The organism is Sorangium sp. So ce367, from assembly GCF_051520455.1.
In the GTDB taxonomy this organism is placed as follows: Bacteria; Myxococcota_A; Polyangia; order Polyangiales; family Polyangiaceae; genus Sorangium; species Sorangium cellulosum_B.
The window spans coordinates 4,973,318-5,088,660 of the sequence record NZ_CP150334.1; the positions used below are offsets into that span (position 1 = coordinate 4,973,318).

85 protein-coding genes and 1 pseudogene (2 of these 86 running past the window's edge) are annotated in these 115,343 nt (G+C 72.1%); 50 read left to right on the forward strand and 36 right to left on the reverse strand.

Annotation, left to right across the window (positions count from 1 at the left end):
- On the forward strand, nt 1-329 hold the 3' portion of the coding sequence (locus WME97_RS18945; protein ID WP_437553596.1) for a hypothetical protein. Its footprint begins 154 nt before the window's first position; the window shows 329 of its 483 coding nt (coding positions 155-483); the start codon falls outside the window, past its left edge; its stop codon occupies nt 327-329.
- 43 nt (nt 330-372) lie between these two features.
- Here WME97_RS18945 and WME97_RS18950 read toward each other — a convergent pair whose 3' ends face one another.
- A complete protein-coding gene (locus tag WME97_RS18950; protein ID WP_437553598.1) occupies nt 373-2,175 on the reverse strand; it encodes an ATP-binding protein in 1,803 nt (600 codons plus the stop codon).
- A 123-nt stretch (nt 2,176-2,298) separates the two neighbouring features.
- Between WME97_RS18950 and WME97_RS18955 the strand changes: the two genes are divergently transcribed.
- The 3 genes from WME97_RS18955 to WME97_RS18965 all read left to right on the forward strand — a co-directional run bounded on the left by WME97_RS18955 (nt 2,299) and on the right by WME97_RS18965 (nt 4,914).
- Nucleotides 2,299-2,916 carry a DUF47 domain-containing protein gene (locus tag WME97_RS18955; RefSeq protein WP_437553600.1) on the forward strand — a complete coding sequence of 206 codons (618 nt, stop codon included), beginning with the start codon at nt 2,299-2,301 and terminating at the stop codon, nt 2,914-2,916.
- Nucleotides 2,913-3,920: an anion permease gene (locus WME97_RS18960; protein WP_437553602.1), complete on the forward strand. Its 1,008-nt coding sequence runs from the start codon at nt 2,913-2,915 to the stop codon at nt 3,918-3,920. The genes WME97_RS18955 and WME97_RS18960 overlap by 4 nt, the downstream gene beginning before the upstream one ends.
- A gap of 115 nt (nt 3,921-4,035) precedes the next feature.
- Nucleotides 4,036-4,914: an NmrA family NAD(P)-binding protein gene (locus WME97_RS18965; protein ID WP_437553604.1), complete on the forward strand. Its 879-nt coding sequence runs from the start codon at nt 4,036-4,038 to the stop codon at nt 4,912-4,914.
- A gap of 90 nt (nt 4,915-5,004) precedes the next feature.
- On the opposite strand, the gene WME97_RS18970 is transcribed toward WME97_RS18965, so the two are convergent.
- Both WME97_RS18970 and WME97_RS18975 read right to left on the reverse strand, forming a co-directional pair.
- Nucleotides 5,005-6,204, reverse strand: a complete 1,200-nt coding sequence (locus WME97_RS18970; protein WP_437553606.1) for a 6-phosphofructokinase — start codon at nt 6,202-6,204, stop codon at nt 5,005-5,007.
- Nucleotides 6,205-6,371: 167 nt separating this feature from the next.
- Nucleotides 6,372-9,113: a phosphoenolpyruvate carboxylase gene (locus WME97_RS18975; RefSeq protein ID WP_437553608.1), complete on the reverse strand. Its 2,742-nt coding sequence runs from the start codon at nt 9,111-9,113 to the stop codon at nt 6,372-6,374.
- A 208-nt stretch (nt 9,114-9,321) separates the two neighbouring features.
- On the opposite strand from WME97_RS18975, the pseudogene WME97_RS18980 reads away from it, so the two are divergent.
- Nucleotides 9,322-10,203: pseudogene (locus WME97_RS18980) on the forward strand (serine/threonine-protein kinase); the annotation flags it as partial.
- Between the two features lie 884 nt (nt 10,204-11,087).
- Here the strand turns inward: WME97_RS18980 and dut are convergent.
- Nucleotides 11,088-11,546 (reverse strand): dUTP diphosphatase, encoded by a 459-nt coding sequence (gene dut / locus WME97_RS18985; protein ID WP_437553610.1) that lies wholly within the window; start codon nt 11,544-11,546, stop codon nt 11,088-11,090.
- A gap of 18 nt (nt 11,547-11,564) precedes the next feature.
- Nucleotides 11,565-12,944: a M50 family metallopeptidase gene (locus tag WME97_RS18990; RefSeq protein ID WP_437553612.1), complete on the reverse strand. Its 1,380-nt coding sequence runs from the start codon at nt 12,942-12,944 to the stop codon at nt 11,565-11,567.
- A gap of 170 nt (nt 12,945-13,114) precedes the next feature.
- Here WME97_RS18990 and WME97_RS18995 point away from each other — a divergent pair, with 170 nt between their 5' ends.
- On the forward strand, nt 13,115-13,963 hold the full coding sequence (locus tag WME97_RS18995) for an SGNH/GDSL hydrolase family protein (protein ID WP_437553613.1): 849 nt from the start codon (nt 13,115-13,117) through the stop codon (nt 13,961-13,963).
- 23 nt (nt 13,964-13,986) lie between these two features.
- Here the strand turns inward: WME97_RS18995 and WME97_RS19000 are convergent, their stop codons facing one another.
- From WME97_RS19000 to WME97_RS19020, 5 genes are all read right to left on the reverse strand, one after another.
- Nucleotides 13,987-14,736, reverse strand: a complete 750-nt coding sequence (locus WME97_RS19000; protein ID WP_437553615.1) for a lysophospholipid acyltransferase family protein — start codon at nt 14,734-14,736, stop codon at nt 13,987-13,989.
- A gap of 188 nt (nt 14,737-14,924) precedes the next feature.
- Nucleotides 14,925-15,356, reverse strand: coding sequence for a secondary thiamine-phosphate synthase enzyme YjbQ (locus tag WME97_RS19005; RefSeq protein WP_437553617.1), 432 nt, complete (start codon nt 15,354-15,356; stop codon nt 14,925-14,927).
- 9 nt (nt 15,357-15,365) lie between these two features.
- Nucleotides 15,366-16,268 carry an HvfC/BufC family peptide modification chaperone gene (locus WME97_RS19010; RefSeq protein ID WP_437553619.1) on the reverse strand — a complete coding sequence of 301 codons (903 nt, stop codon included), beginning with the start codon at nt 16,266-16,268 and terminating at the stop codon, nt 15,366-15,368.
- A complete protein-coding gene (gene bufB / locus WME97_RS19015; protein ID WP_437553621.1) occupies nt 16,252-17,109 on the reverse strand; it encodes an MNIO family bufferin maturase in 858 nt (285 codons plus the stop codon). The genes WME97_RS19010 and bufB overlap by 17 nt, the downstream gene beginning before the upstream one ends.
- A gap of 156 nt (nt 17,110-17,265) precedes the next feature.
- Nucleotides 17,266-17,592 (reverse strand): hypothetical protein, encoded by a 327-nt coding sequence (locus WME97_RS19020; protein WP_437553623.1) that lies wholly within the window; start codon nt 17,590-17,592, stop codon nt 17,266-17,268.
- Nucleotides 17,593-17,959: 367 nt separating this feature from the next.
- Here WME97_RS19020 and WME97_RS19025 point away from each other — a divergent pair, with 367 nt between their 5' ends.
- Together WME97_RS19025 and WME97_RS19030 are read left to right on the forward strand one after the other, a co-directional pair.
- Nucleotides 17,960-18,961: a hypothetical protein gene (locus WME97_RS19025; RefSeq protein ID WP_437553625.1), complete on the forward strand. Its 1,002-nt coding sequence runs from the start codon at nt 17,960-17,962 to the stop codon at nt 18,959-18,961.
- A gap of 28 nt (nt 18,962-18,989) precedes the next feature.
- Entirely contained in the window at nt 18,990-20,000 is a 1,011-nt protein-coding gene (locus tag WME97_RS19030) for a hypothetical protein (protein WP_437553627.1), read from the forward strand.
- 410 nt (nt 20,001-20,410) lie between these two features.
- Here WME97_RS19030 and WME97_RS19035 read toward each other — a convergent pair whose 3' ends face one another.
- Nucleotides 20,411-21,688 (reverse strand): AAA family ATPase, encoded by a 1,278-nt coding sequence (locus WME97_RS19035; protein ID WP_437553629.1) that lies wholly within the window; start codon nt 21,686-21,688, stop codon nt 20,411-20,413.
- A 711-nt stretch (nt 21,689-22,399) separates the two neighbouring features.
- Between WME97_RS19035 and WME97_RS19040 the strand changes: the two genes are divergently transcribed.
- Nucleotides 22,400-22,873 carry an SRPBCC family protein gene (locus WME97_RS19040; protein WP_437553631.1) on the forward strand — a complete coding sequence of 158 codons (474 nt, stop codon included), beginning with the start codon at nt 22,400-22,402 and terminating at the stop codon, nt 22,871-22,873.
- Between the two features lie 156 nt (nt 22,874-23,029).
- Here WME97_RS19040 and WME97_RS19045 read toward each other — a convergent pair whose 3' ends face one another.
- The 4 genes from WME97_RS19045 to WME97_RS19060 all read right to left on the reverse strand — a co-directional run bounded on the left by WME97_RS19045 (nt 23,030) and on the right by WME97_RS19060 (nt 28,203).
- A complete protein-coding gene (locus WME97_RS19045; RefSeq protein ID WP_437553633.1) occupies nt 23,030-25,519 on the reverse strand; it encodes an efflux RND transporter permease subunit in 2,490 nt (829 codons plus the stop codon).
- A gap of 879 nt (nt 25,520-26,398) precedes the next feature.
- Nucleotides 26,399-27,103 carry a hypothetical protein gene (locus tag WME97_RS19050; RefSeq protein ID WP_437553635.1) on the reverse strand — a complete coding sequence of 235 codons (705 nt, stop codon included), beginning with the start codon at nt 27,101-27,103 and terminating at the stop codon, nt 26,399-26,401.
- A 32-nt stretch (nt 27,104-27,135) separates the two neighbouring features.
- Nucleotides 27,136-27,561: an EVE domain-containing protein gene (locus WME97_RS19055; RefSeq protein ID WP_437282361.1), complete on the reverse strand. Its 426-nt coding sequence runs from the start codon at nt 27,559-27,561 to the stop codon at nt 27,136-27,138.
- A 105-nt stretch (nt 27,562-27,666) separates the two neighbouring features.
- Nucleotides 27,667-28,203 carry a L,D-transpeptidase family protein gene (locus tag WME97_RS19060; protein WP_437553637.1) on the reverse strand — a complete coding sequence of 179 codons (537 nt, stop codon included), beginning with the start codon at nt 28,201-28,203 and terminating at the stop codon, nt 27,667-27,669.
- 117 nt (nt 28,204-28,320) lie between these two features.
- Between WME97_RS19060 and WME97_RS19065 the strand changes: the two genes are divergently transcribed.
- Entirely contained in the window at nt 28,321-29,367 is a 1,047-nt protein-coding gene (locus tag WME97_RS19065) for an RNA polymerase sigma factor (protein ID WP_437553639.1), read from the forward strand.
- Between the two features lie 228 nt (nt 29,368-29,595).
- Nucleotides 29,596-30,636 carry an OmpA family protein gene (locus WME97_RS19070; protein WP_437553641.1) on the forward strand — a complete coding sequence of 347 codons (1,041 nt, stop codon included), beginning with the start codon at nt 29,596-29,598 and terminating at the stop codon, nt 30,634-30,636.
- Nucleotides 30,637-30,663: 27 nt separating this feature from the next.
- Here WME97_RS19070 and WME97_RS19075 read toward each other — a convergent pair whose 3' ends face one another.
- The gene (locus WME97_RS19075) at nt 30,664-35,055 is read right to left on the reverse strand and encodes a hypothetical protein (protein ID WP_437553643.1); all 4,392 of its coding nucleotides are present in this window, start codon (nt 35,053-35,055) and stop codon (nt 30,664-30,666) included.
- Between the two features lie 148 nt (nt 35,056-35,203).
- Here WME97_RS19075 and WME97_RS19080 point away from each other — a divergent pair, with 148 nt between their 5' ends.
- From WME97_RS19080 to WME97_RS19105, 6 genes are all read left to right on the forward strand, one after another.
- The gene (locus WME97_RS19080; protein ID WP_437553645.1) at nt 35,204-35,482 is read left to right on the forward strand and encodes a type II toxin-antitoxin system Phd/YefM family antitoxin; all 279 of its coding nucleotides are present in this window, start codon (nt 35,204-35,206) and stop codon (nt 35,480-35,482) included.
- Nucleotides 35,479-35,856, forward strand: a complete 378-nt coding sequence (locus tag WME97_RS19085; RefSeq protein ID WP_437553647.1) for a hypothetical protein — start codon at nt 35,479-35,481, stop codon at nt 35,854-35,856. The genes WME97_RS19080 and WME97_RS19085 overlap by 4 nt, the downstream gene beginning before the upstream one ends.
- Before the next feature lie 146 nt (nt 35,857-36,002).
- Nucleotides 36,003-38,447 (forward strand): peptide ABC transporter substrate-binding protein, encoded by a 2,445-nt coding sequence (locus WME97_RS19090; protein WP_437553649.1) that lies wholly within the window; start codon nt 36,003-36,005, stop codon nt 38,445-38,447.
- A gap of 108 nt (nt 38,448-38,555) precedes the next feature.
- The gene (gene galE, locus WME97_RS19095; protein WP_437553651.1) at nt 38,556-39,572 is read left to right on the forward strand and encodes a UDP-glucose 4-epimerase GalE; all 1,017 of its coding nucleotides are present in this window, start codon (nt 38,556-38,558) and stop codon (nt 39,570-39,572) included.
- A gap of 187 nt (nt 39,573-39,759) precedes the next feature.
- Nucleotides 39,760-41,904, forward strand: coding sequence for a peptide ABC transporter substrate-binding protein (locus tag WME97_RS19100; RefSeq protein WP_437553653.1), 2,145 nt, complete (start codon nt 39,760-39,762; stop codon nt 41,902-41,904).
- Nucleotides 41,901-44,309, forward strand: coding sequence for a glycoside hydrolase family 31 protein (locus WME97_RS19105; RefSeq protein ID WP_437553655.1), 2,409 nt, complete (start codon nt 41,901-41,903; stop codon nt 44,307-44,309). Before WME97_RS19100 ends, WME97_RS19105 begins: the two co-directional genes overlap by 4 nt.
- Nucleotides 44,310-44,336: 27 nt before the next feature.
- On the opposite strand, the gene WME97_RS19110 is transcribed toward WME97_RS19105, so the two are convergent.
- Nucleotides 44,337-45,002: a substrate binding domain-containing protein gene (locus WME97_RS19110; protein ID WP_437553657.1), complete on the reverse strand. Its 666-nt coding sequence runs from the start codon at nt 45,000-45,002 to the stop codon at nt 44,337-44,339.
- On the opposite strand from WME97_RS19110, the gene WME97_RS19115 reads away from it, so the two are divergent.
- The gene (locus WME97_RS19115; protein WP_437555435.1) at nt 44,938-45,669 is read left to right on the forward strand and encodes an SDR family oxidoreductase; all 732 of its coding nucleotides are present in this window, start codon (nt 44,938-44,940) and stop codon (nt 45,667-45,669) included. The genes WME97_RS19110 and WME97_RS19115 overlap by 65 nt on opposite strands.
- Nucleotides 45,670-45,942: 273 nt before the next feature.
- Nucleotides 45,943-46,875: a fibro-slime domain-containing protein gene (locus WME97_RS19120; RefSeq protein ID WP_437553659.1), complete on the forward strand. Its 933-nt coding sequence runs from the start codon at nt 45,943-45,945 to the stop codon at nt 46,873-46,875.
- A 121-nt stretch (nt 46,876-46,996) separates the two neighbouring features.
- Here WME97_RS19120 and WME97_RS19125 read toward each other — a convergent pair whose 3' ends face one another.
- Complete coding sequence (locus tag WME97_RS19125; protein WP_437553661.1) at nt 46,997-47,401, reverse strand: hypothetical protein; 405 nt, start codon at nt 47,399-47,401, stop codon at nt 46,997-46,999.
- A gap of 303 nt (nt 47,402-47,704) precedes the next feature.
- Between WME97_RS19125 and WME97_RS19130 the strand changes: the two genes are divergently transcribed.
- Complete coding sequence (locus tag WME97_RS19130) at nt 47,705-48,538, forward strand: class I SAM-dependent methyltransferase (RefSeq protein WP_437553662.1); 834 nt, start codon at nt 47,705-47,707, stop codon at nt 48,536-48,538.
- Between the two features lie 124 nt (nt 48,539-48,662).
- Here WME97_RS19130 and WME97_RS19135 read toward each other — a convergent pair whose 3' ends face one another.
- The 3 genes from WME97_RS19135 to WME97_RS19145 all read right to left on the reverse strand — a co-directional run bounded on the left by WME97_RS19135 (nt 48,663) and on the right by WME97_RS19145 (nt 51,210).
- Complete coding sequence (locus WME97_RS19135; RefSeq protein ID WP_437553664.1) at nt 48,663-48,875, reverse strand: hypothetical protein; 213 nt, start codon at nt 48,873-48,875, stop codon at nt 48,663-48,665.
- Nucleotides 48,841-49,491, reverse strand: coding sequence for a hypothetical protein (locus tag WME97_RS19140; protein ID WP_437553666.1), 651 nt, complete (start codon nt 49,489-49,491; stop codon nt 48,841-48,843). Before WME97_RS19140 ends, WME97_RS19135 begins: the two co-directional genes overlap by 35 nt.
- 207 nt (nt 49,492-49,698) lie before the next feature.
- Nucleotides 49,699-51,210, reverse strand: a complete 1,512-nt coding sequence (locus tag WME97_RS19145; RefSeq protein WP_437553668.1) for a GH1 family beta-glucosidase — start codon at nt 51,208-51,210, stop codon at nt 49,699-49,701.
- Nucleotides 51,211-51,330: 120 nt separating this feature from the next.
- Between WME97_RS19145 and WME97_RS19150 the strand changes: the two genes are divergently transcribed.
- The 11 genes from WME97_RS19150 to WME97_RS19200 all read left to right on the forward strand — a co-directional run bounded on the left by WME97_RS19150 (nt 51,331) and on the right by WME97_RS19200 (nt 65,274).
- On the forward strand, nt 51,331-52,299 hold the full coding sequence (locus WME97_RS19150) for a quinone oxidoreductase family protein (protein ID WP_437553670.1): 969 nt from the start codon (nt 51,331-51,333) through the stop codon (nt 52,297-52,299).
- Nucleotides 52,300-52,499: 200 nt separating this feature from the next.
- The gene (locus WME97_RS19155) at nt 52,500-52,859 is read left to right on the forward strand and encodes a glutaredoxin domain-containing protein (RefSeq protein WP_437553672.1); all 360 of its coding nucleotides are present in this window, start codon (nt 52,500-52,502) and stop codon (nt 52,857-52,859) included.
- Between the two features lie 272 nt (nt 52,860-53,131).
- Complete coding sequence (locus WME97_RS19160) at nt 53,132-54,052, forward strand: ABC transporter permease (RefSeq protein ID WP_012236088.1); 921 nt, start codon at nt 53,132-53,134, stop codon at nt 54,050-54,052.
- A 2-nt stretch (nt 54,053-54,054) separates the two neighbouring features.
- A complete protein-coding gene (locus WME97_RS19165; protein WP_437553674.1) occupies nt 54,055-55,107 on the forward strand; it encodes an ABC transporter permease in 1,053 nt (350 codons plus the stop codon).
- A 51-nt stretch (nt 55,108-55,158) separates the two neighbouring features.
- The gene (locus WME97_RS19170) at nt 55,159-56,172 is read left to right on the forward strand and encodes an ABC transporter ATP-binding protein (RefSeq protein ID WP_437553676.1); all 1,014 of its coding nucleotides are present in this window, start codon (nt 55,159-55,161) and stop codon (nt 56,170-56,172) included.
- A 33-nt stretch (nt 56,173-56,205) separates the two neighbouring features.
- Nucleotides 56,206-57,186, forward strand: a complete 981-nt coding sequence (locus WME97_RS19175; RefSeq protein WP_437553678.1) for an ABC transporter ATP-binding protein — start codon at nt 56,206-56,208, stop codon at nt 57,184-57,186.
- Between the two features lie 125 nt (nt 57,187-57,311).
- The gene (locus WME97_RS19180; RefSeq protein WP_437553679.1) at nt 57,312-58,700 is read left to right on the forward strand and encodes a hypothetical protein; all 1,389 of its coding nucleotides are present in this window, start codon (nt 57,312-57,314) and stop codon (nt 58,698-58,700) included.
- Between the two features lie 123 nt (nt 58,701-58,823).
- Complete coding sequence (locus tag WME97_RS19185; protein WP_437553681.1) at nt 58,824-59,174, forward strand: BolA family protein; 351 nt, start codon at nt 58,824-58,826, stop codon at nt 59,172-59,174.
- 14 nt (nt 59,175-59,188) lie between these two features.
- Nucleotides 59,189-60,001 (forward strand): metallophosphoesterase family protein, encoded by an 813-nt coding sequence (locus tag WME97_RS19190; protein WP_437553683.1) that lies wholly within the window; start codon nt 59,189-59,191, stop codon nt 59,999-60,001.
- Between the two features lie 301 nt (nt 60,002-60,302).
- Nucleotides 60,303-62,486 (forward strand): hypothetical protein, encoded by a 2,184-nt coding sequence (locus tag WME97_RS19195; protein ID WP_437553685.1) that lies wholly within the window; start codon nt 60,303-60,305, stop codon nt 62,484-62,486.
- Between the two features lie 19 nt (nt 62,487-62,505).
- Nucleotides 62,506-65,274, forward strand: coding sequence for a hypothetical protein (locus WME97_RS19200; RefSeq protein WP_437553687.1), 2,769 nt, complete (start codon nt 62,506-62,508; stop codon nt 65,272-65,274).
- 79 nt (nt 65,275-65,353) lie between these two features.
- Here the strand turns inward: WME97_RS19200 and WME97_RS19205 are convergent, their stop codons facing one another.
- On the reverse strand, nt 65,354-65,758 hold the full coding sequence (locus WME97_RS19205) for a CBS domain-containing protein (RefSeq protein WP_437553689.1): 405 nt from the start codon (nt 65,756-65,758) through the stop codon (nt 65,354-65,356).
- A gap of 720 nt (nt 65,759-66,478) precedes the next feature.
- Here WME97_RS19205 and WME97_RS19210 point away from each other — a divergent pair.
- From WME97_RS19210 to WME97_RS19225, 4 genes are all read left to right on the forward strand, one after another.
- Nucleotides 66,479-67,306, forward strand: a complete 828-nt coding sequence (locus WME97_RS19210) for a hypothetical protein (RefSeq protein WP_437553690.1) — start codon at nt 66,479-66,481, stop codon at nt 67,304-67,306.
- A 1-nt stretch (nt 67,307) separates the two neighbouring features.
- Complete coding sequence (locus tag WME97_RS19215) at nt 67,308-71,534, forward strand: serine/threonine-protein kinase (RefSeq protein WP_437553692.1); 4,227 nt, start codon at nt 67,308-67,310, stop codon at nt 71,532-71,534.
- Between the two features lie 416 nt (nt 71,535-71,950).
- Nucleotides 71,951-72,862, forward strand: coding sequence for an esterase/lipase family protein (locus WME97_RS19220; RefSeq protein ID WP_437553694.1), 912 nt, complete (start codon nt 71,951-71,953; stop codon nt 72,860-72,862).
- 18 nt (nt 72,863-72,880) lie between these two features.
- Nucleotides 72,881-73,963 carry a lipase secretion chaperone gene (locus WME97_RS19225; RefSeq protein WP_437553696.1) on the forward strand — a complete coding sequence of 361 codons (1,083 nt, stop codon included), beginning with the start codon at nt 72,881-72,883 and terminating at the stop codon, nt 73,961-73,963.
- Here the strand turns inward: WME97_RS19225 and WME97_RS19230 are convergent.
- The 4 genes from WME97_RS19230 to WME97_RS19245 form a co-directional block, all read right to left on the reverse strand.
- A complete protein-coding gene (locus WME97_RS19230) occupies nt 73,947-74,624 on the reverse strand; it encodes a hypothetical protein (protein ID WP_437553698.1) in 678 nt (225 codons plus the stop codon). The two genes, WME97_RS19225 and WME97_RS19230, sit on opposite strands and share 17 nt — an antisense overlap.
- 291 nt (nt 74,625-74,915) lie before the next feature.
- Nucleotides 74,916-75,410, reverse strand: coding sequence for a PaaI family thioesterase (locus WME97_RS19235; protein ID WP_437553700.1), 495 nt, complete (start codon nt 75,408-75,410; stop codon nt 74,916-74,918).
- A gap of 93 nt (nt 75,411-75,503) precedes the next feature.
- Nucleotides 75,504-76,817: a fatty acid desaturase family protein gene (locus WME97_RS19240; protein WP_437553702.1), complete on the reverse strand. Its 1,314-nt coding sequence runs from the start codon at nt 76,815-76,817 to the stop codon at nt 75,504-75,506.
- A complete protein-coding gene (locus WME97_RS19245; protein ID WP_437553704.1) occupies nt 76,814-77,872 on the reverse strand; it encodes an alpha/beta fold hydrolase in 1,059 nt (352 codons plus the stop codon). Before WME97_RS19245 ends, WME97_RS19240 begins: the two co-directional genes overlap by 4 nt.
- A gap of 555 nt (nt 77,873-78,427) precedes the next feature.
- Between WME97_RS19245 and WME97_RS19250 the strand changes: the two genes are divergently transcribed.
- Together WME97_RS19250 and WME97_RS19255 are read left to right on the forward strand one after the other, a co-directional pair.
- A complete protein-coding gene (locus tag WME97_RS19250) occupies nt 78,428-79,129 on the forward strand; it encodes a hypothetical protein (protein ID WP_437553706.1) in 702 nt (233 codons plus the stop codon).
- Nucleotides 79,130-79,432: 303 nt separating this feature from the next.
- Nucleotides 79,433-80,845, forward strand: coding sequence for an FG-GAP repeat domain-containing protein (locus WME97_RS19255; RefSeq protein WP_437553708.1), 1,413 nt, complete (start codon nt 79,433-79,435; stop codon nt 80,843-80,845).
- A gap of 90 nt (nt 80,846-80,935) precedes the next feature.
- Here the strand turns inward: WME97_RS19255 and WME97_RS19260 are convergent, their stop codons facing one another.
- From WME97_RS19260 to WME97_RS19270, 3 genes are all read right to left on the reverse strand, one after another.
- Complete coding sequence (locus WME97_RS19260) at nt 80,936-81,433, reverse strand: hypothetical protein (protein WP_437553710.1); 498 nt, start codon at nt 81,431-81,433, stop codon at nt 80,936-80,938.
- A gap of 255 nt (nt 81,434-81,688) precedes the next feature.
- A complete protein-coding gene (locus WME97_RS19265) occupies nt 81,689-82,384 on the reverse strand; it encodes a hypothetical protein (protein WP_437553712.1) in 696 nt (231 codons plus the stop codon).
- Between the two features lie 77 nt (nt 82,385-82,461).
- The gene (locus tag WME97_RS19270; protein ID WP_437553714.1) at nt 82,462-84,030 is read right to left on the reverse strand and encodes a GMC family oxidoreductase; all 1,569 of its coding nucleotides are present in this window, start codon (nt 84,028-84,030) and stop codon (nt 82,462-82,464) included.
- A gap of 167 nt (nt 84,031-84,197) precedes the next feature.
- Here WME97_RS19270 and WME97_RS19275 point away from each other — a divergent pair, with 167 nt between their 5' ends.
- From WME97_RS19275 to WME97_RS19310, 8 genes are all read left to right on the forward strand, one after another.
- Complete coding sequence (locus WME97_RS19275) at nt 84,198-84,542, forward strand: hypothetical protein (protein ID WP_012236117.1); 345 nt, start codon at nt 84,198-84,200, stop codon at nt 84,540-84,542.
- A 3-nt stretch (nt 84,543-84,545) separates the two neighbouring features.
- Nucleotides 84,546-86,990: a nitrite reductase large subunit NirB gene (gene nirB, locus WME97_RS19280; RefSeq protein ID WP_437553715.1), complete on the forward strand. Its 2,445-nt coding sequence runs from the start codon at nt 84,546-84,548 to the stop codon at nt 86,988-86,990.
- Between the two features lie 11 nt (nt 86,991-87,001).
- Nucleotides 87,002-87,319, forward strand: coding sequence for a Rieske (2Fe-2S) protein (locus WME97_RS19285; RefSeq protein WP_437553717.1), 318 nt, complete (start codon nt 87,002-87,004; stop codon nt 87,317-87,319).
- Between the two features lie 146 nt (nt 87,320-87,465).
- Entirely contained in the window at nt 87,466-89,337 is a 1,872-nt protein-coding gene (locus tag WME97_RS19290; protein WP_437553719.1) for a protein kinase domain-containing protein, read from the forward strand.
- A gap of 200 nt (nt 89,338-89,537) precedes the next feature.
- Complete coding sequence (locus WME97_RS19295; RefSeq protein WP_437553721.1) at nt 89,538-95,627, forward strand: AAA family ATPase; 6,090 nt, start codon at nt 89,538-89,540, stop codon at nt 95,625-95,627.
- A gap of 77 nt (nt 95,628-95,704) precedes the next feature.
- On the forward strand, nt 95,705-96,637 hold the full coding sequence (locus tag WME97_RS19300; RefSeq protein ID WP_437553723.1) for an AraC family transcriptional regulator: 933 nt from the start codon (nt 95,705-95,707) through the stop codon (nt 96,635-96,637).
- 156 nt (nt 96,638-96,793) lie between these two features.
- A complete protein-coding gene (locus tag WME97_RS19305) occupies nt 96,794-97,954 on the forward strand; it encodes a PAS domain-containing protein (RefSeq protein ID WP_437553725.1) in 1,161 nt (386 codons plus the stop codon).
- Nucleotides 97,955-98,161: 207 nt separating this feature from the next.
- Nucleotides 98,162-99,763, forward strand: coding sequence for a PAS domain-containing protein (locus tag WME97_RS19310; RefSeq protein WP_437553727.1), 1,602 nt, complete (start codon nt 98,162-98,164; stop codon nt 99,761-99,763).
- A 31-nt stretch (nt 99,764-99,794) separates the two neighbouring features.
- Here the strand turns inward: WME97_RS19310 and WME97_RS19315 are convergent, their stop codons facing one another.
- Nucleotides 99,795-101,048 (reverse strand): AgmX/PglI C-terminal domain-containing protein, encoded by a 1,254-nt coding sequence (locus tag WME97_RS19315; RefSeq protein ID WP_437553729.1) that lies wholly within the window; start codon nt 101,046-101,048, stop codon nt 99,795-99,797.
- A gap of 167 nt (nt 101,049-101,215) precedes the next feature.
- Here WME97_RS19315 and WME97_RS19320 point away from each other — a divergent pair, with 167 nt between their 5' ends.
- From WME97_RS19320 to WME97_RS19335, 4 genes are all read left to right on the forward strand, one after another.
- Entirely contained in the window at nt 101,216-102,091 is an 876-nt protein-coding gene (locus tag WME97_RS19320; protein ID WP_437553731.1) for an Fpg/Nei family DNA glycosylase, read from the forward strand.
- Between the two features lie 126 nt (nt 102,092-102,217).
- On the forward strand, nt 102,218-102,976 hold the full coding sequence (locus WME97_RS19325; protein WP_437553733.1) for a hypothetical protein: 759 nt from the start codon (nt 102,218-102,220) through the stop codon (nt 102,974-102,976).
- A gap of 81 nt (nt 102,977-103,057) precedes the next feature.
- Nucleotides 103,058-104,422, forward strand: a complete 1,365-nt coding sequence (locus WME97_RS19330) for a hypothetical protein (RefSeq protein ID WP_437553735.1) — start codon at nt 103,058-103,060, stop codon at nt 104,420-104,422.
- The gene (locus WME97_RS19335; RefSeq protein ID WP_437553737.1) at nt 104,394-106,031 is read left to right on the forward strand and encodes a tetratricopeptide repeat protein; all 1,638 of its coding nucleotides are present in this window, start codon (nt 104,394-104,396) and stop codon (nt 106,029-106,031) included. The genes WME97_RS19330 and WME97_RS19335 overlap by 29 nt, the downstream gene beginning before the upstream one ends.
- A gap of 206 nt (nt 106,032-106,237) precedes the next feature.
- On the opposite strand, the gene WME97_RS19340 is transcribed toward WME97_RS19335, so the two are convergent.
- The 6 genes from WME97_RS19340 to WME97_RS19365 form a co-directional block, all read right to left on the reverse strand.
- Entirely contained in the window at nt 106,238-109,699 is a 3,462-nt protein-coding gene (locus WME97_RS19340) for an ATP-binding protein (RefSeq protein WP_437553739.1), read from the reverse strand.
- Between the two features lie 51 nt (nt 109,700-109,750).
- The gene (locus tag WME97_RS19345; RefSeq protein ID WP_437553741.1) at nt 109,751-110,848 is read right to left on the reverse strand and encodes an AI-2E family transporter; all 1,098 of its coding nucleotides are present in this window, start codon (nt 110,846-110,848) and stop codon (nt 109,751-109,753) included.
- A gap of 146 nt (nt 110,849-110,994) precedes the next feature.
- Entirely contained in the window at nt 110,995-111,525 is a 531-nt protein-coding gene (locus WME97_RS19350) for a pyridoxamine 5'-phosphate oxidase family protein (RefSeq protein WP_437553743.1), read from the reverse strand.
- 211 nt (nt 111,526-111,736) lie between these two features.
- Nucleotides 111,737-112,753, reverse strand: coding sequence for a zinc ribbon domain-containing protein (locus WME97_RS19355; protein ID WP_437553745.1), 1,017 nt, complete (start codon nt 112,751-112,753; stop codon nt 111,737-111,739).
- The gene (locus WME97_RS19360; protein WP_437553747.1) at nt 112,750-113,814 is read right to left on the reverse strand and encodes a hypothetical protein; all 1,065 of its coding nucleotides are present in this window, start codon (nt 113,812-113,814) and stop codon (nt 112,750-112,752) included. Before WME97_RS19360 ends, WME97_RS19355 begins: the two co-directional genes overlap by 4 nt.
- A complete protein-coding gene (locus WME97_RS19365; RefSeq protein WP_437553749.1) occupies nt 113,811-114,887 on the reverse strand; it encodes an alpha/beta fold hydrolase in 1,077 nt (358 codons plus the stop codon). The genes WME97_RS19360 and WME97_RS19365 overlap by 4 nt, the downstream gene beginning before the upstream one ends.
- A 269-nt stretch (nt 114,888-115,156) precedes the next feature.
- Here WME97_RS19365 and WME97_RS19370 point away from each other — a divergent pair, with 269 nt between their 5' ends.
- On the forward strand, nt 115,157-115,343 hold the 5' portion of the coding sequence (locus tag WME97_RS19370; protein ID WP_437553750.1) for a hypothetical protein. Its footprint extends 479 nt past the window's final position; 187 of the gene's 666 nt are visible here — the first part of the coding sequence; its start codon is at nt 115,157-115,159; its stop codon lies beyond the right edge, outside the window.

Consider the following 115,343-nt stretch of genomic DNA (forward strand, 5'->3'; position numbering starts at 1 on the left):
CGACCGGCCCCGTGCCGGCCGCGACGCCGACCCCGGCAGCGCCTCCAGCGACCACGACCGCCGCCCCGACCCCAGCCGCCCCGGCGACCCCGAAGCCGGACGCGGGCGCGCCGGTGGACGCGGGCGCGCCGAAGGACGGCGGCACCACCACCACGGCCGACGCGGGGGCGCTCTCGACCAAGCTCGCGGCGTGCGCCGCGAAGTGCCAGTCGATCCTCCAGACCTGCCTGACGCCGAAGTTCCCCGCGGACGGCGGCCTGCCCGCGCTCGCCGATCCGGCGGCGTGCCAGGGCTCGTTCGACTCCTGCCGCACCGCCTGCGCGCCGTAGCTCCCGCCCCGCCTCGGCGAGGCCGGCTCCAGCGCCGCCGGGCCTACTTCTTCTGGGCGCCGGCCGGCGCGCTCGGCAGCGTGATCCGGAAGAGCGCGCCGCCGGCCGCGCCGGTCGTCACCGTGATGTCGCCGCTCATCGCCTCGACGAGGTGCTTCGCGATGGACAGGCCGAGCCCGGTGCCGCCCGACGCGCGGGAGCGGCCCGGATCCACCCGGTAGAACCGATCGAAGACGCGGGCCTGGTGCACCGCAGGGATGCCCGGACCGTCGTCCTCGACCTCCAGGACGACGCGCCCGTTCGCGGCCCGCGCGCGCACCACCACGTGCGAGCCGTTCGGCGTGTGATGGATCGCGTTGTCGACGAGGTTGGTCAAGATCTGGTCCAGCGCGCGCGGATCCGCCGCGACGAGCGTGCCCGGCGCCACGTCGATCTTCACGTCGGTGTCCCTCTCCATCGCGCGCCCGCGCAGGAGCGCCACCGCCGCCTCCGCCTGCACCGAGAGGTCGAGCGTGCCCGGCGAGAGCGGCCTCTCGCCGCCCTCGATGCGCGACAGGTCGAGCAGATCGTCCACGAGCCGGTGCAGCCGGGTCGCGTTCCGCTCGATCACCTCGACGAAATCGCGCGCCGCCTCCGGGTCGTCGAGCGCGCCGCCGAGCAGCGTCTCGCTGCTCGCGCGGATCGACGCGACCGGCGTGCGCAGCTCGTGCGACGCGTTGGCGATGAAGTTGCGCTGCAGGCCCTCGATGCGCCGGAGCTCCGTCACGTCGAAGAAGACGGCGACGACCCCCGCCGCCCCGCGGCTCTGCGCCGGCAGCGCGAGCGGCGCGGCGTTCACGAGCAGGATCCGGCGCCCCGGAGGCCCGGCCACGCCTGGCGCCGCGGGCGCGATCTCGATCTCGCGCGTCGCCGCCGCGCGCGCGAGCGCGACCTCCTCGAGCAGCTCGTGCAGGCTCGACGAGCGCAGCACCTCGAGCGGCGGGCGACCGACCGGGTCCCTGCGGATGCCGAGCAGCTGCGAGAGCGCCGGGTTGACCAGCGTGATGTCGCCCTTCTCGTCCGTGACGAGCACGCCCTCGCGCATCGACTCGAGCACCGCGCCGAAGCGCTCTCCCTCGCCCCCGAGCTCGCGCCGCGACAGCTCCAGGCTCTCGGCGAGGTCGTCCAGCGCGCCGCCCAGCGTGGCGATCTCGTCGTGCCCCTGCATGCGCGCGCGCCGGCCGAGGTCGGCCCGCATCTCCCGCGCGACGCCCGTCAGGTAGACGAGCCGCCCGGAGAGGGCGCGCGCCCCGGCGAGCGCCGCGGCGACGGCGAGCGCGAGGGCCAGGAGGGTGCCCTCCACAACGCGCGTGCGGGCGGCGGACAGGCTGCGGTCGATCGCGACCGGCTCGAACGCGACCCGCACCACCCACGGCCCGTCCGGGCGATCGAGCCGCTGCGCGGCGTAGAGCATCCGCATCCGCGTCGTCTTGCTCACGCGCTCGCTGCGCCCCGTGCCCTGGTGCCGCGCGTCGGCGACCTCGTCGCGCGTCGCGTGCGTGTCGAGCTGACCGAGCCCCTCCGGCGCGACCGACGAGTCGCCCCGCACCGCGCCCTGCGGATCGATGAACGTGACGCGCCCTCCTGCGAGCTTCGACAGCGCCGTCGCGAGGGCGGGCGCCTCGGCCGCGAGGTCTCGTGACCTCGCGGCGACCTCGGTGACGAGCGCCGTCCGCGTCGCCAGGTCGTCCTCCGTGTGCGCCGAGAGCTCTGCCCCGAGCGTCTTCAGGACATAGCCGTCGAACACCAGCGCCGCGAGGATCGCGATCCCCACCGCGAACGCGATGAGCTTGCTTCGTATACCCATGTCACCAGCGTGCCGGGCTCACGCCGCGCGCGACGTGGGCGAAGATCCTTACGTTACCTGGTTTTGTCCGTTCCATGACGACTCGTTGACGTGATGCGGGGAGACGGGTAAACGCCCGGCCCCATGGGATTGACCCGTGACGCAGTCTTCTTCGACGCGCTGGCCAACCATGCGCGAAAGAGCGTCGCAGCGAGCGAGCTCCTCCTGGAGATGCTCGACCGGCTCGACGACGCCCCGGCCCTGGTGCAGCGGATCTCCGACCTCGAGGACGAGGCCGACAAGATCACCCACGAGTGCCTGGCCGCCCTCCACCAGACGTGGATCACGCCGCTCGACCGCGAGGAGATCCACGCGCTCATCACCCGCCTCGACGACGTGCTCGACTGCATCGAGGCGGCGAGCGTGAGGCTCGTGCTCTTCGAGATCACCAGCGCCCTGCCGGACGCGCGGCTGCTCGCGCAGGATGTCGTCGACGCGTGCACCGTCATGAGCTCCGCCATCCAGTCCCTCAGGGACCTGAAGAAACAGCCGAACCTCCTCGGGCTCTGCGTCGAGATCAACAAGATCGAGAACGCGGCGGATGCGCACTACCGCAACGGGTTGGCGGCGCTCTTCAAGAAGGGGAACGACCCGCTCCTCGTGATGAAGTGGCGTGACATCTATGACCTCTTGGAGCACGCGACCGACCGCTGCGAGGACGTCGCGAACATCATCGAGGGCATCGTGCTCGAGCACGCATGACGACCTACATCCTCGCCATCCTCATCATCGCGCTGGTGTTTGATTACATCAACGGCTTTCACGACGCCGCGAACTCGATCGCCACGGTCGTCTCGACGCGCGTCCTGTCGCCGCGCACCGCGGTGCTCTGGGCGGCCGCCTTCAATTTCATCGCGTTCGCGCTGTTCGAGCCCACGGTGGCGCGGAACATCGCGAAGGGCGTCGAGCCGGGGTTCATCACGCCGAACGTCATCCTGGGCGGCCTGCTCGGCGCGATCATCTGGAACCTGCTCACGTGGTGGTGGGGGCTGCCGTCGTCGTCGTCGCACGCGCTCATGGGCGCGTTCGCCGGGGCCGCGGTGAAGAGCGCGGGGCGGCTGTCGGTGCTCGACGCGACGGTCTTCGGCAAGACGGCGGCGTTCATCCTGGTGTCGCCCTTGCTCGGCGCGGTCATCGGGTTCTCGCTCATGCACGCCATCCGGTGGCTCGCGCGGGGCTGGACGCCCAAGAAGGTGAGCACCCGGTTCCGGCGGCTGCAGCTGCTCTCCGCGGCCGCCTACTCGCTCGGGCACGGCGGCAACGACGCCCAGAAGACGATGGGCATCATCACGGCGCTCCTCATCTCCGCGGGGCTCCAGGAGGGCAGCAAGGATCCGGAGCCGATGCTCTGGGTCGTGCTCGTCTGCCACGCGGCGATGGGCCTCGGCACGCTCTCCGGCGGCTGGCGCATCGTGAAGACCATGGGGATGAAGATCACGAAGCTGAAGCCGGTGGGCGGCTTCGCGGCGGAGACGGCCGGCGCGGCGACGCTGTTCAGCGCCACGGCGCTCGGCATCCCCGTGAGCACGACCCACACGATCACGGGCGCGATCGTCGGGGTCGGCGCCACGAGCGGGCGCCTCTCCGCGGTCCGCTGGGGCGTCGCCGGGCGCATCGTCTGGGCCTGGATCTTCACGATCCCCGCCTCGGCCGTCCTCGCCGCGATTGCCTACACCATCGCGACCGTCATCAGCGGCCAGCCCTGATCGCGCAGGCGAGCGCGGCGCCGCGCCGCATGACGCCAGCAGGCGAGCAGGCGCCTCGCTCGCGCGGCCCGCCCTGGGACTTACGAAGCGCGCCGCCGATCTCCATAGCGCGACCATGCGGGCGCTCGTGACGGGGGCGACGGTGGCGCCGGGAGGGGCGGTCGCGCGGGCCCTGCTCGCCCGCGGGCACCGCGTGCGGGCGTTCTCCGCCAGGCCTGGCGATCCGACCGCGGCGCGGCTCATCGAGCTCGGCGTCGAGGTCGTCCAGGGCAGCGCCGACGAGCCCCGCTCGATCGCGCGCGCGGCGGCCGGCGTCGACGCGGTCTTCGCCATGGGCTCGCCGATCGAGGGCGGGCTCGCGGCCGTCGAGGCGGAGCTGCGGCTCGGCCTCGCCGCCGCCGAGGGCGCGAGGGCCGCGGGCGGCGCGCACCTCGTGTACACCTCGGTCGCGAGCGCCGATCGGGGCACGGGCGTCCCCCATTTCGAGAGCAAGGCGACCGTCGAGCGGCACATCACAGCGCTCGGCGTGCCTTGCACGATCCTCGCCCCGGTGTGCCTGATGGAGAGCCTGCTCACGCCCGCGGCGCGCCTCGGCCTCCGGCGCGGCGTGTACGCCGCCCCGCTCCCGGCGGGCTGCCCGCTGCAGCAGATCGCGGCCGACGACGTGGGGCGGTTCGCGGCGCTCGTGCTCGAGCGCCGGCGCGACTTCCTCGGGCACCGGATCGAGCTCGCGTCCGACGAGCTCACCGGCGCCGAGGCCGTGTCGGCGCTTTCCCGCGTGGCCGGCCGCGAGATCCGCTACGCCGAGGTGCCGCTCGCCGAGGTGCGCGCGCGCAGCGAGGACCTCGCGGCCATGTTCCGCTGGCTCACGCGCGAAGGTCACGGCGTGGACCTCGGGGCGCTCCGCGCCGCCTACCCGGAGGTCGGGTGGCGGCGCTTCGAGGACTGGGCGCGCGAGCACCTCACGGGCGCGCTGACCCGAGCGGTCGCGTGAGCCTGCGAGGGCGTCGCGTCGATCCGGCGCGCGGTCCGCCGGTCCACCTGCCCCGCGCGCGGGCTCACCCGGCCCGCGCGGGCGCGGCGCTCATCCGACGTGCGACGGCGCGCGGCTCGGTCGGGCCGCCCCGAGGCTGATGAAGTGGTCGAGGATCCAGGTCTTGAAGCGGTTCAGGTCGAGCCGGTCGAGCAGCGGCAGGAACGCCCGCTCCACCCCGTCCTCGCGGCGTATCGAGGCGAAGTCGAGCACGCCGACGTCGTTCGCGGCGAGCACGTACGGCATCACCTCGGTGCGCCCCTCGTCGAACGCCGCGAGCAGCAGCGACCCCTTGAGGAAGGCGGCCGAGACGTCGAGGAAGGCGGGGCGGATGCCGCGGATATACCGGCTGAACGGCTCCGCGATCACGCGCTTGTCCGGCGAGTCGCGGAGCCCCGCGCCCTCGAGCTGCTTCTTCAGGAACTCGCTCGCCGACATGCCGGGGTGCTCCTTGCGGCGGCGCTCGGCCTCGTAGCCCTCGGCGACGACGACGAGCGCGTAGTCGGCGCGCTTGAGGCCGTCGGCGAGCTCGCTCAGCACGTCCTGCGGGAAGCGGAAGAAGGGGAGCACGATGAGGTGCGCCCGGGCAGCCACCGCGCAGTGCAGCGCGTGCCGCCCGCTGCGGTTGCCCATCATCTCGAGGATGTAGATGCGCTTGTGCGTATAAGCGTCCTCGTAGAGCCCGCGCGCGATGGTCGCGCCCGTCTCCACGCCGGACAGGAAGCCGATCGCCCGATCGCCCTCCAGATCGTTGTCGATGGAGACGTTCACGAAGCCGGCCTGCGGGCGCACCTCGAACTCGTCGAGCCACGCCTTGATGCCCTCGAACGTGCCGTTGCCGCCGACGCAGATGAGGTGTGTGAACCCCTGCGCCTTGAAGGTCGCGGCGGCCTGCTTGCGCTTCTCGCGATCGAGGAAGCCGGAGTAGCGCTCGCTGCGGAAATCGCTGCCCGCGTCGAGCACGCGCCGCCCCATCGAGCGCGCCGGGATGCCCTGCGCGAGCAGATCGTAGCGCTGGCGGCGGCTCATGATGAGGCGCTCGAACTGGGGCTGGGCGCGCGCGTCGGCGGTCAGGGAGCGGAAGCCCTCGGTCGCGGCCCACACCTCGTAGCCTCGCCGCGCCGCCTCCTCGGTCAGCGCGACGGCGACCGAGGAGTAGCCAGGGGCGTTGCCGCCGTCGAAGACGAGCAGCAGGCGCTTGTCCGATGCCGGGAGGGTGTCGGGACGTCCGAACTCGACGATGCTGGTCATGGCGCCGGCCTTCTACCACGCGACGACGAGGTTGGCTGAGCGATTGTCACGCGTTCGCGCTCGTTGTTTGACGACGCCGGGCGTTGGACGACAGCGCCGCGCGGCGTCGAGCGAGCGCGCCGCGCCGCGCGGCGTCGAGCGAGCGCGCCGCGCCGAGGGCGCGCCGTTCACCCCGTGTTGCGCATGCCGGCGGCGATGCCGTTCAGCGTGAGCAGGAGCGAGCGATCGCGCCCCGTGTCCCCGCCGCGGCTCGCCCGCAGGAGCTCGACTTGCAGGAATGAAAGGGGGTCGACGTAAGGATTGCGCAGCGAGATGGACCGCTGGAGCGTCGGGTTGCCCTCGAGCAGCCGCCGGTTGCCCGTGAGCCGCTTGAGCCACGACCGCGTCCGCTTGTATTCCGCGATGATCCGCGGCGCGACCGCCTTGCGCGCGGCGGCCGGCGCGAGCTCCGCGTAGCCCGCGAAGATCGTCATGTCGGCCTTCGCGAGCACCATCTCGACGTTGTCGATGACCGCCCGGAAGAACGGCCACGACGCCATCATCTCCTTCAGCAGCTCCGCGCCCTCGGGGCGCTGGCCCATCGCCTCCAGGCCGCTGCCGACGCCGTACCACCCCGGGAGGATGGCCCGGTTCTGGGTCCACGCGAAGACCCACGGGATCGCGCGCAGCGACTCCAGGCCGCCCGCGCGCCGCTTGCTCGGGCGCGAGCCGAGCGGCAGGCGCGCGATCTCGTCGATCGGGGTCACGGCCGTGAAGAACTCCACGAACTTGGGCTCCTCCCAGACGAGCGCGCGGTAGGCGCGCCGGCCCGTCTCGGCGAGCTCGTCGAACGCCGCGGCGAAGCGCAGCTCGGACGCGGCGGGCGGCCGCGGCTGCGCGCCCAGCGTGTGCAGGAGCACGCCGCTCAGCATGATCTCCAGCGTGCGCATCGCGAGCTCGGGGCGCGCGTACTTGTGGTCGAGCGCCTCTCCCTGCTCGGTCGCCTTGTAGCGGCCGCCGACGCTGCCGGCCGGCAGGGCGAGCAGCGCCTGGTGGGCCGGTCCGCCGCCGCGCGCCACCGACTCGCCGCGGCCGTGGAAGACGCGGAGCGGCAGCTCCGCCTCCGCGGCGATCTTCGGCAGCGTCTCCTGCACGCGCCGGAGCGCCGCGCTCGCCGCGAGCAGGCCGACCTCCTTGCCGGAGTCGCTGTAGCCGATCATCACCTCCTGCACGCCGCGGGCGAGGACGTGCGGTCGATACTCCGGGTGCGCGAGCAGCGCGCGCAGGATTCTCGCGCTGTCGTTCAGCGCGCCGAGCGACTCGAACAGCGGCACGACGTCGATCCGCGCGCACGAGCGCGCCTCGTCCCACAGCCCGGCGGCCTTCGCGCTCGCGAGCGCGGCGAGCACGTCGTGCTCGCTCTGGGTCATCGACAGGATGAGGGTGCGGCAGGACGACTCGCCGCCGTCGCGCTGCGCCGCGGCGATGCGCTGGAGCGCCTCGAACACGCGGCGCGCCTCGGGCGTCATCTGCGCCGGCTCGACCCGGCCCTCCGCTAGGCAGGCGGCAGAAGCGCGCGCGTCCTCGGCCGGCGCGCGCATCTCGAGCTCCGCGAGCGCGAACCCGAGCGCGCGCACCTGCGAGAGCAGCCCGCGGGCGCGCCGCTCGCCGGAGCTCGCGCAGCGCGCGGCGCGCAGGCTGTCGGCGACGACCGCGAGATCGCGCTCGAGCTCCGCGGGCTCGCGGTAGGGGATCGCGAGCGTCGGCTCCTCCGGGCGCACGAAGGCGCGCCCCTCGCGCGTGGGGCCCTGCCCGGAGCGCGCGCGCGCCTCCGCGCGGCCGTTCTCCGCGTGCTCGAGCGTCGCGGTGAGGCGCGCCTCGATGAAGTGCAGCTTGCGGCGCCACGGCTCGCCCTCGGTGCGCGGGCCGAAGTGCGCGGACACCTCGGGCATCGCCGCGGCGTCCTCCTCGATCGAGGCGAGCAGCCAGGGCGGCGGCGTGACGTGCCGGACCGACTGCGACAGCGCGCCGCCGAGGTCGCGCGCCGCCCGGATGAGCCGCCGCAGCCCGCGGATGCGGTAGGCGAACAGCGCGTCCTCGAGCACGGCGGGCACGACGAACGGGTTGCCGTCCATGTCGGCGCCGACCCACGAGTGGATCCGGAGCGGCACGATCTCGGCGTCCAGCGGCTCGCCGTACGCGGCCTCGAACGCGCGCCCGATCGCCGCGGGCAGATCGGGGAGCAGATCCCAGAGGATCTCCTCGATGTACCAGGCGACGTTCTTCACCTCGTCGCCGACGGTGGGGCGATCGCGGCGCACCTCGTCGGTCTGCCAGAGCGCGGTGATCTCCTCGCGGATCTCGGCGAGCTTGCTCGCCGACTCGTCGGGCGTCAGCTGGCAGCGATCGTGCTGCTCGAGGTTCTTCGCGATGCGGTAGAGCTTCTCGAGAACGGTGCGCCGCGCCGCCTCGGTCGGGTGCGCGGTGAAGGTGAGCGTGACGTCGAGCGTCCTGAGCGCGGCCCGCACGCGCTCCGCGGGCACGCCGGCCTTCTTGAGCGTGTGCATCGCGGCCTCGAGAGAGCCGCGCTGCGGCCGCGCGCCGGGATCCGTCGCGTACGCGCGCGCGCGGCGGATGCGGTGGTGCTGCTCCGCGAGGTTGACGAGCCGGAAGTAGACGGTGAACGCGCGGATGACGGGCTCCAGGCGATCGTGGGGCAGCTCCGCGAGCAGCTTGCTGAGCTCCGCGGCCGCGTGCGCGCGGCCGTCGTTGGGGCCGCGCCGCCGGCGGATGGCGAGCGTGCGGATGCGCTCCTCGATGGCGAAGAGCTCTTCTCCCTCCTGCTCGATCAACACTTCCCCGAGCAGGCGTCCAAGCAGGCGAACTTCTTTGCGAAGAGGTCGATCGACCTCGCGGCGACGCGGCGGCATGGGCGCCAGCCTAGCGCGATGCGGCGTAAAACGGACCACCGAGTGTGGCCCGGGCGGACGGTCGGTGGCGCCGGGGGTGAGGTGGCGCCGGGGCGGGTGGCGCGCCTCGGGACCTGGGCGGGTGGGCGGGGGTGCGAGCACGGTCCGTGCATCGCCCGTTCATCCGCGCCCTTCCGAAGCCTCGTCGAGCTCGTGTACCCTCCGGCGGATGGCCGATGATGTGTTCGGGATCGTCGGCACGACCCAGGGGGCGTTCAAGGTAGAGCGGGTCGTCGCCGAGGGGGGGTTCGGCGTCGTCTATCGGGCGTACCACGAGGCGTTTCGAGCGCCGGTCGCGCTGAAGTGCCTCAAGGTCCCGGCGACGCTGCCCGAGCAGCTGCGCGTGCAGTTTCTTGAAAAATTTCGTGAGGAGGCGGAACTGCTGTTCCGCCTGTCGGCCGCGATCCCTGCCGTCGTCAGGCCGCTGCACCACGACGTGATCTCGACCGCGACCGGCGCCTTCGTGCCGTTCATCGCGCTGGAGTGGCTCGAGGGCCGCACGCTCGCGAGCCACATCGCCTCCCGCGCGGCGATGGGAGCGCCGCTGCTCGCGCCGGGGGAGGTGATCCGGCTGCTCGCGCCGGTCGCGCGCGCGCTCGAGGCGGCGCACCACTTCCCCGGGCCGAGCGGCCCCACGTGCGTGGTGCACCGCGATCTCAAGCCGGCGAACATCTTCCTCGCCCAGATCCACGGCGCGGAGGTCGTCAAGATCCTCGACTTCGGCATCGCCCGCGCCCGCGACGCCGCGACGGTCATGGCCGGCCAGACCGCCACCACGTCGGGCGGCCTCTCGACGGCGTTCACGCCCGCCTACGGGGCGCCCGAGCAGTGGGCGCCGAAGCGCTTCGGCAAGACGGGCCCCTGGACCGACGTCTGGGGGCTCGCCGTGACCGTCGTCGAGGCGCTCGCGGGCCGCGAGATCATCGGCGGGGATCACGTGGCGATGATGGGCACGGTGCTCGACGAGAAGCGCCGCCCCACCCCGAGGAGCGAGGGCATCTTCGTGCCCGACGCGCTGGAGGCCGCCTTCCGGCGGGCGCTGGCCGTGGATCCGCGCGAGCGCTTCCGGGACATCGGGGCGTTCTGGGACGAGGTCGAGCAGGCGCTCGGGCTGCCGCGGAGCGCTCCGCCGATCGCGGTGCCCAGCCGGAGCCACACGCCGGCCGCCGCCCGCGGCCGCTCCTCGGTGTTGCCCGCATCGCCCTCGTCACCGGGATCGACGCGGTCGCAGGATCTCCTCCAGGGCACCGCCCTCGCGGCGCCGGCGGCGTTCGCGGAGGCGACGGCCCGGGAGCTCCACCTGCCGGAGCGCGGCGGCGGCCGCTTGCCGCCGCACAGCCTCCCCACCGAGCCGGTCGTGCCGCTCGCGCTGGACTGGTCTCCTCCCGCGCCCGCGCCCTTCGCGCGGCCGTCCTATGCGCCGTCGAGGATGCCGCCCCCGATGATGGAGCGCGCGCCCGCGCGCCCCAGCCTGAGCACCGGGGAGCTCATGGCGATGTTCGCGTTGCCGGTGCGGCTCGCCGGCGCGGGCGTCGTCATCACCCTCCTCGATCTCGCGGCCGCCTCGCTGCTCTTCGGCGGCCAGCGTATCGGCGTGGGCCCCATCGGGCTCTTCCACGTCGCGGTGGGCCTCGTGGTCCTGGGCATCGGGATCGCGGTGTTCCGGCTGTTCTCGTCAGACCGCTAGCTCGTCCCACGGCTCACCGCGGCGGAGATCGCACTAGGCGCCCTGCTGGTCCCTGGGCCGTACCTGGAGGTGCACGCCCTCGCGCCGCATGCGAGCAAGGAGAGATTTCAACGCAAAGTCGCAAAGGCGCAAAGACGCAAACCTGCATAAAATTCCGCATGAATCTGCATGAAATTTCTTCTTCTTTGCGACTTTGCGTCTTTGCGACTTTGCGTTGAAATCCCCCTCCGGATCCCTCGCCGGCGGAGCTACGGCTCCTCGCGCCGCACGCCGGTCGATCCGTAGCCGCCCGCGCCGCGCGCCGTCGGCGCGAGCGCGGGGACCAGGACCACGTCGGCGAGGGTGACCGGGCAGATCACGAGCTGGGCGATCCGATCGCCGCGGTGCACCGTGAACGGCGCTGCGCCGAGGTTGATCAGGACGACCTTGATCTCCCCGCGGTAGTCCGGATCGATCGTCCCGGGGCTGTTCAGCACGGTGACGCCGTGGTGCAGCGCGAGCCCCGAGCGCGGCCGCACCTGCCCCTCGTGGCCGTCGGGGAGGGCGACCGCGTAGCCCGTGGGCACGAGCTTCCGCTCCCCGGGCGCGAGCGTCACCGGCGCCTCGATGGCCGCGCAGAGATCGAGCCCGACGGCTCCCTCGGACTGGTAGGCGGGGGGAGGGACCTCGATCGGCCCCACGCGAAGGAAAGGCACCTGGATGCGCACGCGGCGCAGCCTAGCCGGTCACGGGCGTGGCAGCACCGCCTCGAGCGCCGAGCCCCGGAGCGCCTCGAGCGCCGAGTCCGACCACGCCCGCGCCCGATCCGAGAACCCGGCCTCCACCGCGCGCCGGAGCAGCTCGAGCGCCCCCTCGAGGTTCCCGTCCTTGGCGCTCGCGCGCGCCGCGTCGTACGCGTCCTGGCCGAGGCCCACGCGGCGGAAGATCGCCTCGTAGAGCCGCGCCGACCAGTCGAACGCGCCGCGCTCGAACGCGATCTCCGCCATCCTCCGCGCGTCGTCCTCCGAGAGCTGCTCCACGATGTCCAGCGCCACGGCCGCGGCCCGCGCCACCTCGCCCTGCTCCACGAGCACCCGGATCAGCGGGCCCGCGACCTCCTTCCGGTCGTCGCCGGCCTCCCGGGCCGCCTCGAGCACCTTCCGCGCTTGCTTCAGCTCCCCGAGCGCGAGGTGCACCGCCCCGACCAGCGCCGGGTCCGGCTCGCCCTGCTTGCGCGCCTGCGCGAGCGCTTCCCCCGCGCGCTTCGCGTCGCCGAGGAGCAGGTGCGACCAGCCGATGAGCTCGTGCGCCTCCCGGAGCGCGCGCTTCGGCGGCGCCGGCGACTGCGCGAGCACCTCCGCCGAGAGCGCCATCGCCTCGCCCGTCCGCTCGTCCTCCACGGCCCGGCGCGCCCGCTGGAGCAGGACGGCCGTCTCGGGCGGCATCGGCTCCTCCTGAAACTCCGCTCGCCGGCGGTTCATGGAGGGCGACGGCGCCGCCGGCTCGCTGCGGAACCGCTGCAGGCTCTGGAACGCGGACATGACGAGGATGAAGGAGAAGAAGAAGAACCCCGCCCTCAGGAAGAAGATGGCGAGGAGCACGGCGGTGATGCCCGAGATGGCCGCCGTCAGCCGGGCCCGCTTCGGGCCGAGCGCGTGCTCGAGGACGTGGCCGCCGTCGAACGGGAGCACGGGGATCAGGTTGAGGAGACCCCACCACACGTTGACCTTGATGAGCATCTCCATCCCGCTCAGCACCAGGGTCGGGAGGGCGTAGAGCGCCGGAACATAGCTGAGCACGAGGTGAAGGACCCCGGCGACGAGGAAGCCGGCGAAGGGGCCTGCCAGGCTGATCAGCACGTGCTGGAGCCGCCCGAGGGGCAGGAGCGAGCGCCAGGTCGTGGTCCCGCCCATGAAGTGGAGCGTGATCTCCGGCTCGATCCGGTACCGCTTGATGGCGAGCGCGTGGCCGAACTCGTGCATCAGGACCGACAGGAAGACCACGAGGATCCAGACGAGGAACAGCTGGTACTGCTGACTGGCCAGGATCCCGTACCCGAGCAGGGCGGCGGAGAGCCAGAACCAGAGCTGGACGTCGACCGAGACTCCAAACAGACGGAAGCTCATGCGCATGTAATAAGCCGTGCGGGCCGTTCGCTCAATGATTGCCGTGCGGACGCGGCCGGCCGTAGAGTGCGCGGTGTTGCGTGCGGCCAGGCAGGAGCGCGGCGCGCGTGGAGCGCCAGAGGACGCGCCGCGCCCCTTCTTCCAGGCCGCGCGCGGCGTCGGGAGCGAGCATGGGCAGGGAGATCTGGGTCAGGAGATGGGCGCTCGCCGGGGTCGCCGCGGCGGGCATGGCCTGCGGCGCCGCACCGGCGCCCCCGCCATCCCCCGAGGCCGTGCCGGCGCCCGCGGCGCCCGAGGCGTCAGCGCCGGCCGCCGCCCGCCCGCCCGGGGCCTCCACGCCGGCCGAGGCCGCTGCCGCGCCGACGGCCGCCGCGCCGCCCGCGTTCGAGGTTCCGCCCAACACGGCGGTCCTCCACGTCGGCGACTCGTTCGCGGTGGCGGGCTTCGCGCAGGCGCTCCGCCCGCGGATGCAGGAGCACCGCGTGCGCTACGCGGTGAAGGCCGAGACCAGCTCGTACACGGTGACGTGGGCTTCCAGGATGGAGCTCCTGGTCGCGAACTACCAGCCGGACCTCGTGATCATCAGCCTGGGCGCCAACGAGGTGGAGAACGTCAACCCGCCTGCCCACGCCGGCGCGATTCGCCGCATCGTCAAGGCGATCGGCGGTCGCCCGTGCGTGTGGGTGTCGCCGCCGCTCTGGCGCAAGGACACCGGCATCATCGATGTGATCCGGACGAACTCGGCGCCGTGCCGCTTCTTCGACTCCGACGCGCTGGTGCCGGGCCCCCTCCCGCGGCAGAAGGACAAGATCCACCCGAACGAGGTGGGCGGCGCGCGCTGGGCCGAGGCCTTCTGGAGCTGGCTCACGGCGGAGCACCTTCCGGCCGGCGAGGCGGCGCCGGCGCACAGCCCCTGGGCGCTCCGGCCGTCTCCGCCGGAGGAGCACCGCTCCCAGGCGGAGGCCCCGGAGAGCGCCGCCCAGCGAGGCGAGCAGGCATCCGAGCGGCGGGCGGAGTGATTCCGAGCTGACCGGCCGGCGTCTTACGCCGCCGACGTCGCCACGCCCGCGCCGCGGTGGATCAGCCCAGGATCGTGGCCGAGCGCCCCTGCGATCGCCGCCCTCACGTCGCGCATCAGCCGGTTGCGGCCCCCGGCGCCGTAGGGCGCAGGATCGATCGGCGGCATGATCGTGACCACCACCCGGTGGTGCTCCTGCACAACGAAATCCTTGGCCCGGAGCACGTGCCGCGTGCCGTCGATCGCCACCGGGAGGATGGGCGTGTTCGTCTCGATCGCCATCCGGAAGCCGCCGCTCTTGAACGGGAGGAGCGCGCCGGTCTTGCTCCGCGTCCCCTCCGGCGCGATCCAGACCCGGGTCCCGTCCTGCAGCATGGACGCGCCGACCTGCAGGCTCGCGCTGGCCTGGACATGATCGCTCCGGTTGATCCGGATGAACCCCGCCGCCTTCATCGCCTGGCCGAAGATCGGCACGTTGAACAGCTCCTTCTTGGCGATCATCCGGAGCCGGCCGGGGATCGCGCGGAACACCACCGGGATGTCGAAGAGGCTCTGGTGGTTCGACATCACGACGAACGGCCGTGTGCCCGAGGCGTGCTCGCGCCCGCGCACCACCAGATCCACGTCCGCGTCCTCGAGCACCTTGCGCGCCCACCAGTCCAGCCGCTCATCGCAGCGCTCGAGGGTCACACGCCCGATCATCGCGTCCACCACGGTCGGAAAGCAGATCCGGGCAGTGTCGAAGATTCCCATGAACGTCGTCTGAAGGCTCATCGCTCTCTTCCCGCTGATTCCGCTGAAAGGTGAGGGGATCGCGTGGCGCGCTGGCGACCGGGCAGGCCCTGCCTTATGCGGCGGGCAAGCAACCCCCGAGGGGCGCCGAGCTCATCCAGTGCTCATGCAGCGCTCATCCAGCACTCGTCCACTGCTCGTCCGTACGCGAACGCCGCAAAGTATACCACTCAACCCCCGGCTGTGGTGCCGGTCACGGTCACTACCACGCGGCGCGCGTGGGGAGAACTACGGTGCTCCCAGACATACAGGGCTTGCCAGGTCCCGAGCGCGAGGCGGCCGCCGGAGATCGGGATCACCTCGCTCGAGCGGGTGACGGCGCTCCTGAGGTGCCCCGGCATGTCGTCGGGGCCCTCGTCGTCGTGCTCGTACTCGCGGCTCTCCGGGGCGAGGCGGGACATCCAGCGCTCCAGGTCGCGGAGGACGGCCGGATCCGCGTTTTCCTGGAGGATGAGGCTCGCGGACGTGTGCTGCAGGAACACGGCGCAGAGCCCGACGTCGACGCCCGCGTCGGCGACGACGCGCGCGACCTCGCGCGTGATATCGACGAAACCCCGGCCGTTCGTGCGGATCTCGAGCGTGCGCTGGACGATGGTGGTCACCGCGCCATCTTAGCCGCCTTCAGCGCGGGCGCCCGGCACGACGTCGACGATGAGCCCCCAGCTCGTCCATCGCTGGAACCACACGCCGACGCGCTCGGCCAGCGCCGCGCCCGTCAACTCGCCGCCGCCCGGCGCCTCGCTGGAGGCCTCCGCTCCGTGGGCTCCGGCCACCACCTCCTCACACGCCGGGACGAGCGGTACGCCCCGCCCGAGCGCCTCGAGGAGGGCGAACGCCGGCGGCTCGAGCTCCTCGAAGCGGATCGTGAGGTCCGCGCCGCGGAACACGGCGAGGTGGACGGGGCGGGGCGCGGGCAGCGCGGGCGACCGGCCCTGCTTGAGCTCGCTCCGGAGGACGTGCGCCGGGTGGCCGAGCCGCACCAGCGCGAGCAGCGGGTGAAGGACGATCGTGGCGGTGGACCAGCCGTCCGCCGGCATGCCCGTCACCTTCGCCGGATCGAGCGGAGGGGGCGAGGCGCCGTCGAACAGATCGACGAGGGCGTGCTCGTACCGCGCCACGTCGCGCGCGAGATCCCGCAGGGCAGGGGGGAACCCCTCGTGCGCGCCCGCGAAATCGGCGACGTATCGCCCGAGGTCGCGCAGCGTGAAGCTCGCGGGCGGGTGCGCCGCCAGGTAGGCCCTCGCGAACGCGTCGAAGCCGTCGTCGCCGAGGACGTGCGCCAGCGCGGGGTAGTCCTCGCGGAGCGCGTCCCTGTGCCGCAGCCAGAACTGCCGACGGTAGATGTCGGCCTGCTCGGCGGGCGCGAGCCGCTCGCTCCCGGCGACGTGCTCGCGGCACAGGCCGGCGAGCTCGGCGTCGCCCGGGAGCGGCGCGCCCGCCGTGAACATGCGGGTGAGCTGGCGCATCAGGGCGGCGAGGCCGGCCGGGGGCGCGGGGTCAGGCGGCGCGCGCACGCGCCACCTCCTGCCGGATCGCCCGCGCCTTCTCCGCCTCGGCGGCGAGGACATCGAACGAGGGGATGTCGTCGTCCCACTCGATCAGCGTCGAGACGTCGCCGGCGCGGGCGACGGCGCGCCGGTAGAGCGCCCACACGGCGTCGACCACGTGATCGCTGTGGGTGTCGAGGATGTACGCGCCCTGGTGCGCGTGGCCGGCGAGGTGGAACTGCACGATCCGGTGGTGCGGCACGCCATCGATGTAGGCTTCCGGATCGAAGCCGTGATTGTACGAGGAGACGTAGACGTTGTTGACGTCGAGCAGGATGCCGCAGTCGGCCTCCTCCGCGATCGCCGAGAGGAACTCCCACTCGCTCATCCGGCTGGCCGTGAAGGTCAGGTAGCTCGACACGTTCTCGAGCGCGAGCCGGACCTCGAGGAAGTCCTGCACCACCCGCGCCCGCGCCGCGACGTGCCGCACGGCCTCTTCGGTGTACGGCAAGGGGAGCAGGTCGTGCAGGTTGATCCCGTGCGCGCCCGTCCAGCACAGGTGATCGCTCACCCAGGGCGAGCCCACCCTGGCCAGCAGCGCCTTCAGCCGGCGCAGGTAGTCGAAATCGAGCGGATCCGTGCTGCCGATCGACAGCGAGACGCCGTGCTGGACGAGGCGGTAGCTCGAGAGGACGCGCTCGAGGTTGGCGATCGGCATGCCGCCGTCGACCATGAAGTTCTCGCTGATGATCTCGAACCAGTCGACCCGGGGCCGGTGCTCGAAGATGTGCCGGTAGTGCGGGATGCGCAGCCCGACGCCGACGCCGAGGTCGGGGAGTCCCAGCCGCATCCGTTCGAGGTTCACCATGGTTCACCGCGAGCCTTGCTCAGGGGTGGAGGGGTGCGCCGCGGCGCCTCACGATCCAGCCGATCCGGCGGTTCCGCGTGGCATGGCCAGACGGCCCAGCGGATCTGGCGGATCCGCGTGGATCCGCCGGATTCCGCCGGGCCGGGCGCGCCGAACCTACGACGAGCAGTCGGCCGGCTTGCAGCCGCCCTTGCCCTTGCACTCGTTCTGGCCGGCGCACGCGTGGCTGTCGCTCTTGCAGCCGCCCTTGCCCTTGCACTCGTTCTTGCCGGCACAGCACGCCTTCGCGGCGTTCTCCGGCGCTGCGGCCGGAGGCGCGTCGGCCGCGGGGGCGGCGCCCGTCTCGGGCGCGGGCGGAGGCGCCGAGGCGCAGCCCGCGAGGCCCGCCACCATGCCCGACACCGCCGTCAACGCCAACGTCTTGCCCATGTCGATCGTCATCTGATCCTCCACGCTCGTCTTCGTCGCGATCACCGAGCCCACCGCGCGCCTCGCCCGAATGGCGCGCCCGCACGCTGGAGCCCGTCGGGTCTCGCCGGCCTCTCGACCGCGCTGAGCCCATCGGCTACGCGTCACTACGCCCCGCCGGTTCCACGGTTTCACTTCGGACGCGTTGATTCTTCATTCAACTCCCCGTAAGTGAGCGGGGTTGACCTCCACGCCCACGCGAGCCCCCCCTGCGCGCACGGCGTCCGGCGGCGTAGCCTCTGCGGCTGGGGCGCGCGGCCAGCGTGCAGCGTTCCATGCACGACGTAACTCGCTTCGGACGGTACGCGCAAGACAAAGCGTCCAGCGCGGCGCACCGGCGCCGTGGCGCGTCCTCGTCCACCCGCGTCGCGGGGCGCTCCCCGTGCTCGCGGCGCTCTCGCTGGGGGCGTCCGGCTGCGGGGGGGCTCCGCGCACGGGGACTGGCGCGCCGGGCGGCGCCGCGGGGGATGCGGCCTCCGGGCGCGAGATCCCTGTCGAGGCGATCGCCGCCGAGCTCGAGGCGATGAGCGGCGCGGTCCTCGAAGGGCGGGAAGGGACGTTCCGGGACATCCTGGCCGACGCGATCGCGAAGGACGCGTACCTGTGCCAGCCGGCTCCGCGCCGCGTCTTTTCCGGGGCGCGCGGCGACGTGCCGGAGGGGGAGCGGCGGATCGCCGGGGTGATGCCGCACTACGGCCTCTTCTTCGGCCCGATGAGCTACCTCGTGCGGCGGCGCGGCGGCGCCTGGGAGGTCGACGTGCGCATCGCGGTCGACCCGCCGGAGGGCGCGGGCTGGCTCGAGCTGCCCGACTGCGGGCTCTCCGCCCGGCTCGGGGGCGCGATCGCGTGCCGCGGGACGCCGTACGCGCGCTCGGGATCGACGGACGCTTGCCCGGGGTCCGGCGTGTTCACGGCGAGGGCGACGCCGGCCGCGATCCGCGCGCTGCTCGCGCGCTGGTCGGACGAGGCCGAGGGGTACTGGAACCGCGACGCGCGCGCCTTCGGGCTGCCGGTGCGCTACGACTTCGACTTCGTGCTGGCGAACGAGGCGCGCGCGCGGGCGCTCCGGGTCGACCTCGCGGTGCCGCTCTCGCCGACATGCGGCAGGACGCCGTACTTCAGCGCGATGCGGGCCGGCTGGTCGCTGCCCGTGCTCGCCCACGAGGTGGGGCACGTGCTCGGGCTGCTCGACGAGTACGAGGCGCTCTCCGGGATCGTCCGCTGCTATCCGAAGACGCCGTTCCCGGGCGCCGAGATCAGCCGGATGGGGCTGTCGATGAAGGAGGAGACGCGGCTCCTGCCGATCCATCACTACCTCGTGCTCCGCCGCTTCTTCTGCCGCGAGCCCGCGTCCATCGACCCGTATGCCGGCGCAATCCGCTGACCCGATGCCGGCGCGATCCGCTGACCCGATGCCGGCGCGATCTGCTGACCCGACGCCGGCGCGATCCGCCGAGCGCTCCACGCGGCCCCGCGCCTGCCGCCGCCTCGCTGCCGCGGCGCTCGCGTGCGCGGCGCTCGCGGGCTGCCGCTCGGAGCCAGAGCGCGGCGCGGCGGACGCGGGGCCGAGCGCGGCGGACGCCGGGGCCGGGGCGCCGGACGTGGCGCCGCCGCTCGTGGGGGCGCCTCCGGGGCCGAGGGCGCTCGCGCCGCCGGTGGAGTTGCGCTGTCCGCCGGAGATGGTGCGGGTCGCGCGCCGGTTCTGCGTCGATCGCTACGAGGCGGTGCTGCTCGACAAGGAGACGGGGCTCGAGATCTCGGCGTTTTATCCGCCGTCGCGCCAGGCGGCCGCGTCCGTCGAGCGCGTGTGGTCGAAGATGCGGCTACAGCTCGGGGACGACGAGGCGCGCCGCATGGAGCTGCCGCTCCTGCCCGGCTGGCAGAAGCAGCGCGAGTTCGAGCCGCGCGCGGTGTCGCGCAGGGGCGTGCTCCCGCAGGGCTACACGACCGGCGCGCAGGCGGACCTCGCGTGCCGGAACGCGGGCAAGCGGCTCTGCTCGCTCGACGAGTGGCGGACGGCGTGCCGCGGCGAGCGGGACGAGCAGTTCCCGTACGGGCCGACCTACGCGGACGGGCGGTGCAACGTGTTCCGCGAGCACCACCCGGCCGGCGTGCTCCACCGCGACGTGTCGCTCGGGCACAGCGACCCTCGGCTCAACCTGGTGCGCGTCGCCGGGGCGCCGCTCTTGCGGCGAACGGGCGAGACCGCGACCTGCGCGAGCGCGTGGGAGGACGACGCGATCGCCGACATGGTCGGCAACCTGGACGAGTGGATCGACGATCCGGAGGGGACGTTCGTCGGCGGGTTCTACGCGCGCGCGACCCGGGAGGGGTGCATGGCGCGCGTCGCGTCGCACGACTTCACGTATTTCGACTACTCGACCGGCGTCCGCTGCTGCTCGGATCTGCGCGCGCCGTTGTGACGGCGCGCGCAGCCGGGGGCCGCCGGACGCGCGACTAAGATGCCGCTCTCCGGCAAGCCTGGAGGGGCGCCGGCGCCGGTGAGACGAGAGGCGCAGAGACCGTGGCGCCCCGCGCTTTACTCCCGCCTGGCCAGTCCCTGCCGGACGACCTCCCTGGCGACGAACGGGCTAAATTCCTGGAGCAGCTCCAGCGGCAGCCGTCCCTCCAGGTACGGCGTGTAGTACAGCTCCCGTGCGGGGAACGATCACGCCCAGGTAGGCGCAGATGCTGCGGTAGCTATCTCGGAGATCGTCCAGGCATCTGCGCCAGTAAGGGGGCAGGTCCTCTACGTTCGCCGCGAGGGCGCGCGAGCCAGGTTGCCGAACCAGCGCATCGAAGCGCTCTGGCTCCGGTTGGAGGGCTACGTGGATCATGGCGTGAGCCCAGCCAGCCGCGCCCTGACGAGCCAGCGCGCCCAGAAGGGATCGGTATCCTTGAGCACGCCGTGCAGCTCTTCGTGGATCCGCTTTACGTCTTCGATCGGCAGATTCGGCCGCCGCATCGCCGCCATGGCGTCGAGGATCGCCTTCTCCGCCTCGACGGACCGCGCCTGCGCCAGATCGAACACGTCGGAGGTGAGCCAGGCCGACGCGTCCCCGCGTGGCTTCCACGCGGGCTTCGATACGGTGACCTCGGCCCCATCGAGGTCGAACAGGAAGAGCGCGTCGCGCGCCTCGTCGAAGTGTGGCTCGGCGGAGGCGAGGACCAGCGGCGCGTGCGTCGTGACGAAGAGCTGCGTCTCGATGGATGCCTCGAGCTCGCGGGAGACCCGGAGCAGGGCGGGCAGGATCACACGCTGCCACTGGGGATGCAGGTGCGCCTCCACCTCATCGACGAGCACGATCATGCTCTGCTCGGGCGAGGTGTTCAGCAGCTTCGCCGCCTCGACGTGCTCGCGCCACATCCAGACCAGGAGGTAGGCGAACGAGAGGATCCGCTTCATCCCGGCGGACGCGAGGACGACGGGGATGTTGCCGTACGGCATGTCGAGGGTGGGGATGTCGCGCACGTCGTGCAGCGAGACGCGGGTCGTGATCGCCCCGGGGCGGAGGGTCTCTCCGGGCCTCGGCGACAGAACCTCGAGCACGCGCGTCAACAGATCGAACGTGCTGCTTTTCTGGAGCTGCCATGTCGTCCAGTCGCGGATCAGGCCATTGCAGAGCACCGAGCCGTCGAGGTCGTCCGCGGCGAGCCCGTTCCAGATCTGGCCGGGCGTGAAGTGAAAGCCCGGCACGGGCCCGTTGGACTGCACGCCGAGCGGGAATCGCAGGTGCCCCGCGGGTCGAAGCGGATCCCACACGGAGAAGCTGCCGTCGACGCGGGCGTAGAAGACGAGCCCGGAGCGTCTGGATGCCCCCGGAGGATAGACGGTATGCCAAGTTTGCCGCTCGAAGTCGAACGATGACGAGATGCGATGCACGGCGTCCCCGTGCCGTGTCTGTCGGACGATCTCCGGCTTGACCGCCGGGCCACGTCGCGGCGCAGCCGGGTACCCTGGCCACGTGCCGGTCAGCGCGAACCAGCTGACATCGAGCACGAAGGTCTTGCCGAGCCCGTTGTCGCCCGCGAAGAGGTTGAGCCGCGGTGCGAGCTCGAACGCCATCGCGGGCGCCGGTCCGGTGTCGTGCAGCTCCAGCCTCTCAAGCATCGCGGCGCCTCGTTGTGGAGCCGGTCAGCTCGGCGCGTGGCTCTCGTTCGTTCATCGGACCGACCATGGCATGGCGTGATCTGCTGGGTCGCGCGGCAAAAGGCAAGAAAAGGCGCCCCTGTGGGGCTCCGCCGATCGCGAGGTCCCGCAGGGCGCTGGGTTGCCAGTGCGTCGAGCTTGCACGTCGGCGATAGGTCGAGGCGCGAGCGACCTTTGTCCCGGAACGAGCGTGGCGACCGGGGGCCGCGATGGATCGCAACCGTTGAGGAGGGCTGGCGCCAGGGGGCTGGAACGGATCGCGACCGTTCGGGAGGGGCCTGCGCCGGGGGTCCGCAACGGATCGAGTGAGCGCGACGGGCCCTCCGCCGGGGGTCCGCAACGGATCGAGTGAGCGCGAGGGACCCTCCGCCGGGGGTCCGCAACGGATCGAGTGAGCGCGACGGGCCTGCGCCCAGGGGGCTGCAACGGATCGCGTGCGCTGGAGCGGGCGCGAGCGACGGGGCCGTGACGGATCGACTCCGCTGGGGGCGGCCAGGGCTCGGGCCTGCTGGCGCGCGACCCCCCTGGCCGTCCGTTCACGATGGCGCATCTCGCCTTCCCGAGCGCACGCCGCCGTGACGAGGGCGCGCTCGAGAGGCCGCGACATCCCCTGATAACATCGCTCCGTCGCGCATGGCGGTGTCGCGCCCGCGGCACCAGGAGGAGGGACCCATGATCGACGCGCGTTATCACGTCTACGACTCGGCGGTGCTGGACGCCCCCATCGAGGAGGTCTGGCAAGAGGTCCGCGATATCACGAAGCTCATCCCCGTCGTCTTCGGGGACAACGTCAAGGAGTACGGCTACGTGGAGGGCGGCTCCGCGGAGAAGGTGCCGTCGCGGTTCGCGTTCACGCTCGTCTCGGGGGAGACCTCGCTGGAGGAGGTGGTCGCGCGCTCCGAGACCGAGCACACCGTCACCTACCGGATCCACGGGCAGATCTTCGGCATCGAACGATACACCGGGACCTACCGGCTCCGGCGCGTCACGACCGAGCCGGGCAAGACCTTCCTCGAATTTCCACGGGAGTTCGGGGTCGCGGCAGGTCACGACCCCGCGCAGGTCGTCCCGGCCATCGCCGCGCTCACCGCGAGGGAGGTCGCGGCGATCAAGGCATACTTCGCGAAGCGCCGCGGCGCCGGCTGATCCGGCCGCCGCGCGGCAAGCCTCGCGGTGAGGGAGTCGGCTAATCGGCCGCCGCGCGGCGAGCCTCGCGGTGAGGGAGTCGGCTAATCGGCCGCCGCGCGGCGAGCCTCGCGGTGGGGGCGGCGCCCGCCTGAGCGCGCAGCGCGCCCGCCGCCCTCAGGTCGTGGGGCGGCCGACCGCGAGGAAGGCCTCCTCGCCCTTCGGGCGCCGCCGGTCGCGCCAGACGAGCGCGGCGGGCAAGACCAGCACGGCCGCGAAGAGGCACGCGAGCTCGCCGATGACCGCGGCGACGCCCAGGCTCCGCACCGCGTAGTTCTGCGAGCGGACCAGGGCGAGGTAGCCCAGCGTCGTCGTGAGGCTGCAGAGGATCACGGCGCCGCCCGTCTCGCGCACCGCGGTGAGCGCGCCGCCGGCGCCCTCCCGCGCGTACCGCTGCACGACGTTCACGGCGTAGTCGACGCCGATGCCGAACGTCAGCGGCAGGGCGATGAAGTTCAGGAAGTTGAGCTTCACGTCCATCAGCACGAGCAGCCCCGCCATCCACGAGACCCCGACGAGCAGCGCGCCGAGCACCGCGAACGCCGGCCGGCCGCCGCGGAAGGCGACGAGCACGACGAGGACCGTCGCGCCCAGCGAGAAGAGCACCGCCGGCGGCACGTCGTCGATGACCGCCGCCCACATGTCCGCGTAGATGACCGCGCGCCCTGAGCCGCGCACGACGCTGCCGTCGGGGAGCCGCGTCTCGCGGTACGCGTCCGCCCACCGGAAGAGGTAGTGCGCGTCGTGCACGCTCTCGGGCGTGATCGGGCTGATGTACACGATGCGCCCGCGCGTCCCGTCGGTCTCGGTGAAGGCGCGCGCCACGCCCGCCGGCAGATCGTCGATCCCGAACGGCGCGAGATCATCCGGCGGAATGACCGCCTGGATGCGGCGCCAGTCCTCGTCGCCCACGAGGCCGCGCTTCCGCGCCCTGAGGACGCGATCCTTGATCTCCTGGAGCAGCGGGAGCTTCGCCTCCTGATCCCGCGGGACCAGATCCTGGAGCGCGTAGATCTCCTTGAACGGCTTCTCGCCCTCGGGCGCCGCGTCGCGCCTCGCGTAGAGCGCGGCGCGGAGCGGATCGACCTGCTCGGGCCGGTCCACGAGGATCGCCATGCCGTCGGTGCCGACGTAGCCGGTGATCTCCTCCGCGAGCGCGCTCAGGCGGATCTGCGCCGCGCGGGCCCCCTCGTCGTTGCGGAGGTTCTGGAGGTTGTACTCCATCGGATCGGCGCGCACGTAGCTCACCGTGGCGACGAGGCCGGCCGCGGCCAGGGCGAGGCCCGCGAGCGTCAGCGTGACGGGGCTCCGCGACGCGAGCCGCGCGAACGGCGCGCCGAACGCGACGCCGCCCTGGGCGCGCCGCCGCAGCCTGCCCAGGAGGCCCGGCGACTCCTGCTCGAGGGGGACGATCCGGTCCATCACCGCGAGGATGCTCGGCAGCGCGACGAACGTGGCGACCCAGCAGAGCACCATGCCGGCGCTGCCGATGAGGCCGAAGTCGTGGAAGCCGCGGAACTCGGTGACGAGCAGCGAGCCGTAGGCGGCCGCGGCCGCGCAGCCGGCGGTGAGCGTGGGCAGCCAGGTCTCGCGGTGGGCGACGCGCACGCCCTCGAGCAGGGTCGCGCCGCCGCGGCGCGCCTCGAGGTAGCGCGCCATGTAGATGATCCCGAAGTTGATCCCGTTGCCCGCGACGATCGAGAAGAGGAACCCGGTGGCCATGTTGAGGTGGCCGAGCGCGAGCTGGGTGGCGCCGAACGTCCAGGCGACGCCGATGCCGATCGTGATCAGCATGGCGACGAGCGTGCGCAGGCGCAGGTAGTAGAGGAACACGACAGCGGCGATGAGCGCCGCGCCCGAGACGCCGACGTCGGTCAGATCCTCGTTGATCGCCGCGTACTCGGCGATGCCGGTCTGGAGATCGCCGGCGAGGCCGTAGGTGATGCCCGGCTCGAACGAGGCGGGGCGCACGCGCTCGACGACCTCGCTCACGCGCCGGATCGCCTCGGAGCCGGCGGCGAAATCGCTGGCCATCACCTTCGAGCGGATGGCGACGACGACGGTCTTGCCGTCCTTCGACTGGTAGTAGCCGTCGGGGTAGCGCCCCGTGTCGACCCCCTGGAGGCCGAGGCTCTGCTCGATCGAGCTGGCGCTCACCTCGGGGGGCGGCTCGTCGTCGTCGAGCAGCGCGCCCGTCGCCTTGTTGACCTCGTAAGCGTAGCGCGCCTCGATGTCGTCCCTGAGCTTGGTGAGCCTGTCGCGGCCGACGTAGAGCCCGGCGCGCGGCGAGAGGAAGCGGTAGGCCTCGTGCACCCCGTCCTCGACGCTGCCGACCCACGGCGGGCCGATCTTCTCGATCTCCGGGACGAGCGCGTCCGCGGCCCGCTGGAGCGCGGCGGTGGGCGTGCCCTCGCCGCCCTGGAGCACGACGAAGAGCGTGGAGACGCCGGCCGTCTTGGCCGCGACCCGGTCGAGCTCCTGCACGCTGGGCCGCGACGCCGGCAGCAGCGACTCGAACCCGGTCAGCACATGGAGCCGCGTCGCCAGGAAGAGGGCGATGACGGTGAGGATCCCTGTCGCGAGCAGCGGCAGCGCCGGCCGCTTCACCTGGAGCTCGGCGACGCGCGACGCGAGCCCGCCGCCGCGCGACGAGGGCGGTGAGAGGCGGGGAGAGGGCTCGCGGGGAGCTTCACCGGAGCTTTCATGTGAATCAGGGGAAGGATACGGGCGGGGCGCCGGAGGCGTTGGCATGGGCGGAGCGGACATGAGACGGTGTGTGGATCCGGGGCGGAAAGGGACGTTGGAAGGACGGTGGAAGCGCCGGGGTGAAAGCGCCGGTGGACGACGTTCTAGGGAACGGGAGCCCCGGAGAACAGCGGTCGTGTGCGGCGCGGCGACGGCGCGCCGCCGAGGTCCAGGCGGCCGCGGAGGGGCGCCGGGCCTGCGGGCGCTCCCGCGGCCCCGCTGACCATGATGCGGTGTTCGGGATGCGCAACGACGATCTCGTGCGCCGCTTGATCGGTCACGAGAACGCCCGCATCGCGGGGCGAAAAAGCGGCACTACAGGGAGCTCGTGGCCGGCTCTCGACGTCATCGCCTCCAGGGATGGGCGCCCGGCGTGCCTCTCGTGTCGAGTCCGCTCCCCTACGACGCCTCTCCCGGTGGCATCACGCGATCGGAGGGGGCCTGTGAAGCCTTGCTCGCGTCGCGCACGGGCCAAGGCAGCTAGGGTGTCGCTGGCGGCCAAGCCCGCCGACCGATCGCCTCATGAGGAGGTACAGGAACAGGCCCTAGTTCCGCGTGCCACACATCCCGCCAGGGATCTGTCTCGCGAACGAAGAGAGATTTGACGCAAAGACGCCAAGAGCGCAAAGACGCAAAACTACAAAAATCTGTTCTTTTTTGCGTCTTTGCGTCTTTGCGGCTTTGCGTTGAAATCTCTCTCCGGATCCCGGGCCGGACCTCTGGCGGGCGGAACTAGCGGAACTACGGGCCCGGCGGGGTCGTGCCGGCGTCCGCGGCCCCCGCGCGGCGAGGCTTCGCAGCACCGCCTGAGCCCCCGTCGCGGGGCGCGCCCGCGTCCACCGGCGTGGCGCCCGCGTCCATCGGCGCGGCGCCCGCGTCGGCCTCGGCGCCCGCGTCCGGCGGCGGCTGGTCGGGCGCAGCGGGAGGCGCGGGCGGCGGGGGCGCTGGCGGGAGCTCGCTCTCCCAGCACTCCGACTTCGGGGGCGCCGCGAAGTGGACCGTCCGCGACGCGGCGTCGCCCTTCCGGGTGACGAGCTTGTCGGTCTTGTACACGGTCGCGTTGCCGCACGCGTACTCCGCGGCGTCCTTCGACTCGCGCGCCACCACGCGCGTCCGGGGCGCGCGCTGGTTCTCGCACTGGGCCCACTCGATCTCGTACTCGGCGTCCACGTCGGAGAGGAGGATCCGGCTCGGCGGATCGTCCTTGGACCGGCGCCCGGTGAGCGTCGTCCGGGTGATCGGCTCCTTGCCCTCGCGCACCGTCAGCGTGACCGGGAAGCGAAGGCTCCCGCGCATGTGCGCGCGCGTCGCGCCGATCTCGAAATCGGGGCAGATCGGCTCCCCGTCGATCGGGGACGGCGTGGGCGGGCCGCCGCACGCGGCGCTGGCGAGGAAGCTGCCGAGGAAGAAGACGGCGAGGGGTCGGGCTCCGGGGCGGAGGTTCACGACGGGATTAGTCGTTTCCCCGGGTCCGCGCGTCAAGCGATCTTGGTCTTGCCCAGCTTCAGCACCCGATCGAAGTGCTCCTTCGAGACGGGCACCACGCTGAGCCGCGACCGCTTCAAGAGCGAGATCTCCGCCAGCGACTCGTCGCCGCGGATCGTGTCGAGGCTCACCTGCACCTTGAACGGCGCGACCGGCTCGATGTCCACCACGCTCCAGTCCTCGTCGGCGTCGGCCGTCGGATCCGGGTACGCCTCGCGCTTGACGCGCGCCACGCCCGCGACCGCCTTGCCCTCGCTCGAGTGATAGAAGAGCACGAGATCCCCCTGCTTCATGGCCCGCATGTTGTTGCGGGCCTCGAAGTTCCGGACGCCGTCCCACATCGTCTGGCCGTCGCGCACGAGCTGCGCGAACGAATATTTCTGTGGCTCGCTCTTCATCAGCCAGTAACGGCGAGACATGCACGATCTCCAGGGCAGGCGCGAGGGCGGCGCCGGCCTCGCCGTCGCGCTCTCATCCTCGACGGACAGCCCGTCGATTTGACCGGCTACCCTAGCACCGCCCGTTCAGTCGGTGATCACGATCTTGGCGCCGTCCGGCGTTCGACGCGCGATCTCGTCAATCTCGTCGTCGTCGAGGGCGATGCAGCCGAGCGTCCAGTCGCTCTCCTTGTGCACGCCGGCGAGCTGCGCGCTCCCCACGCCGTGGATGCCGATGCTGTGCCCGACGCCGCGGCCCGGCGGGACCTCGCCGCGCCGCTTGAGCTCGGCGAAGCGCGCGCGGTCTTCCTCGTTCGGGTAGCTGACGATCAGGAACCGATGGAACAGGCCGTTGATGCGGCCCGAGACGCGGTACGTGCCGACGGGGGTGCGCCTGTCGCCCTCGTAGCGCTTCGGCCCCGGTCCGCCCGGCCCGAGGGCGACCCGGTAGGACCGGACGATCTTGCCGCCCGCGACGAGATCGAGCGTGTGCTCGCTCTTGTCGATCCGGATCTCGGTGACCGGCGGGGCACCGCCCCGGGCGGCGGTCAGGGAGGGGACCGTGTGGGTGAGGGAAGCGGCGAGCAACGCCGCGGCGAGGACGAGAGGGGGCCTGAGGAGCATGCCCGACCGTCGGCGCCGGGCTGGAGAGTGTGACGCCCGGCCGGGGCCTGCAGTATTCTCGATCGGGCGCGTCACACTCCGCGGCCGCGGCGCGATGCAGGGTCGATGAGCACGCCGATGACCACCGAGGACCGCACCCCCGCGACGAACCCCCTGGCAGAGCCGGGGCTCCGCCGAGCCCTCGAGGATTTCGTGCGGCGGCGCGTCCCGAGCCGCGAGGTCGACGACGTGGTGCAGACCGTCCTCTGCGACGCGCTCGCGTCGCCGGGGCGCCCGGCCGACCCGACGGAGCTCCGGCGCTGGCTCCTCGGGATCGCGCGCCACAAGGTGGCCGACCACCACCGGCGCTCGGCGCGGGAGGCCGCGACGGAGCTGCCCGACCTGCCGGTCGGACCGCCGCCCGTCGAGGCGCGCGAGCTGGCGCGCTGGGCGGAGGAGCAGGCCTCCGCGAGCCGCGACGCCCGGCAGACGCTGTCGTGGATGGCCCGGGAAGGGGAAGGCGAGAAGCTCGAGAACATCGCCGCCGAGGAGCAGGTGCCCGCCGCCCGGGTGCGGCAGCGCGTGTCGCGGATGCGGCGATGGATGCGGGAGCGCTGGATGGCCGAGCTCGCCGCGGTCGCGGCGCTGGCCATCCTCGCGATCATCGTCGCCCGGCTCCTGCGGTCGACGAGCGACGCGCCGTTGATCGCGCCCCTGCCCGAGCCGCAGCCGAGCGCGCCGCCCGACGGGCCTTCGCCGCCCATCGCGCCGCCCTCGCCGCTCGACGCGCTGGAGCGCGCGCGGTCGCTGCGGGCCGAGGCGCTGCGCGCCTGCGACGAGGCGGCCTTCCGCCGGTGCCTGGACCAGCTCGACGAGGCGGATCGGCTCGACCCGGCGGGCCGCGACGCGCCGGAGATCGCCGCGGCGCGCGAGCGCGCGCTCGAGGCGCTCCGCGCGCCGACGGAGAAGGCCCCGGCGCCCGTCAACGAGAAGCTCGACAAGAAGGACGAGAGCAACTCTCGCCCCGCGCCGAAGCCTCGCCCGAAGGTGGCGCCGCCGCCCGCACAGAAGCCCACCTCGTCGGTGCCCGCGGAGCAGATGCTCAAGGAACAGATGCTCAAGTCGAGGAAAGCAGCGCCGAAATCGAAGGTCGACGAGCTGGGTTTCCCGTCGGGGAAACTCTAGCTGCTCGCGCCGAGGGGCGAACGACGCGCCGAGATCGAGCCGAACTCGACGGCTCGCCGTCGCCTCCGGAGCGGGGGGCCGACGCGCTGCCGAGGGGGAGCGGCGCGCGCCGCCGTACGAATCCATCTCGCAGTTTCCGGCGTAGTCGTCTAAACACGCTGGCGCTCGGCGCCATCAACGACGCCAAGGAGAGGAGCCCAGGAGATGCGAACGACGAGATGGCTTGGAATGGCATTCGCAGTGTCGCTGCTCGCGGCGAGCGCCGGCTGCGCGGTTGAGCCCCAGCAGCAGACCGCGAAGGCGCCGGCACCGCCGCCCGCACCGCCGCCGCCTGCGCCGCCTGCGCCGCCCCCTGACGCGGACGCAGACGGGGTGCTCGACGACGGCGCTGACAAGTGCGTCGCCGAGAAAGAGGACGGCCTGCCGCCCGACGCCAAGGACGGCTGCAAGTCGACCGACCCGGACGGAGACAGCTTGGTGGCCGATGCCGACAAGTGCCCGACCGAGGCCGAGGTCAAGAACGGCTACAAGGACGACGACGGTTGTCCCGACGTCCCGCCGGTCGCGCTGGACGGCAACGAGGTGAAGCTCAACGAGAAGATCGCCTTTGTCGCCGGTAAGCCCGATATCGAGCCCGCCTCGCAGGGGCTCCTCGCGAACGTCGCGCAGATCCTCAAGGACCATCCGCAGATCCAGTTCGTCGAGGTCGCGGCCTACTCCGAGAAGGTCGGCAACGACGCCGCCACCGTGACGCTCACGAAGAAGCGCGCCGAGGCGGTGGTGAAGGCGCTCACCGCGCTCGGTGTCGAGAAGAACCGCGTGCGGGCCGCCGGCTACGGGGCGCACTGCGCGACCGATCCGGGCGAGACCGAGGAGGCGAAGGAGAAGAACCGCCGCGTCGAGATCAAGATCATGCGGCTCGACGGCAAGGACACCGGCGTCGAGCTCGCCTGCGCCGCGGTCGCCGCCAAGGGCCTCAAGCCGGCCGGCGTGCCCGCGACAGCGCCGAAGGGCGCCGCGAAGGCCTCCGACGCGAAGCCGGTGGACCCGAAGGCCGCCGCCAAGCCCGCGGACGCGAAGCCCGCCGCAGCGCCTGCCGCACCGGCGCCCGCCGCCGCGCCGCCGGCTGCAGCGCAGCCCGCCGCCGCCGCGCCTGCCCCCGCCGCGCCCGCCGCGCCCGCCGCGGCGAAGCCCGCGGACACGAAGCCGGCCGCGGCGAAGCCCGCGGACACGAAGCCGGCCGAGACGAAGCCCGCCAGCGTGAAGTAGGCGCTCGGCGCCGCGCGAGCGGGCAGGCTAGCGAGCCTGTCCGCGCGCGGCCGCGAGCAGGTTCGTGAGCGCCTCGCGCGCGGCCTGCCGGCGCTGCGGCTCGGGCAGCGCGCCCGGGCGCAGGCGCTCGATCTCGGCGCACAGCGCGGCGCGATCGCCGGCGAGAGGGGCGCCGCACGCGCCGACTCCGGGGGCGTCGCGCGGCGCAGGCTCGCCGGCGAGCACGGCCGCCGCGGCCTCGATGAGGCGCGCGGTCGCCGCCGCGTCTTCGCTCGCGCCCCGGAAGCGGCCGACGAAGTCGGGCTGCTTCGAAAGCCGTGAGAGGACGTCCCAGCGCTGCTCGCGCACGGCGAGCTCCGTCGCGAAGAGCACGACCTTCAGGTTGCGGCCGAGGTCGGGGAGGGCGCGCGTCTCGCCATCGAGCGCCATCAGGTCGTCGACGACGCTCGCGTCGAGCGCCGCGGCCGCGCAGCGCACCGCGACGCTGAGCAGATCCGCGCGCAGCGCGGGGCCGAGCGAAGGAGCGCGGCCGAGCGCGCGCGCGGCGGCGAGCACGACGGGGCCGCAGTGCCCCTCGCGCCGCTGCCGCGCCAGCATCACGCCGGCGTCGTAGAGCCGGCCGCTCTGCCGCAGCGCCTCCACGGCGGCCGTGAACGCGTCGGGGTCGTACGTCCCCCGCTCCGCCGCCGTGAGGAAGCCGTCGAGGCTGCGCAGGGCAGGGCACGCGGCCGCGCTTCCCGCGCGCGCCCGCCGCTGGAGGTGCGGCAGCTTGCCGAGGACGTCGGCGATGCGCAGCGAGAGCGCGAGCGGGTAGGCGTCGCAGGCGGGCTCCTCGTAGCCGCCGAGCTCGACCCTGGCCTCGGTGCACGCGAGCGGCCTGGCGACCGCGGCGAGCGAGCGCGCGGTCCTCGCGACGAGCGGGTCGAGCCCCTGGACCGCGGCGAGGCCGGCCGGGAGCGGATCGAGGAGCGCCGCGACCGCGGCGTCGTCCGCGTCGGGCGGCAGGAGGCCGCGGACGAGCGTCCAGAGGTCGCCGGCGAGGAAGGGGTGACCTGCCTCGGCCGCGAGCTGGGCGTCGAGCGCGAGCAGCGCGCGGGCGTCACGGCCCCAGGCGAGCGGCTGGTTCGGGCGCAGCGCCCGCCGCCCGAGCCGGAGGCCGAACGAGAGCGCGGCGATCGCCCGGCGCGCCGCGGCGGTGCCGCGCTCGGCGTCGCCCTCGAGGAAGTGGTAGGCGGCCGCGAGCGCCGCGGCGCTGACGTAGGCGCGCGCCGCGTCCTCGTCGCTCCGGGGCGAGCCCTCGGGCGCGAGCGCCGCGGCGAGGGAGCCCTCGGGCTCGCCGCGGGTGCGGAGGCCGAGGCCGAGCTGGAAGCTGTTCGCCCCTTCGAGGAGCCCTGCGCCGTACGAGACGTCGAAGCTGAGCGAGAAGACGCGGGTCGCGGTCTTCTCCTCGTAGCGGTAGGTCATGCGCGGCACGCGCAGGCCGCGGGCGTCGGCGGCGGCGAGGACGCGGTCGAGGGCGTCGCGCGCCTCGGCGCGCCGGCCGCCGGCGAAGTCGCGCACGGCGCCGACGAGGGCGAGCACGTCGCCGGTGTCCGCCGCCTGGCAGGCGTCGTCGGACGCCTTGCTCATGGCGGCAGCGTACGCCGACGGATCCGGGGCAATGCCGGCCCGGGCCTTCGCGATCTCGCCGAGGTACGAGAGCGCCCAGGCGACCCGGCTGCCGCTGTCGTTCGCGAGCGCGATGGCGTCCGGCGACGGCGGCCCGCCCAGCACGGCGGCGCCGAGGAGCGAGGCGAGCAGCGCGAGATCGGCCTGGTCGCGCAGCCCGAGGGCCGAGAACGCGCGGGCGTACCCGACGAACAGGCCCCGCAGATCGCCGCCGTCGCGCGCGGCGGGGAGCGACGCGAGCGCGTCGAGCAGCGCGCCGCCGGCGGGGCCTCGTCCGACGCCGCCGCGCCGCGCCGGATCGTCGCGGAACGCCGCGGAGAGCCCGCGGAGCACCCGGCCGAGCGGGGCGCCGCTCCGCTCGGCGAAGCGCTCCGCGGTGGACGACTCGAGGAGCGCGCGGGCGAGCGCGTAGCCGCCGGTGAGCGCGTCGGCGAGGTCCTGGTCGACCCAGCCGGAGAGGCCCGCGGAGACGGCGGCCTCGGCGTCCGCGGTCGGGAGGGTGAAGCGCGGCGGAGCGACGCGCGCCGGCGCGCCGGCGGCGCGCGGCGGCGCCGAGAGGAGATCGATGGCGTCGGAGAGGAGCGTCACGAGGAGCCGCGCCCGGCGCGCCCACGGGCCGTCGCCCTGCCTGTACCGCGGCGCGAGCAGGATCCGCCGGCGGACGTCGCCGAGGCGCGCGAGGGCGCGGCGGGCCTCGGGGCTCGGCCCGCGCCCGGCGGCGCAGGCGGCCCCGGCCGGCGGCGGCTTGCGCGAGCGCTCGGTGAGGAGCACGGCGAGGACGCCGTCGGCCAGCGCGGCGACGTCCTCGACGAGCTCGGGCGGGGGCGCCTCCGCGGCGCCGGCCTCGGCATCGCCCGCCGCGAGCCCCGCGACGGCGCGCCGGAGCGCGTCGCGCGCCTGCCGGCGCTCCGGGGGGAGCCTGGCTACGTCGGTCGCCTGCGGATCCAGCGCGCCGGCGGAGCCGAGCGCGGCGTAGCGGGAGAGGCTCGCGGCGAGCGCCGCGAGGCCGGGGTAGGGCAGCGCCGGGGCGGGCGCGAGCGCGCGCTCGATCTGCGCGGACGAGAACGCGAGATCCGGGGCCTGACCGGAGGCCAGCCGGTACAGCGCGTCGGCGGCGTAGAGGCCGGCGACGCCCCAGCCGGCCTGCTCGGTGAGCTCGCCGCGGAGCTTGGCGGTGAGCGCGCCCTGCAGGGCGAGGAAGTGCGGGGGCTGCACCTCGGGCGGGTACGCCATGCCCGCGAAGACGCCGGCGAGCGCCGCGCCGAGGACGGCCTCCGGGTCGTGCGCCTCGGCCATGCGGCGCTGCACGGCGATCTGCGTGAGGTCGACGATGGCGTCGCGGAGGGGCTCGTCGGCGAGCACCCCGGGGCTGTACGCGAGGGGGATCAGCGCGAGCGCGCGGTAGCGGCGCGGCTCGGCCTCCGCGAGGGCGCGCAGCGCGGCGAGGTGCGCGAGGCCGAGCTCGGTGGCGCGGCGGTGGACGGCGCTGCCCGCCTGGCCTGCGGCGGGCGCGGGGCCGCGCTCGTGGAGCAGGCTGGGCGCGAGGGCCCACGTGGTGCTCGTCTGGTCGACGGCGCGGACGAGCGCCTCGTAGCGCGGCAGCCATGCGTCGAGCGGGAGGCGTCGTCCCGGCGCAGCCGCGGTGCTCGCGGGCGCGGCGGGCGCAGCGGCAGGATCGCCCTGGGCGAGGGCGCCGGCGAGCGCCGCGGCGAACACGAGGTCGCGCGGGCCTTCCATGGGGGGCGCGACGTCCCGACCGCAGCCGGGGGCCTTGCCGAGCAGGTCGTCGAGCGCGTCTCGCCGATCCAGGGGCGCGGCCCGCAGCACGGCCGCGCCGCGGGCGCGCCACGCGGCGCGGCCGTCCCGGGCCGTGCGCACGCGGAGGAGGTCGCCGTAAGGCGTGTCGCCCGGCGCGGGCGGCGGGTCCAGCCGGGGGGCCGAGGGCGCGAAGGGGGCGTCGTCCTCGGCCTCCTCGAGCGCGACCCCGGCGGCCGCGAGCAGCTGCAGCGCATAGCGGCCGCGCAGGACCGGCTCGTCGTTCGGGTCGCGCCCCTTCATCGCGGCCGCGAGGGCGTCGGCCGCGGCCGCGGCCTCGACGTAGCGGAAGCGGCCGGCGGCGCCAAAGGCGCGGCGGACGAGCGCGGCGAGCGCGATGTCGTCCGCGACCCGCGAGAGCGACGCGTCGCCGCGCGCGATCGGCGCGAGGCCGGCCATGAACGGCGCGAGCGGATCGGCCGGAAAGAGCTGGACGGCGCCGTGGCGGGCGCGCGCGTGGACGAGGTGCTCGTACCCGAGGGCCTCGCCGATCGCGAGGAGCAGCGCGTCGGCGGCGAGGGCCCCGGGGGGCGGCAGCGGCGCGGCGCGGATCCATTTCGCCTCCGCCGCGGCCGCCGGCGCCCGCGCCGCGGCCGTGGCCTCCGCGCCCGCCTCGACGATGACCGCGGCCCGCGGCGCGCGCCCGCCGCGCCGGTCGAGGTCGCGGAGCAAGAGCGCCCAGGGGTCGTCGGCGTCCCGGGCGGCGCGGGCCGCGACGTACCCGAGGGCGAGCTCGCGCGGGGGCCGGCCCTCGGCGAGCGCCGCGGCGAGGGCGCGCTCGCACGCGTCGAGGTGCGCATGATCGCACTGCGCGGTCGCCGGGGGCGTGGCGCCCGGGGAGGCCGCGCCGCCGCAGCCGGCGGCGAGCAGCGCGAGGAGCAGCGCGGAGCAGAGCGGGAGAGCGCGCGGCGAGGAGGACACGCGATCGTGCAGCATGACGCGCGCGCGACCTTACACGAAGACCGCGGGATGGCCGCGATCGTCTCGCGGACGGAGGAGGTCGGCCGCACCGCACCCGCCAGGTTGCGATGTCCCCGAGGATCCGTTACCAGATCGTTGCACCTCGACGCGACAGGGGCACCGCATGGCGATTTCTCCCGAGGACATCGTTCCGCTGAGCCAGGCGGAGGCTCGGCTCACGGAACTCGCAGACGAGGTTCGCGCGGGTCACGAGAAGATCCTCACGCGGAACGGGGAGGGTTACATCGCCCTCGTCGACGCACGCAGGCTAGACCACTATCACCGCCTCGAACGCGAGCACATCCACCTCACGCTCCTGGAGGAGGCGGATCGGGGCCTCGACGATATCGAGGCCGGGCGGACGATGAGTGTGGAGGAGCTCCGCGCCAAGCACGGCCGATGAGCCGCCGCGCCACCGTTCGGGTCACCGAGAACTTCGAGCGAAACCTGGACGAGATCCGGCGGTTTCTGGAGGAGGCGGAGCTCTCTTCCGCTTTCGGCGCTCTTCTGGATCTCGTCTTCGACGACGTGATCCCGAGCCTGGAAGTCTCGCCCCTGATCGGATTCGACTTCCTTGCGCGGGCGCCACACTCCGCAGAGGTCGAGGCGCGGATCCTGGCGCTGAAGCGCCGCCTCGGCTCCGACGCGTCGCTGCGAGAGTACATCGCCGGTGAGTACCTGTTGCTCTACGCGCTCAGCGGTGAGCGGATCCATCTGCTGGCCATCAAGCACCATCGCCAGCTCTCGTTCGATTTGCAAGCGCTCTGGCGCCGGTGATCGCACAGCGGTCGTCGATTCTCCTCGCTGTCGTCGATCGAACGTGCCGTCAGGGACAGGTGCCACGGAACCTTGTCTCCGGTGCCGCGCCCGGACCGGGTAACCCCTGTCTTCCTGCCCCCGGAGCGCCGTGCTACGCGCGCGATATGCGACGGGCTTCGGAGCGACGAGGTGCCGGCGGCGCGGGGGGCGGCGGGAGCGCCGGTTGCGGGGCGCGCGGCGCCTCCGCGGCGCTCGGGCTCGCGATCCTCGCGCTCTCGGCGTGCAGCGAGGGCGAGGGCGGGTATGCCGGGACGACCGCGCGCGTCGGCAAGGACACAGAGACGATCTACATCAACAACGGCAGCGAGCCCGAGTACCTGGATCCAGGAAAATCCAACGACTCGGCGAGCTCCACGCTCGTGCAGCAGATGTTCGAGGGGCTGACGACCTACGGCGCCGGCGACCTCCGCCCGGTGCAGGGGGTCGCGACCCACTGGGAGCAGAGCGACGACAACCGGCTCTTCCGGTTTCACCTGCGGCCGGAGGCGCGCTGGTCCGACGGCAAGCCGGTCACGGCGCACGACTTCGAGTACGCGTGGAAGCGCGTGCTGCGCCCCTCCACGGCGTCGCTCGCCGCGACGAACCTCTACGTCCTCAAGAACGGCGAGCTGTTCAGCCTCGGCAAGCTCAAGGCGCTGCGCGAGGCCGCGCCGCTCCGTGCGGCCCCCCGGCCCGACGCGCCATCGGCGCTCGATCTGCCGAAGGGGGCGTTCGTCGTGGTGCTGGCGCGCTCGCCGATCCAGGTGGACACCGCGATCGCGCCCCTCGCGGCGCTGCCGGAGGGCTCCGCCGCCGTGACCTTCGCGAAGGGCGACGCGAAGGGCGGCGCGAGCGATCGGCTCTCGTTCGGCGCGGCAGGAGGCGGCGCGACAGGGGGCGACGCGGCCGCTGGCGGCGCGGCGCCGCTCGGCTCGGCGCCCGGCGGCGGCTGGCAGGGCGCCGTTGTCGACATCGTCCGCGTGGGTCCGCCGTGCAAATGCAACGGCGCCGCCGACCGGTGGTTCGAGATCGAGCGGGGCGGCGCGCGCGGCTTCCTCCCGGGCTGCGCGCTCGTCCCCCCCGCGGGCAACGCCGGCAACCCGGGCAAGGAGAGCGCGGGCGGCGCGCCCCGGTCGGAGGCGTACGCCGTCGTCACGCCGCACACGAGCCTCCCCACGTACGACGCCGCGGCGCCGCCCTCCGGCAGCGCCGCGCAGGGCGAGCCCCCCGTGGGCTTCGTGCCCGACGCGCTCCTCGTGGAGGACGACAGGGCTGTCGGCGTCCGGGCGAGCGACGACCATACGCTCGACGTGCAGCTGGAACAGCCCACGCCCTACTTCACCGATCTCACGAGCTACGTGACGCTCTTCCCCGTGCGCAAGGACGTGATCGAGGCGTTCGAGAAGCGCGGCGAGCCCGAGCTCTGGTTCCGCCCCGAGAACATCGTGGTCAACGGCCCTTACACGCTCGATGAGTGGAAGTTCCGTTACGAGATCACGATGAAGCGGAATCCGATGTACTGGAACCGCGACAAGCTGAAGATCCACCGCGTCGTGTGGCTGGAGGTCGAGCTCTACAATGCCACGATGAACATCTACAAGGCGGGGGATCTCGACTACCTGGGCGACAACACCTCGCTCCCCGCCGAGCACATGGACTGGCTGTCGACGAAGCGGGATTTCCAGCGGTATCCGTACCTCTCCATCTACTGGTTCGAGTTCAACACGAAGAAGCCGCCGGTCGACGACGCCCGCGTCCGCTGGGCGCTCAACCTCGCTGTCGACAAGCGACAGATCGTCGAGAAGGTCACGCGGGCGGGGCAGACGCCGGCCACGCACTACGTCCCGGACTACACCGGATCGGGCTACGACGAGGCGGTCGCCGAGGACAGGAAGCTCGGGGTCGATCCGTTCTCGTCGCCGGAGGTCGCGTTCAACCCGGAGCGCGCCCGCGCGATGCTCGCCGAGGCAGGGTACGAGGTCGTCCAGGAGGGTGACGGGTACCGGGCGAAGAACTTCCCGGCGCTCGAGCTCCTCTACAACACGAGCGAGGGCCACAAGCAGATCGCTGTCGCGGTCCAGGACATGTGGAAGCGCCACCTCGGCGTCTCGGTCACGCTGCGGAACGAGGAGTGGAAGGTGATGCTCAAGAACGTGCGCGACGGGCACTACCAGGTCGTGCGGTTCGGCTGGATCGGCGAGTACAACCACCCGGCGACGTGGCTCGGTACGCTGCTCTCGTACAGCCCGCAGAACCGGACGGGATGGGCCGACCAGGAGTTCGACGATCTGATGCGCGCCGCCGCGGCGACGGCCGATCCGAAGGAGAGCATCCGGGCGTTCCGCAAGGCGGAGAAGCGGGCCCTCGACCGCATGCCCAAGCTGCCGCTCTACTTCTACACGAAGTCGACGCTGGTGAAGCCGTGGGTCAAGGGGTTCAAGGGCAACTCGCGCGGCGTGCAGCTCGTGAAGTGGCTGTGGAACGACCCGAGCTGGCGCGACAACCCGTCGAACGAGACCGCGTTTCCGGAGCTCGAGTTCCCGGCGCCGGGGCGGCTGGGCGTGCCCTGACGGCGCCGCTGGGCCGGCTGGCCGCGCCCTGAGGTCCCCGTTGACGCGCCGGCCTGTGCCGTGGCCTCATCGACGAGAGCGCGGCATAGACCCTCTCGGGAGAACGACATGAGCAAGACGATCCTGGTCACCGGAGGCGCGGGCTACATCGGCTCGCACACCTGTGTGGAGCTCCTCCACGCGGGCTACCGGGTGGTGATCCTCGACAACCTCTGCAACAGCCGCAAGGCGGCGGTGGAGCGGGTGGAGCGGATCGCCGGGAAGCAGGTCACGTTCATCCAGGGCGACATCCGCGACGCGGCGCTCCTGGATCGGCTGCTCGCCGAGCACCCGATCGACGCGACCATCCACTTCGCGGGGCTGAAGGCCGTCGGCGAGTCGGTCGAGAAGCCGCTCTCGTACTACGAGAACAACGTCGCGGGGACCGTGTGCCTGCTCAAGGCGCTCGACGCGCGGGGCGCGCGGAGGCTGGTGTTCAGCTCGTCCGCCACCGTGTACGGCGATCCCGAGCGCGTGCCGCTCGACGAGGGGAGCCGGCTCGGACCGACCAACCCCTACGGGCAGTCCAAGTTCATGGTGGAGCAGATCCTGCGCGACGTGGCGGCCACCGGCGGCTGGTCGCTCGGGTCGCTGCGTTACTTCAACCCCGTGGGCGCCCACGAGAGCGGGCTCATCGGGGAGGATCCGAACGGGACCCCGAACAACCTGACGCCGTTCATCACGCAGGTCCTCGTGGGGCGGCGCGACAAGCTCCGGGTGTTCGGGGGCGACTGGCCGACGCCGGACGGCACAGGCGTGCGCGACTACATTCACGTGGTCGACCTCGCGCTCGGGCACCTCGCCGCGCTGAACCGCATCTTCACCGTCGGCGACAGCTTCACCGTCAACCTCGGCACCGGGCGGGGGCACTCGGTGCTGGAGATGGTGGCCGCGTTCGAGAAGGTCAGCGGGAGGCGCGTCGCCCACGAGATCGTGCCGCGCCGCCCCGGGGACGTCGCCTCGGTGTACGCGGACCCCGCGCGCGCGATCGAGCTGCTCGGCTGGCGCGCGGAGCGCGATCTCGAGACCATGTGCCGCGACAGCTGGCGCTGGCAAGAGCAGAACCCGAAGGGGTTCGCCGATTAGGGCCGCGGATCCGAGGCGCGATAGAGCGCTCCTGCTCGCGGCCCTCTCGTGCCTGCTCGCGGCCTGCGCGGGCGAGACCGAGGGCTACGTCGGGACGACGTCGCGCGTCGGCAAGGACGTCACGACGTTCTACGTCAACAACGGCGACGAGCCGGAGTACCTCGATCCCGGCAAGGCCGTGGACTCCGTGAGCATCACGCTGCTCCACCAGATGTTCGAGGGGCTGACCAGCTACGCGCCCGGCGATCTCCACGCCACGCAGGGGGTCGCGGCGCGCTGGGAGCGGAGCGACGACAACCGGCTCTTCCGGTTCCACCTGCGGCCCGAGGCGCGCTGGTCGGACGGCAAGCCGGTGACGGCGCACGACTTCGAGTACGCGTGGAAGCGCGTGCTGCGCCCCTCCACGGCGTCGCTCGCCGCGACGAACCTGCACGTCCTCAAGAACGGCGAGCTCTTCAACCTGGGCAAGCTCAAGGCGCTGCGCGAGGGCGCGACGCTGCGCCGCGCGCCTCGTCCCGACGCTGCGCCCGCGCTCGATCTGCCCAAGGGGGCGTTCGTCGTCGTGCTCGGCCAGTCGCCCGCCCGGGTGACGTCGGCGGTGGCGCCTCTGCCGGCGCCGCCCGCCGGGGTGACCTCGGTGACGTACGCTGAGCCCGACGAGGCGACCGGCGCCGGCGAGCGGCTCTCGTTCGACGCGGCCGGCGCGACCCCGCCGCCCGCGGCGCGCGACGCCACCCCAGGCGGCGGGTGGCGGGGCGCCGAGGTCGCGCTCCTCGCGGCCGGCCCGCCGGTCGCCTGCAATGGCGCGGCCGATCGCTGGTTCGAGATCGAGGGACCAGCGGGCCGCGGCTTCCTCCCGGGCTGCCTGCTCGCGCCCGTGGAGGCCGCCGCGTACGCGCTGGTCGCGCCCCACGCGAGCCTCCCGACGTACGACCCCGCCGCGGCCCCAGGCGCTCGCGCCGCGCCGCCTTCCGGTTCCAGCGGGGCGACCGGGTTCGTCGCCACGTCTTCGCTCGTGGAGGACGACACCGCCGTGGGCGTGCGGGCACGCGACGACCTGACCCTCGACGTCGAGCTCGAGCAGCCGGCGCCGTACTTCACCGATCTCACGAGCTTCGTCACCCTGTTCCCGGTGCGCCGCGACGTCGTCGAGCCGTTCGAGGCGCGGGGCGAGCCGGAGCTCTGGTTTCGTCCCGAGAACATGGTGGTCAACGGGCCCTATCGGCTCGACGAGTGGAAGTTCCGGTACGAGATCACGATGAACCGGAACCCGGCGTACTGGGGCCACGACGAGCTCAGGATCCACCGGATCGTCTGGATGGAGATCGCCCAGCACAACGCCACCCTGCAGCTCTACAAGGCGGGGGACATCGACTACCTGGGAGACAACTGCGAGCTCCCGTACGACCACCGCAGCTGGCTGTCCGGGAAGAAGGATCTCCGGCGCAGCGAGTTCCTCTCCACGGTGTATTACGAGCTCAACACGAGGAAGCCGCCGGTCGACGATCCGCGCGTCCGGTGGGCGCTGAACCTCGCGATCGACAAGCGGGAGCTCGTCGAGAAGATCACGCGGCTCGGGAAGCCGGCGACCCACTACGTGCCCGACATCACGGGATCCGGCTACGCCGAGCAGGCGGCGGAGGACAGGGCGCGCGGCGTGGATCCGTTCTCGAGCCCCGAGGTCGGCCACGACCCGGCGCGCGCCCGCGCGCTGCTCGCCGAGGCCGGGTACGAGGTCGCCCGCGAGGGAGACGAGCTGCGGGCGAAGGGGTTTCCGCCGCTCGAGATCCTCTACAACACGGGGGAGGGGCACGCGCAGGTCGCCGTGGCCATCCAGGACATGTGGAAGCGCCACCTCGGGGTCTCCGCGACGCTGCGGAGCGAGGAGTGGCGGGTGATGCTCAAGGACCTCCGCGACGGCAACTTCCAGGTGATCCGGCTGGGCTGGCTGGCCGACTACAACCATCCGCAGACGTGGCTCGGGACGTTCCTGTCGCAGAGCCCCCAGAACCGGACCGGCTGGGCAGACGCGGAGTTCGACAAGGCGGTCGGCGAGGCGGCCGCGACGGCCGATCCCAGGGACAGCATCCGGCGCTTCCGGGCGGCCGAGCGGCGGGCGCTCGACGGGATGAGCAGGATACCGCTCTACTTCGAGGAGAAGCCGACCCTGGTGAAGCCGTGGGTGAGGGGGTTCATCCCCAACGCGCGGAACACGCAGCTCATCAAATGGCTCTGGATCGACCCGGACTGGCAGAAGCAGAAGGAGGGACCGGCCGGAGCGCCGCCGCCCGTGCTGGAGTTGCCGCCGCCGGGGCGGCTCGGGGGGTCATGACGGGCACGCGCAGCCTCCTCACCGACGCCTCGATCGGCGCGACGCACGTGCTCCTCTGGGGCGCCCGCGCCGCGGTCGAGATCTGCTGTCCAGGCCCCGGCGTGCTGCGCGTGCGCCACGCCCCCTCGTCCGCGGTGACCAGCTTCACGCACCCCGAGCTGCCCCCCAAACGCTCCTTCGCCGTGGTGGCAGACGGCGCGCTGCCGCTCTCCGCGCGCCGCGAGGGGGACACGCTCCACGTGAGCGCCGAGGGCGCCTCTCTCGAGATCTCGCTCGCCGCGGGCACATGGATCTTCAGCGACGCCGCGGGCCGCATCCTCGCGCGCAGCGAGGCCGTCTCGGGGCAGGTCCGGCCGGCGTTCCCCGTCGACGAGCTCCGGTCCAGGCTCTCGCTCGCGGCGCCGCCGGGCGAGGCCTACCTCGGGTTCGGCGAGAAGGTCGGCCCGCTCGACAAGCGCGGCCTGCGATTCACCTTCTGGAACACCGACGCTTTCCCGCCGCACGTGGAGTCCGACCCGCTCTACGCCTCGATCCCTTTCTTCATCGCCCTCCGCGGCGGGGTGGCCTGGGGCCTCTTCCTCGACGAGCCGTGGCGCTCGGAGGTCGATATCGCCCTGAACGACCCGACCCGCATCGAATGGGAGTCGCGGGGCCCCGAGCTCGACGTCTACCTCCTGGCCGGCCCGCATCCGGCCGACGTCCTCCGGCGCTACGCCGCGCTCACCGGGCGCCCGGCCATGCCGCCCCTCTGGAGCCTCGGGGCGCACCAGTCGCGCTGGGGCTACGAGACCGAGGACGACGTGCGCGGCGTCGTCCGCGGCTACCGCTCGCGCGGCCTCCCCCTCGACGTTGTCCACCTCGATATCGATTACATGGATGCTTATCGGGTCTGGACCTGGGACCGCTCGCGCTTCCCCGACCCGGCGCGGCTCGCGCGCGAGCTCGCGGCCGAGGGCGTCAAGCTGGTGACGATCGTCGACCCGGGGATCAAGGCCGACGAGGGATATGCCGTCTACGAGGAGGCGAGGGCGCGAGACTACCTCGTCCGGCTGCCGCGCGGCGGCCCCCTCGTGGGAGAGGTCTGGCCCGATCCGGCGGTCTTCCCCGATCTCACGCGCGAGGAGGTGCAGCGCTGGTGGGGTGATCTGCAAAAGCCGTTCGTCGACGCGGGCATCGCCGGCATCTGGAACGACATGAACGAGCCGGCGTGCTTCTCCGTCCGCCCCGACAGGGGCCTGCCGGCGCCGAGCGGCGGGCGCACCGCGGGCCTCGGCGCCATCGAGGGCAGCACGCTCCCCGACGACGCGCGCCACGGCGCCCGGCGCCACCTCGAGGTCCACAACGTCTATGGACTCGGCATGTCGCGGGCCGCCCACGAGGGCCTCGCGCGCCACGCGCCGGAGCGGCGCCCCTTCGTGCTGACGCGCGCCGCCTTCGCCGGCATCCAGCGGTACGCCGCGGTGTGGACGGGCGACTTCGCCAGCAACTTCACCCACCTGGAAGCATCCATCCCGATGCTGATCGGCCTCGGCCTCTCGGGCGTGCCGTTCGTGGGCGCGGACATCCCGGGCTTCACGGGGCGCGCGAACGGCGAGCTGCTCGTGCGCTGGATGCAGGCGGGGCTGTTCTATCCGCTGATGCGCAACCACGCGGCGAGGGGCAGGCCGGCGCAGGAGCCCTGGCGCTTCGGCGAGCCGTACCTCGGCCTCGCGCGCGCGGCGCTCGAGCGGCGTTACCGGCTCCTGCCGACCCTGTACACGCTCATGCAGGAGGCGACGGAGACGGGGATACCGGTCCTCCGGCCGCTGTCCTTCGCGGCGCCGGGCGACCCCGAGGCGCTCCACGCGTTCGATCAGCTCCTGTTCGGCGGCGATCTGCTCGTGGCGCCGGTGGTGCGGCCAGGGCAGTCGAAGCGGCTCGTGTACCTGCCCGCCGGCGCATGGATGGACTTCGCGAACCTGGAGCGCGCGGGGAGCGTGGACCAGGGCGGGCGCCACGTGATCGCCGATGCGCCGCTCGGGGTGGTCCCCGTGTGGCTGCGCGCCGGAGGCGCGGTGGCGCTCACCGCGCCTCGGATGCACACGACGAGCGCCAGCTGGGAGGAGATCACATGGCACGTCCACGCGGCGGAGCGCGTGAGCGGCCGCCTCCATGAGGACGAGGGCGACGGCCACGGCGCGTCGCGCGCCACCCGGATCGAGGGCGGCCTCGACGGCGCCACGTTCGCGCTCGAGCGCAGCGCGACAGGCGATCTGCCGCTCGCGCGCGAGGTGGAGACGATCCGCGTCCACGGCGTGCCGGCGCCGCGATCCGTGGTCGGGGCCAGGTCGCACCGCGCGATCGACGGGGGCGTCGAGATCGAGGTCGCGGCCCGCTGGCAGCGGATTGAATTCAAGGTGTCCTGATCGCGGCGGCGCCGCGCGCCGGGGCGGTCAGCGGTGCTTCATCACCCAGTCGATCGCCAGCCGCACCCGCGTGGAGAGCAGCCGCCGCGACGGGTACACCGCGAAGAGCTCGCGTGGCTCGACCGTGCGCCCCGTGATCGTGAGCTCGACGAGCGCCTTGCCCTGCTGCTCGATCACCTCGCGGGGCGCGCAGACCACGCCGAGCCCCTGCGCCGCGGCGGCGATCGCCACGCGCGGATCGTTCACGCAGAACTGCGCGCGCGGCCGGACCTCCTCGATGGATCCGTCCCGCCGGCGAAGGCGCCATGCGGCGCCGGGGTGGCTCAGGACCGCGGGCACGGACCCGAGCGACGCGCGCGCGAGCCGCGAGCGGCCCTCGAGGGCGTCCCGCACGAGGCGCGGCGACGCGGCCAGCGCGTACGGGAGCGACCACAGGCGCCGCGCCACGAGGTCGGCGTCCTGAACGGGCCCGGCGCGGAAGGCGAGATCGATGCCCTCCTCGACGAGGGGGACGACCGCGTTCGTGAGCGTGAGCTCCAGCGACAGGCGCGGGTGCCGGGCGGAGAAGGAGAACAGCGCCGGCGCGATCCGCTGCGCGCCCGTCATCACGGGCGCCGTCACCCGGAGCCTGCCCGCGGGCTCGTCCTCCCGATCCGCGGCCCGGTCGAGGACCGAGCCGAGCTCGTCGGGCATCGGCCTCGGCGTGGCCAGCGCCTGCCTCGAGCGCGGCGCGTCTCTGACCCTCGTGAGCCGCTCGCGCGAGCGCCTCGCGGGCGCCGCGGCCGAGCTCGGGGAGCCGCGCCGGGTGCGCACCTTCGCGGCCGACGCTACGCAGGAGGCCGAGGTGCGGAGTCTGTTCAACGAGCATCCGCCGGCGCGCCATGTGGTGGTGACGGCGGTGGAGGCGCATTATCAGCCGATTCGCGCGCTGGACATCGCCGCGGCGCGCCGCGTGATCGACTCGAAGCTCGTCGCGGCCCTCCACGTCGCCAAGCACGCGCGGATCGAGCCGGGCGGCTCGCTCACGTTCACGGCCGGGATCGCGGCGGAGCGGCCGGGGCCCGGCGGGGCGGTCGTGGCCGCGGTGAACGGCGCGCTCATGGCGCTCGTGCGCGCCCTGGCCGTGGAGCTCGCGCCGGTGCGCGTGAACGCGCTGTCGCCGGGCTGGGTCGACACGCCGGTCTGGGACTCCCTCGCGGGCGGCGCCAAGCAGGAGCGCTTCGCGCAGCACGCGCGCCGCCTCCCGGTCGGGCGCGTCGGCGCGCCCGCGGACATCGCCCACGCCGCGCTCTTCCTCATGGGAAACGGGTTCACCACGGGCGAGGTGCTGCGCGTCGACGGGGGACACCGCCTCGTCTGAGCCCGAGCCCGCCCAGGGTGGTGGCCGGATTCGACAGGTACGCAACGCGAGCGCAACACGAGCGCAACACGAAACAAGGGACGGCAAACGAGGGAAGCAAGAAAACCGCGGGGAGCGAGGGAGGCGCGCCGCAGCCGCCTGGCCCATCGAACAAGGCATGTTTCCCGAGCTTGCCGGCACACTTGCCGCAACGCTTCACCGCGCGATCGCCATGAGACGTGGTTGACAAAAGCCGCGAAATATGGTTGTTCTTCTGCTCCCTAGGAGTGCACAATGTACCCTCGTTCTTTCTTTCTTCTGACCTTCGCAGCGGTAGCCCTGGCGTGCTCTTCGGCGCCCGACGAGAGCAGCGGCCCGACCTCCGGGTCCGGCGGCAGCAGCGGGACGCCCGCGAGCAGCGGCGGGACGCCGACGAGCGGCGTTAGCAGCTCGACCGGCGACGACTTCGGGACCATCACGGGGGGCAACACGAGCGCCGGCGCAGGCGGCGCAGGCGGCAGCGATTGCAAGAGCGTCCTCGATGTCACGTATCGCGACTTCAAGGAAACGCACCCCGACTTCGAGATGCCCACCTTCAGGGGCGACGAGCCCCGCCGCAAGCTCATCGAGCCGACGCTCGACGGCGATCGGAAGCCGGTGTTCCTCGACTCGGTAGGCTGCTTCGCAGACAGGGAGACCCAGCTGGGCTGCAGGGACGGGGTCGGCACCCAGAAAACCATCACGAGCGAGGAATCCTTCAACCAGTGGTACCGGGACGTGCCGGGCGTGAACATGACGTTCACCAAGGAGCTCGCGCTCGAGGAATCGCCGCCCGGATCGGGGCAGTTCGTGTTCGAGAGCGCGGCGTTCTTCCCGCTGGCGCCGGACGAGGGGTTCGGGATCTCCCCGGCAGGCAGGGACCGGAACTTCCTCTTCACCACCGAGATCCACCTGATGTTTGGCTACGTCGCCGGTCAGAAGTTCACTTTCGTTGGCGACGACGACATCTGGATCTTCATCAACGGCAAGCTCGCGGTCGACCTCGGGAGCATGCACGGGCCGGAGACAGGCATCATCGACTTCGACGCCATGGCCGACGACCTCGGTATCTTCCCGGGCAACAACTACGCGATGGATATCTTCCACGCGGAGCGCCACACCGACGGGTCGAACTTCCGCGTCACGACCAACATCTCCTGCTTCGTGCCCGTCGACATCCCGCTGTGAGGCGTCCGGGCTCGCCCCGCGCCCTCTCGCAGGCGTGAGCCCGACATCCAACTTGGCGTCTTATGGCGCCTTGGCGGTTCCATCCTTCCTGCGAGGTGGGGGAATCCCCCGCCAGCCGGATTCAGACGTCGAGCGCGATGTTGTTGGGGTTGGCGGCGTCGATCTTGACCGGCACGACGAGGCCCGGCTGCACGCGCGGGATCGCCATCTGATGGATGACCGCGAGGATGGCCGCGCGGTAGGGCGGCGCGTTCGGGCGATACACCTCGAGGTCGACCCGGCACTGCGGCTGGTAGTTGATCATCGTGCCGGTGGGCTGGACGACGAGCACGCGGGCCTGCGCGGGCAGGCCCGTCATGCGCAGGTTGGCCGCCGCCGTCTGGGCCTGGATCATCTCGTTCGCGCCCGCGAGCATCTTGTTCGCGTTCTTCATCATGGGCAGAAAGACGGTGACGAACACCACGGCCATGACGCCCAGCACGACGAGGGTGATCACGATTCCTAAGAGGGGACCGGCGATCGACATGGGAGCCTCCACACGACTGCGTTGACGGGCCGGCGGTCGGCAGAGCGTGAGGGAGGACCCCGAGCTGCGCGTCGCGCCGGCGAGGGAGCGACCGATGCCACGGGGCTCCTCCGCGATCACCAGGGGAGCACGAAAGGGCGCCAGCGACAATCCTGCGGAGCGCGCCGCCGTCGCCGTGGCCTGGCCGCGGGAGAGGTGCGGCGATCGAAAAAGAGGCCAGATCCACCGAAAGCGCCGCCAGTGACGTGCTCCTCGGGCGGTGACAGGCTCCTCTCCCATGAACGATGACAGGAGGAATGGCCGATGACCAACCGCGTTGAGCCACTCAACTTCAGCGACGAAGCGCACTGGACCGCCATGGCGGCCAGCTACGAGCGCTGGGCCGAGCCGTTGACGGCGGGCTTCGCGCGCGCGGCGCTGTCGCTGGCGGGCGGGATCGGGCACGGCGAGCGCGTGCTCGACGTCGCCGCAGGGACGGGCGCCCTGGCGCTGGCCGCGGCCGAGGCGGGCGCGCGCGTGCTCGCGACCGATCTCTCGCGCGGCATGGCGGCGCGCGTGCGCGAGCGACTGCAGCCCTTCACAGGGAGCGAGGCGCGGGTGATGGACGGGCAGGCGCTGGACGTGGAGGACGCGACCTTCGATGTCAGCTGCTCCATGTTCGGCGTCATGATGTTCCCCGACTGGCGCCGCGGCATGGCCGAGCTCGTCCGCGCGACCCGGCCCGGGGGCCGGGTCGTCGTGGCGGCCTGGTCGAGCGCGGAGGGGGCAGGCCCGGCGCCGCTCTTCCTGCAGGCCTATCGCCGCACCTTCCCGGAGGCGCCGATCCAGCCGCCGCCCCAGGGCATGACGGTGCTGTGCTCACTGGAGGGCCTGAAGGCCGAGATGCTCGGGGCCGGGTGTGGCGAGGTCGCCGTGCACGCGGTCGAAGGCGCATGGGGCGGAGCTTCGGTGGACCACGTCATGGCGGATCTCGACGAGATCCTGCGCTTCATGCCCATCTACGCCGCGCTGGACGGCGATGGGCGCGCTCGGCTACGCGGACCGCTGCGGGCCGCCATCGCGTCCTTCGCCGAACCTGGCGGGGCCGTGCGTGTCCCCGTGACGGCGAACATCGCGATCGGCCGCAAACCCCGCTGACCGAGGAACGCAGCGCGGCCCGTCCTGTCGGATCGCGCTGCATTCCTTCTCGACGCGACGCCTGACGGGCCGCGCAGCTGTCCATGGGGAAGGGCGCCCCTGGCCGGCGCCGAGCCCGGCGCGGTCACCGGGTGAGCTTCACGACGATCATCGATTCCTTCTCACCGGGGCTCGAGATCGGTCCGGCGCCAAAATCGATCGTGCCCTTGAGCTTCCCGACGGCGACGAGCGCTCCGTTGGGGCCGAGGGCGATCTGGGTTAGCCCTCCGTACTCGGACGGCTCGAACGCGACGTTGCAGAAGTCATCGCCGCTCGGGTCGAGCCCGGCGACGAACATGCCCACGAGCTGCGTGGTGAGCGGACCGCAACCGAGGTCCGTGCCATCGAGGTAGGTGCCGGCGAGCCACGTGTTGCCGGCGGCATCGGTGGCGAGCCCCCTCGCTCGTCACGGGGCCGCCGCCGAGATCCGTCGTTCCTCCGAATCGGCCCTCGATCGCGATATTCCCCGACGCGTCGGCCGCGATGGCCAACCCGACCTGGGCCTCAACCACGGAGGAGAGATCGCCGAACCGCCGGCTCCAGAGGTGGTTGCCGACCGGATCGAGCTTGAGGACGAACGCGTCGATATTGCCCGTGCCCACGAGAGGACCGCCCCCGAAGTCGACGGTGCCATCGAAGCCTCCCGTCACAAGGATGTTCCCGTCGGCGTCGACAGCGAGGGCGTAGGGCTCAACGTTGTCGAACTGGCGGGCGAAATCGAGCGCGAGGCACCCCGCATCACACACGGGAGCGCTGCCGCCGGTGCCGCTGCTGCCGGTGTTGCTGCTGCTGCTACCAGCGCCGCCTTCCCCTGCCTCCGGGCCGGTCCCAGACGTCGCTTCCCCGTCGTCCACGCTGACGCTGACGCTGCATCCGAGCGTGGCCAGCACAGCCGCCAGAGAAAGATGCCTCAAGCAAGACGCTCTTCCGTTCATCGCTGCCTCCCTCGCCGCGACGATATCATCGCTCGAGGCGGAGCACGGATGAGGCGTTCGGGAAAGCCGGACCCCGACGCCGGTGCGCGCGAGTGACGCGCCTCGATCGCGAGCGTGACGAGCCGCGGCGCAGCGCGGCGTCGGGCCGCGCGGCCCGGGGTGGGACCGGGCCGCGGGCCGCCGGGATCAGCCGGTCACGTTGTCCCACGCGACGGCCGTCGGCCCGAGGAGCGAGCGCCCGCCGCTCGCGATGACCTCTCGGTACCAGGAGAACGAGTCCTTGGGGATCCGTCGCTGCGTCGCGTAATCGACGTAGACGAGCCCGAAGCGATCCTTGTAGCCCTCGGCCCACTCGAAGTTGTCGAGGAGCGACCAGGCCCAGTACCCGACGACCGGGACGCCCTCCTGGACGGCCCGCGCCAGGCCGAGCAGGTACCGGTGCATGACGTCGATGCGCTTCGGGTCGTGCACCTTGCCGTCGAGGAAGACCTGGTCCCGCGTCGCCAGGCCGTGCTCGGTGATCCCGATGGGCAGCTTGTACCGCTCCCAGAAGTACCTCGATCCCCAGTAGAGCGTGCTGGGGACGATCTGCAGCCAGTCGAGCGTCCCGCGCGGGTAGCCCGGCGGGGAGACGACGCGCTCCGGCCTGCCGTCCTTGCCCTGCCGCCACGTGCCCGCCGAGTACATGTTGAGCCCGAGGTAGTCGATCGGCCGCTTGATCTGGTCGAAGTCGCTTGCGGGGAACTCGGGCATGTCGTCGCCGAAGAGCCGGAGGCCGCTCTCCGGATACCGCCCCTCGAGCACCGGACAGATCCACCAGGCGTTGTTCCACGGGTTCTTGTCATAGACCGAGAAGATCGCCTCGCGCGCCGCCTCGATGTCCCCCGGGTCCTCGGTCGCCGGGCGCTGCACCTGGGTGGCGAGCACGTAGCCGATCTTCGCCGCCGTGGCCGCGGCGCGCAGGGCGTCCACCTGCTTGCCGTGCGCCCGCATCTGGTTGTGGGCGGCGGTCAGGTACTCCCGGTAGGGGAGCTTGAGCCCGGGGGCGAAGACCCCGTTGAGGAGCGCGTTGCCGATGAACGCCTGCGGCTCGTTCTGCGTCACCCACCAGGGCACGCGATCGCCGAGCCGCCGGGCGACGACGGTCGTGTAGTCCGCGAACCAGTCGGCGACGTCGCGCTGGAGGAACCCGCCGCGATCCTGGAGCGCCTGGGGGAAGTCCCAGTGGAAGAGCGTGCACATGGGCACGATGCCGGCGCGGAGGAGCTCGTCGACGAGGCGATCGTAGAAGTCGAGCCCCTTCGGGTTGACCTTGCCCGTGCCGTCCGGGAGGACCCGATTCCACGAGACGCTGAAGCGGTAGCTCTTGACCCCGAGCTCGGCGAGCAGCCCGACATCTTCCTTGTAACGGTGGTAGTGGTCGCAGGCGACGTCTCCCGTGTGCCCTTCGAAGACCTTCCCAGGGGTGTTCGAGAAGACGTCCCACACGGAGGGCGTCCGGCCATCCTCGCTGGCGGCGCCTTCGATCTGGTAGGCCGCGGTGGCCGTGCCCCACAGGAAGTCCGCGGGAAACGGCGCGGCCGTCGCGTTTGCTCGGCCCGTGCCGGCCGAGGCGGCGGTCACAGGCGGGGGCGCGGAGGAGGGCGAGGCGGGAGAGGCGTTGCTCGCGGGGAGCGACTCGGAAGGATGGAGAGCCATGGAGGCATCATCCACGGCGCGCGCGGGACAGCAATGGGTTCGATGCGCGTCGGCTTCGATGCGCGTCGGTGAACGCGCCGGTCGCTTGACGGCCCAGCGCGGCTCGACAACATGGGCGGCATGCTCGCGATCCGACCGAAAGCCGCAGGCGGCCCCGAGGTGATGACGCTGGAGGAGCTCCCGACGCCCGCGCCGGGCCCGGGGGAAGCCGTGGTCCGCGTCGAGGCCGCGGGGGTGAACTTCATCGACATCTACCAGCGGAGCGGCCAGTACAAGCTCGAGCCGCCCATCCCGCTCGGCCTCGAGGGCGCGGGGCGCGTCGAGGCGGTGGGGCCGTCCGTCACCGAGGTGAGGGAAGGGGACGAGGTCGCGTGGACCGGCGGCCCCGGCTCGTACGCGACGCACGTCCGGATCCCGGCCGCGAAGCTCGTCCCCGTGCCCGCGGGCGTCGGCGCGAGGCGCGCCGCGGCCGCGATGCTCCAGGGCATCACCGCGCAGTACCTCGTGCGCTCCACGTTCCCGCTCGGCCCCGGCCACACGTGCCTCATCCACGCGGCCGCGGGCGGGGTCGGCCTCCTCCTGTGCCAGATGGCGAAGCGGCTCGGCGCGCGCGTGATCGGCACCGTCTCGACCGAGGAGAAGGCGCGCCTCGCGCGAGACGCGGGCGCCGACGAGGTGATCCTGTACACAAAGGCCGATTTCGAGGCGGAGGCGCGCCGGCTCACGGGCGGCGCCGGCGTCCACGTCATCTACGACGGCGTGGGGAGCGACACGTTCGCGAAGGGCCTGGGCGCGCTCCGCCTGCGCGGCACGATGGTGCTCTTCGGCCAGTCGAGCGGCCCGGTGCCGTCGTTCGACCCGCAGATCCTGAACCAGAAGGGGTCGCTCTACCTCACGCGGCCGAGCCTCGGCCACTACACAGCGACGCGCGAGGAGCTGCTCGAGCGCTCCGCCGACGTGCTCGGCGCGATCGCGCGCGGCGAGCTCACGATCTCGATCGGCGCCACGTACCCCCTCGCCGACGCGGCGGAGGCGCACCGCGCGCTCGCCGGGCGGGCGACGACGGGGAAGGTGCTGCTCATCCCGTAACGGACGGAATCGTCGCGCGGAGGCGCGATTCGAAGCACGGAGGAGCTTGGGAGTTCGGCCCCGCGGCGGGAGCTCCTTGTCTCTCTGTTTCTTTCTCAGGCGTGCAGACGTGCGCTGTACGCGAGCCGTCTCCGGCCAATCCAACCGTTGACCGTGTCGTCTTCGGGCCGGTACGCTCCCGGCCCGGAGGTGCTCATTCCATGGCCGAACGTCCCACGCTTGCTCCCGAGAAGATCTCGGACACGGTGAAGTCGCAGATCGCCGGATTTCATCGGTCCATCATCGACGAGGTCGCGGCGGCGGTGAGCCGCGACCGGGTGGTCGTCGTCGGGATGGCCCAGAATCCCTTCGTGAAGAAGGCGCGCCAGCTGCTCGACGGAGAGGGCGTGAAATATACCTACCTGGAGTACGGGAGTTACCTCTCCAGGTGGAAGGAGCGGCTCGCCATCAAGCTATGGGCGGGCTTTCCGACGTTCCCGATGGTGTTCGTCGGCGGGGTCCTCGAGGGCGGCTACGCGGAGCTCGTGAAGCTCCGCGACCAGGGCAAGCTCAAGGGCTAGCCGTGAACAGGCGCGCATGAACGCCGGACACAGCGCGCAGGCCGCCTCGGCCGCTGCGCTTCGCGCGGCGCGACGTGCCGCGCGAAACGCCGCGGTCGACCGGCGGTTCCGTGATATGCGGGAGGTCGCGGCGCGCGCTCGCGGCGATCGCGGCGGTCGCCGCGCTGAAGGAAGGCAGCTCGGAGGCACCTCGTGACATCGCTCGGGATCCACGGAAGGCGGCGGGATGACGGGGCGGACGGCGCGGCCCGACGGCCGGGAGGCGGCGCGCCGTGAGCTCCTACGCCATCAAGCGGCTGCTCTCCATCATTCCCACGCTCTTCCTCGTCGCCACCCTGGTGTTCGTCCTTGTGCGCATCGTGCCGGGCGGCCCGTTCGACCAGGAGCGGGCCGTGCCCGTCGAGGTCCAGCGGCAGCTCGACGCCAAGTACCACCTGAACGATCCGGTGCTGAAGCAGTATGGCGACTGGCTCCTTGCGCTCGTCACCCGAGGCGACCTGGGCCCGACGTTCAAGTACCCGAACCGCACCGTCAACGAGATCATCGCGCTCAGCCTGCCCGTGTCGATGCAGCTCGGGTGCTGGGCGATGCTCTTCGCCCTCGCGACGGGCATCCCGCTCGGCATCATCGGCGCGATCCGCCAGAACACCTGGAAGGACACGGCGGCCATGGGGGTCGCCATGGTCGGCCTCAGCGTGCCGCGGTACGTGCTCGCCCCGCTGCTCATGCTCGTCTTCTCGCTCAAGCTCTACTGGTTCCCGGTGGCGCGCTGGGAGACGTGGCGGCACATGGTGCTGCCCGTCATCTGCGCCGGGCTCCCGGTCGCGGCCTACATCGCCCGGCTGACGCGCGGCGGGATGCTCGAGGTGATCCGCTCGGATTTCATCCGCACCGCCCGCGCCAAGGGGCTCTCCGAGCGCAAGGTCGTCCTGAAGCACGCGCTCCGGGGCGGGCTGCTCCCGGTCGTGAGCTTCCTTGGCCCCGGCTTCAGCGGCCTGCTCGTCGGCTCCCTCGTCGTCGAGAAGATCTTCAACATCCCCGGCATGGGCCGCTACTTCGTCGAGGCGGCCACGAACCGCGACTACAACCTCGTGATGGGGGTCATGCTCGTCTACGGCTTCCTGCTCATGCTCTTCAACGCGATCGTCGACGTGGCGTACGCCTTCATCGACCCGCGGGTGGAGCTGCGCTGACCATGCTCCACGCCGCCCTCCCGCAGCCCGCCGCCCCCGGCGATCCGCCCGCCGCCCCTGGCGGCGCGGGCGGCGCGGCGCCGAGCCCGGCCGGCCCGCTGCGGCTCGACGCGCTGGAGCAGGGATCGAGCCTCGGCCGCGACGCCTGGCGGCGGCTCCGGAAGAACCGCGCCGCGGTCGCCTGCGGCGTCGTGCTCATCGCGATGATCCTCGCCTGCATCCTCGTCCCGGAGCTGTCGAGCTACCGGTACGACAAGGCGGATCTCAAGCTCGGCGCGCAGCCCCCGTCGCTCGCCCACTGGATGGGCACCGACTACTTCGGCCGCGACCTGATGGCCCGCGTCTTCTTCGGCGGGCGCATCTCGTTCGCCGTCGGCATCGTCGCGACGCTCGTGAGCTTCGTCATCGGCGTGAGCTGGGGCGGGGTCGCCGGGTACTTCGGCGGCAAGGTCGACGCGATCATGATGCGCATCGTGGACGTGCTCTACACGTTCCCGTTCCTCATCCTCGTCATCCTGCTGATGGTCTTCTTCGCGAACGACCAGACGGTCCTCTACCGCGCCTGGAAGGTAGCGCTCGGCCTCTTCGTCAAGGAGCCTTCGGACCCGAGCTATTTCCCCATCTTCCAGATCGTCGTCGTCTTCGCGGCCCTCGGCGGCATCTCCTGGCTCACCATGGCCCGCATCGTCCGCGGGCAGGTCATCGCGCTGCGCGGCCAGCCGTTCATCGAGTCGGCGCGCTCGATCGGCGTCGGGCACGCCGCGCTGATCTTCCGGCACCTCGTGCCGAACGCGGTCGGCCCGATCATCGTCTACACGACGCTCACCATCCCCGAGGTGATGATGACCGAGGCGTTCCTGAGCTTCCTCGGCCTCGGCACGCAGGAGCCGCTGTCGAGCTGGGGCCTGCTCGCGTCCACCGGCGCCGACGCGATGGACCTCTTCCCCTGGCAGCTCGTCTTCCCGGCGCTGATGCTCGCGCTCACGCTGATCTGCTTCAACTTCCTCGGCGACGGGCTCCGCGACGCCCTGGATCCTCGCATCCGAAAGGACTGAAGGGCGCCGCGCCCCGTCTCCGGGGCGCGTACCGGCACGGACCATGCAACCATGCTGATCGAGGTCAAGAACCTGAAGACCCACTTCTTCACCGAGGAGGGGGTGGTCCGCGCGGTCGATGGCATCTCCTTCAGCCTCGATCGCGGCGAGGTCCTCGGCATCGTCGGCGAGTCCGGCTCGGGCAAGAGCGTGACGAGCCTCTCCCTCCTGCGGCTCATCCCCGACCCGCCGGGCAGGATCGTCGGTGGCCAGATCCTTCTCGAGTCCGAGGGCGGCGTCGTCGAGGACCTCGTGGAGGCGAGCGAGGCGCGGATGGAGCGCGTCCGCGGCGACCGGATCGCGATGATCTTCCAGGACCCGATGACGTCGCTGAACCCCTATCTCCGGGTGAGCGAGCAGCTCATCGAGGTGCTGGAGCTCCACCGCGGCATGGGCCGCGCCGAGGCGCGCCGGCGCAGCGTCGAGATGCTGCAAGCGGTCGGGATCCCCGCGGCGGGGTCGCGGATCGACGACTACCCGCACCAGCTCTCGGGCGGGATGCGGCAGCGCGTGATGATCGCGATGGCGCTCCTGTGCGACCCCGATCTGCTGATCGCCGACGAGCCGACGACGGCGCTCGACGTCACGATCCAGGCGCAGATCCTGGACCTGATCGGGGAGCGGAAGGAGGCGCTCGGCGCGGCCGTCCTCCTCATCACGCACGACCTCGGCGTCGTGGCGAAGATGGCCGATCGCGTCGCGGTCATGTACGCCGGGCGCATCGTCGAGGAGGGCCCCGTCGGCGCCATCTTCCACGCGGCCCGGCACCCGTACACCATCGGCCTGTCGCGCTCGATCCCGCGGCTCGACGACGCGCGCGGCGCGGATCTCGTCCCCATCCCCGGGATGCCGCCCTCGCTCGCGCGCCTGCCGCCGGGCTGCCCGTTCCACCCGCGCTGCGCGCACGCGATCGCGGCGTGCCGGGAGGAGGCGCCGCCGCCGCGCGTCGTCTCGGGCGAGGGCAACAGGAAGGCGCTGCACGTCGTGCGGTGCCACGTCGAGGACGTCGCAGGACGAGCGTCATGACCACCGCCCGAACCCCCCCCGCCGCTGCTCTCGGTGCGCGATCTCAAGGTCCACTTCCCGGTGCGCCGCGGCCTGCTCCAGCGGCAGGTCGGCACGGTGCGCGCGGTCGACGGCGTCTCGTTCGACGTCGAGCGCGGCGCGACGCTGGGCCTCGTCGGCGAGTCCGGCTGCGGCAAGTCGACGACGGGCCGGGGCATCCTCCGCCTCGTCCCGCCCACGTCGGGGAGCGTGAAGATCGACGGCCGGGAGATCCTGACGCTCGAGCCGGGCGCGCTGCGGAAGGCGCGCCGCGAGATGCAGATGATCTTCCAGGACCCGTACGCGAGCCTGAACCCGCGCATGACGGTCCACGACCTCATCGCCGAGCCGCTCACCACCCACGGCCTCGTCTCGTCGCGCGACGAGGCGCTGCGCGAGGTGGCGCGCCTCATGGAGCTCGTCGGGCTCTCGCCCTCGTACATGCGGCGTTATCCGCACGAGTTCTCCGGCGGCCAGCGGCAGAGGATCGGCATCGCCCGCGCGCTCGCCCTGAAGCCGAAGCTCGTGATCGCGGACGAGCCGGTCAGCGCGCTCGACGTGAGCATCCAGGCCCAGATCGTCAACCTGCTCGCGTCGCTCCAGCGCGAGCTCTCGCTCACGTACGTGTTCGTCGCGCACGACCTCGCCGTGGTCCGCCACCTGTCAAGCGAGATCGCGGTGATGTACCTCGGCCGGATCGTGGAGCGCGCTCGCCCGGACGAGCTCTTCCGTTCACCGCAACATCCGTACACGCAGGCCCTGCTTTCGGCGATCCCGATCCCGGATCCCGACGTGGAGCGCACGCGCCGCCGCCTGCCCCTCGTCGGCGAGGTGCCGAGTCCGTTGAACCCGCCGTCAGGATGCCATTTTCACACACGCTGTCCCTATACGATGGACCGGTGCAGCGCCGAGGCCCCTCCGCTGGAGGAGCGTCGCCCTGGGCACTGGGCCGCCTGCCATCTCACCGAGTTGCCCACGGCACCTACGCATCCGTGAGGTGATCCGGCGGCGCGCACTACCCCACATCGGCTGAGCTCGTTGTCCAGACATGACGTGGAATGTCCGATGACAGGATTTTCCTGACCTCTGCGTGCAGTAGCGGGGTTAGGATCCTGGGACCGATGCCGCGAATCTCTGACGCCACGCTTCGCGCCCAGATCCCGACGGCCCTTCTCATCGGCGGCGATCAGGCGTTGCTCCAGCGCTGCCAGACGGCGGCGATGGATGTGGGGATCATCGTCAAGGCGTGCCCGGTATCGATGGCCGCCGCGCTCGCGGAAGAGCGTCGGCCGGTGGTCATCGTGGTCACGTCGTCGACTTACGCGCTCGCTCCCGAGGCGTTCGAGGAGATCGCGCGCGACGTGGTCAGCACGCTCGTGCGGGTCGACGAGGCGATGGTGGACGACGATCTCGGGGCGCTGCTGGCCACGGCGGCGCGCGAGAGCCGCAAGCAGCGCTCGCGGCAGCAGACGCCCGGTCGCTACTCGATGATGCCGGCGGACGAGAGCGCGTCGGTGCCGCGGTCGGAGCGCTTGACCATCGGGGTGATGAAGGCGGACCCGGCGTCGCGGCGCGACCCCGAGGCGACGCCGCTGCCGCGCTCGGGGCCGCGCAGCGCGGGCGCGCAGGCGCCGCGCAGCGCAGGAGCGCAGGAGCTCGCGTACCGCGAGCGCGTGGCGGCTGCCGTGGCTGCGCAGCGGCCGGAGCGCTCACGCGCGGAGGCGCCGGGGGAGGCGGCGTACCGCCCGCGCGAGGCGCCGGTGCCGCGCTCGGAGCGCCTGGGGGTCATGGTGGGGCCGCCCTCGTCGCGGGCGCGCCGTGAGCTGCCCGCTCCGACGCCGCTCCCGCCGCCGCCGGCCGCTGGCCCGGTGGTTGCGCGCCGGGACGCGTCTGCGCGCCGGGACGCGTCCAGGCCGGTGCAGGCATCGCCGGCGGCTGGAGCATACGTGCGGCGGGATACGCCGCTGGCCGGCTCGCATCCGGCCGAGGCATACGCGCGGCGGGATACGCCGGTGGCTGGCTCGCAGCAGGCCGGGGCGTACGCGCGTCGGGATGCGCCGGCCGCGACGTCTGCACGGCGAGAGGCGTCGGCGCCGCTGTCGCAACGGGCCGTTCCGAGCTCGCGGCAGCAGGCCGGGGTGGTTCCGCGTCGGGATACGCCGGCGGCGCATGCGCTTCCGCGGCAGGTGCCTCCGTCGCCCGCCGCGCAGCGCGACGCGCAGCCGTGGGAGCAGCGCGACGCGCAGCCGTGGGAGGAGAACATCGGCATGCAGCCAGGCGCGGCGCTCCCGGAGCGGGAGGCGCTCGCGATGGGCTCGCAGGACGGCGAGGCGCACGGCGGTCATTCCGCGTCGCCGCCGAGCTCCCATCGCGCGCCGCCGAGCTCCCACCGTGCGCCGCCGAGCTCCCATCAAGCGCCGCCGTCCTCTCGCAGAGCGCAGTTCCACGTCGACATCGCTCTCCTGTTCGATGAGCGAGGCCTGCCGCGCGCCGATCCGCAGGCGAAGTGACGCTCGGCCGGGGCGCGCCGGGCGGCTCATCCGTTGGCGGGGGCGCCGGGCGATCCCTTTGCCGGCGAGGGCCGCGTCCCACGGGTGACCGGCGGCGCGGCGGAGGGTAAGCTTCGCGCGGCCATGACGACAGGGACGAAGCAGGAGTCGATCCAGGGCAAGCTCGTTCGCGCGCTCGAGCCCGTGCACATCGAGGTGGAGAACGAGAGCCGCATGCACAGCGTGCCGGTGGGCTCGGAGACCCACTTCAAGGTGCTCGTGGTGAGCGAGGCATTCCGGGGCCTGAGCCCGCTCGATCGCCATCGCCGCGTCAACGACGTGGTGCGCGAGGAGTTCCGCTCCGGGCTGCACGCCCTGACGATCCGCGCGATGACGCCGGACGAGTGGGAGCGGCAGGGGGGCGCGGACTTCCGATCTCCCCCGTGCCTGGGCGGCTCCAAGGCGGCGCCGGAGCCCGGCGCCAAGTCGGGCTGAGCGGCGAGGCGCGCATGGAGCTCGTCGTCGCCCTCGTCTCGGACCTGCACTTCGGCCCGGAGGCGTCGTTCGGGGGCAAGCTGCGCAAGCTCACGGGCGAGGCGCCCGAGCTGACCCGCGCCTTCGTGAAGCGGATGAACGAGGTCACGCGGCCCGATCTCGTCGTGAACCTTGGCGACGACATCGAGGACGAGGGGCCCGAGGCCGACCGGGAGCGCTACGGCGCCTGCATGGCCGCGCTCCGCGGCCTGAAGGCCGAGCTCTTCCACGTCGCCGGCAACCACGACGTGGTCCACCTGAGCGAGGCCGAGCTGCTGTCCGCCTGGGGCAGGCCCGAGGCGACGCGGCTCCACTACTCGTTCGATCGCGGCGGCTTCCATTTCACGGTCCTTCACACGCGCGAGCGCAAGGATCACGACATCTCGCTCGGGCCAGAGCAGCTCGCCTGGCTCGGCGAGGACCTCGCGGCCTCCCCGCTGCCCAAGATCGTGCTGATGCACCACAGCGCGGCCGATCAGGATCTCCGGGGCAACCGCTGGTTCGAGGGGAGCCCGCACATCTGCCTCGTGCGCGAGCGGCGCGCGATGCGGAAGATCTTCGAGGAGCACGGCGTGCTCGCCGTCTTCAATGGCCACCTGCACTGGAACCACCTCGACGTCATCCGCGGCATCCCGTACGTGACGCTCCAGAGCCTGATCGAGAACCTCGACGACGACGCGCCGGGGCGCCCCGCCGCGGCGCACGCGGTCGTGCGGCTCGGCCCGAAGCGCATCGTCGTGGAGATCGAGGGCGCGGAGCGGGCGCGGTACCAGTTCGACCGGCGGTAGGGGCCGGAGAGCGCCCGAGCGGGGAAATTCACAGGGAGGCGAGGAGACGGGGAGAAGGGTGGGATGTAACTCCCCGTCTCCCCGCCTCCCTGTGAATTTCCCCGAACAATCGAGGCAATGCTTCAGCGGGTGCCCACCGATTCGGCCGATGTCGCGAGCGCTGCGCGTCGCCGGCCTGTCGGGAATTGGCCGACAGATGCGCTCCAATGCCCGGTTTCGATCGTCGGTTTCAGACGTGCGTCGGCTCGGAACTCCAATTGACAGCTCATTCCGGGGCGCTTTAGCGTTAACTCCGCCCCTCATGCGTCGCAACGACTCACGCCTCCGCCCCGCGCTCCTCCTCGCACTTGCCTTGTTCGGCGCCGATTGCGGTGACGATGCCATCTGTTCGCCAGGCGCCCTGTCCGCCTGCTTCCTCGCCGACGGGTCGCTCGGCGCGCAGCAGTGCAACGCGGAGGGCACCGCGTTCGGCGCGTGTGCCCCCGTGGCGAGCGGCTCTGGACGAGGGTGCGAACACCTCGGCGAAGCGTGCTGCCCCGCGCTCCCTGAAGAGCTCGTCGCGGGCTGCGACGCCGCCGTGAGCCAGGCGAACGACGCCGCGTGCGACGATTTCCTCGCGAGCGCCAACGCGGTCGATCTCTGCACCGGAGGGGCCGGCGAGGGTGGGGCGCCGGTGGTCCCCTATGGCCCGAGCTGCGCCGGCCTGCTCGACGCGTGCTGCGCGGCGCTGCCGGCGCAGCTCAGGGAAGCGTGCCACGCGACCGGATTCCGGGGCAATGAGCAGCTGTGTCACCGGTTCCTGGAGAGCGACGCCAAGGACAACGGCTTTTGCGCCGACGTCGACCCCGCGGCCGGGAGCTGCGGTTATCTGTCGGAGCGGTGCTGTCCCTCGCTCCCCGAGGGGGCGCGCGAGCGCTGCGCCGCCCTCGCGGGGGAGTCCGACGCGGCGCGGTGCCTCGACTACCTCGGCGGCGCGGCGGACGCGGGCCGCTGTCCGAGGCTCGCCCCGGACGAGCCGTTCAGCGCGGCCCCGTGCGAGGCGCTGCTCGATACGTGCTGCGGGACGCTCGATCCGGAGCTCGCGTACGAGTGCGATCTGGCCGCGATGTCCGGCGTCCATGCCCGCTGCGAGGCGTTCACCGGCTCGATCCGCGCGTTCGGCCTCTGCCTCGACAGCGACGGCACGGGGGGCGGCGGCGACGACTGCGGGGACACGTCGAGCGACGTGGACAACTGCGGGTTCTGCGGCAACGTCTGCGGCGACCAGCACGCGACGCCCTCGTGCGCGGCCGGCAGGTGCTCGCTCGCGTGCGACCTCGGCCACGCCGACTGCGACGGCGAGCCGGCGAACGGCTGCGAGGCGGACGTCGAGGGCGACGCGGACAACTGCGGGGCCTGCGGCAACACATGCGGCGCGCGCCACGGCGCCGCCACCTGCGTCGCGGGCGCCTGCGAGGTCACGTGCGACGCCGGGTACGCCGACTGCGACGGCGACGCCTTCACCGGCTGCGAGGTCGCGCTCGCCTCGGATCCTTTCAATTGCGGCACGTGCGGCAACGACTGCGCGGGCGGCCTCTGCGACGCCGGGGAGTGCGCCCCGGGCGCCACGTCGCTCGCCTCGGGCCTCGCGGTGCCGTCGGCCCTCGCCGTCGACAGCAGCGCTCTTTACCTGGTCGGCTTCCAGCACGCCGGCGGCATCGCCGTCCGCGTCGACAAGCTCTCCGGCGGCGCGACGTGCCTCGCCAACGGCGCTCCTCCCGGGGTCGTGGGCTGCAGCGCCGACCGCTTCGAGGGCATCGCCCTGCTCGGGGCCGACGCCATCGTCACCGGGTCATCCGGCGTGCTCCGGTACCCCTTGTCCGGCGGCGCCGCGATCCCCCTCACCACCGCGATCCCCGACCCCTGGGCGGTCGTCACCGACGGCAGCGACGTCTGGTTCACCTCGCTCTCTCAGGGCGGGATCTACCGCGTCGACGCCCTCACGAGCGGCCAGCGCGCGCAGGAGATCACCGGCGTGTTCTCCGAGCCAGGGGGCGCGCTCGCGAGCGACGCGGAGCACCTCTACTGGTCCCGGACCGACGGCACCGTCGTGAAGCTCCGCAAGGACGGCACGGAGCGGCGCCAGATCGCGTCCGGCCAGGTGATGGACACGACGAACCTCACGCCTCACACCCTCGCCGTCGACGCCGGACACCTCTTCTGGAGCAGCCCGAACGGGTTCGTGTTCCGGCTCGCCAAGGACGGCGCCGATCTCACGGTGCTCGCCGACGATCAGCCGAACCCCGCCGGGATAGCCGTCGATCCCGGCGACGGCGGCGCCGTCTACTGGGCCAACCGCGTCGGCTCGATCCGCAAGGTCCCGAAGGCCGGCGGCGCCGTGACGACGCTCGCCGTCGGCCAGCTCGACGCGATCGCGATCGCCGTCGACGAGGCGTTCGTCTACTGGGCGACCCGGGCGGGGGACGTCCGCAAGATCGCGAAGTGAGCTGGAGAGCAGCCGGGAGATGCAGCGCATGCATGATCGCGTCGAGGGCAGTCCGTCGCACCGAAGCCCTGTCTCGAGCCGCCTCCGGCGTGCGCCGGCGGTGCGCCTCCTCGGGACGCTCGCCGTGCTGCTCGCCGCCGGGGTGGTGGCCGGCATGGGCTGCGGCCAGGAGCCGCCCCCTCCCGCCGTCGCGGCGCCGCCCCTGGGCGCGCAGGCGAACGACGACGCGTGCGCGTGCAGCGGCGGCGTTTATTACAACGGCCAGGCGATCCCGATCGAGGACACCCGGTGTGACAGCTTCGTGTGCGGGCGCGACCTCATCGCCTATCACTGCGTCGACCTCGGCGCGAACGACAACTGGCGCAGCTTCCCGGGGAACAGGTGCGGTGATCTCTCCTGTCGTGACGCAGGGACCTTCTGCGGCGCGGACGTCGTGAACGGCGAGCCCGCGGCCCTGTACCAGTGCGCGGGCGCGGGGCAGATCCCGCTCGAGTGGACGATCTGCGAGGGGGGCTGCCGCGGCAGGGCGTGCACCGACGCCGCGACGAGCGAGTGCCCGTGCGAGGTACCGCCCGTCGCCGGCGGCGAGCACATCCCGCGCACCTGCGGGCAACGCGTGTGTTTCCCGACCGGCGCTGGCAGCGACGGGGTGAAGATGGTGTGCACCGCGGACGGGTGGCAGAGCCTGGGGCTCTCGTGCACGCAGCGCGCAGGCACCTGCAGCGCCTGCCGCGGGGTGCAGGACAGCTTCGACAACGAGGTCACCACGACCGCGTGCGGCGAGACGATCTGCGGCCTCGGGCACGGCAACCGCAGCGAATGGATCTGCGGAGAAGCGGGTTGGCTCGACCTCAATCGCCCCTGCGAGCCGGGCAAGCCGGAGGAGGAGGACGCGGAGTTCGGCCGCTGCCCGGAGCAGTTCCAGGACAAGGACGGGAAATGGAAGTCGGTCGAGCAAGGCCAGACCTTCTGCGGTGATCAGGTCTTTCGCAGCCCCTGGAACAACGACCTGGCGCGGAGCTTCGGCGAGCCCTCGATCCACATCAAGGGGAAGGCGACGCAGCTCTTCGCCTGCCCCGGGCCGGGCGCCCGCCCTGTGCCTTACCGGGACTGCTCCGCGCTCGGCGGCACCGGGGAGTGCAAGACCGTGCGGGAGCTGCCGGCGATGCACTACCACGAGGTCACCGGCGCGCAGCCCCAGGACGACGCCAAGACGATCCGCGACTGGGACCGCTGCGACGAGGCGTGCCCCACGGTCACCGACGCGGTGTACACGAGGGTGGGGCCGGACGACAACGGCTTCTGCCGCCATCTGTTCTGCGGTCAACACGGGATCACCGGCCGCGTCGGGACCTTGTACCAGTGCGCCTACGACAATTGGACGTACTGTCCGCCGTCGGCGGAGTCCACGCGCGCCGTCGTGGGCCGTCCGGTGCCCTACGAGCAGTGCTCCGCGGCGTGCATGCCGCGCGACGCCAAGGGGCATCACGACGTGTGCGATTCCTCCGTGGATCCTCAGGAGCCGTTCGGGATCCCGGATCCGGCGCCCGAGTCGAGCCCGTCGTCGCGCTGCGACGCCATCCGCGATTACCAGGACAACGAGGTCCCTCCGGCGTCGCGGCGGCGGGGCGCGAGCGTCTGCGGCCGCGGCGGGCAGGTGTTCGAGTGCCGCGATCGGCAGCTCTACCGCCCCGACGGCTGGCACGCCACGGGGATCTCGTGCGGCACCGCGTGCGGGATCTGCGGCCCGGATCCGTACGGGGTCCAGAGCTCGTTCTGCAGATCGATCACGGAGTTCTTCGGCAACACGTGCAGCGACATCACCGCCGAACCGGAGGCGATCCTGTGCAACAACAGCGATGACGTCCTCCTGAACGACCCTGCCTACTGCGGCCACAACCCTGGCCTGCACGCCGCGGGTGACCCGTCGATGCTCTACACCTGCAAGGCGTATTGCGAGCGCGAGGACGGCGCGACGACGCGCTTGGTGCCGTGCGAGGGGCGCGAGGGCGACGGCCGGAACGGGCGAGAGAGGACGCGGGTCTACCAATTCGATCACGCGACCTACTGCCCGATGGGGTGCATGATCAACGAGCGGGTGAACGACGCGTGCATCGCGCCCACGGGGAAGCTCCAGTTCCCGTTCCCCGACCACAAGATGATCCAGAACATAGGCCACAAGCCGGACTGGAATGAGGGCCGGCACCTCGGCGAGGACATCGGCAAGGCGAGCGGCAGGACGGAGGGCACCTACGTCTTCCCGATCGCCCCTGGCAAGCTCCTCCGGGCGGGCATCAACTGCTCGCAGTACCTCGGCATCGCGCTCGTCGAGCACCGCTTCAAGGAGAACGGCGAGGAGAAGCGGTTCTGCTCCTTCTACGGGCACCTCGACGTGGATGAGCTGGCGATGACCCTCGTGGGACAGGACATCGGCACCGACACGCCGCTCGGGAAGATCGCATATTGGGACGACATCCCGAGGCAACACAACCTCTATTGCGACAACAAGTGGACGGAGTGCCCGGCGGAGGACAGCTTCCCCTGCGATCCAGGCAATTCGCACCTGCACTACGCGGTGCTGTCCCACGCCGAGTGCGCGCGCTTCGACGACGGGGGCGGCGCGCCGCCCGGGTACGATGAGTGCAACACCGCGACGGCGGTCGGGTACCTCGACACGGAGACGCGGATCGAGTCCTATACCGCGCTCGACGGGACCTGCACGATCCCCATCTCGAGCCCCGACGGGTACATCTCCCCGGAGTGGTTCGTGACCTCTCGCCACCACTGATGCGCGGCCAGCGGCGGCGCCCAGAGCGGGGAGGCGTCCTCGGCCCGACTGGACGCCTCGCGCCGGCAGGCGCGCAGCGTCAGGCGGAGCTCGGCGGGAGCGGCATCACGCACTCCACGAAATAGCGCAGGATGTCCTGCGGGGTGATGATCCCGACGAGGCGCCCCTCGCGCACCACCGGCAGATGGTGGATCCGGTTCGAGCGCAGCAGGGTCATCACCTCGTCCGTGGGCATGAACTCGTCCACGCAGATGGGCGGGGTGCTCATCACGTCCGCGGCCGTCATGCCCGCGTACTCCTTGCGCAGGAGCACGCCCAGGAGATCCGTCTCGCTGACGAACCCGACGATGTGGTGCCCCCCGTCGATGACCGGCGCGCCGCTCAGGTGATGGTTGGCGAACAGCTGCAGCATGTCGGCGACCGGCGTGCCCTGCTCCAAAGCGATAACGCGCTCGGTCATCAGATTGCGCGCATGGCCCTTCATGGTCCGGGCATGTAATGATCAACACGCAGCGACGTCAAGGGCGTCAACGCACCGCGCCGAGCAGCCCGTCCAGCCGCCGTCCCTCCGCAACGCCCCCCGCCCAACGCCCTCCGTCGCGCGACCGCTGCGGACGGCCGAGGGGCGCACCGCACCGGCCGGCTCGGCCGACCTCGGCGCCCCCTGCCGATCGCCGCGGCGGCCTACGGGCACGCCGGGGGAGCTCAGGAGGTCGACGGCGGGCCCGGGAGGCGCAGGCCCAGGACGTCGTCCGCTCGGATGGATCGAGCCCGCCGAGCGCCTCCCGGCGAGGAGGTTGGCTGTCAGCGACAGGCCATCCTGGCGCCACCATCGCACTTCGACCGCACCCCATCGCCCCTCCGTCCCCGGTGCCAGCATCGCTGTCCATGATGCCTTGGACAGAGCAGGAGTCTCGCGCCGACAGCGTCGACAGAGCGATCGCGCCGCGACACAAAAAAAGAGATCATTGCGTGCGCGTCGGTCTTTGCCCAGCGGGGTATCAGTGACATCTTTCCATTTGTCTCTGAAGCGGAGATGGCCCCATCGGCCGCTCCGACTCGTGGGCTTCTTCGCGGCTCGTGCATCTGAACAAGATCACGCACCGGTGTTCGATGCGCGTACCCCTTGGCCCGCGCCTCGGCGCCGGTCGTTTCGGGAGCTCGTGGGCCATGCGCTCATGGGCATCCCAGGGGGGCGTTATCCATGGAGCATTCGCCGAAGCTAGCTGCACTCCTCCTGGCCATCGCGGCGCTCTTCGCGAGCGCGTGCGCGGTGGCGCTCGATCCGGACGCTCCGGCCGAGGACGCCGGGGACGCAGCTTCCAACGCCGCCCAGACGGCGAACGCGCTGACGTCGAACGCGCTGACGTCGAACGCGCTGACGTCGAACGCGCTGACGTCGAAGGCGCTGACGTCGAACGCGCTCAGGGCCGAGGCGCTCTCCGGCAACCCGCGCACGGCCGACGCGCTCCGCGACCCGGCCGCGCGCACCCTGCTGAAGTACGTCGCGGGCTGCGCGCTGCCCGCGGGTGAAGGCTTCACCGTCGCCGTGGACGGCGACGAGTTCTCCTTTCCAGGGGAGCTCGGCCTCGCGGCGAGCTGGGGCGAGGAGGGCGGCGCCTGCGACGAAGCGTGCCGGTCCTGGGTCAGCGGCTGCGTCCTCGCGCGCGTCAATTACCTCGGGCACAAGGTGAACATCTCCGTCCGCGGAGATCGCGAGGAGCTCCGGGCCGACAAGGTCGAGCGCTCGGCCTATCCGAGGCGCGAGGCCACTTACTACGGCGACATCTTCGCGCCGCTGCCTCGCTACAACGCGTGCCTCCCCCCCGAGGCTTCGTCGCTCGCGCGCGCCTGCGGGCCCTCGCTCGAGACGTGCGCCATCAAGGTCGCCGGCTCGTGCGACAGCCTCTGCGACGAGCCGAACAGCGACGGAAGCTTCCCGAACTGCCGCGGCAAGGTCCGCAACAGCTCGGGCAAGCTCATCGTCGAGAAGACGCCCAACCCCGGCTCGGTCACCGTGTTCCTGCGCTGACGTGGGCCACGCGGAGATCATCGCGGGGCGCTTCGTCGTCGAGGGCGAGGCCGCCTCCGGAGGGATGGGCACCGTCTACAAGGCGTACGACCGCCTCGGCGGCGCGGCGGTCGCCCTCAAGATCGTCCGGCTGAGGAACGAGATCCAGATCGAGCGGTTCGAGCGGGAGGCCGCCCTCCTCGCCGCGCTCGTCCACCCGGGCATCGTGCGCTACGTCGCGCACGGCAGCACCCCGGAAGGCGATCGCTACCTCGCCATGGAGTGGCTCGACGGCGAGGACCTGGCCGCGCGCCTCGCGCGCGGCGTCCTGCCGGCGAGCGAGGGGCTCTTGCTCGTGCGCCGGGCCGCCGACGCCCTCGCGTTCGCGCACGCGCGCGGCATCGTCCACCGCGACATCAAGCCGAGCAACCTCTTCCTCCCGGGCGGGGACGCCGGGCGGGTCAAGCTCGTCGACTTCGGCATCGCGCGGCCCAGCAGCGACGCGGGGCGCGTCACCGTCACCGGAGGCGTCCTCGGCACGCCGGGGTACATGGCCCCTGAGCAGGTCGAGGCGCACAGCGTGCCCGACCCGCGCAGCGACGTGTTCTCCCTCGGGTGCGTCCTCTTCGAGTGCCTCGCCGGCCAGCCCGCCTTCGCGAGCGCGAGCCCCATGGCGGCGCTCAGCAGGGTGCTGCTGATGAGCCCGCCCCGCCTCCGCGACGTGCGCTCGGACGCGCCGGCGCCGCTCGACGAGCTCGTCGCGCGCATGCTCTCCAGGCAGCCCGGCGACCGCCCGCGCGACGGCGCCGAGGTCGCAGCCGAGCTCGACCGGATCGCCGCGATGCGGGGCGGGTGGACCGCGCCGCCCGACGCGCCGACGCTCGCGGGCGGCGCGGCGCCCGACGCGCCAGCCCACGGCCTCGGCCCGCGCGACCGCGCCGCCCTCACGCTGGGCGAGCAGCGCGTCGTGAGCCTCGTCTTCCTGGGCGAGCCCGGCCACGGCGCAGCCCGGGCGCCGCAGCCCGCCCCGCAGGCCCAGGAGGCCCCTGGCGAGCCGCCGCCCGCCTCGCGCAGGTCGCAGCCGCCCGCCTCGCGCAGGTCGCAGCTGCCGCCCGGATCGAGCAGGCTACAGCCGTCCACGTCGAGCGCGCGGGCCGCGGAGATCCGCTCGCTCGTCGAGCTCCACGGGGGCAGGCTCACGCAGCTCGTCCCGGGCGTGGAGATCGTCATGATGTCCGGCCCTGGCAGCGCCGTGGATCGCGCCGAGCGCGCCGCCCAGTGCGCGCTCGCCCTCCGCACCGAGCTTCCGGCCGCACCGCTCTGCGTCATCACGGGGCGGGGCGTCTTCTCCGCGGGCCTCGCCGAGGGCGACGTGATCGACCGCGGCCTCGCCGAGCTCCGCGCGGCGCTCGATGAGCGCGAGGTGCGCGCGGTGCGCATCGACGGCGCGACCGCCGACATGCTCGGCCCGCGCTTCATCGTCGCGCACGCCGCGCCCTCGGCGCCGGGCGGGCCGCTCTTTCTTTACGGCGAGCGCGCCGTGGACGAGATCGCCCCCGCCTTGCTCGGGAAGCGCACCCCGTGCGTCGGCCGCGCCCGCGAGCTCTCGATGCTCCACGGCGTGCTCGCCGGCTGCATCTCCGAGTCGCTCGCGAGCGCTGTGCTCGTCCTGGGGCCGCCCGGCGCCGGCAAGTCCCGGCTCCGCCTGGAGCTCTTCGCCGCCCTGCGGCAGCGGGACGACCCGATCGAGATCCTCTGGGGCCGCGCCGACTCGGGCTCTCCCGGCTCGCCCTTCGGCATGATCGCGGACGTGCTCTGCCGGGCCGCCGGCCTCCGCGCGCGCGACCCGGCGTGGGCGCGGCAGCGCAAGCTGAAGCAGCGGCTCGGGCGTCACCTGGGCGGCCCGGCGCTCGATCGCGCGGCGGCGTTCCTCGGCGAGATCAGCGGCGCGCCGTCGCCGGAGCACGCCCGCATGGTGCGGGCGGCGCGCCAGAGCGCCACCGGCATGAGCGACGGCGTGGGGGCCGCCTGGGAGGACTGGCTCGCCGCCGAGTGCGCCGCGCGCCCGGTGCTCCTCGCGCTCGAGGACCTCCACTGGGGCGACGCCGCCACCGTGCGCCTGCTCGACGCGACGCTGCGGAACCTCCGCGAGCTTCCGCTCATCCTGCTCGCGCTCGCGCGCCCGGACGTCCACCGGCTGTTCCCGAGCCTGTGGGCCGAGCGCGAGGTGCAGACGATCAAGCTCGGCCCGCTGCCGCGCCGCGCGAGCGCGGAGCTCGTGCGCGCCGCGCTCGGCGAGCCCGTGCCCGAGGGCGTCGTCGCGCGCCTCGTCGAGCGCGCCGGCGGCAACCCGTTCTACCTGGAAGAGCTCATCCGCGCGGTCGCGAGCGGCAAGGAGGAGCTCCTGCCCGACTCGGTGCTCGGCACGGTGGAGGCGCGGCTCGACGCCGAGGGCAACGAGGGCAAGCGCGTGCTCCGGGCGGCCAGCATCTTCGGCGATCGCTTCTCGAAGCGCGGCGTCGCGGCGCTGCTCGGCGGCGAGGAGCGCCTCGCCGACGTGGAGGCCTGGCTGACGGCGCTCGCCGACCGCGAGCTCGTCGCGCCGGCCTCGGCGTCGGCGGGCCTCGCCGACGCCGCCGACTACGTCTTCCGCCACACGCTCGTCCGCGAGGCGGCGTACGCCATGCTGACCGAGCGCGACCGCGCCCTCGGCCACCGGCTCGCGGGCGCGTGGCTCGAGCGGAGCGCCTCCGCCGATCCGCGGGGCGTGGCCGAGCACTTCCGCCGCGGCGGAGAGCCCGGCCGCGCGGTGCGCTGGTACCGCCGCGCGGCCGAGCAGTCGCTCGAGGCGAACGACCTGCGCGCCGCGATCGAGCGCGCCGCGTGCGGCGAGGCCTGCGGCGCCGAGGGCGAGGATCTCGGCGCGCTCCGCCTGGTCGCGGCCGAGGTCAACGTCTGGACGGGCGACCTCGCGGCGGCCGAGGAGCTGGGCGCGTCCGCGGCCGAGCTGCTCCCCGCCGGCTGCGCCGGGTGGTTCCGGGCGGTCACCCAGATCGCCGCCGCGGCCGGGAAGCTCGGCGCGGTCGACCGCGTCGCGAGGTGGGCCGCCGTCGCCGAGGGGATGTCCGCGGCGCCGCCCTCCTTCGCGTCCTCGGCACCTCCCACGTTTGCGTCCGCGGCGCCTCCCACGTTCGCGTCCGCGGCGCCGCCCACGTTTGCCTCCGCGGCGCCGCCCTCCGCTGCGCACTTCGCGCCCGGGGCGCCGGCATCCGCGGCCTCCGCGGCGCTGTCCTCCGGCGCGGCCGCGCTGCGCCGCGCCCGGATCGCGTGCTTCTGCGAGTGCGGCGCGCAGCTCGTCTTCGGCGGCCGCTACGCCGAGGCCGACGCGCTGCTCGCGCGCATCGACGAGGATCTCCGCGCGCATCCGCCGCCGGACGCCGAGCTCGTCGCGATGGCGCAGCAGCTCCGCGCGATCCGCGCCTCGGCCGGCGGCGATCCCGAGGCGTGCCTCGAGGGCCTGGAGGCGGCGCTCGCGGCCTTCGAGCAGGCCGGGGACAGGCGCAGCGCGTGCGTGATCGGCGCGAACCTGGGCTTCATCTACGCCGAGCTCGGCGAGCTCGGGGCGGCCGAGTCCGTCCTGCGCGCCGCCCTGGAGGCCGCCGACCGGATGGGGCTGCGCGAGCTCGAGACGGTCGCGCTGCACAACCTCGGCCACGCGCTCGGGCTGCTCGGCAAGCTCGACGAGGCGCAGCTCGTCGAGCGGCGCGCGGTGGAGGCGTTCCAGCAGCGGGGCGACCTCCGCATGGAGGGCGTGGCGCGGACCTACCTCGCGAAGATCGCGCTCCTCTCCGGCGACGCCGCGACCGCCGAGCGGGAGGCGCGCGCGGCCGAGGCGGCGCTGCACGTGGCCCCCCGGCTGCGCGCGGCCGCCGTGGCGGTGCGCGCGCGGGCGCTGCTCGCCGCGGGCGAGGTCGCGGCGGCGCTCGGCGCGGCGCGGGCGGCGTTCGGCGAGCTCGCGGCGCTCGGATCCCTGGAAGAAGGCGAGGCGCTCGTGCGGCTCGCCTACGCCGAGGCGCTCGCGGCGTCCGGCGCCCACGGCGAGGCGTCCGCGGTGCTCTCGGAGGCCAGGGAGCTCCTGCTCGCGCGGGCGCGGCGGATCGCGGACCCGCGGCGGCGCGAGCGGTTCCTGACGGCGGTGCCCGAGAACGCGCGCATCGTCCGCGGCGCGCGCGGTGCGACGGCGACCTAGCCGCCCCGAGGGCTCGCGCCCTCCGCCTCGCCCGCCCGCGTGCCCCCGGCCCTCGCCGCGACATGGGCGGCGCTGCGCCCCCGCGCTGATGCCATGTCGCGCCGCCTGGACCGACGTGACCCGTGAAGGGGAGGACACCGGCCTTCCGATTGTCCAGGATACGTGAGCTGCTTGTCGCGCTGAGAGCCTGTGAGTTCTGCTTGATTCGAATTAAACAAATACTCTATCAGAGGTGACAGGTGATCAGACGAGCTCATTCCTCCAGCATGCGCGCTGCACGACCCACCGCCGTCACACCCGCTCGAAATCAGAGAGTCGAGAGAAAACGAGGGGCCGGGCGCCGGACGTGGATTGACGCATTGCGGTGCACGGCGGGAGCTGTCGTGGTGCTGCTCTCGCAAGGATGCGTCGCGTCGATGGACGAGCCGGCGGACGTGGAGCGCGCCGAGGTCGGCGAGGGCGCGCTGGCGATGAAGAGCTATGCGCAGACGCGGTATCCGATCGTGCTCTGTCACGGGATGGCCGGCTTCAAGGCGATGTTCGGGGTGATCGACTACTTCGGTGGGATCGCGTCGGCGCTGCGCTCCGGCGGAGCGGAGGTGTATGCCGCCGAGGTGCCCCAGTTCGACAGCACCGAGGCGCGGGGGGAGGCGCTGCTCGCGCAGGTCGAGGATATCGTCGCGCGCACCGGGAGCGGGAAGGTCAACCTGGTCGGGCACAGCCATGGCGGGCTCGACGCCCGGTATGTCGCCGCGGTGCGGCCCGATCTCATTGCGTCGGTGACCACCATCGGGTCTCCGCATCAGGGGGCCGAGCTCGCCAGTTTCCTCCAGGAGAACCTGCGGGAGGGCGGGCTCGCGGAGGGGGCGCTCTCGCTCCTCGCCAACGGCCTCGGCGCGGTGCTCAGCCTGCTCAGCGGGCACACGGCGCCTCAGGACGCGATCGCCGCCGTCAGATCGCTGTCCGCCGCCGGGATGCGCGAGTTCAACGCGCGTTACCCCGCCGGGCTGCCCGACGGCCGGTGCGGGCAGGGCCCCGCCGAGGAGGGCGGCGTGCGCTTCTTCTCGTGGTCGGGGACAGCGGTCGTCACGAGCCTCATCGATCCGACGGACCTGACGCTCAAGCTCATCTCCACGCTGTATTCGGAGTCGAACGACGGGATGGTGGGCAGGTGCAGCTCCCATTTCGGGGAGGTGGTCCGCGACGACTATGCGATGAACCACCTCGACGAGGTCAATCAGATCTTCGGGTTTATCAACCTGTCTGGGCCGAACCCGAAGTCCGTGTTCCGGTCGCACGCGAGCCGGCTGAAGGCCGTCGGCCTCTGACCTCCTGGAGGGCTCTTCGTGGCGCGTCGTGGCAGGACCGCTCTCTTCGTGGCCATGGCGCTCGTCGCGACGGTCGGCGTGGGGCGCCTCCTCTCGGGGGAGCGGACACGGCCGGCGGCGCCCTCGGTCCGCTCGAACGGGATCGCGCGCCCCGCTCGGAAGGAGACGCTGCCCGCGCTGTCGGTGGCGCCGGCCCCCACGCGTCTCCGGCAGGCGCTGTCGGTATCGCCGCGGCCCCCTGCGGCGCCGCGCCCGCCGGCGAGCGCCGCGCCGCCCTCGCTCCGCGGCACCGACGTCGACGGCGCGGTGACCGTCGACGAGCGCGGCGATCTGGTCGTCGGCCTGGAGCTGCTCGGGCTGTTCGACTACTTCCTGAGCGCCACCGGCGAGGAGCCGGCGCCGGCGATCAGGGCCCGCGTCGTCGCGGCGATCCGGGAGCGGGCGACGGGGCGCGGAGCGGAGCAGGCGATCGCGCTGTTCGACCGGTACCTCGGCTACCGCGAGGCGGCCGGCGCGGCGCGCGTCGAGCAGGAGGCCGATCCGGCGGCGCGCCTCGCCGCGCTTCGCGAGATCCGGCGCGCATGGTTCGGCGAGGCGGCCGCGGCGCGGCTGTTCGGCGACGAGGAGCGGGAGATCGAGGCGGCGATCGAGGAGTCCCGCATCCTCGCGGACGAGGCCCTGTCGCCGGAGGAGCGCGACGCGCGGATCGCGGAGGTCGAGGCGGCGCTGCCGGAGGCCGTCCGCGAGGCGCGGGAGGCGGCGACGCGCCCGCTCGCGCAGCAGGCCGAGGAGCAGGCGCTCCGGGACGCGGGCGCGTCGGACGAGGAGCTGCGCGAGCACCGGGTCGCGACCGTGGGCCCCGAGGCCGCGGACCGGCTCGCGGAGCTCGACCGGCGGCGGGCGGCCTGGCAGCAGCGGCTCGACGCGTTCGCCGGCGCGCGCGCGGACATCGAGGCGACGGTGGCCGATCCCGACGCGCGGCGCGCCGAGGAGGAGGCGCTGCTCGAGGGCTCGTTCACCCCCGAGGAGCGGCTGCGCGTGCGGGCGATCCTCAACCTCGCGCATCCCGCGGTGACGGGAGCGCCTACAGCGATCCGCTGATCGAGAGCCCGAGCCCGCCGGGGGTGACGAGCGGGGCCGCGCCCACCTGGAGGACCTGGCCGCGCTGCAGCGGCACGCGCACCTGCGGGGGCATGGCGATGCCGCCGAGCAGCATCCCAAGGCCGACGGCTTGCCCGGCGCCGAGGAGGGAGAGGCCGACCGCGCTGGCCGCCGTTGGCCGCCCCGTGCCGAGGTGGATCCACGGACCCGCGAGGGGGATCAGCAGCGAGGCGGGGTTGGCCGAGGTGCGTTCGTGGCGCCGGAGGATGAAGCAGGCGCCCTGGGAGCACTGCGGTACAAGCCGGATCCGCACCTCCGGCTGCGCGAGGGAGAGCGCGGCGCCGCGGACGGCCGACGCGACCCAGAAGCCGCCCAGGGTCGACGCGCCCGCGATGATCCAGCGCGCCCTCCGCGGGTTCGCGACGTAGGTGGCGGTCGCGACCCGCTGCGGGGTGCGCTGCGTGATGGTCGCGGTCTGCTGCGGCGGCGCGACACGACCCTGCGCCGGGGCCTGAGGGGAGATGGCGTGAGTCGCGTCAGCAGCGGAAGCGCTGGAGATGCCGAGACAGAGGCCGATCCCGAGAAGCCCGGCGAGCCCCTGGACGACGCCTTTCCCCCTTGTTGACCTACCGCTGGTTCTCCCTGTCTTCGAAGTCCACATGCGCCCCTCCCGGTGCCATCGACGCACCTGCGCTGGAGAGAGCAAGCCACGGGCCTCCTCCGGGAGATGCCATTCGCCCCCGTCGCTCGATCGCCCGGGATCCGGGGCAGGGCGGTGCAGTGAGCACAGAGGGCAAGGAGCGCACAGCGATTCTCTGCGATCCCCTCGGAGTCCTCGGCGTCACTGCGATTCCCCTTCATGGAGAGGAGATGCCGAGTCCCGCGTCCCGGGAAGACGCCGCAGACGAGGAGATCCTCCGGTAGCGGCGCCGGCTCACGGGCGAGCCCGCGCTCACCGCAGGATCAGGCACGTCGTGGTGGCGTGGGCGTAGAGGGTGCCGTCGGCGTCGCGCAGCGTCCCGTCGGCGGTGGCGTGGCGCTTGCCGAGGTGGACGACCCGGCCCTCGGCGATGAGCTCGGGCCCGCCGGCGCGCGGGGCCTTCACGAAGCTGACCTGGAGCGAGACGGTCGAGTAGCCGACCCCCGCCTCCAGGGACGCGTGCACGGCGCAGCCCATCGCGGAGTCGAGCATCGTGCTCAGATAACCGCCGTGGACCATCGCGATCGGATTCTGGTGCTGCTCGCCGGGAGATCCGGTGATGACGACCCGGCCGGCCTCCACCGCCGCGACCCGCAGCCCGAGGAAGCTCGCGATCGGCGCCATCGGCAGCTCGCCGTTCATCATGGCCGTGAGGTAGGCGAGGCCGGACATCGATCTCACCTTCTCCACCGCCGGCGCAGGATCTTGCCACGTCACCACCAGCTGTCGTTCCTGATTCGTCGTCATGATTCCCTCTCTCCGTGTTCCTGAATCCGACGTTCGTGACGTCCGTGACGTTCGTGACGTCCGCGCGAGCCCGCGATCGATGGGCCTCGGAGCCTATCCGTGCAAGGAAGCGAGCTCAAGGCCACCGATGTCCTTCCGTTCGGCGCGGCGCGCGCCGGCGCCGGAGATCGCGACGCGCGCGGCCTGCACCTCCTCGTCGCTGATCACCGCGCGGACCATCTCGGCGATCCGCCTCCAGACGGAGTCCCTGCGGTACGGGAGCCCGACCTCCCTGCACAGCGCCTCGACCTCCCTCGCGACCTCGGGGTATTGCCGGAGCGGCAGGTCCGGCCAGAGGTGATGCTCGATCTGATACCCCATGTAGCCGTGCAGGAAGTCGGCGGCGCTGCTGGGGCTCTCGTAGTTCACCGAGCCGACGATCTGCCGGACGTAATACTCCTCGCGGCTGCGCGCGGCGCCCTCGAAGATGGGGATATCCAGGCCTGTGTGGGTCGGCGCGATCACCGCGAAGCTGTGCAGGTTCGACAGGAGCTCCGCCACCACGCTGTTGACGAGCACGCCGAGCGCCGCCCAGCGGCCGAACGGCAGGAACGCGAGCGGCAGGACGACGAAGTGCACGAGCGCATACGGCAGGTACGAGCGGAGCAGCATCTCGCGGTCGAGCAGCACGCTGGGCGACCAGGCCGCGCGCTCGCGCCCCTCCGTCGAGGCCTCGGCCGCGCGCTCGCGCCGCTTGCGGAGGGCGCTCCGGGTGGCCGGGCCATAGTAGAGCCACTTCCAGGTGCACGCGGTCACGAACAGCGCGAGCGCGCGGACGAGCTTCGGCTTGCGCTTCAGCCACGCCATGTTGACGGCGACGCGGTCGGGGTCGCGCTCGTCGCCGGTGTAGCAGTGATGAGAGACGTTGTGCTGCGCCTGCCACGCGTCGGCGTCCAGCCAGTCGAACCAGTCCCACAGGCTGCGCCGGCCCCGCGCGAACGTGCGGCTGTTCCAGGCCGGGTCGCCGCCGGCGACGCCATCATACGCCTTGTGGAGGACCGGGTGCGCGACGACGACCCACCTGGCGAACCGGCCAAGGGCGATGAGGATCATCGAGATCGGGTTGGGCCCGAGCGCGGACGTCGCGTACCCGAGGGCGGAGAAGGCGCGGCCCAGCAGCGACAGGCGCTTGATATGGCGGAGATCCTCCGCGCCCGTCCGGGCCGAGGCGCCGGCGCGGATCGCCCTGATGCCCGCCATCAGACGCCGGGCATCGTCGGCCGAGAGCGAGGTCGTGCGAGGGGCCGTGTCGGTCGCCGCGGGCGCGGTGCGGGGAAACGCATCATCGGTCTTCATCGTGATCTCCGTCCTCTGCGTCTCGAGCGAAGCGAGGCGTGTCATGGCCTTGGTGATGATTCGAGCGCTCATGACGCGCCCCCGGGGGCCTGGTGCCGCCGCAACCAGGCGGCGATCTGCTCGTACGGGGTCCGAGGCACGGCCGGGTCGAGGCCGAGATCGAGCCTGCGGGGAAGCGCGATATGGCCGCCGCCGTCCATCCAGACGACGCGGGCGGGCGACGAGAGCCCCCCATGCGCTGCCAGTCCGGCGAGGGTCGCCGGGGGCACCATCGGATCCTGGCGCGAGTACAGGAGCAGCGCCGGGGTGGCCAGCGAGCCAAGGATCCTCCCGACGCCCTGGGCCTCGTAATAGGCCGTGGGATCGCGGAAACCGAAGCGGCGGACCACCGTCAGGCGGTCCCACTCGCGCAGCGTCGCCGCCCGATCGACGGCCGACGGCGGGACGGGCATCCGCCGCCGCCGCGCGATCTCCCGGTACATCCGCTTCAGCCCCCCGAGGACGTGGCGCCGGTACACGACGCTGTCGGGGCGATCCATGTGGCTCACGGCGCGATCGAGGTAGAGGGGCGAGCAGATCGAGGCCACGGCCGCGAGCCGCGGGTGCCCCGCCGCGGCGAGGTGGAGCGCCACGTGTCCGCCCATCGAGAAGCCGACGACGAAGATCCGCTCGTGGCGCGCAACAAGGGGATCGCCGCTCAGCACGGCCGCGAGGTCCTCCCAGAGCCCCGCGTGGTGGAGATCCTCCGGGTCGCACGACGAGCCGCGCTGGCCGAGTCGCAGCACCGACAGCCCCTGCGCGCGCAGGGCAGCCGTCGCTGCGCGCAGGTAGGCCGAGCGCACATCCCCGCCCATGCCGTGCAGCAGGACGACAAGGTCGCGGCTGCCCGGGGAAGGGAAGTACAGGCCGGTCAGCGTCGCCGCGCCGTACGGCCCGCCAGGGACGCGGAACCGCCAGGGGACCGCGGACGTGAGCTCCGGGGTGAGGCTGCTCGTGACGAAGCCCGCGATGGTCGCGGCGTGGCCGCGCGCGAGGCGCACGAGAGACGCGCGCTCATCCTGCTGCGCGGTCAGAGGCGCGGGGCGCTGCATCAAGGATGCGCGATGAAGGGCGTTCTGCTCGATCATGGGTCCTCTACCTCGTCCTCTCCGCCGCGAGGCGCGCTGTCCGGCACGAGCTCCTGATCCGCGGGTGTTCGCCGAGGAGCCGGGCCGAGCGACAGCCGGCCACGGCCGGCACGGGGCGGCGTGGGTGCGGCGGCGAGAGGCGTCATTGCAGCAAGGATGCCAGTCTCCAGCGGGCCTCGTGGGCCGCCCTCCGCCCCGACGCGGGCGCGCCGCGCGCCCTCGGGGCTTCAGCGAGCCCAGGCTGAATCGGCGCGGACACCCGCTTGCTCGATCGAGCAACGCGCCGCGCCGCGGGCGGTCCCTGCGGCCAGCCGGGGTAAAGGGGCCAGCCGCCAGCTGGAGGTCCGGGCCTCCATGTGAGGAGCGCCCCCGCGGCGCGGCGTGAGGGCTCCGGACGCCGAACCGCCGCTCCGGACGGGCGGAGTCGCGCCGCAGCGGGCTGGCATCGCGGTTGCCATGCACGAACCGGCATCGACGAAGGCATCCCGGCCGCGCTGCTCGCCGGCCGCGCCAGCGTCCCTTGCAGACCGCAGGTCTGCGCGAAGGAGCATACCCATGAATCCCGTGGCAATGTCTACAGGGGCTGTCCAGATCGTGGCGGGCGTCGTGATCGGTTATCTCACCGTCTCCATGGCGGAGTCGTTTCTCCACCGGAACGCGCTGCACGCGAGCCTCGCGGTCCGCCGCGCGGCGAAGCGGCTCGGCCGCGCGGGCCGCCCCCTCTTGCGCGCGTACACGAGCCACACGGTCGTGCATCACGGCAAGACCTACCGTGAGAGTCACGTGCGGCAGTTCCGGAACCGCGAGGAGCAGGACCGGCTGGATCGCTGGATCGTCGAGACCCAGGGCGACCGGCGGATGATCCGCGAGCAATACGGCGTCTCGCTGGCCGGCCTGGGGATCCTCGCGTTCGCCGCGCCCGTGCTGCCGTTCTTCGCGCTTTACGCGCTCTTCCTCCCGGCGGCGGTGGTCGTCGGCGCCTTGCTACCGCTCGTGATCTACCCGCTGTCGTCGCTCGTCCTCCACCCGTACCTGCACATGCCGCGGGCCGAGGCCATGGCCCGCGCGTCGCGGCCGATGCGCTGGCTGCTCGGCACGCGCTACGTGCGCTTCATCTCCCGGCACCACTACCTGCACCACCGGTACATGCACTGCAATTACAACCTGCTCTGGCTCGGCGACCTGCTCCTCGGGCGGCACCGCCGGCCGAGCGACGAGGATCTCGCCGAGATGCGCGGCCAGGGGATGATCTGCTGAACCAGCGGGTGTGGTAGAAAATTACACTACGGCGCATTGCCGGCAGGGAGGACCGTCGTGGCCGGCTCGGCGACGCGATGCGCCGGGCAAGAACGTGCCGCCGCGCCCCTGATGACGCGCTGCGATTTTCCTGCTCCGATGAATGCGCAGCCCGTTCATTGCATCGTAGTCGCCGAGCCGCCGATGGCGTGGGGGACGGGCGTGTCCTGGAGACGTTCAGGTTCGTGGGTTTCACTTGTCTTGCGGAGGTAACCTATGAGGTTTGCGCGACGCAGCAGCGGACGCATGGTGGTAGCTTGTTGTTTGCTTGTTGGCTTCAGCTCGGGGTGCGAGAGCTCGGTTGTCCTTCCCGAACCATCTCCCCACGACGACTCGGTCGATTCGCCGCGGGACGAAGAGGCGGCTGACGTCGGCTCGCCGGACAGGCCCGTTGCCTGGCGGGGGACGGCCGAGCGCGTCGTCGATGTGCCGAACGGCGGTGGCGCGGATGTGCCGAACGGCGGTGGCGCGGATGTGCCGAACGGCGGCGGCGCGGATGTGTCGAACGGCGGCGGCGCGGGCGATCGATGCGCGGGCCCGTTCCCCGGCGCGGAGCCGAGCGATGGCAGCGGCTACTACCTGAAGCCCGGCCTACTCTATCCCGCGGAGTCCTCGGGCGTGTACATGGGTCAGCTGTCGCTGGGCGACATCGACGGGGACAGGCGCTTCGACTTCGTGAGCACGGATCGCAGAGCGCTGTACGTGCAGACGCATCCGCGGGTACGGGAGCTGAACGGCGAAGTCATCTACACCCCTTCCACGCCGGCCAACTCGGTCGAGGACACGTTGCTGCTCGACGCGGACCGCGACGGCGCGCTCGATGTCGTCGTCGCGCAGCAGGAAGGGCTCGCCTTCCTCCGCAACCAGGGCGGTGGCGCCTTCGAGCCCCCGAGGACAATCGCCGGGCCCGCCACGTTCTCCCCGACCGCCGTGGACCATGACGGGGATGGCGTCCTCGACATCGTCGGGCTCGGCTATCACAGCAAGATCCTCATCTACCGGGGCGACGGCGGCGGCGGATTCGAGCTGGCCCACGAGCTGCCGGCCGGCGTGTTCATGTCCGGCATCGTCACCGGCGATGTGACCGGGGACGGCCAACCCGACGCGGTGATCGCGATGACCGGCGTGGGCGCGGGCATCGCCGTCTTTCCGCACGACGTCGAGAGCGGGTTCGACACGACCGGACAGCAGGTCTTCTTCGAGACCACGCCGCCGAGCTCAGGCGTCTCGTTCGTCTCGATCGCGGTGGGCGACGTGAACAACGACGGACGCCAGGACGTCGCCGCCGTCACGCACGAGTACTCGGACGGGCCGATGCGGGTCTGGATCCTGCTGCAAGACGACCTCGGCCACCTGACTGCGCCGCAGCCGCTGCTCACCATCGATGATCACCAGTATTTCGTCTCAGGAGGCCTGCAGATCACCGATCTGAACCTCGATGGGCGGAGCGATCTCGTCGCGGTCAGCCGAAACACCGCCGAGATGTGGTCGTTCCTCCAGACCCAGGAGGGCACGTTCGAAGCGGAGGCGGCTCCATTCCCCGGCACCTTCGAAAACATCGACGGTTTTGGCATCGGCATCACCGATTTTGACTGCAACGGGTGCCCTGATGTCGTGGGCGTCCAGCTCGACGGTCTTGTCGTCTTCCGCGGTCGCGGCTGCGCGACGGCGCCTTGAGCGCTCCCGCGAGCGGCGCCTCCTGCCCCTTGTCCAGCCCGCCCTGAGCTCGTCCCGCCGCGGCGTGCAGCCTCGCTTGCTCAGCTCAGCTCACTCCTCGTCGACCGTCTGGCGCCCCTTGGGGAAGAAGTCCTCGAAGATCGCGATCTCCTCCCGGGCCGCGACGAGCTCCGCGATGCGCTCGCCCTCGGCTTTCGGCAGGTAGGCGAAGCCGACCTCCTGTCCCCACGATCGCGAACAGAACGCATAGAAGCGGCCCGGCGCGCCGTCCGCCTCGAGCGCGCGATCGAGCTGCTCGACGAGCGCCGGATGGTCGATCCAGTCGGTGTCGCCTTCCAGGCGGAGCTCGATCGCCGCCCGCGCGCCCCGTTCGAGCACGATCGTGCGCGTCGCGCCCTCCTCGAAGCGGCGCGCGGTGATGCCGAGCACGCCGCCAGAGATCGCGTCGAGCGCGTCGAGGACCCTGCCGTAATCGCGCACGTCGTCAACGCTCTCTCCGTCGGTCACGTGCACCGCCGCGTCGCCCGCCGCCGCGCGGACGATCTCCTCGAGGTTCTCGGACTCGCGAAGCGCTTCGTCCTCGTCCATCCCGGCACGATACCAGAGACCGTGCTCCGCCCCACCAGGTCACCGCCTCACGGCGCCATCTGGCCGGCGGCCTCGAGGATGGCGTCGACCGTGCTGCGCGAGCGCTCCTGGCGCGGATCCTTGCGCGGCTTCTGCGGCGACATGGGCACGCCGCACATCCTCGCACGGCCGCCGCTGGCCTCGTGAGGCCGGCGTGCCGGCGTGGCCGATCGCGCGCGGAAGAGACGTGCGCGACAGCGAAGCGCCGAAGCGGATCTATGCGGCCTTCGCCGGCTTCGGGTTCAGCTCGAGGAAGCGGCGCTGGTAGGCGTACGAGCGAAAGCGGATCTTCAGCGGCGGCTTGTTGTTGCTCTCGATCTCGATCTTCGCGCCGTCGTCGTGCTCGGCGCAGTGCGGGATGCGCAGCGTGTAGGTCGTGCCGCCGCCGGTGCGCACAGCGATGCTCCCGAGCGCGAGCCCGGCCGCGGCGACGGCCGCGTTGGTCCCGGTCTCGCCGTCGTGCGCCTTCACCTCGACGCCGCGGGTCGCCGGCCTCGCGCACACGCAGCAGCCTGCCGGCCAGCTGATCGTCTCGCTCGTCACCGGCGCCGGAAAGCCCGGCGTCGGGTGGACGTAGTCGTCGGTGAGCACGGTGAGGACGCGCTTGTCGACGAGGTACGCGGCCTGGCACTTGTCGCAGAACGCCGGGTCGTCGGTATGGTTGAGCTCGATCTCCTCGAGCGTCGCCCGGCAGCGCGGGCACGTCGCGGTGCCGGCCAGGTCCTTGGCGACCAGGAGCGACCCGAACGCGAACACCGCGAACCCGAGGCCGCCGGCGAGACAGAGCACCCACAGCAGGCCGGAGCGGCCGATCATCGCGCGGAAACAGAGGAACGAGAGGCCGACGAGCACCGCCGTGATGACGGCGTACTTGATGGTGGAGCCCGTGTTGCGGGTCACGGTGGACGTCATGAGCGCGACCTTAGCGCCGGTCGACCCTCGAGCGCGCGCCGAACGCTGTCAGCGGGTCTCTCGCCCCCGGGCGGCGGCTACACCGCGCCGTCGCGGAGCCACTCGCCGAACCGCTCGCCGATCATCAGCGCCGTCAGGTTCGTGTTCACGCTCGGGATGGTCGGCATGATGCTCGCGTCCGCGACGACAAGGCCCTCGACGCCGCGGACCCGCCCGCGCCCGTCGACCGCCGCCGAGACGTCCCCCTCGGGCCCCATCGGGGCCGTCCCGCACGGGTGGTAGCCCGAGCCGCAGCTCCGGGTGATCCACCGCTCCAGCGCCTCCCGCCGCATCAGCGTGCGCTCCGTGGGCCAGACGAACCAGCCGAGCTCGCGCATCGGCGCGGTGCGGGCGATCTCGTACGCGAGCGTGAGCGCGTCGACAGCGCGCGACAGGTCGTCCCGGTCGACGAGCATGTTCGAGACGATGCGGGGCCGCGCGTGCGGGTCGGCGCTCACGTGCTCGATGCGGCCGACGCCGCGCGGCTTGCCGATGCAGCACGCGAGCGCGAACGCCGGCACCGTGAGGCGCGGGTGCAGCGGGAAGAACGAGCCCGGCTGGAGCATCACGTCGTTCGGGTACTGGCTGCCGCGCGACGTGTAGCGGAGCATCGTCTGGACGAGCGGCTGGCGCAGGACGTCGATCAGCCCGCGGCGGCGCGGCCACAGGCCGATGACGGCGCCCGGATGATCGAGCAGCCGCGCCCCCACGGCGGGCACGTCGGACACGAGCGCGACCCCGAGGCGCGCGAGCTCCGCCCGCGGCCCGATCCCGCTGCGCAGGAGGATCCCCGGCGTCGCGATCGCGCCGGCGCTCAGCACCACCTTCCGCGTCGCGACGACCTCGACGCGCCCGTCCGTCTCGATCTCGACCCCCTCGACCCGGCGGTTCCGCACGAGCACCCGCCGCACCGTCGTGCGCGGCCGGAGCCGCAGGTTCTCGCGCCGGCGCACCTCGGCGGTCAGGTAGCAGCGCGCCGCGCTCATGCGCTGTCCGTCGATCTTGTTCATCGCGTGCGGCCCGACGCCGCCGGGCGCGCGCGGATCGTTGGTGTCCGCGCACTCGGGGTGGCCGAGCGCCCTGCACCCGTCGACGAACGCCGCCTGCCACGGCACGAGCTCCTCGCGCCGGGCGCGGCGGATCGGCACCGGGCCGCCCTTGCCGTGCCAGGGCTCGCCGAAGTCGAGATCGTCCTCGAGGCGCTTGAAATAGGGCAGGCAGGCGTCGAAGCCCCACTCGGGCAGGCCGAGCGCCGCCCACTCGTCGTAATCGTAAGGCTGGCCGCGGACCGCGATGCACGTGTTCACGGCCGACGAGCCGCCGACCACCTTGCCGCGCGGGAAGAGGAACATGATCTGCCCGGGCGTCGGCCGGTGGCGATAGCCCCAGTCGTGCGCGAGCCACGAGTTGCGGGTGCCGTCCCGCAGATCCGCGGGCAGGCCTTCCGGGTCCGGGTAGTCCGGGCCCGCCTCGAGCAGCAGGACCTCGCGATCCGCGCGCTCCGTGACGCGCGCCGCGATCACGGCGCCCGCCGAGCCGGCCCCGACGACGACGAGCTCAGCGGCGCCGGCCGGGCGGGGCGAAGAGGACAGTGACGATCGAAACACCTTGGAAACTCGACCTACACGGGATCGCGCCGCCGGGCAACGAACCCTCGAAACTGTCCTCGCTGTATGAACGTGGTGCGGTGCCAGAGCGCCGCGCGGCGCGCGCCGGGCGGCGTACGGCGCGCACGCCCATCCGAGGGTCCGATGGATCCGCCCGGGAGGCCACATTGGAAACACCGAGGTTCATACAGGGTGTCTACTCGTTCGAGGGGCAGGGCCTGGAGCAGCCGGTGCCCCTTCGTCCGGCGGTCGGGTACACCGTCCCGCGGGACAAGCGCGCTCAGCTCATCTACCTGCGCGCGGGCAACTCCACGTCCGAGCTCATCTACCTGCTCCTCAAGCGCGACGGCCACCCGATGCGCTATTTCCCGATCGGCGCCAAGGCGGCGATCCACGTGCCCCTCGTGATCGTGGAGGACATCCACCCGGAGAGCGTGATCGAGCTGTGCGTGGGCGCGCCCGAAGGCGCGCGGGGGCTCGCGACGATCGACATCGGCCTGGCGGAGATCTGAGCCATGCAGAAGAAGCGAAAGCTGGTTTTGATCGGCAACGGGATGGCCGGCGTCCGCACCGTCGAGGAGATCCTCGCGCGGGGCGGCGCCGACCAGTTCGAGATCACCATCTTCGGCGACGAGCCGTATGGCAATTACAACCGCATCCTGCTCTCGGAGGTGCTCAACGGCTCCCAGGATCCGAGCGAGATCTTCCTGAACCCCCTGGCCTGGTACCGGGAGAACGGCATCCAGCTCCACGCGGGCGTGCGCGCGCGGGCCATCCACCGGCACTCGCGCCAGGTGACCGGCGATCACGGGGTCGTGGCGCCGTATGACAACCTGATCATCGCGACGGGCAGCTCTCCGTACATCCCGCCGATCCAGGGAGTTCGGCTGGAGGGCGGCAGCGAGAAGCCCGGTGTGTTCGTGTTCCGCAGCCTGGACGATTGCCACAAGATCGCCCAGTACGCGCGGGGCAAGCGGAGCGCCGCGGTCATCGGCGGCGGACTCCTCGGGCTCGAGGCCGCGCGCGGGCTGCAGAACTTCGGTCTCGACGTCCACGTTGTCCACATCAGCGGTCACCTGATGGGGCAGCAGCTCGACGCCACGGCGGGCGGCATCCTGAGGACGACGCTCGAGCAGCTCGGCGTGACGGTGCACCTCAACAAGAGCACGAAGGAGGTGCTCGGAGAGGACCGCGTGACGGGGCTCCGCTTCGCCGACGACGAGGCGCTCGCCTGCGATCTCGTCGTGATCTCCGCGGGCATCCGGCCAAACGTGGAGATCGCGCTGCGCGCCGGCCTGACCGTCGAGCGCGGGATCGTTGTGGACAACCACCTGCGCTCGCCCGACGACCCGAGGATCTACGCCGTCGGCGAGTGCGCGCAGCACCGGGGGCAGGTCTACGGGCTCGTCGCGCCGCTCTGGGAGCAGGGCAAGGTGCTGGCCGACCACATCACGAAGCGCAACGACAAGGCCTGGTACGCCGGCTCGAAGGTCGCCACGAAGCTGAAGGTCATGGGCATCCAGCTCGCCTCGATGGGCATCACCGAGCCCGCCGACGATCGGGACGAGATCGTGCAGTTCCTCGAGCCGAAGAAGGGCACGTACAAGAAGCTCATCATCCGCGACGGCAGGCTGCTCGGCGGCATCCTCCTTGGCGACGTCAGCAAGGCAGCGTACCTGATGCAGGCGTTCGACAAGAGCACACCGCTCCCGGAAGAGCGGCTGTCGCTGCTGTTCGACATCGGGGCGCCCTCGCCGCAGGCCACGATCGAGGAGATGCCGCCAGGGATGCAGGTCTGCAACTGCAACGGCGTCAGCAAGGAGGGCCTCGTCGCGTGTGTGCGCTCCGGCAAGCGGACGCTCCGGACCATCATGGACGCGACGCGCGCGGGCATGGGCTGCGGCGCCTGCAAGCAGCTCGTCTCGGAGGTCGTGGCGTGGGCGTGCGGGGGCGCGGCGGAGCAGGACCCCTCGGCCAGCTACTACGTGCCCGGCGTCCCGCTGAGCAAGCCCGAGCTCGTCCAGGCGATCCGCGAGCGCGGGCTCAGGTCGGTGTCCGCCGTCTTCCGCGAGCTCGCCGGCGGGAACGAGGACCCGGGGAGCAAGCCAGGGCTCGCGTCGCTGCTCCGCACGGTATGGCACCACGACTACGAGGACGAGCGCGACGCCCGCTTCATCAACGACCGCGTGCACGCCAACATCCAGAAGGACGGCACCTTCAGCGTGATCCCACAGATCGCCGGCGGCATCACGTCAGCCGCGCAGCTCCGGAAGATCGCGGACGTCGTCGACAAATACCGTGTGCCGCTCGTGAAGCTCACCGGCGGCCAGCGCATCGACCTGCTGGGCGTGAAGAAGGAGGACCTGCCGGCGGTGTGGCGCGACCTCGACATGCCTTCTGGGTTCGCGTACGGCAAATCGTACCGCACGTGCAAGAGCTGTGTGGGGAGCGACTTCTGCCGGTATGGGCTCGGCGACAGCATCGCGCTCGCGCTGAAGATCGAGGAGCGCTTCCAGGGCATGGACACGCCGGCCAAGCTGAAGCTCGCGACAGCGGGCTGCCCGCGCAACTGCTCGGAGGCGATGGTGAAGGACGTCGGCGCCGTCGCGGTGGAGGGCGGCAAGTGGGAGATCTACGTGGGCGGCGCGGCCGGCGCCCACGTGCGCAAGGGCGACGTGCTCTGCGTTGTCGAGACGCACGAGGACGCGCTCGAGCTCATGGGCCGATTCATCCAGTATTACCGCGAGAATGCCAGGTACCTGGAGCGGACCTACGGATTCGTGGAGCGCGTCGGAATCCAGAAGATCCGCGCGGTGATCGTGGACGACAGCGAGGGTATCGCGGCGCGCCTCGACGACGAGATGCAAAAGACGATCGAGGCGTACCGCGATCCGTGGCGAGAGGCGAACTCCCCGAAGACGGCGAACCAGTTCCGATCGGTCCTGCCGATCGTGCAATGAGGGGGCGAGAGATGGAGATCACCCTGGGCCCCCTCTCGGCGATCCCGCCGGGCGAGGGGCGTGCGTTCGAGGTCGGATCGGAGCGCATCGCGGTGTTCGTGACGCGGGAAGGCCGCGTGTTCGCCACGCAGGCGAGCTGCCCTCACCGCGGCGGCCCGCTTGTCGACGGGCTGCTCGGCGGCTGCACGCTCATCTGCCCGCTGCACGCCCAGAAGTTCAACCTGGAGACCGGAGAGGCCCTGAGCGGCGGGGAGGGGCTCAAGACCTATCCCGTCCGCCTGAGCGCGACGAACCAGATCCTGGTGCGGATCGAGGGCGGCGGGGGCTGAGCGCCGCCCGCCCCGCGCCCGGGGGGGAGGCCCGGCGCGTGCTGCCGCGCCGGCGCTCTGCGGAGCCCCTGGATCGCGCGTCTTTGGGTACGCTGCCGGAGCGCGTCGCGCGTCGCCCGACGTCGCCTGGAGGGTTCCCGTTCGCCATGGCCGACCCCACGACAGCCGCACCGCTCGCCCCCGGCGCCGTCCTCGGGGGCGATTTCCGCGTCGTCCGCCCCCTGAGCCAGGGGGGCATGGGCGCCGTGTTCGTCGCCGAGCAGCTCTCGACGGGCAAGCCGCGCGCGGTGAAGCTGATGCACGCGCAGCTCGCGCAGGACCCGCGGTTCCGCGAGCGCTTCGAGCAGGAGGCGAGGGTAGGGGCGCGGATCGAGAGCGATCACGTCGTCGAGGTCGTGGCCGCGGGGGTCGATCCCGCGACGCAGACGCCCTGGCTGGCCATGGAGCTGCTCGACGGGGCCGACCTTTCGGCTGTGATGGCGCAGCGCGGCGCGCTGCCGCCCGACGAGGTGCGCGAGCTGATGGGGCAGCTGTGCCACGCGCTCGGCGCGGCGCACCGCGCGGGCGTCGTCCACCGCGATCTCAAGCCCGAGAACATCTTCATCGCCCGGCCGCGGCAGCAGAACGTCCGCTTCAAGGTGAAGGTGCTCGACTTCGGCGTCGCGAAGATCGTGGCCGAGGCGCGGGCGACGACGTCGATCACCGCGTCGGTCGGGACGCCGCTCTGGATGGCGCCCGAGCAGACCGAGCTCGCCGCGCAGGTCGTCCCGGCGTCGGACGTCTGGGCGCTCGGGCTGCTCGCGTTCTACCTGCTCACCGCGCGCCTCTACTGGGTCGAGCCGAGCCGCGGGCCGAGCGCCTCGGTCATGTCGCTCATGCGCGAGGTGCTCTTCGGCCCGCTGGATCCGCCGTCCGCCCGCGCCGCGCAGCTCGGCTGCGCGCACCTGATCCCCCCCGGCTTCGACGCCTGGTTCGCCCGGTGCCTTGCCCGCGACGTCCGCGCTCGCTTCGCCGACGCGGCGCAGGCCATGGCGGCGCTCGACCCCGTGCTCGCCGCGGCCGCCCACAGGTCCGCGCCGCTGCCCGCCGTGCCATCCATGCCCACGCCGCCGGTGTATTCCGGCCCTTCCGGGCCGATCACCGCGCCGACCCAGCCGGGGGTCTACCGCACCGACGTCGGCGGCATGGCCGGCGGCACGCTCGTCCCGGTGCCGGCGTTGCCCCCGCGCAGGGCCCCCTGGGGCCTTCTCCTCGCGATCGCGGGCGGCGGGCTGGTCGCCGTCGCCGCGCTCATGGCCTTCGGCTTCATGGCCTTCCAGCGGCTCCGCGCGGCCGACGGCGCGCCGCCGGCGCCGCTGTACGGCGGGGGCGATGCGGCCACAGCCACGGGCGGCACGCCGACGCCGCCGGCCAGGCCATCGAGCGTCGCGGCGAGCAGCGACGTCGATCTGGCCGGCACCTACGACATCGTATCGTCGCGCAACCCGGGCGGGCAGGGCAGCTACTCGGGCAACGTCCTCCTCTCCCGGAGCGGCGACACGTACCGCATCGCCTGGATCATCACGAAGGGCGCGGGCTACGAGGGGATCGCGTTCGTGCAGGGGCAGACGCTCGCCGTGGGATGGGCGAGCGGCGGGCCCTACGGCGCGGCCGCGTACCGCATCGACGGCGGCCGCCTCCACGGGCAGTGGATCGCCACGGACCGGCCCGGCCAGGTGATCTCCGAGGAGCTGGAGGGCCCTGAAGGGCTGGTCGGCAGCTACCGGATCGTCGACGGCGCTCGCAAGGGCACGGTCGTCATCGTGCCCACGGGCGAGACGTACGCCGTCACGTGGGCGCTGAGCACCGGCGCGCTCAAGGGGGTGGGCATCCGCTCGGGCGATCAGCTCGTCGTGGGCTGGTCGCCGAGCCAGCAGGTCGGCGTGGTCAGCTATGCGATCGCGGGCCGGCAGCTCGCGGGGCGATGGGGGACCCTGGGCGGCACGCTGGCGGGGAGCGAGGCGCTCGTGCGCCGCTGATGAGCGGACATTCCCCGAGCCAGCGCGCGGGGCAGAGGTCCTGCCACGATGTCATCGACAGGGCGGGCCCGGTGTGGGGCAAGGCGCGCTGGGGGTTCGCGGAGGACGGATGAGGGCCGGCGCGCCGCCCGCTCAAAGCGCTGGCGACGCGCGCCGACCATGGCAGCATGTGCAGCGCATCACCCGCAATCAGGGCTCACGTGGGCACCAATCCCGTCTCGTCCGATCACGGGTCTTCGTCCCGTTACGCCATCATCGAGACCCTCTACGAGGGCTCAGACACCGTTCTCTACCGGGGTGTACGCGAGGACGACGGCCATCCCGTGGTGCTCAAGGTCCTCCGGCGCGATCACGCGAGCCCTCGCGCCGCCGAGCGGCTTCGCCACGAATACGAGATCGCTCGGGCGCTCGACACAACGGCCATCGTCAAGCCCTGTGGGCTCGCGATGCTCGGCGAACAGCCGGCGCTGGTCCTGGAGGATTTCGGCGGCGTGTCGCTCGATCGGCTCCAGGATGGGCCGACGCCGCTCGAGCGCTTCTTCCCCCTCGCCATCCGCCTTGTCGAGGCGCTCGCCGGGCTGCATCGGCACGACGTCGTCCACAAGGACATCAAGCCGCAGAACGTGCTCCTCAACCCCGCCACCGGCGAGGTGAAGATCACCGACCTGGGGATTGCGTCCCGGATACCCCGCGAGCTCCAGCACCTCGAGCACATCGGGCTCATCGAGGGGACCCTGGCCTACATGGCCCCGGAGCAGACAGGCCGGATGAACCGCTGGATCGACCAGCGGACCGATCTCTACTCCCTGGGCGTCGTCTTCTACGAGATGCTGACGGGCACGCTGCCGTTCCAGGCCGGCGATCCCGTCGCGTGGGTCTATTGCCACATCGCCCAGGCGCCGCGGCCGCCGCACGCGCTCGTCCCCTCGATTCCCCCGCAGCTCTCCGCGGTGGTGCTCAAGCTGCTCTCCAAGGCCGCCGAGGAGCGTTATCAGAGCGCGGCGGGCCTGCGGCACGACCTGGACGAGTGCTTCGCGAGGTGGCGGGAGAGCGGCTCCATTCCCCCCTTCGCGCTCGGGGGGCGCGATCTCTCCGACCGGTTCCAGGTCCCGCAGCGGCTGTACGGGCGCGAGCGCGAGGTCACGGCGCTGCTCGCCGTGTTCGAGCGCGTGGTCGCGAGCGGCCGGCCAGAGCTCGTGCTCGTGTCGGGCTACTCGGGCATCGGCAAATCGTCGCTCGTCGCCGAGCTGCACCGGCCGGTGGTAAGGGAGCGCGGCTTCTTCCTGTCCGGCAAGTTCGAGCAAGCCGCGCGGGACGTCCCCTACAGCGCCTTCCATCAGGCGTTCCGGGCGCTCTTTCAGGAGATCCTCTGCGCGAGCGAGGAGCAGGTCGAGGGCTGGAGACAGCGTTTCCGGGAGGCCCTCGGCGAGAGCGGCAGGTTGCTCGCCGACGTGCTCCCCGAGCTCACGCTCCTCCTCGGCCCGCAGCCGCCCGTGCCCGAGCTGCCGCCCGCCGAGGCCCAGAGCCGGCTGCACGCGACGCTCCAGCGCTTCGTCTCGGCGTGCGCCCAGAAGGACCACCCCGTCGCGCTCTTCCTCGACGATCTGCAGTGGGCCGACGCGGGGAGCCTCCAGTTGCTCGAGCAGCTCGCCACTTACGCCGGGTCCGAGCACCTCCTGCTGATCGGCGCGTACCGCGACAACGAGGTCGGCCCCGCGCACCCGCTGCGGCTCACGCTGGCCGAGGCGCGGAAGCGCGGCGCCGCCGTGGTCGAGCTCGTCCTCGATCCGCTCTCGGCCGCCCACGTCGGGGCGCTCGTCGCCGAGACGGTCCACGCGCCGCACGCGCCGGAAGAGCAGGCCGAGCCGCTCTCGGGGCTCGTCTATGAGAAGACCGGCGGCAACCCGTTCTTCGTGCTCCAGTTCCTCCTCGCGCTGCACCAGGAGGGGCTCATCACCTTCGACGCGGAGGAGGGCAGGTGGCGCTGGGACATCGCCGCGATCCGGGACAAGGAGTTCACCGACAACGTCGTCGAGCTGATGGCGGGCAAGCTGAAGCGGCTCTCGGGCCCGACGCGGGACGCGCTCACGCTCGCCGCGTGCCTCGGCAGCAGCCTGGAGCTCGACACGCTCGCGGTGGTCGCGGGCCGTCCGGCGGCGGAGCTCCGCGACGCGCTCGAGGAGGCCGTGCGGGAGGGGCTGCTGCTCCGCCGGGACGGCGCCTATCGATTCCTCCATGACCGGGTGCAGCAAGCCGCTTACTCGCTCATCCCGGCGGGACAGCTCGCCGAGATGCACCTGGGGATCGGGCGGCTGCTCCTCGGGGCGCGACGCGCGGAGGAGCGCGACGACGCGCTCTTCGACGTCGTCGGCCACCTCAACCGCGGCGCCGCGCTCCTGCGTTCCCAGGCGGAGCGGGACGAGGTCGCCGCGCTGAACCTCCGCGCCGGCAGAAAGGCCAAGGCGGCCGCGGCCTTCCAGTCCGCCGCCGCGCTCTTCGCGGCTGGCCTCGCGCTGCTCGCGCCGGCCTCGTGGGAGACGCGCCACGAGCTGACCTACGGCCTGACCTTCGAGCGCGCGCACATCGCGTACATCACCGGCAGCTTCGAGGAAGCCGAGGGGCGCGTGGAAGAGCTCATGGATCGCGCGAGGACCCGGCACGAGACGGCCACCGTCGTCGAGCTCGCCGTCGCGCTGAACGTCACCCGCGGGCAATACGCCCGCGCGGTGGAGATCGGGCTCTTGTGCCTCCGCGCGTGCGACGTCGATCTGCCGCTCCAGCCCACCGACGCGCAGGTCGAGGAGGAGACCGAGATCGTCTGGAAGGCCCTGGGCCATCGGGCCATCGACGGCCTGATCCACCTGCCGCCCATGACGCACCCGGGGTTCAAGATCACGATGGGCGTGCTGCAGAGCGTTTCCCTCCCTGCGTTCTTCGTGGACCCGAACCTGTACAACCTCGTCGTCATGCGCATGGTCGAGCTCAGCCTGCGCCACGGCAACGCCGAGCACTCCGCTGTCGCGTACGCCGCCTTCGCGATGGTGATCAGCTCGAGGTTCGGGCGATATCAGGAGGCTCACCTGTTCGGCAGGCTCGGCCACGAACTGGCGCAGAAGAGCGGCCTCCTCACCACGAAATCGGTGGTGGTCATCCTCTTCGGACACTACGTCGTCTTCTGGACACGCCACTACAGAGAGACGTATCCGTACACGCGAGAAGGCTTCAGCGCCGCGGTCGAGTCCGGTGACCTGAACATGGCGTGCACCAACTGCATCTGGGCCGCGCTGTTCCCGCTGCTCTCCGGCGAGGCGCTGGAGGACGTGCTTCACGAGGTCACGGAGCGCCTCGGTTTCGTGCGCACGGTCGGTTACACGTTCGCGCACAACGCCCTCCTCGGCGGCCACGCCATGATCCAGACGCTGCGCGGGAGGCCGGTCCGCTTCTCGATGCCGGACGGGTCCGAGCTGGATCCGCCGGCCTTCGAGGCGCGGCTGGAGAAGGGGGGAGAGCTGGAGGCCGCTCGCGACTTCTATTACAGCTTGAAGGCGCAGGCGCTCTTCGTGCTCGGCTCTCCCCGAGAGGCGCTCGCGGCGGCGACCCGCGCGATCGCCGAGCACCCGCCCAGGGTCGGTCCGCACGCGCTCATCGCCGAGAGCTTCTATTATCGCGCGCTCGCGCTCGCGGCCCTCGTCAACGCGCCGCACGGCGCGGGCGAGGCGCAGCCGTCCCCGCCGCCGGTGCTCCCCGAGGAGCTGGAGGAGCTGATCGAGTGCGAGCGGCAGCTCGGCGCGTGGGCCAGGAGCGGCCCGGACAACTTCCTCCACAAGCACGCCCTGGTCCGCGCCGAGATCGCCCGGCTCCTGGGGCGCGAGCCGGAGGCCAGCCGGCTCTACGAGCAGGCCATCGCGGCGGCGCGCGAGGGCGGCTTCGTCCAGCATGAGGCCATCGCCTGCGAGCTCGCCGCGGAGTTCTACCGCGCGCGCGGCCTCCCGACGCCCGCCGACAGCTACCTGCGAAGCGCCCGCGCCGGCTATTTCCGCTGGGGCGCCCACGCCAAGGTGGAGCAGCTCGATCAGCGCCACCCTCACCTCGTCGAGCGCAAGCCGATCGCCCCCACCGTCACCTTCGCCGTACGGGCCGAGCAGTTCGACGTCCTGTCGGTGGTGAAGGCCGCGCAGAGCATCTCCGGCGAGCTCAAGCTCTCGCGGCTGCTCGAGATGCTGCTTCGCATCGTGGTCGAGCACGCGGGCGCCGAGGAGGGCTGTGTCCTCCTGGTCCGGGAGGAGCAGCTGTGGCTCGCGGCGATCGCGACGCCAGGGGGCGCGGTGCGGCTGCTGGATGCGGACGAGGCGCCTTCGGCTGCGTTGCCGCAGTCGGTCCTCAACTATGTTCGCCGGAGCCACGAGCGCGTGCTGCTCGACGACGCCGCCGGCCGGCACCCCTTCGTGGAGGATGAGTATTTCCGGCGCAAGCGCCCGAGATCGGTGCTGTGCCTCCCGATCGTGCGCCAGGGCCGGCTCATCGGCCTGCTCTACCTGGAAAACAACCTCGCCACCGGGGCGTTCACCCCCGGGCGGCTCAGCGTCGTCGAGCTGCTCGCCTCGCAGTCGGCGTTCTCGCTGGAGAACGCGACGCTCTATGCCGAGGTGGAGCAGGAGAACGCCGAGCGGCGGCGGGCGGAGCAGGCGCTCAAGGCCAATCAGAAGATGCTCCAGGCCATCGTCGACAACTCGGCGGCGAGCGTCTACGTCAAGGATCGAGAGGGCCGATTCCTGCTCGCCAACCGGCAGGTGGGCACCCTCCTGGGCATGCCGAGCGAGCAGCTCCTCGGGAGGACCGACGCCGACCTCTTCCCGGCGCCCTTCGCCGAGATGGTCCGCGAGCACGAGCGGCAGGTGCTCGCGGCGGGCGCGCCGATGGAGTGGGAGGAGACGGTGCCGCTGGAGGACGGGCTGCACACGTTCCTGTCGATCAAATTCCCTCTCAGTGAGGGGGTCATGCCCGGCGTGCTCTGCGGCATCTCCACCGACATCACCGAGCGCAAGCGGGCCGAGCAGGCCGAGCGCTTCCTGGCCGAGGCGAGCCGCAAGCTGATGACGCTGGGGTACAGCGCGACCTTCGAGAGCGTGGCGCAGCTCCCGGTGCCCGAGCTCTCGGATCAGTGTGTCGTCGAGGTGCTCTCGGCGGACAGGACACCGGGCCCGACGGTCGTCGCAGGGGTGCCCGGCGAGCAGCTGGAAGCGCTGAAGGACGCGCTGCGCGCTCTCGCAGAAGCGCCGCCGGCCGGATCCGAGGGGGTCGATGGCCGCGCCGCGCCGCTTTTGCAGCAGGTGCGTTCGCTCGACCCGCGGGTCAGGCCGCCCTGGGAGCGGCTCGGCGTCCACGCGTTCCTGCGGGTTCCGCTGCTCGCGCGCGACCGGTACTTCGGCGTCATGACCCTGCTGGCGACGGCGCCCGAGCGCCGCTGTGGCCCCGCCGACCTGCGGCTGGTCGAGGAGCTGGGGCGCCGCGCGGCGCTCGTGCTCGACAATACCCGCCTGTACACCGAGGCCCAGGAGGCCATCGCGCGGCGGGACGAGTTCCTCGTCGTCGCGTCTCACGAGCTCAAGACCCCGCTGACCTCGATGCAGATGCAGGTGCAGGCGGCCGAGCGCCTGCTGCACCGCCGCTCGCTCGCAGGCCTTCCCCCGGAGCGGATCGAGGCGATGTTCCGGATCCTCGGCCGCCAGACGTCGCGGCTCGGGCGCCTGATCGACGAGCTGCTCGACGTCACGAGGATGAACGCCGGGCGGCTGGCGCTCACGCGGGCGCCGGTCGATCTGGCGGCGCTGGTGCGTGAGGTCGTCGAGCGGATGCGCCCCCAGCTCGCGGACGCCCGCTGCCCGACGCAGCTGGATCTGGGAGCGCCCGTGGTCGGGCACTGGGATCCGGATCGCCTGGAGCAGGTCGTCGTCAACCTCCTGTCGAACGCGATGAAGTACGGCGCAGGCGGGCCTATTTTCATCGGCGTGCGGCCGCAGGCGGATCGCGCGCAGCTCGTGATCCGGGATGAGGGGATCGGGATCGCGGAGGCCGATCAGGGCAGGATCTTCGAGCGCTTCGAGCGCGCGGTGTCGGTGCGCAACTTCGGCGGCATCGGGCTCGGGCTCTACATCGCGCGCTCGATCGTCGCGTCGCACGGCGGATCCATCCGGGTGCAGAGCAAGCCGGGCGCCGGGGCGACGTTCGTGGTGGAGCTCCCGCTGAGCCCACCGGAGAGCGCCGTGCCGGCCGGATCCGTCGTAGACTAGGGCATGCGGTTCGCCGAAGGCCCGCGGGCTCCGGGCACGCCCCTCGCATCCGCGATGGCCGCCTCGCCGAGGTCCTCGTGACGGAGTCCGCCCACCGGCCCGAGATCGAGCGCGCGCTCCGCTTCATCGCCGCGAACCTCGAGAGGCCCATCACGGTCGCGGACGTCGCGCGCGCGGCGCGCCTCAGCGAGTTCCATTTCCACCGGGTCTTCCACGCGGCGGTCGGCGAGCCGATCGGGCGGTTCATCACCCGGAGGCGGCTCGAGCAGTCGGCGCTGCGGCTCGCGTACGAGCCGGACCGCAGCATCATGGATGTGGCGCTCTCGTCCGGGTACTCGTCCGCCTCGAACTTCTCGAAGGCGTTTGCGGCGCACTTCGGCTGCAGCCCGTCGCAGGTGCGGAGCCCGGAGCGCGGCCTCCCCGTCGCGATCGGGAAGCTGACGTCGCTCTACGGGAAGGACTTCCGGCCGGAAGAGCTCTACACGCTCCCGCCCGAGCGCGGGGTCGACGAGCGGCGCCTCGAGGCGGCGGCGTGGAGCGCGCGCGTCCGCTTCGAGACCACGAGCGGGCTCGACTTCGCATGCCTCGCCAGCCCGGGCGGGTACGACGTCTCGGCCCTCGAGCGCCTCTGGTCGGACCTCATCGCCGCCGCCCGGCAGCTCGGGCTCTGCGAAGACGCCGTGGATGCCTGGGGTACACCGCACGATAGCCCGCAGATCACCGCCCCCGAGCTGTGCCGATACCACGCCTGCGTGCCCTGTCCGAAGACCGTCCCGCTGCCGCCCCCGCTCTTCCGCGGCCGGATGAGCGAGGGCCGCTACGCCGTCTTCCGCTATGCCGGCGAGGTGTCCGGGATCTCGGAGGCGTATCGCAGCATCTATTCGTGCTGGTTCAGGGAGAGCAGCCTCGCGCCCGACGACTTCACCTCCCACGAGCACTACGTCACGGACGAGCCGAAGGACGGCCGCGTGGACCTCGAGCTCTGGTTCAAGGTGCGGCCGCGCCGCTGACCGCAGCACTCCGCGAGAGCTCATCCGGGCCTCGACGCTGGACGCGATCCGTCGTCCATCGCACCAACATCATCACGTGGCGAGCGCGGCTTCCCAACAGCAATGCGCTTCTGATACAAGCCATCTTGTTGAGGGGGGACATACGGGAGGGAGACGATGGCGAACGAACCGGACGCCACTTCGGGGCTGCTGCATACATTTCTTGCATCCTGTCCAGAGATGCTCTTCATCGCGGGGATCGATGGGGATGTGCTGCACTCGAGCGGCGCGCTCCGTCAGGCGCTGGGGGCCGGGGTAGCGCACGGCAATTCGCTCACGGCGCTCGTCCATGCGGAAGATCGCGCCGACTTCACCGCTGCGTGGATCCGGCTGAAGGAGCAAACAGAGCCGGTGCAGGTCGATGTGCGCCTGATGGACGCCCAGGGCGCTTACCGGCGGCTGACGTGCAACGCGAGCCGGGCGCCCGAAGGAGGCACGATCCACGGATCGTTGCGGCAGGCCGGCGCCGACGGCGAGAGCAGCCCTGCAGAGCCGAGCCTCAAGGAGCGGCTCCTCGACGGCCTGGCAGACAACCTCCAGGTCGTCATCTGGGCGATCGACACCGAGGGGACCGTCATCTACCACGACGGCAAGGGGCTCGATGCCGCCGGGCTCGCGAGGGGCGAGCTCCTCGGGAAGAACCTGCTCCAGCTCTATCCCGAGAGAGAGCGCGCCGCCTTACAGGCGGCTATCGCCGGCACGATGGTCCATGATCACACCACGGCGCACGGCGTCCACTGGGAGAGCTGGGTCGTCCCCGTGCTCGACAGGCGCGATGCGGTCGACGCGGTGCTCGGGTTCTCGCTCGACGTCACCGCGGTGAAGCGCGCGCAGGAAGAGCTGCGGGCCAGGCTCTCTCAGATCGAGAAGCAGCAGGAGGTGATTCGCAACCTCTCCACGCCGATCATCGAGGTGTGGAACGGGGTGCTGACGCTCCCCATGATCGGCGTGGTCGACAGCGTGCGGACGGCCGAGGTGATGGATGCGCTGCTCGCGCGCATCATGGAGAAACAAGCCCATTTCGCGATCCTCGATCTGACCGGGGTCGACATGGTGGACACGAAGGTGGCGAGCCATCTCATCGAGCTCGTGGCGGCGATCCGCCTGCTCGGCGCCGAAGGCATCGTGGCTGGCATCAAGCCGAACGTCGCGCAGACGATGGTCGCGCTGGGGCTCGATCTCTCGACGATCTCGACGCAACGCGATCTCCGGGCCGCCCTCAGCTACTGTATCCGGCGGATGGCGCCGCAGCCGCCGCAGCAGAGCCGCGCCAGCTGACAGGGCTTCACGCGCGGCGGCCCCGCGCCGTCGAGCTCGCTCCGGCGCCATAGAGCGCCTCCGGCGCGAACGCCGCCTCCCTTTTTCGGCGACTCTGCTCATCCGGAGGGTGCAGCAGCGCGAGAACGGAGCGATGATGCGCCCGGTTGTGACCGTTCAGCAGCGGGGCCGCGCTCGGCCCTCGCGCTGGGCTCACGGGGTGGGTGCGTGCACACGACAGCCGAAGATCGCGCAGAGACTCTTCACATCGATCCACGTCTCCTGATCGAGGCCCTGGACGACCCAGCGCTCGTCATCGACGCGCGGGGCGCCGTCCTGTGCAAGAACGAGCAGCTCGATCGCCTCCTCTCGGGGCTCGGGGCGCCGAGCCTGCCGCTGTCGCCGGAGGGCGATCGCGTGCTCCTGTCGCTGGCGCCCGCGGCCGCCGACGTCGCCCGGATCCAGGCGCTCCTCTCGGGCGAGGTCGATCGAGCCGAGATCGACCTCCCGGACGAGGGCCGCGGCGCGCCGCGGTGGGTGCTCCGCGGGCTCGCTTGCACGATCGGCGGCGGCCGCGGCGCCCTGCTCCGTCTCATCGATGGAGGGGAGCGCCGCATTCGGGAGCACCAGCGCCGCTGCGCGCAGGTTGTCGAGTCCATGCACCTCGGCTGCACCTTCCTCGCCCTCGAGGCCCCGGAGGATGACCGGTCGCTCCGGTACGTCTACATGAACCGCGCCGCCGAGCGGATCGCCAGCCGGCCCACCGCGGCGATGCTCGGCCGGACCATGGACGAGAGCGTCCCCAGCCTCCGGCAGATCGGCATTCCTCAGCGCCTGGCGGAGCTGATCCGCACCGGCGGGACCGACGAGAGCGAGGTGATCCTCCCCCAGGAAGAGGGCACGCGCGTCATGACGACGTGGTCGTTCCCCGTGGGAGATGAGTGCGTCGCCGTGGTCTACGACGATGTCACCGAGCGCAGGGCGACGGAGGCGTCGCTCGAGAGCGCGCGCCTCCTCCTCGACGGCATCATCGAGCACCTCCCGCTGATGCTCTTCGTCAAGGATGCGGCGGAGCTCCGCTATGTGCGGGTGAACAGGAAGTTCGAGGAGTTCCATGGCCACGCGCCGGGGGAGCTGATCGGCTTGCGCGCCAGCGACTTGTTGCCGCAGGCGCTGGCCGCGAAGATCGACGCCGAGAGCCGCGGCGTCCTTGCGGGGGGCGTACCGGTCGAGGTCCCGGAGCTCCGCGTCCCCTCGAAGCGCTTCGGGGACCGCATCGGTCGCGCCCGCTTCATCCCCATGGAGGACGCCAGGGGCAAGGGCCGTTATCTCCTCGGGCTCGTCGAGGACATCACCGAGCGCAAGAAGATCGAGGACGCGAAGCGCCAGGAGTCGATCCTCCTGGAGACGCAGCGGCGGCTGATCGAGCTCATCCAGGAGCTCTCGACGCCGAGCATCCCCATCCACCCGGGCATCCTGGTCGTCCCGCTCGTCGGCCAGATGGACAGCTCGCGCGGCGCCCAGCTCGTGGAGTCGCTCGTCGCCGCGGTCGAGCGGCACCACGCCGAGTTCGTCATCATCGATATCACCGGCGTCACGTCGGTCGACAGCGCGGTGGCCAACCACCTGCTCCAGGCCACGCGCGCCGCGGGGCTCCTCGGGGCCGAGTGCAGCGTCGTCGGCGCCTCGCCCAGCACCGCCCGCACCGTGATCGAGCTCGGCATCGAGCTCGGCAAGCTCGCGACGCACCGGGATCTGCAAGCCGGGTTCCGGCACGCGCTGGCGCGAAAGGGGTATGTGATCAGCGCGCGCGCCGATCGAAAGGCCTGAGCGCGGCGGAGCCGCCCGCGCCGCGTCGGCGTCACGAGCTTGGCGAGAACATGATGGGATACACCACCGTCACGACGCCGCCCTCGGGCGCCGGGAACGTGAACTTCTCGAACTCGCGCAGCACGCAGCTCACGACCGCGCGATCCGGCATGGACGCGATCGCGGGCGGCGGCGGGGGGCTGTTCGGCTGCGGAGCGTCCTCGGCGACGGCCGTCACCTTGCCGTCCCTGCCGATGACGAAGCGCACCGCGATCCGGCCAGCGAGGTTGGGATCGCGGCGCAGCCCGTCTTCGTAGCATTTGCGCAGCGCACCGAACCGCGCGCGCACGACGTTCCGGATCTCCTCGGGGGGCAGCCGGCCCGAGACCTCCATCGAGAGCGCGCGAAACGAGGGCGGCGATCCTGGCGGGCCGGTGAACCGGCCTTCGCGGGGGACGGCTCGGATCATGAGGATCTCCGGATTCGAGCCCGGCGGTCGCTCCTTCCATTGCCGTGCGCGGCCCAGGGTGGTCGACACGACCTCCTTGATGTCGGCGAGGCTCGCTCCCGGCACGGCGCGCAGGCCGATGCGGTCGAGGCAGGTCCGCGGCGCCTTCGCGCACGCGGCTTCGGCGAGCTCCGCGAGCGCGGCGGAGGCGCGTTCCCGCTGCGGGCCCACGACCTCGCGCTTCACGAGCGTCCGGACGAAGCCGCCGCCCTCCGAGGCGCTCGGCGGGGCGACGGTCAGCTCGAAGAGGCTCACCTCCACGTCGCGTTCGCGGACATCGACGGCGATCTCGAACCACGGCGGCTCCGAGGCGTCTTCCCCTGGAGATCCGGGCACGGGCGCGCGGAAACGGAGCCCGCCCACGCCGGTGCGCACCAGCGCCACGGGGTAGCCCGCGAAGGCCGCCGTGCGCGACACGCTCTCGATGACGATCCAGGCGACCGATCCGTCCGCCACGACGGCGATCTCGCCCTGCGCGGGCGCGCCGCGGTCGCTCTCGCGGGCGCGGCGCGCCTCCAGCTGCACGAACAGCTCATCGACCTTGGTCAGCTGGCCGAGCTCGGCGATGCGCTTCGCGTCGCCGACGAGCCGGCCGTCCAGGAGGATCTGGTGGCCTCGGATCTCGACCTCCGGCGGCGAGGCTGCGTCGGGCGGGGCGTCCGGAGCGACGGGCGGCGCCGCGGGCGCGATGGGTACGGCGATCGGACGCTCGGCCGGCGGGCGCGGGGGCGCAGGCGCGGCGCACGCGCAGAGCGACACTGCCAGCAGGGCGATGGGACACCAGGTCGGGTGAGGCATCGAGCGGCTCTCCAGGGTCGCGACGCTGAACTGCCGCGAACCGAGGATGCGAGCATACATGTTCAGGCGAGCGCGAAGCGAGGCCGGCGATGCGGTGAGGGCCTGGCTCTTCCGCTCGTGCCCCTTGCGATCCGGCCGGTCCGCACCAGAGCCTCCGGACACCGCTCATGCCTGAAGGCGACACCCTCTTCCGCATCGCCGCCGCCCTCGGCCCCGCGCTCACGGGCGCGCCCGTCGTCGCGCTGGAGCTGCCCAGGAGCGACCAGCCGTGCCGTCGGCTCGTCGGCCGCCGCGTCGAGCGCGTGGAGGCGCGCGGCAAGAACCTCCTGATCTTCTTCGACGAGGGGACCGTCCTCCACACGCACCTGCGCATGAGCGGGGTCTGGCACCTCTACCGCGAGGGCGAGCGCTGGAAGCGGTCCGAGGCGACGGCGTCGGCCATCCTCGCGGTCCCGGGCTACGTCGCCGTCTGCTTCCGCGCGCCCGTCGCGCGGCTGCTCCGCGCGAGCGCCCTGCGCGGCGATCGCCTCCTCGGCGCCCTCGGCCCGGATCTGCTCGGCGACGCCTTCGACGCCGCCGAGGCGCTCCGCCGCCTGCGCGCCCTCGACGAGGTGCCGCTCGGCGTCGCCGTCATGGACCAGCGCGTCGTCGCCGGCATCGGCAACATCTACAAGAGCGAGCTCCTCTTCCGGACGCGGCTCGACCCCTTCGCCCCCGTCCGGGCGTACTCCGACGAGGAGCTCTCCGCGATGCTCGACGTCGGCCGCCGCCTCCTGCAAGCCAACGTCGAGCCGCGGGACGCCGCCAGCGCGTACCGTGGGCCGACCGCACATTACATGACCAAACGCACGACGCGCGCCGGAGGAGACCGCAGGAGGCCGGTCAGCGTGTACGGCCGCGAGGGGTACGCCTGCTACGACTGCGGCGCCGCGATCCAGATGCTCCGGCAGGGGACGATGATGCGGTCGACCTACTTCTGTCCCCGTTGCCAGCCGACCCGCACCGCGCCGCCGCCGGCTGGGCCTGCTCCGTCCGCGCCGTGAACTCGGCCGCCGGCGGGGCGCGCTGCGGCGCGCGCGAGGACGCCGGCGATTCCCGGCGATCGCGCGTCGCGCGCAACCGTGCTGTCCGGCAGACCTTTCCGGCGCCGCGATCGTACGATCCGCTCCATGCGCCTCACCCTGCTCCTGATCCTCGCGCTCGCGCCCGGGTGCAGCCACGCCCTGGACGAGCCCGTCACGCCGGACGACGCCGGGAGCGCCACGCCCCCGCCGGCCTCCGCCTCCTCCTCCTCGGCGGCTCCGCCGGGCTCGCCACCCGCGACGGGCGCCGCCGAGGCCGAGATCGACCCCCGCCTCGCCCCGCTCATCGCCGCCGCCTTTCACGACTACAAGCCCTGGGGGCGCGTCGACGACGAGCTCCGCTGGGCGCCCTGGCTGTGCCGGATGCCGCTGCCCGGCCGCGTCCGCATGAGCGTCGCCGAGGACGGCGGCCACGCCCGCAAGCTCTATTCGGTGTTCGCCAAGCACCGTGATCGCTATCCGCTCGCCGAGGGACAGGCGCCCGTCGCCCAGCCGGTCGGGCAGGTCCTGGTCAAGGAGAGCTTTGTCCCAGAGCTGGTGGACGACGGCGCGGCGGCCGCCCTCCCGGGCGCCGGCGCCACCCCGCCGGACGCCGCGGATCACTTCGATCCCATCCTGCGCGACGGCGATCGCGTCTACCGCGCGTCGCGACTCGCCGGCGCCTACGTGGTGCTCAAGGTCGCGCCGGACACGCCCGGCACCGACGCGGGCTGGGTCTACGGCACGGTCACGGCCGCGGGCCAGGTGACCTCCGCCGGCCGGGTCGCCTCGTGCATGGGTTGCCACGTGAGCGCCCGTCACGAGCGCGTCTTCGGGCTCGCGCCGGCGCCGTCCGCGGCGCCCTGACGGGCTCGGGGGCGGCGCTCTGCCGCTCTTGTGCCTCCGCCGGCATCTTGGACTACGCTGGCGCCCGGAGCCCTGGCACCTATGTCGAACCTCGTCCGCAGTCCTGCCTCCCTTCTTGCTCCCTTCGCCCGCGGTGCTGTCTCCCTTCTTTCTCCAGCGAAGACGCTCCGGGATCTCGTGCGCAACAGCGACCCGGACGTGCCGCTTCCGAACGACGATCCACGCTGGCAGGACTTCTCGTTGGCGCGCGGCGATCAGTCCATGGCGGCGCTGGAAAAAGAGCTCACATGGCGACCCGAAGGCCAGTTTGTTCACGCCACCTTCGTGAGTCACCGTGGAGCGGGCAAGAGCACCGAGATCCTCCGGCTGACCGAACGGTTGAGCGACCAGTACGAGCCGGTGTACATCGAGGCGACAGTCGAGATGGATCCGTTTCGTATCGAGGCGGAGGATCTGCTGCTCAACATGGCGCTGACGGTCGAGCAGAGAATGCGCGAGCGGGGGACACCGCTGCCGGCGGACCTGCTTAAGCGCGTGACGGGATGGTTCGATGAGGTCGTCCGCACGACCAAGTGGGCGCAGAACTACAACGCCGAAGCTGCGGCTGGGGTGGAGCTCAAGGCGGAGCTGCCGTTCATCGGCAGCCTCTTCGGCTCCCTGAAGGCGCTGTTCAAGCAGGAAAGCGAATATCGTACGGAGGTCAAGCAGGTGCTGCGCAAGTATCCCGGCACCCTGCTTCAGAGCGTGAACGAGCTGCTCGACGCAGCGCGCGGGCTCCTCGGTGAGCGCGATCTCCTGGTGATCATTGACAATCTGGACCGCTATGAGCCCGAGGTCATCGATCGACTCCTCGTGCAGGGCGCGGACAGGATGCGTGAGCTCCGCACGAACCTCCTGCTGACGCCGCCGATCAGCCTCCTGCTCCAGCCGAAGTCAGCCCAGCTCGACACGCTGTACAGCTGCCACGTGCTCTACACGGTGCGCTTGCGACGGCAGGACCAGCAGTACGACGCCTTTGACGGTCCCGGCCGGAATCTGATGGAACAGGCGCTCTCGCTCCGGATGGATCTCGACACCGTGATCCCGGAACAGGAGGCTCGGGACCGCCTGATCGCGGCGAGCGGCGGGGCAGTGCGGGAGCTGCTCGATCTCGTCACCCAGTCTGCATACATTGCGAACGGCGCTGTCATCGCCAGGGCGGACGTCGAGCGGGCAGTGGCGCTGCGGCGGCAGCGGATGCGCGATCTCATCAACGCGAATGGCTGGCTCGACGCGCTTGTGAAGCTCGCCCGAGACAAGCAGATTTTTCCTGACAAAGCGTGCATGGACGTGCTCTTCCACCGGCTCGCGTTCAAGTACAACGGCGATGGCTGGTACGACGTCCACCCGCTCGTGGCCGAGATCCCGGAGTTCGTGAATGCGCAGCACGACGTCCTCCGCCGATAGCGCAGCAGAGCGGCGCGCCACGCCGGGCGACGAAGTGGCGCCCGAAGAGCCCGGTGACTTGGAGCGCATCCTCGGACCGGAGCGCGGAGCCGCCTACCGGCGCTTCCTCGAGTGGTCTGTCGGAGGAGGTTTCATGCTCACCGTCGTGGAGGTCAGGCGGCCTGTGCAGCGCGAGGCGCTCGCCGCAGCCACGCGCGCAGCCGTGCCGAGTCTATGTATCGCGAGGCTCACTTCCGTCGGCCCTCAGCCGATCCCCACCTTTCTCGAGGAGGCGTGCCCATCTCCTGAGGAGACCTCGGTGCTCATGCTCACGCATCTCGAGGAGTCGGACGATGCCGCCAGGATCTGCGCCGCGCTCAACGTGCACCGGGACGAGCTCGCGCGACGGTTCGCGCTGCCATGGGTGGTCGTGGTCCATCCCGCGGCGGCGCTGGCGCTGCAGCGGGATGCGCCCGACTTCTGCGACTTCGCCGGGCTTTGGCTCCCCGAAGAGTCGGGGGAGGCGCTGAATCCGATCTTGGAGCAGGCGATCCGCACGCCGACTGCATCGTTCGTCGCGCCGCACCATCTCGGCGTAGATATGACGACGACACCGAAGGATCTGCTGTCGCTCGCGCATGAGGCCGCTGTCTCCGGCCATGTCGACCGAGCGGCCGACTTGCTTGCACAGCACGATATGAAGCACCCAGACGCCCGAGTCCACGATGCCCGACGCGTGCACGTGGATGGGGTGCTGCTGGCGGTGCGCGGTGAGCTCACCCAGGCGCTCGCGCGTTTCGACGCGGCACTGAAGCTCTGCGAAGCGACCGACGATGCCACCATGCGCGCTGTGCTCCTCAACGAAGTCGCCCAGATCTATATCCTCCAAGGCGATCTGGCCGCCGCGCGTCGCTTCGTGCAAGGCGCACTGGGGCTCTTCGAGAAGCTTGGAAACCAGCGTGGCCGTGCGGCATCCTTGCAACAGTTATCAATCATCGAGGGGGGCCTTGGTGACAACGCGAAAGCGCAAGAGCTGGCAAGAGAATCGTTGCAGCTCATCGAGGAGCTCGGAGATCAGGTGGGACGGGCCGCCTCGCTGCTCGAGCTGTCGTTCATCGAGGCCCGCATGGGTAACCACGCGAAAGCGCAAGAGCTGGCTCGCGAGTCGCTCGCGCTCGGCGAAATGTTCGAAAATCTGATCGTTCGATTCGCCTCGCTGCATCGGCTCGCGACGCTCGCGATTCGACAGGGTAACCATTCCGATGCGCGGGAGCTGCTAGATGAATCGCTGAAGCTCAGCGAGAAAATGGGAAGCGCGACGTGCCGATTGGCGGTGCTTCGCGAGCTCGGCAACATCTTGTGTCTTGAGGGCAACTTCGTAGAAGCGCGAGATCTATGGCGCGAGTCTCTGAAGATCAGTGAAGAGCTCGGAGTCAAGAGTACCCGAGCGATATCACTTATGATGCTTGGCATAGTGGAAGCCGTACAAGGGCAAGCCGAGCACGGCTTGGCGCTCGCGCGCGAGGGGATTGGCATCCTTGAAGAAATCAATGCCACGGCGGCTGCCAAGCTGAAGGAGGCTCTGGACGGGCTGGAGACCATTTCGTCAGCGGGCTTGTCCAACGGTTAGCGACAGCGCGCCGGAGGCCTGCCTCCGGCCACAGGCCCTGCTGCGCGAGGCCCCTTCTCCATGGACATCTCGGCAGGTCACCGTGGAGGGTGTTTGCCCCGCGGGGTGGCCCTGGGGGCCCGCGCGTAAGCCTCCGCCCAAGGGCATCGTGAGCATCGCTCCGCCGGCCGGGTCGCCTCGTGCATGGGCTGCCACGTGAGCGCCCGTCACGAGCGCGTCTTCGGGCTCGCGCCGGCGCCGTCCGCGGCCCCCTGACGGGCTCCGGACGCCGCGGCAGCGTCGACGACCCCGGCGAGCGCATCCAGCGACATCGGCTTGACGAAGTGGGCGTCGAACCCTGCCGCCTCGGCGCGGCGGCGGTCAGACGCCTGCCCGTACCCCGTGAGCGCGATGAGCGCGCCCGAGCACAGCTCGGCCTCCCTCAGGCGCCGCGCTACCTCGTAGCCGTCCATTCCTGGAAGCCCGATGTCGAGGAGCACGAGATCGGGCCGATGCTCCGCCGCGGCCTTCAACGCGCGCGGGCCGTCGCCGGCGATCCACACCTCTTGCCCGAGGGCCAGCAAGGCGTCGGCGAGGGTGCTCGCCGCGTCCACGTTGTCCTCGACGATGAGGACGCGGAGCTTCCTCGCCGCCGGAGACGGCTGCTCTGCGTTCTTCGAGGGCGCGGCCGTCGCCCCGACGGCCGCGGCAGGGAGGCGCTCGTCCGCCGCCGCGGGCACGCGCTCGTCCGCCGCGACGGGCAGGCGCACGATGAACTCGCTGCCTTGCCCTGGCCCCGGGCTCGTCGCTTCGATGCTCCCGCCGTGGAGGGCGACCAGATCGCGGACGATGGTCAGCCCGATACCGAGGCCGCCGGGCGCCCGATCGAGGCTGCGATCCGCCTGACGGAACAGCTCGAAGACATGGGGCAGCACCTCCCTGGCGATCCCGATCCCGTCGTCGCGGACGCGCAGCTCCACCCGGTCGCCGCGCTGCTCGACCGTCACCCCGATGTGGCCCCCGATATCCGTGTACTTGCACGCGTTGGTGAGCAGGTTGACGAGGATCTGCTCGAGGCGGACAGCGTCCCCGAGGACGTGGACGGCGGCCGCCGGCAGCACGAGCCGGATCTGGTGCCGCCGTGCCTCGATCTGCTCGCGCGTCGACTCCACCGCGCGCGTCACGGCGGCCTTGACGTCGATCCGCTCCTTGCGCAGCTCGATCTTTCCCCGGGTGATGCGCGACACGTCGAGCAGATCGTCCACGAGGCGCATCAAGGTCCTCGTTTGCCGCGCGATCACCTCGACATGCTGGTCCGGCGGCCCGCCGCGGCTCCGCCGCCGGAGGAGCTCCACGGCCACGCAGATCGGCGCCATGGGGTTGCGCAGCTCGTGCCCGAGCATGGCCAGGAACTCGTCCTTCCGGCGATCCGCGTCGGCCAGCGCGTCCTCGACGCGCTTTCGCTCGGTGATGTCCAGCGACGAGCCGACGAACCCGAGGAACGCTCCGGCGGCGCCGAAGCGCGGGGCGCCCTGCGTCACGACCCACCGGCTCTCGCCGTCCCGGCGGAGCATCTGGCATTCCAGCATGAACGGCTCGTGCGTCTCCATCGATTCGACGCACGCGCTCGCGACGAGCGGGCGATCGTCCGCGTGGACCGCGTCGAGCCAGCCGTCCCCCAGCTCCTCTTCGAGGGAGCGCCCCGTGAAGCGCAGCCACGTCGTGTTGACGTACTCGCACCCGCCGGAGGGCCCGGACATCCAGATCATCATGGGGGCGCAGTCGGCGAGGGAGCGGAAGCGCTGCTCGCTCTCGCGGAGGCGCTCGATATCCTCGGCGACCTGGCGGCGCAGCCTGGCGATCTCGATGCGCCCGCCGACCCGCGCGAGCAGCTCGCGGACCGAGAACGGCTTGACGAGGTAATCGTCCGCGCCCGCCTCGGCGCCGTGCACGCGCGACGCTTCGCCGGATCGGGCCGAGATGAACACCACCGGGACGAGCCTCGTCCTCGGCTCGGCCCGCAGCGCCTTGAGGAGGCCGAACCCGTCGAGCCCGGGCATCATGATGTCGGTGAGCACGAGATCGGGTACACGCGAGCGCACAGCGGTGAGCGCCATTTCACCGTTCTCGACGGCCTCCACGGTCCACCGCGTCGCAAGGACGTCCCTGAGGTAGCTCCGCATGTCGGCGTTGTCCTCGACGAGCAGGACGTGGCCGACCGGGCCCTCCGCCGGGCGTGTGTCCCATGCGCTGGCCGGTGACCCGACCGGCAGCTCCGCCGACGGCGCGGCCACGGATCCCCAGTGCGACGCTTCCTCCACGAACGCCTGGACCGTCACGGCCGTCATGCCGAGCTCCCGGTCGGCGCCGATGCGCGCCGCGGGCACGTGCGCTGATCCGGCGGGGATGCGGACGGTGAACGAGCTGCCACGACCGACCCTGCTCGTCGCCTGGACGTCGCCCGTGTGGAACCGGACGAGCTCCCGCACGAGCGCGAGGCCGATGCCGGAGCCCTCGTGGCTCCGCCCGCGCGCCCCGTGGACCCGGTGGAAGCGCTCGAAGATCCGGGGGAGCTCGTCGGCGGGGATGCCCGTCCCCGTATCGCGGACCTCGAGGGTCACGTGGTCGCCGCCCCACCGGAGCGAGATCGTGATCTCCCCCTCGAACGTGAACTTGAACGCGTTCGAGACCAGGTTGAGGACGATCTTCTCCCACATCTCGCGATCGACGTAGATCGGCTCCGGAAGCGGCGGGCAGTCCACCACGAGCCGGAGCCCCGCCCGCTGCATGGCCCCGCGGAACGCGTTCGCCACCTCCGCGGTCAGCGCCGAGAGGTCGAGCGCCTCGAAGACCATCTGCATCCGGGCGGTCTCGATCCGGACGAAGTCGAGCAGGGTGTTCACGAGCTTGAGGAGCCGCCGCGCATTGCGGCGCGCGAGCTCGACGAGCTCGCGCTGCCTGCCGGTGAGGCCGCCGGGCGCGCCGGTCAGGAGCTCGTCGATCGGGCAGAGCATGAGCGTGAGCGGCGTCCGGAACTCGTGGCTCACGTTCGAGAAGAACCTGGTCTTGAGCTCGTCGAGCCGGCTGAGCCGCTCGTTCGCCACGCGGAGCTGCTCGTTCGCGCGCTGGATCTCCTGCGCCCGGAGGAAGACCTCGGCCTCGACCCGCTCCGCCCGCATCTTCAGCTCCTCCGTGCGCCGGGTCTGCTCGATCCCGCGCTGCTTCAGGCGGACGAACTCGGTCACGTCCTCGGTGCGGTGGATGATGTACGCGACCCTGCCGTCCGGCCCCATGAGGGGCGAGTTCATGGGGCACCAGTACCGTTCCTCGAAGCCGCCTCCCTCCGCTTCGGGGCGCGGGATATCGTATTTCTGCACGGCCATGGTGTCGGGGGCGCGCGTCTCGAGCACACGCTCGATCGAGGCGCGCAGGTTCCTCGTGCCGGTCGCGTTCGGATCGTCCGGATTGTCCGGGAAGGCATCGAAGATGTGGCGACCCAGGAGGTCCTCACGCCGGGTGTTCGCGGCCCGGAGAAAGGCGTCGCTCACCGCGACGATGGTGAAGTCCGGATCGAGCACGATGTAACAGGCCGGGAGCCCGTCGAAGATCGCGCGGAAATCGGGGCTCGCTGGCAGCGCCTGCTCGCTCTCCGAACGCTGGTGCGGCTTCGTGCTTGCGATGAGTCTCATGGACATGACCAGATCTTCGAGAGAAGACCTGGTGCACGAGACCACGTATCGCTACCCGGATCTCCGCGCCCCCGCGACGCTCGGACGCAGCAGCGAGCTTGGCGCCGGCTCGCCGCTGACGGGCGCTGTCTCTGGCTCCTCGGGCGCGGGCTCCATGATGCGCGCGACCCACGAGAGCCCTTCCACGTTCTCCAGCGTGATCTTCGCGACCATCATGATGGGCACCGACAGGAGCGCGCCAGCCGGCCCCCAGAGCCAGCCCCAGAAGAGCATGCCGATCAGGACGGCGAGCGGCGACAGGCCCAGGGTCCGCCCGAGCACGCGCGGCTCGAGCACGTTGCCCACCAGCAGGTTGATCAGCAGGTACCCGATGGCCACGAGGGCCGCGGTGCCGGGGCCCTGGCTTGCCAGCGCGGCGAGCACGGCCGGGATCGTCGCGACCGCTGCGCCGATGTTGGGGATGAAGTGCAGGACGAACAGGCTCGACGCCAGGAGGAGCGCCAGGTCCACGCCCAGGAGGACGAGGAGCACATAGGCGAGGACGGCGACGAGCAGGCTCGTCAGCGTCTTCACGACGAGATACTTCTTCACCTCCCGGACGATGCGATCGACGTGCTCGAGCCCGCGCGCAGGGGTCGAGATCAGCCGCCGCACCTTCGCGCCCGCGCCGGCGCCCTCGCAGAGGGCGAAGAACACGACGAGGAGCACCACCCCGAGGCTCGACGCCGCGCTGGCGACCGTGACAGCGGCCCCGCCGAGGAGGGGGACCAGGGACGCCGTGTGCAGCGTGCGCGAGAGGAACTCCGGGTTCACCGGGAAGCCGCGCTCGGTGAGCGTCATGGCGAGCGCCTCGGTCATCGAGGACATCCGGACCAGGTAGACCGGCACCTTCTCCTCGAGCTCCACCCCGGCGATGGTGACCACCGCCCCGACGAAGACCAGGATCGCCAGATCGACCACGAGCGCGGCCAGCGCGCCGAGGGCCGCGGGCAGCCCGCGGCGGGTCACCCAGGTCGCGATGGGGGACGAGATCGCCGCGAGCGCGACGCCGAACAGCACCGGCACGAGGAACGGCTCAGCGTAGCGCAGCCCGACGATGACGACGACCGCCGCCGCCGCGACCACGACCATCTGAGCCCGACGAGACATCGTGAAGATCCCCATGCCCAACCTCGTTGCTGACGGGTTCTCGCGTCACCTCCGCTCCGTGGAGCGGAGCGCGGCGCAGTCCCGAGAGGAGCAAGGGATGCGCCACGCTCCGTCCCGCCCGAGCCGCGGCGCGACGGCGTGGATCGCTATCGCGCGGACACCCGGGCATCGCCGGCTTGCCCGCCGTTCAGCGGCACTGAGCCGTGCTGGGCGGCGTCGGTCTTCGGCGTCGTCCCGGTGACGTACGCCTTGACGGCCTCGACGAGGAACCTGAGCCCGGCCGCGCCTTCGTTGTCCCAGTACTCGCCCTCGCGCGGGCTCACGTGGATGAGCGCGAGGGAGGGATCGTCCTTGCCCTGCGGGAAGAACACCTTGGCCTCCTCCGACCACAGCGCATCGATCTTCGTCCGACTCCGCACGATCGAGGCGCGGCCCGACAGCGACAGGAAGCGGCGCCCCTCCTGGAGGGTCACATTCACCTCGGGCTGCGACTCGATCTCATCGACCTTGCCCGAGTCGATGCTCGTCATGAACCAGACGTCTCCGGTGTCGCTGTCGACCTTCATGAGCGCCATCGGACGCGCCCGCAGCGCGCCCTGGCTGGCGTGCGTGACGAGCATGGCAGTCCGGAACTTCTTGAGGATCTCCAGCAGCTTCTCCCGCGATCCAGTTTCCATGGTTTCCTCCATCGAGCTCCGGCCTCAGTGCGAGATCCGGACCATGGCCGGGCGGGCGGTGGAGAGCGCGGATCATGGCTCTTCTGTGCCGCACCGAGCGTGCGCTCGCGGCATTCCGCCACAGCGGCAGGCGCGGCCCTCCGCGCCCGCGCAGCGCTCGAGCTGGGGGAGCGGGGAGGGGGGAAGGGGAGAGGACCGAGGGCGGGCGAAGCTACGCTGCGCGGGCGAGCACGAGCGCCCCGATCACGAGCACGACGAGCGCGAGCGCGCCGGCGACCACCAGCGCCACCTTGCCCCACGCGATGGGCGCCGTGCCTGTGACGTGGCTCGCGTCCTGGCCGTGGACGACGGCGCGGTAGCTGCGCCCCTTGTAGCGGTAGGCGAGCACGTACGATGGCAGCGCCAGCCGGCGCGTCTCCAGCGCGTGCAAGAGCACCGCCACGTGCACGTTGCGGAACGTGGACCCCGGGATCACGCCTCGCGTCAGGGCGTCCTCCGCGCTGGCGGCGATCCGCTCGCTGACGATCTTCCGCGCCGCCGAGCGCTGCGCGTCGAACTGCTCCAGCACCGCGTCGGGCGGGCCGAGCTGCTGCTGTGTCCGGTGCGCGGCGGGCACCGCCAGGTCGAGCCGGAAGTACGGCGCGAGCTCCTGGGCCTCGTCGAGCGAGAGCCCGCGTGAGGCGGACAGGAGCAGGTTCCGGAACGGCAGCTGCGTCTGTCCGGCGTGCGGGGCCCAGCTGCTCAGCCGGGCGCCAGCGTTCGAGTCTGCCGTCCAGCTCACCACGGCGTCCGCGCTGACGAGCCAGCCCGCCCACCAGATCGGGCGCAGCCCCTCGACGGTCGCCGCGCGCGAGAGATCCGACGGCCGGAAGAAGCCGAGCGTCGACATCCACCGGCGCAGCGCCTGATCGGCCTGATCGGGGGGCACCCCGAACGGGAGCAGCCAGTCGGCCTGATCGATCGGGTCGACCGGCTGCTCGATCCGCGTGACGGCGCCGCAGAACCGGCACTTCGGCGCCTGCGCCTCGGCCGAGTACGAGACCGCGGCGCCGCACTCGGTGCACCGCAGCACCTGCACCGCCTGCGGGGCCTGGGCGCGGCCCTGCGGCGCGGCGAGGCCGCAGACGGCGCATCGCAGGTCCCCCGGCTCCAGCGGCCCCTGGCAGCGCGCGCAGCACGGCCCCGTGGCGCTCGTGGTGGCCGAGGCGACGTCCATGTTCGCGCTCATCGTGCCCCTCCGGTCGGTGCGGGGCTGCTCCCGGGGCGGACGCGCTCGGTCGGCGCAGGGGCGGCGGCGGGGACGGGCGGCCGCGCGGCGCCGCGCCGTTCGGCTGGATCGCGGCCCCGGTCGCGCGCCGCGGCGAGGAGGAACGGCGCCGCGATCAGCGCGATCACGAGCACGACGGCGAGGGCGATCTTGATCCAGGAGATGGGGGCCTTGCCGTGGATCGCGCCGGTCTGGCCGTTGATGAGGACACGGAAGGGCGGCTTCTGCGGGTCGTGCCGGATGGCGAGCACCCAGAGGGGCACATAGAGCAGCTCGAGCGTCTCGCGGTCGAGGTGCGTCTCGTGCGTCAGGCCGTGGTGGCTGTCCCCGGGCATGAAGCCCGAGAGGTCGCGGCTGATCTTCTCCAGCGCCTCCCGCCGCGCGAGGCCGTAGCACTCGGCCTGGGTCATCGTCGGCTCCTCGGCGATCCAGCCGCTGAGGACCGCGGGCGTGTAGCGCCGCATCGTGCGGAGGTCGAACGGCTCGATCGCCTCGAGCTCGGCGTTCGGGACGGCGCGAGACGCGACGACGAGCACGTCCATGACGTAGGTCGCATGCTGGCCTTCGAGGTGCCGGTGCTCGGTCCTTGTGACGACGCGTGTCCGGGTGACGCTGTTCCCCTTGTCGTCGGTCGTCGTGTACGTCTCGGTTTCCTGGTAGTCCTCGCCGATCTGCGCCGCGTAGCGCGTCTGCGCCATCGCCGAGTACAGGTAGGCGGGCGTGTAGACGCCGCGGATCGCGTCGATCGTCGCCGTCTTGACGCTGGACTGCACGAAGAAGCTCCGCTTTCCCAGCCACGCCTTGACCGCGCCCTGCGCGCTCTCCCGGGTCGTTGTGAACCCGACGACGAAGTGCGGCGACGGCCGATCGTGGGAGGGCGGCCGCTCCACCACCGAGGGCGAGGCGCAGTACGGGCACACCGCGGTACGCTGGTCCGCTTCAACGCGCAGCGAGGCGCCGCAGGTCTCACATTCGAGTTGCACCGGCGCCCGAGAGAACCGCACCGGGGGGCACGGCGTCAACAGGGAACCGGCGGCGGGCGGCTCCCGAGGTCGGCGGGAGAGGCCGAGTCGCCGGTGTCCTGCTGCGGTGTCTGCCGCATCAGCGGAGACAGCGAGCTCCGCGCCCAGCGCCTGACCGCGGCGTCCGGCCAGGGCTGCCAGCGGGCGCTGGCCTGCGGTGAGCGGGCCGCCGCGGCGGATGCGCGCGGGGCGCGCGCCCCGGCGCGCAGGCGCGGCGCGGGCCGCGGCTCGTCGAGGAACCGGAGGAGATCGGGGGCGAGATCGCCCACCGCTTCCCGGTGCGGGTAGTGCCCCGCCTTGGCGAAGCGCCGCACGGCCGCGCCTTCGATGTAGCGGTCGATGTCCGCCGCGTGGCGCGCCGGGATCACCTGGTCGCGCTCGCCCCAGTAGACGGCGAGCGGCGGTATCTCCGGGAGCCGATGAGCGATGTCCATGAGGTGATGGCGCTGTCCGCGCAGATCGATCGCGTGGCGGAGCGTGCGCGACAGGGCGCGGGCCGTGCCGGGCCGCGCGTTCATCCGGGCGAGGTGCCTGCGCTCTTCCGCGTTGAAATCGCCGCCGAGCACCAGCACGCCCGCGTGCGTGCCGACGCCCATGAGCACCGGCGCGGCCAGCTCGATCAGCCCGGTCACGGCGGCGAGGCGCAGCGGCAGCGCGACCTCGGTCCCGATGCCGCCAGCGGCGACCAGCCCGACGCGGTGGATGCGCCCTGGCCGCTCCGTGGCCACGCACATTGCAATGCTGCCGCCGAACGAGTGCCCCACCAGATCGAAATCGCCGAGCCGGAGGGCACGGATCCATTCAGCGACCACGCCCGCGTACCACGCGACGGTATAGGGCGCGTCGGGCCGAGCCGAGTCGCCATGGCCGGGCAGGTCGAGCGCGACGACCCGGCGCCCCGCCGTCGCGAGCGCGGGGGCGAGGCGGTTCCACGTCCGACAGCTATCGGACAGGCCGTGTACCAGGACCACGGGGCGCTGGTCCGCGCCGCCGTTCCGGGAGGGGGTCCACTCTTGCCAGTGGACCTCGCCAGCAGAAAGGACACGAACATGGCTGCGACACGTGACCGACATGTTCTTCATCAAGAGTTCGCACGAAGTGCCGCGTCTGTCCAGATTGCACAGCTGGGATGGGGAGCTCGGGGGAGGGGGCGCCGCGAAGCGTGCTTCGCGTCCAGTGTGGGTTTTGCAGCGCCGGCGTACGCCATGCTGGGACGTGGAGCGGGCCGCTGCCAGGCATCCGGCCTGACCCGGCATGCCGCTGCGGCCCTTTGCCGCCTTGTCGCCTCGGTGATGCGCCCGATGCCTGACCGGCCACCCCAGCTGGTGCACGGAGAGGCGCGATGACAACTCGCAGCTGCCTTGTGTTCGCGCTCGTTGCCGGTGTCACTGGCACCTTCATTGGACGGGTCTCTATGCGCGACACGCCAGGCGCGCAAGCGTTTCCGAGCGCATCGTCCCCGCTTTCGACTGCGGGATCTCCCGGCCGTAGCTGCAAAGAGGATCGCGCCGTCCTCGCCTCGACCAGGG

What these genes read in the sequence shown, in the direction of transcription:
- WME97_RS18950 (WP_437553598.1), bottom strand. Translation starts at nt 2,175, where the DNA reads ATGGGTATACGAAGCAAGCTCATCGCGTTCGCGGTGGGGATCGCGATC.
- WME97_RS18955 (WP_437553600.1), top strand. Translation starts at nt 2,299, where the DNA reads ATGGGATTGACCCGTGACGCAGTCTTCTTCGACGCGCTGGCCAACCAT.
- WME97_RS18960 (WP_437553602.1), top strand. Translation starts at nt 2,913, where the DNA reads ATGACGACCTACATCCTCGCCATCCTCATCATCGCGCTGGTGTTTGAT.
- WME97_RS18965 (WP_437553604.1), top strand. Translation starts at nt 4,036, where the DNA reads ATGCGGGCGCTCGTGACGGGGGCGACGGTGGCGCCGGGAGGGGCGGTC.
- WME97_RS18970 (WP_437553606.1), bottom strand. Translation starts at nt 6,204, where the DNA reads ATGACCAGCATCGTCGAGTTCGGACGTCCCGACACCCTCCCGGCATCG.
- WME97_RS18975 (WP_437553608.1), bottom strand. Translation starts at nt 9,113, where the DNA reads ATGCCGCCGCGTCGCCGCGAGGTCGATCGACCTCTTCGCAAAGAAGTT.
- WME97_RS18990 (WP_437553612.1), bottom strand. Translation starts at nt 12,944, where the DNA reads ATGAGCTTCCGTCTGTTTGGAGTCTCGGTCGACGTCCAGCTCTGGTTC.
- WME97_RS18995 (WP_437553613.1), top strand. Translation starts at nt 13,115, where the DNA reads ATGGGCAGGGAGATCTGGGTCAGGAGATGGGCGCTCGCCGGGGTCGCC.
- WME97_RS19000 (WP_437553615.1), bottom strand. Translation starts at nt 14,736, where the DNA reads ATGAGCCTTCAGACGACGTTCATGGGAATCTTCGACACTGCCCGGATC.
- bufB (WP_437553621.1), bottom strand. Translation starts at nt 17,109, where the DNA reads ATGGTGAACCTCGAACGGATGCGGCTGGGACTCCCCGACCTCGGCGTC.
- WME97_RS19030 (WP_437553627.1), top strand. Translation starts at nt 18,990, where the DNA reads ATGCCGGCGCGATCTGCTGACCCGACGCCGGCGCGATCCGCCGAGCGC.
- WME97_RS19035 (WP_437553629.1), bottom strand. Translation starts at nt 21,688, where the DNA reads ATGCTTGAGAGGCTGGAGCTGCACGACACCGGACCGGCGCCCGCGATG.
- WME97_RS19040 (WP_437553631.1), top strand. Translation starts at nt 22,400, where the DNA reads ATGATCGACGCGCGTTATCACGTCTACGACTCGGCGGTGCTGGACGCC.
- WME97_RS19055 (WP_437282361.1), bottom strand. Translation starts at nt 27,561, where the DNA reads ATGTCTCGCCGTTACTGGCTGATGAAGAGCGAGCCACAGAAATATTCG.
- WME97_RS19060 (WP_437553637.1), bottom strand. Translation starts at nt 28,203, where the DNA reads ATGCTCCTCAGGCCCCCTCTCGTCCTCGCCGCGGCGTTGCTCGCCGCT.
- WME97_RS19065 (WP_437553639.1), top strand. Translation starts at nt 28,321, where the DNA reads ATGACCACCGAGGACCGCACCCCCGCGACGAACCCCCTGGCAGAGCCG.
- WME97_RS19070 (WP_437553641.1), top strand. Translation starts at nt 29,596, where the DNA reads ATGGCATTCGCAGTGTCGCTGCTCGCGGCGAGCGCCGGCTGCGCGGTT.
- WME97_RS19075 (WP_437553643.1), bottom strand. Translation starts at nt 35,055, where the DNA reads ATGCTGCACGATCGCGTGTCCTCCTCGCCGCGCGCTCTCCCGCTCTGC.
- WME97_RS19080 (WP_437553645.1), top strand. Translation starts at nt 35,204, where the DNA reads ATGGCGATTTCTCCCGAGGACATCGTTCCGCTGAGCCAGGCGGAGGCT.
- WME97_RS19085 (WP_437553647.1), top strand. Translation starts at nt 35,479, where the DNA reads ATGAGCCGCCGCGCCACCGTTCGGGTCACCGAGAACTTCGAGCGAAAC.
- WME97_RS19090 (WP_437553649.1), top strand. Translation starts at nt 36,003, where the DNA reads ATGCGACGGGCTTCGGAGCGACGAGGTGCCGGCGGCGCGGGGGGCGGC.
- galE (WP_437553651.1), top strand. Translation starts at nt 38,556, where the DNA reads ATGAGCAAGACGATCCTGGTCACCGGAGGCGCGGGCTACATCGGCTCG.
- WME97_RS19105 (WP_437553655.1), top strand. Translation starts at nt 41,901, where the DNA reads ATGACGGGCACGCGCAGCCTCCTCACCGACGCCTCGATCGGCGCGACG.
- WME97_RS19110 (WP_437553657.1), bottom strand. Translation starts at nt 45,002, where the DNA reads ATGCCCGACGAGCTCGGCTCGGTCCTCGACCGGGCCGCGGATCGGGAG.
- WME97_RS19120 (WP_437553659.1), top strand. Translation starts at nt 45,943, where the DNA reads ATGTACCCTCGTTCTTTCTTTCTTCTGACCTTCGCAGCGGTAGCCCTG.
- WME97_RS19125 (WP_437553661.1), bottom strand. Translation starts at nt 47,401, where the DNA reads ATGTCGATCGCCGGTCCCCTCTTAGGAATCGTGATCACCCTCGTCGTG.
- WME97_RS19130 (WP_437553662.1), top strand. Translation starts at nt 47,705, where the DNA reads ATGACCAACCGCGTTGAGCCACTCAACTTCAGCGACGAAGCGCACTGG.
- WME97_RS19135 (WP_437553664.1), bottom strand. Translation starts at nt 48,875, where the DNA reads ATGTTCGTCGCCGGGCTCGACCCGAGCGGCGATGACTTCTGCAACGTC.
- WME97_RS19145 (WP_437553668.1), bottom strand. Translation starts at nt 51,210, where the DNA reads ATGGCTCTCCATCCTTCCGAGTCGCTCCCCGCGAGCAACGCCTCTCCC.
- WME97_RS19150 (WP_437553670.1), top strand. Translation starts at nt 51,331, where the DNA reads ATGCTCGCGATCCGACCGAAAGCCGCAGGCGGCCCCGAGGTGATGACG.
- WME97_RS19155 (WP_437553672.1), top strand. Translation starts at nt 52,500, where the DNA reads ATGGCCGAACGTCCCACGCTTGCTCCCGAGAAGATCTCGGACACGGTG.
- WME97_RS19165 (WP_437553674.1), top strand. Translation starts at nt 54,055, where the DNA reads ATGCTCCACGCCGCCCTCCCGCAGCCCGCCGCCCCCGGCGATCCGCCC.
- WME97_RS19170 (WP_437553676.1), top strand. Translation starts at nt 55,159, where the DNA reads ATGCTGATCGAGGTCAAGAACCTGAAGACCCACTTCTTCACCGAGGAG.
- WME97_RS19180 (WP_437553679.1), top strand. Translation starts at nt 57,312, where the DNA reads ATGCCGCGAATCTCTGACGCCACGCTTCGCGCCCAGATCCCGACGGCC.
- WME97_RS19185 (WP_437553681.1), top strand. Translation starts at nt 58,824, where the DNA reads ATGACGACAGGGACGAAGCAGGAGTCGATCCAGGGCAAGCTCGTTCGC.
- WME97_RS19190 (WP_437553683.1), top strand. Translation starts at nt 59,189, where the DNA reads ATGGAGCTCGTCGTCGCCCTCGTCTCGGACCTGCACTTCGGCCCGGAG.
- WME97_RS19195 (WP_437553685.1), top strand. Translation starts at nt 60,303, where the DNA reads ATGCGTCGCAACGACTCACGCCTCCGCCCCGCGCTCCTCCTCGCACTT.
- WME97_RS19200 (WP_437553687.1), top strand. Translation starts at nt 62,506, where the DNA reads ATGCAGCGCATGCATGATCGCGTCGAGGGCAGTCCGTCGCACCGAAGC.
- WME97_RS19205 (WP_437553689.1), bottom strand. Translation starts at nt 65,758, where the DNA reads ATGAAGGGCCATGCGCGCAATCTGATGACCGAGCGCGTTATCGCTTTG.
- WME97_RS19210 (WP_437553690.1), top strand. Translation starts at nt 66,479, where the DNA reads ATGGAGCATTCGCCGAAGCTAGCTGCACTCCTCCTGGCCATCGCGGCG.
- WME97_RS19220 (WP_437553694.1), top strand. Translation starts at nt 71,951, where the DNA reads ATGGACGAGCCGGCGGACGTGGAGCGCGCCGAGGTCGGCGAGGGCGCG.
- WME97_RS19230 (WP_437553698.1), bottom strand. Translation starts at nt 74,624, where the DNA reads ATGTGGACTTCGAAGACAGGGAGAACCAGCGGTAGGTCAACAAGGGGG.
- WME97_RS19235 (WP_437553700.1), bottom strand. Translation starts at nt 75,410, where the DNA reads ATGACGACGAATCAGGAACGACAGCTGGTGGTGACGTGGCAAGATCCT.
- WME97_RS19240 (WP_437553702.1), bottom strand. Translation starts at nt 76,817, where the DNA reads ATGAGCGCTCGAATCATCACCAAGGCCATGACACGCCTCGCTTCGCTC.
- WME97_RS19245 (WP_437553704.1), bottom strand. Translation starts at nt 77,872, where the DNA reads ATGATCGAGCAGAACGCCCTTCATCGCGCATCCTTGATGCAGCGCCCC.
- WME97_RS19250 (WP_437553706.1), top strand. Translation starts at nt 78,428, where the DNA reads ATGAATCCCGTGGCAATGTCTACAGGGGCTGTCCAGATCGTGGCGGGC.
- WME97_RS19260 (WP_437553710.1), bottom strand. Translation starts at nt 81,433, where the DNA reads ATGGACGAGGACGAAGCGCTTCGCGAGTCCGAGAACCTCGAGGAGATC.
- WME97_RS19265 (WP_437553712.1), bottom strand. Translation starts at nt 82,384, where the DNA reads ATGACGTCCACCGTGACCCGCAACACGGGCTCCACCATCAAGTACGCC.
- nirB (WP_437553715.1), top strand. Translation starts at nt 84,546, where the DNA reads ATGCAGAAGAAGCGAAAGCTGGTTTTGATCGGCAACGGGATGGCCGGC.
- WME97_RS19285 (WP_437553717.1), top strand. Translation starts at nt 87,002, where the DNA reads ATGGAGATCACCCTGGGCCCCCTCTCGGCGATCCCGCCGGGCGAGGGG.
- WME97_RS19290 (WP_437553719.1), top strand. Translation starts at nt 87,466, where the DNA reads ATGGCCGACCCCACGACAGCCGCACCGCTCGCCCCCGGCGCCGTCCTC.
- WME97_RS19305 (WP_437553725.1), top strand. Translation starts at nt 96,794, where the DNA reads ATGGCGAACGAACCGGACGCCACTTCGGGGCTGCTGCATACATTTCTT.
- WME97_RS19315 (WP_437553729.1), bottom strand. Translation starts at nt 101,048, where the DNA reads ATGCCTCACCCGACCTGGTGTCCCATCGCCCTGCTGGCAGTGTCGCTC.
- WME97_RS19320 (WP_437553731.1), top strand. Translation starts at nt 101,216, where the DNA reads ATGCCTGAAGGCGACACCCTCTTCCGCATCGCCGCCGCCCTCGGCCCC.
- WME97_RS19325 (WP_437553733.1), top strand. Translation starts at nt 102,218, where the DNA reads ATGCGCCTCACCCTGCTCCTGATCCTCGCGCTCGCGCCCGGGTGCAGC.
- WME97_RS19330 (WP_437553735.1), top strand. Translation starts at nt 103,058, where the DNA reads ATGTCGAACCTCGTCCGCAGTCCTGCCTCCCTTCTTGCTCCCTTCGCC.
- WME97_RS19335 (WP_437553737.1), top strand. Translation starts at nt 104,394, where the DNA reads ATGCGCAGCACGACGTCCTCCGCCGATAGCGCAGCAGAGCGGCGCGCC.
- WME97_RS19340 (WP_437553739.1), bottom strand. Translation starts at nt 109,699, where the DNA reads ATGAGACTCATCGCAAGCACGAAGCCGCACCAGCGTTCGGAGAGCGAG.
- WME97_RS19345 (WP_437553741.1), bottom strand. Translation starts at nt 110,848, where the DNA reads ATGTCTCGTCGGGCTCAGATGGTCGTGGTCGCGGCGGCGGCGGTCGTC.
- WME97_RS19350 (WP_437553743.1), bottom strand. Translation starts at nt 111,525, where the DNA reads ATGGAAACTGGATCGCGGGAGAAGCTGCTGGAGATCCTCAAGAAGTTC.
- WME97_RS19355 (WP_437553745.1), bottom strand. Translation starts at nt 112,753, where the DNA reads ATGAGCGCGAACATGGACGTCGCCTCGGCCACCACGAGCGCCACGGGG.
- WME97_RS19365 (WP_437553749.1), bottom strand. Translation starts at nt 114,887, where the DNA reads ATGTCGGTCACGTGTCGCAGCCATGTTCGTGTCCTTTCTGCTGGCGAG.